The sequence below is a fragment of the Nitrosomonas mobilis genome (genome assembly GCF_900103035.1).
GTDB classification, from domain to species: Bacteria; Pseudomonadota; Gammaproteobacteria; order Burkholderiales; family Nitrosomonadaceae; genus Nitrosomonas; species Nitrosomonas mobilis.
In genome coordinates this window covers 57672-150093 of the sequence record NZ_FMWO01000020.1, presented here as the reverse complement: position 1 = coordinate 150093, position 92422 = coordinate 57672, and the positions used below count along the sequence as shown (strand labels likewise).

General features: G+C 50.0%; 84 protein-coding genes and 1 pseudogene (1 of these 85 running past the window's edge). 30 read left to right on the top strand and 55 right to left on the bottom strand.

The genetic code is table 11. The annotated features are described in order from the left end of the window. Positions 1-632, top strand: a 632-nt coding sequence (locus tag NSMM_RS01360) for an IS5 family transposase (protein ID WP_143001817.1), incomplete at its 5' end; no start/stop codon positions are given. A 498-nt stretch (positions 633-1130) separates the two neighbouring features. On the opposite strand, the pseudogene NSMM_RS01355 reads toward NSMM_RS01360, so the two are convergent. The 9 genes and pseudogenes from NSMM_RS01355 to fliL all read right to left on the bottom strand — a co-directional run. Continuing rightward, positions 1131-1349, bottom strand: a pseudogene (locus NSMM_RS01355) (IS481 family transposase); the annotation flags it as partial. A gap of 65 nt (positions 1350-1414) precedes the next feature. After that, positions 1415-3496 (bottom strand): coiled-coil domain-containing protein, encoded by a 2082-nt coding sequence (locus NSMM_RS01350; RefSeq protein WP_090283845.1) that lies wholly within the window; start codon positions 3494-3496, stop codon positions 1415-1417. A gap of 144 nt (positions 3497-3640) precedes the next feature. Further along, positions 3641-4438 (bottom strand): flagellar biosynthetic protein FliR, encoded by a 798-nt coding sequence (fliR, locus tag NSMM_RS01345; RefSeq protein ID WP_090283843.1) that lies wholly within the window; start codon positions 4436-4438, stop codon positions 3641-3643. A gap of 22 nt (positions 4439-4460) precedes the next feature. After that, positions 4461-4733 carry a flagellar biosynthesis protein FliQ gene (fliQ, locus tag NSMM_RS01340; protein WP_090283841.1) on the bottom strand — a complete coding sequence of 91 codons (273 nt, stop codon included), beginning with the start codon at positions 4731-4733 and terminating at the stop codon, positions 4461-4463. Positions 4734-4745: 12 nt separating this feature from the next. After that, a complete protein-coding gene (fliP, locus tag NSMM_RS01335; protein WP_143001815.1) occupies positions 4746-5450 on the bottom strand; it encodes a flagellar type III secretion system pore protein FliP in 705 nt (234 codons plus the stop codon). A 94-nt stretch (positions 5451-5544) separates the two neighbouring features. Beyond that, on the bottom strand, positions 5545-5988 hold the full coding sequence (fliO, locus tag NSMM_RS01330) for a flagellar biosynthetic protein FliO (RefSeq protein WP_090283837.1): 444 nt from the start codon (positions 5986-5988) through the stop codon (positions 5545-5547). Positions 5989-5993: 5 nt separating this feature from the next. After that, positions 5994-6437, bottom strand: a complete 444-nt coding sequence (gene fliN, locus NSMM_RS01325) for a flagellar motor switch protein FliN (protein ID WP_425412344.1) — start codon at positions 6435-6437, stop codon at positions 5994-5996. Between the two features lie 102 nt (positions 6438-6539). After that, positions 6540-7532: a flagellar motor switch protein FliM gene (gene fliM, locus NSMM_RS01320; protein ID WP_090283833.1), complete on the bottom strand. Its 993-nt coding sequence runs from the start codon at positions 7530-7532 to the stop codon at positions 6540-6542. 11 nt (positions 7533-7543) lie between these two features. Further along, positions 7544-8023, bottom strand: coding sequence for a flagellar basal body-associated protein FliL (gene fliL, locus NSMM_RS01315; RefSeq protein ID WP_090283831.1), 480 nt, complete (start codon positions 8021-8023; stop codon positions 7544-7546). 329 nt (positions 8024-8352) lie between these two features. On the opposite strand from fliL, the gene NSMM_RS01310 reads away from it, so the two are divergent. Continuing rightward, the gene (locus tag NSMM_RS01310) at positions 8353-9537 is read left to right on the top strand and encodes a type III PLP-dependent enzyme (protein WP_090283829.1); all 1185 of its coding nucleotides are present in this window, start codon (positions 8353-8355) and stop codon (positions 9535-9537) included. A 207-nt stretch (positions 9538-9744) separates the two neighbouring features. On the opposite strand, the gene NSMM_RS01305 is transcribed toward NSMM_RS01310, so the two are convergent. From NSMM_RS01305 to NSMM_RS01270, 8 genes are read right to left on the bottom strand one after another with little or no spacing between them, the layout of a single operon-like run. Further along, positions 9745-11844, bottom strand: a complete 2100-nt coding sequence (locus NSMM_RS01305) for a M3 family metallopeptidase (RefSeq protein WP_090283827.1) — start codon at positions 11842-11844, stop codon at positions 9745-9747. A gap of 60 nt (positions 11845-11904) precedes the next feature. Further along, positions 11905-13179, bottom strand: a complete 1275-nt coding sequence (locus NSMM_RS01300) for a dihydroorotase (RefSeq protein WP_090283876.1) — start codon at positions 13177-13179, stop codon at positions 11905-11907. A gap of 5 nt (positions 13180-13184) precedes the next feature. Next, positions 13185-14141, bottom strand: coding sequence for an aspartate carbamoyltransferase catalytic subunit (locus tag NSMM_RS01295; RefSeq protein WP_090283825.1), 957 nt, complete (start codon positions 14139-14141; stop codon positions 13185-13187). 31 nt (positions 14142-14172) lie between these two features. Beyond that, entirely contained in the window at positions 14173-14685 is a 513-nt protein-coding gene (pyrR, locus tag NSMM_RS01290) for a bifunctional pyr operon transcriptional regulator/uracil phosphoribosyltransferase PyrR (protein ID WP_090283824.1), read from the bottom strand. Next, a complete protein-coding gene (ruvX, locus tag NSMM_RS01285; RefSeq protein WP_090283822.1) occupies positions 14672-15103 on the bottom strand; it encodes a Holliday junction resolvase RuvX in 432 nt (143 codons plus the stop codon). The genes pyrR and ruvX overlap by 14 nt, the downstream gene beginning before the upstream one ends. 56 nt (positions 15104-15159) lie before the next feature. Beyond that, complete coding sequence (locus tag NSMM_RS01280; RefSeq protein ID WP_090283820.1) at positions 15160-15720, bottom strand: YqgE/AlgH family protein; 561 nt, start codon at positions 15718-15720, stop codon at positions 15160-15162. Between the two features lie 44 nt (positions 15721-15764). Next, the gene (coq7, locus tag NSMM_RS01275; protein ID WP_090283818.1) at positions 15765-16391 is read right to left on the bottom strand and encodes a 2-polyprenyl-3-methyl-6-methoxy-1,4-benzoquinone monooxygenase; all 627 of its coding nucleotides are present in this window, start codon (positions 16389-16391) and stop codon (positions 15765-15767) included. Positions 16392-16445: 54 nt separating this feature from the next. Next, positions 16446-17768, bottom strand: a complete 1323-nt coding sequence (locus NSMM_RS01270) for a (Fe-S)-binding protein (RefSeq protein ID WP_090283815.1) — start codon at positions 17766-17768, stop codon at positions 16446-16448. A gap of 610 nt (positions 17769-18378) precedes the next feature. Between NSMM_RS01270 and NSMM_RS01265 the strand changes: the two genes are divergently transcribed. Together NSMM_RS01265 and NSMM_RS01260 are read left to right on the top strand one after the other, a co-directional pair. Then, positions 18379-18879 (top strand): SRPBCC family protein, encoded by a 501-nt coding sequence (locus NSMM_RS01265; RefSeq protein ID WP_090283813.1) that lies wholly within the window; start codon positions 18379-18381, stop codon positions 18877-18879. Between the two features lie 165 nt (positions 18880-19044). Then, complete coding sequence (locus NSMM_RS01260) at positions 19045-20019, top strand: acetylserotonin O-methyltransferase (RefSeq protein ID WP_245654630.1); 975 nt, start codon at positions 19045-19047, stop codon at positions 20017-20019. Between the two features lie 60 nt (positions 20020-20079). On the opposite strand, the gene NSMM_RS16915 is transcribed toward NSMM_RS01260, so the two are convergent. Continuing rightward, on the bottom strand, positions 20080-20382 hold the full coding sequence (locus NSMM_RS16915; protein WP_425412343.1) for an IS66 family transposase: 303 nt from the start codon (positions 20380-20382) through the stop codon (positions 20080-20082). Between the two features lie 155 nt (positions 20383-20537). Then, positions 20538-21278, bottom strand: a complete 741-nt coding sequence (locus NSMM_RS15865; protein ID WP_281200858.1) for a DUF6444 domain-containing protein — start codon at positions 21276-21278, stop codon at positions 20538-20540. A gap of 173 nt (positions 21279-21451) precedes the next feature. Here NSMM_RS15865 and NSMM_RS01250 point away from each other — a divergent pair, with 173 nt between their 5' ends. After that, on the top strand, positions 21452-22933 hold the full coding sequence (locus tag NSMM_RS01250) for a DegQ family serine endoprotease (protein WP_090283808.1): 1482 nt from the start codon (positions 21452-21454) through the stop codon (positions 22931-22933). A gap of 25 nt (positions 22934-22958) precedes the next feature. Next, entirely contained in the window at positions 22959-23144 is a 186-nt protein-coding gene (locus NSMM_RS01245; protein ID WP_090283806.1) for a hypothetical protein, read from the top strand. Between the two features lie 97 nt (positions 23145-23241). On the opposite strand, the gene NSMM_RS16280 is transcribed toward NSMM_RS01245, so the two are convergent. Then, entirely contained in the window at positions 23242-23709 is a 468-nt protein-coding gene (locus tag NSMM_RS16280; protein WP_245654629.1) for a hypothetical protein, read from the bottom strand. A gap of 116 nt (positions 23710-23825) precedes the next feature. Here NSMM_RS16280 and NSMM_RS01235 point away from each other — a divergent pair, with 116 nt between their 5' ends. Next, on the top strand, positions 23826-25577 hold the full coding sequence (locus tag NSMM_RS01235) for an ABC transporter ATP-binding protein (RefSeq protein WP_090283803.1): 1752 nt from the start codon (positions 23826-23828) through the stop codon (positions 25575-25577). Here the strand turns inward: NSMM_RS01235 and NSMM_RS01230 are convergent. From NSMM_RS01230 to NSMM_RS01205, 6 genes are all read right to left on the bottom strand, one after another. Beyond that, on the bottom strand, positions 25552-26790 hold the full coding sequence (locus tag NSMM_RS01230) for a multifunctional CCA addition/repair protein (protein ID WP_090283801.1): 1239 nt from the start codon (positions 26788-26790) through the stop codon (positions 25552-25554). The genes NSMM_RS01235 and NSMM_RS01230 overlap by 26 nt on opposite strands. A 10-nt stretch (positions 26791-26800) precedes the next feature. Further along, positions 26801-28714 (bottom strand): lytic transglycosylase domain-containing protein, encoded by a 1914-nt coding sequence (locus NSMM_RS01225; RefSeq protein WP_090283799.1) that lies wholly within the window; start codon positions 28712-28714, stop codon positions 26801-26803. A 176-nt stretch (positions 28715-28890) separates the two neighbouring features. Further along, on the bottom strand, positions 28891-30234 hold the full coding sequence (gene gdhA / locus NSMM_RS01220; RefSeq protein ID WP_090283797.1) for an NADP-specific glutamate dehydrogenase: 1344 nt from the start codon (positions 30232-30234) through the stop codon (positions 28891-28893). Positions 30235-30385: 151 nt separating this feature from the next. Then, positions 30386-31624, bottom strand: coding sequence for an exo-alpha-sialidase (locus NSMM_RS01215; RefSeq protein ID WP_090283795.1), 1239 nt, complete (start codon positions 31622-31624; stop codon positions 30386-30388). A 118-nt stretch (positions 31625-31742) separates the two neighbouring features. Then, positions 31743-32069, bottom strand: a complete 327-nt coding sequence (locus tag NSMM_RS01210; protein ID WP_218120949.1) for a DsrE family protein — start codon at positions 32067-32069, stop codon at positions 31743-31745. Positions 32070-32587: 518 nt separating this feature from the next. Further along, complete coding sequence (locus NSMM_RS01205; RefSeq protein WP_090283791.1) at positions 32588-33748, bottom strand: hypothetical protein; 1161 nt, start codon at positions 33746-33748, stop codon at positions 32588-32590. Between the two features lie 214 nt (positions 33749-33962). Between NSMM_RS01205 and NSMM_RS16275 the strand changes: the two genes are divergently transcribed. After that, on the top strand, positions 33963-34376 hold the full coding sequence (locus tag NSMM_RS16275; RefSeq protein ID WP_245654628.1) for a hypothetical protein: 414 nt from the start codon (positions 33963-33965) through the stop codon (positions 34374-34376). Positions 34377-34399: 23 nt separating this feature from the next. Beyond that, the gene (locus tag NSMM_RS15445; protein WP_176753817.1) at positions 34400-34630 is read left to right on the top strand and encodes a hypothetical protein; all 231 of its coding nucleotides are present in this window, start codon (positions 34400-34402) and stop codon (positions 34628-34630) included. A gap of 93 nt (positions 34631-34723) precedes the next feature. On the opposite strand, the gene NSMM_RS01190 is transcribed toward NSMM_RS15445, so the two are convergent. The 8 genes from NSMM_RS01190 to gltX all read right to left on the bottom strand — a co-directional run bounded on the left by NSMM_RS01190 (position 34724) and on the right by gltX (position 44995). Beyond that, on the bottom strand, positions 34724-35395 hold the full coding sequence (locus NSMM_RS01190; protein WP_090283789.1) for an RloB family protein: 672 nt from the start codon (positions 35393-35395) through the stop codon (positions 34724-34726). Continuing rightward, complete coding sequence (locus NSMM_RS01185) at positions 35395-36666, bottom strand: AAA family ATPase (protein ID WP_090283787.1); 1272 nt, start codon at positions 36664-36666, stop codon at positions 35395-35397. The genes NSMM_RS01190 and NSMM_RS01185 overlap by 1 nt, the downstream gene beginning before the upstream one ends. 307 nt (positions 36667-36973) lie before the next feature. Continuing rightward, entirely contained in the window at positions 36974-37216 is a 243-nt protein-coding gene (locus NSMM_RS01180; protein ID WP_090283785.1) for a hypothetical protein, read from the bottom strand. 37 nt (positions 37217-37253) lie between these two features. Then, on the bottom strand, positions 37254-37406 hold the full coding sequence (locus tag NSMM_RS15440) for a hypothetical protein (RefSeq protein ID WP_176753816.1): 153 nt from the start codon (positions 37404-37406) through the stop codon (positions 37254-37256). 23 nt (positions 37407-37429) lie between these two features. After that, positions 37430-37651, bottom strand: a complete 222-nt coding sequence (locus tag NSMM_RS01175; protein ID WP_090283782.1) for a hypothetical protein — start codon at positions 37649-37651, stop codon at positions 37430-37432. Positions 37652-37970: 319 nt separating this feature from the next. Further along, positions 37971-39755: an SLC13 family permease gene (locus NSMM_RS01170; protein WP_218120947.1), complete on the bottom strand. Its 1785-nt coding sequence runs from the start codon at positions 39753-39755 to the stop codon at positions 37971-37973. A gap of 51 nt (positions 39756-39806) precedes the next feature. Further along, the gene (metH, locus tag NSMM_RS01165; protein ID WP_090283779.1) at positions 39807-43520 is read right to left on the bottom strand and encodes a methionine synthase; all 3714 of its coding nucleotides are present in this window, start codon (positions 43518-43520) and stop codon (positions 39807-39809) included. Between the two features lie 80 nt (positions 43521-43600). Beyond that, on the bottom strand, positions 43601-44995 hold the full coding sequence (gltX, locus tag NSMM_RS01160; RefSeq protein ID WP_090283777.1) for a glutamate--tRNA ligase: 1395 nt from the start codon (positions 44993-44995) through the stop codon (positions 43601-43603). 162 nt (positions 44996-45157) lie between these two features. On the opposite strand from gltX, the gene NSMM_RS01155 reads away from it, so the two are divergent. From NSMM_RS01155 to mgtE, 5 genes are all read left to right on the top strand, one after another. Next, positions 45158-47014: a ribonuclease catalytic domain-containing protein gene (locus tag NSMM_RS01155; RefSeq protein ID WP_090283775.1), complete on the top strand. Its 1857-nt coding sequence runs from the start codon at positions 45158-45160 to the stop codon at positions 47012-47014. A 5-nt stretch (positions 47015-47019) separates the two neighbouring features. Beyond that, positions 47020-47916, top strand: a complete 897-nt coding sequence (locus tag NSMM_RS01150; protein WP_090283773.1) for an energy transducer TonB — start codon at positions 47020-47022, stop codon at positions 47914-47916. Continuing rightward, positions 47913-48761, top strand: coding sequence for a shikimate dehydrogenase (aroE, locus tag NSMM_RS01145; RefSeq protein WP_090283771.1), 849 nt, complete (start codon positions 47913-47915; stop codon positions 48759-48761). The genes NSMM_RS01150 and aroE overlap by 4 nt, the downstream gene beginning before the upstream one ends. Before the next feature lie 68 nt (positions 48762-48829). Further along, positions 48830-49492, top strand: a complete 663-nt coding sequence (gene mtgA, locus NSMM_RS01140) for a monofunctional biosynthetic peptidoglycan transglycosylase (protein ID WP_090283874.1) — start codon at positions 48830-48832, stop codon at positions 49490-49492. A gap of 96 nt (positions 49493-49588) precedes the next feature. Then, positions 49589-51034: a magnesium transporter gene (gene mgtE / locus NSMM_RS01135; protein WP_090283769.1), complete on the top strand. Its 1446-nt coding sequence runs from the start codon at positions 49589-49591 to the stop codon at positions 51032-51034. Here mgtE and NSMM_RS01130 read toward each other — a convergent pair. From NSMM_RS01130 to NSMM_RS01095, 8 genes are all read right to left on the bottom strand, one after another. Further along, on the bottom strand, positions 51015-52151 hold the full coding sequence (locus NSMM_RS01130) for a nucleotidyltransferase domain-containing protein (protein WP_090283767.1): 1137 nt from the start codon (positions 52149-52151) through the stop codon (positions 51015-51017). The genes mgtE and NSMM_RS01130 overlap by 20 nt on opposite strands. Continuing rightward, on the bottom strand, positions 52144-53052 hold the full coding sequence (locus tag NSMM_RS01125; protein WP_090283765.1) for an HprK-related kinase A: 909 nt from the start codon (positions 53050-53052) through the stop codon (positions 52144-52146). The genes NSMM_RS01130 and NSMM_RS01125 overlap by 8 nt, the downstream gene beginning before the upstream one ends. Beyond that, the gene (locus NSMM_RS01120) at positions 53049-53345 is read right to left on the bottom strand and encodes an HPr-rel-A system PqqD family peptide chaperone (RefSeq protein ID WP_245654627.1); all 297 of its coding nucleotides are present in this window, start codon (positions 53343-53345) and stop codon (positions 53049-53051) included. Before NSMM_RS01120 ends, NSMM_RS01125 begins: the two co-directional genes overlap by 4 nt. A gap of 1 nt (position 53346) precedes the next feature. Next, positions 53347-53772, bottom strand: a complete 426-nt coding sequence (locus NSMM_RS01115; RefSeq protein WP_090283762.1) for a hypothetical protein — start codon at positions 53770-53772, stop codon at positions 53347-53349. 246 nt (positions 53773-54018) lie between these two features. Continuing rightward, complete coding sequence (locus tag NSMM_RS01110) at positions 54019-57216, bottom strand: efflux RND transporter permease subunit (protein ID WP_090283760.1); 3198 nt, start codon at positions 57214-57216, stop codon at positions 54019-54021. 47 nt (positions 57217-57263) lie between these two features. Continuing rightward, positions 57264-58766, bottom strand: coding sequence for an efflux RND transporter periplasmic adaptor subunit (locus NSMM_RS01105; protein ID WP_090283758.1), 1503 nt, complete (start codon positions 58764-58766; stop codon positions 57264-57266). After that, entirely contained in the window at positions 58763-60088 is a 1326-nt protein-coding gene (locus NSMM_RS01100) for a TolC family protein (protein ID WP_245654626.1), read from the bottom strand. Before NSMM_RS01100 ends, NSMM_RS01105 begins: the two co-directional genes overlap by 4 nt. Before the next feature lie 76 nt (positions 60089-60164). Continuing rightward, positions 60165-60749, bottom strand: coding sequence for a Maf family protein (locus NSMM_RS01095; RefSeq protein WP_090283754.1), 585 nt, complete (start codon positions 60747-60749; stop codon positions 60165-60167). A gap of 120 nt (positions 60750-60869) precedes the next feature. Here NSMM_RS01095 and NSMM_RS01090 point away from each other — a divergent pair, with 120 nt between their 5' ends. The 10 genes from NSMM_RS01090 (at position 60870) to NSMM_RS01045 (ending at position 71000) form a co-directional block, all read left to right on the top strand. Further along, positions 60870-61376, top strand: coding sequence for a YceD family protein (locus tag NSMM_RS01090; protein WP_090283752.1), 507 nt, complete (start codon positions 60870-60872; stop codon positions 61374-61376). Positions 61377-61492: 116 nt separating this feature from the next. Further along, the gene (gene rpmF, locus NSMM_RS01085) at positions 61493-61675 is read left to right on the top strand and encodes a 50S ribosomal protein L32 (protein WP_090283870.1); all 183 of its coding nucleotides are present in this window, start codon (positions 61493-61495) and stop codon (positions 61673-61675) included. 52 nt (positions 61676-61727) lie between these two features. Further along, entirely contained in the window at positions 61728-62774 is a 1047-nt protein-coding gene (plsX, locus tag NSMM_RS01080) for a phosphate acyltransferase PlsX (RefSeq protein WP_090283750.1), read from the top strand. Positions 62775-62783: 9 nt separating this feature from the next. Next, positions 62784-63740, top strand: a complete 957-nt coding sequence (locus tag NSMM_RS01075) for a beta-ketoacyl-ACP synthase III (protein ID WP_090283748.1) — start codon at positions 62784-62786, stop codon at positions 63738-63740. Between the two features lie 4 nt (positions 63741-63744). Beyond that, a complete protein-coding gene (gene fabD, locus NSMM_RS01070) occupies positions 63745-64698 on the top strand; it encodes an ACP S-malonyltransferase (protein ID WP_090283746.1) in 954 nt (317 codons plus the stop codon). A gap of 24 nt (positions 64699-64722) precedes the next feature. Then, complete coding sequence (gene fabG / locus NSMM_RS01065) at positions 64723-65484, top strand: 3-oxoacyl-ACP reductase FabG (protein WP_090283744.1); 762 nt, start codon at positions 64723-64725, stop codon at positions 65482-65484. Positions 65485-65634: 150 nt separating this feature from the next. Beyond that, positions 65635-65874 carry an acyl carrier protein gene (gene acpP / locus NSMM_RS01060; protein WP_090283869.1) on the top strand — a complete coding sequence of 80 codons (240 nt, stop codon included), beginning with the start codon at positions 65635-65637 and terminating at the stop codon, positions 65872-65874. A gap of 46 nt (positions 65875-65920) precedes the next feature. Next, a complete protein-coding gene (gene fabF, locus NSMM_RS01055) occupies positions 65921-67162 on the top strand; it encodes a beta-ketoacyl-ACP synthase II (protein ID WP_090283742.1) in 1242 nt (413 codons plus the stop codon). Between the two features lie 122 nt (positions 67163-67284). After that, positions 67285-68334 (top strand): endolytic transglycosylase MltG, encoded by a 1050-nt coding sequence (gene mltG, locus NSMM_RS01050; protein WP_090283740.1) that lies wholly within the window; start codon positions 67285-67287, stop codon positions 68332-68334. Between the two features lie 8 nt (positions 68335-68342). Further along, positions 68343-71000 carry a glycosyltransferase family 39 protein gene (locus NSMM_RS01045; RefSeq protein ID WP_090283738.1) on the top strand — a complete coding sequence of 886 codons (2658 nt, stop codon included), beginning with the start codon at positions 68343-68345 and terminating at the stop codon, positions 70998-71000. Here the strand turns inward: NSMM_RS01045 and NSMM_RS01040 are convergent. The 6 genes from NSMM_RS01040 to NSMM_RS01015 form a co-directional block, all read right to left on the bottom strand. Then, a complete protein-coding gene (locus NSMM_RS01040) occupies positions 70968-71768 on the bottom strand; it encodes a ZIP family metal transporter (protein ID WP_090283866.1) in 801 nt (266 codons plus the stop codon). The two genes, NSMM_RS01045 and NSMM_RS01040, sit on opposite strands and share 33 nt — an antisense overlap. A gap of 1 nt (position 71769) precedes the next feature. Continuing rightward, the gene (pgeF, locus tag NSMM_RS01035) at positions 71770-72537 is read right to left on the bottom strand and encodes a peptidoglycan editing factor PgeF (RefSeq protein WP_090283736.1); all 768 of its coding nucleotides are present in this window, start codon (positions 72535-72537) and stop codon (positions 71770-71772) included. Between the two features lie 74 nt (positions 72538-72611). Next, a complete protein-coding gene (gene spt / locus NSMM_RS01030; RefSeq protein WP_090283734.1) occupies positions 72612-73799 on the bottom strand; it encodes a serine palmitoyltransferase in 1188 nt (395 codons plus the stop codon). Further along, on the bottom strand, positions 73796-74053 hold the full coding sequence (locus tag NSMM_RS01025) for an acyl carrier protein (RefSeq protein WP_090283733.1): 258 nt from the start codon (positions 74051-74053) through the stop codon (positions 73796-73798). The genes spt and NSMM_RS01025 overlap by 4 nt, the downstream gene beginning before the upstream one ends. Positions 74054-74111: 58 nt before the next feature. Next, entirely contained in the window at positions 74112-75035 is a 924-nt protein-coding gene (locus tag NSMM_RS01020; protein ID WP_090283731.1) for an NAD-dependent epimerase/dehydratase family protein, read from the bottom strand. A gap of 25 nt (positions 75036-75060) precedes the next feature. Continuing rightward, positions 75061-76884 carry a fatty acyl-AMP ligase gene (locus tag NSMM_RS01015; RefSeq protein ID WP_090283729.1) on the bottom strand — a complete coding sequence of 608 codons (1824 nt, stop codon included), beginning with the start codon at positions 76882-76884 and terminating at the stop codon, positions 75061-75063. 498 nt (positions 76885-77382) lie between these two features. Between NSMM_RS01015 and NSMM_RS01010 the strand changes: the two genes are divergently transcribed. Further along, a complete protein-coding gene (locus NSMM_RS01010) occupies positions 77383-78354 on the top strand; it encodes a L,D-transpeptidase family protein (RefSeq protein ID WP_245654625.1) in 972 nt (323 codons plus the stop codon). A 91-nt stretch (positions 78355-78445) separates the two neighbouring features. Here the strand turns inward: NSMM_RS01010 and NSMM_RS01005 are convergent, their stop codons facing one another. The 3 genes from NSMM_RS01005 to NSMM_RS00995 form a co-directional block, all read right to left on the bottom strand. Further along, the gene (locus NSMM_RS01005; protein WP_090283723.1) at positions 78446-78724 is read right to left on the bottom strand and encodes an Lpp/OprI family alanine-zipper lipoprotein; all 279 of its coding nucleotides are present in this window, start codon (positions 78722-78724) and stop codon (positions 78446-78448) included. Positions 78725-78866: 142 nt separating this feature from the next. Further along, a complete protein-coding gene (locus NSMM_RS01000; RefSeq protein WP_090283721.1) occupies positions 78867-79742 on the bottom strand; it encodes a PA4780 family RIO1-like protein kinase in 876 nt (291 codons plus the stop codon). A gap of 71 nt (positions 79743-79813) precedes the next feature. Continuing rightward, positions 79814-80011 carry a hypothetical protein gene (locus tag NSMM_RS00995; protein WP_090283718.1) on the bottom strand — a complete coding sequence of 66 codons (198 nt, stop codon included), beginning with the start codon at positions 80009-80011 and terminating at the stop codon, positions 79814-79816. A gap of 288 nt (positions 80012-80299) precedes the next feature. Between NSMM_RS00995 and NSMM_RS00990 the strand changes: the two genes are divergently transcribed. Then, positions 80300-83659 carry a mechanosensitive ion channel domain-containing protein gene (locus tag NSMM_RS00990; protein WP_090283864.1) on the top strand — a complete coding sequence of 1120 codons (3360 nt, stop codon included), beginning with the start codon at positions 80300-80302 and terminating at the stop codon, positions 83657-83659. Positions 83660-83662: 3 nt separating this feature from the next. On the opposite strand, the gene dnaJ is transcribed toward NSMM_RS00990, so the two are convergent. From dnaJ to purB, 4 genes are all read right to left on the bottom strand, one after another. Further along, a complete protein-coding gene (dnaJ, locus tag NSMM_RS00985; RefSeq protein ID WP_090283716.1) occupies positions 83663-84769 on the bottom strand; it encodes a molecular chaperone DnaJ in 1107 nt (368 codons plus the stop codon). Between the two features lie 216 nt (positions 84770-84985). Then, complete coding sequence (gene dnaK, locus NSMM_RS00980) at positions 84986-86926, bottom strand: molecular chaperone DnaK (RefSeq protein WP_090283714.1); 1941 nt, start codon at positions 86924-86926, stop codon at positions 84986-84988. 68 nt (positions 86927-86994) lie between these two features. After that, entirely contained in the window at positions 86995-87597 is a 603-nt protein-coding gene (gene grpE / locus NSMM_RS00975) for a nucleotide exchange factor GrpE (RefSeq protein ID WP_090283712.1), read from the bottom strand. A 127-nt stretch (positions 87598-87724) separates the two neighbouring features. Then, a complete protein-coding gene (gene purB, locus NSMM_RS00970) occupies positions 87725-89092 on the bottom strand; it encodes an adenylosuccinate lyase (RefSeq protein ID WP_090283711.1) in 1368 nt (455 codons plus the stop codon). A gap of 217 nt (positions 89093-89309) precedes the next feature. Between purB and NSMM_RS00965 the strand changes: the two genes are divergently transcribed. From NSMM_RS00965 to NSMM_RS00950, 4 genes are all read left to right on the top strand, one after another. Next, entirely contained in the window at positions 89310-89918 is a 609-nt protein-coding gene (locus NSMM_RS00965) for a glutathione S-transferase (protein WP_090283709.1), read from the top strand. 163 nt (positions 89919-90081) lie between these two features. Further along, positions 90082-90939 carry an alpha/beta fold hydrolase gene (locus NSMM_RS00960; protein ID WP_090283707.1) on the top strand — a complete coding sequence of 286 codons (858 nt, stop codon included), beginning with the start codon at positions 90082-90084 and terminating at the stop codon, positions 90937-90939. 500 nt (positions 90940-91439) lie between these two features. Then, positions 91440-92258, top strand: a complete 819-nt coding sequence (locus NSMM_RS00955) for a flagellin domain-containing protein (protein ID WP_090283704.1) — start codon at positions 91440-91442, stop codon at positions 92256-92258. Positions 92259-92335: 77 nt separating this feature from the next. Further along, positions 92336-92422: the start of a flagellar protein FlaG gene (locus NSMM_RS00950; protein ID WP_090283702.1), read on the top strand. The gene runs 288 nt beyond the window's last position; the window shows 87 of its 375 coding nt (coding positions 1-87); the start codon lies at positions 92336-92338; its stop codon lies beyond the right edge, outside the window.

Below are 92422 nucleotides of genomic sequence, written 5' to 3'. Positions count from 1 at the left end.
AACATGGATTCATCGCGCGTGGCGGTCAGATCATCGACGCCACGCTGGTGCCGACGCCCAGGCAGCACAACAGCCGAGGCGAGAAAGGACTCATCAAGCAAGGCGCGATGCCCGCCGACTGGAAGCCGGCGAAGCGGCGCCAGAAGGACACCGACGCGACCTGGACGAAGAAACACGGCAAGAGCCACTTCGGCTACAAGCTGTCAATCAGTGTCGACAAGAAGCACAAGATCATCCGCCGGATTGAGACCGATACCGCCTCCACGCACGATAGCCAGCACTTTGACAACGTCTTTGACACGAGCAACACGAGTCGTGATGTCTATGCCGATCGAGGCTACCCGTCGGAGGAGCGCGAAGCCTGGCTCAAGGAGAACGGTTTCCGAAACCAGATTCAGCGGAAGGGCAAGCGCAACAAGCTGCTGTCCGAGTGCCAGCAGCGACGCAACAAACGTATTGCCAAGACGCGCGCACGAGTCGAGCACGTGTTCGGCGCTATCGAGCAGATGGGCGGCAAGTTGCTGCGCACTATCGGTCAGGCGCGGGCCAACTTTGCGATGACGATGGTGGCAGCCTGCTACAACCTGAAGCGACTGGTCTACTTCGAAGAGACAGGAATCAGGGCCTTGTGACACCCGAAATGGGCCTAATCGCCAATGTCCTGGGCGATTCGAGGTAAAAACGGCGCGACATCGCCAGGAAAAGCGGCGATTTGTCATGGAAATCGAACCGAATTCGGCCGCGGTCATCATTTTGCGGCAGGATTTACTGAAAACCTCGGGTTATTCGAGGTGCCCAAACAGGTATAGAGCCTGTCACGGTTAGGATACCGAAGGTACGCGCCAAAGATGGAGATCCTGTGACATTTAAATATTGCAAATTGTATTTGCAACTTTACCTGAGAAATATCAGGACAGGTGCGACAAAGGCCCATACCTGAACTTCATCAGTACTCTTTACACTGAACACAATTCCTGATTCAATTCTGGTTCCAATTCACACCTGGGTAGAGATTTTCTTTGAAAATCTTGACGAGGCATGCCAATGGATGCTGTATTTTATTGAGAGGGTATAACAATTGTTATCGCCATGGCAGCATAAAATATGTGACACCAACTCAGCGGCATCCAGGCTACCTCGATCTCACCAAAGACTACATCGTTTTCCTGCTTCTTCTCCAACGCCTGTACCTGCGCCTCGGTCAGCACCGGACCAGTTCCAGCCACATGGCGTTCCAGCGAGGGCAAGCGTTTCCTGAATTTGTTGGAAACGCACACCTTACCAAATGCTGGTTGCTCCAGTGTATACACGGCAACAGCAGTCTCGGCGGCCTCCTCCACCAGATTCTTATGCGCTTGATTGATAAAGATTCGCACCTCTATCAAGCCGAGTAACCCTATCCTTTGACAAGGTTCTATTTCTGGATAGGCGCTGCGTGGTGATTCTGGAAATTTTCCGTGAGCTCAGATCCGGCAACCATTGCATTGGCCGGTTCATCATCACTCAAGTTCTGACCATCACTCCGCTCAGTTTCGATAACAGTAAACTGCTCATCGGATGTTGGCCGATCAACAAAAGTATTTGCAGTCGCCTCTGCATCTTCTGATAATTCATCAGTAGCGACATAATTCTCATCCTGGTCATCATTCTGTTCGTTTGCTAATTCCTCAAGACGGCTATGTATGGCTGCCGCTTCAGAAATCCCGGTTTGAATTTTTTTGCTGGCAAGTGTAATGGCTGCATTATCTGCCTCAATACGAGCTAAAGTGGTTTGCATCGCCATGGCTTCGACAGCTTCGCGCTCGATAGCGCGTTCAACGGCCAATGCATCTTTTTCTATTCTGGCTTGAATTGCTGCCAGAGCCGACGCTTCGGCTTTTGCCCGGCAGGAAGCGGCAGCAGCAATTTTTTCCAGCTCACCGAGTTTCGCTTCAGCTTTAGTGGTTGCAATTATTTGATTCTGGGCGATGACTGCAGACAGATCGGCCATTTTTTGCTCCATTTCCTGACGGGTGGCTCGTTCAATTCTGGCTTGCTGGATAGCAGCTAGTTTTTTTCTAGCATTTTCCAGTTTTCTGGCTTCGGTTTCAGCCAGATCCTGAGCCGCCTTTTCAACCAGTTTATCAATGTGTGTGCGCTCTTCGGCCAGTGCCATTGCCTGTCTCTCGGCTACAACCTTGTTTTCGGCGGTTTGTTTGACGGTTGCCTCAATGATCGCTCTGGCGCGTGCCTGTTTGATAGCGTCCTGTTGCGCCTTGATTCTTTCGCGAACAGCATCTGTTGCGGCTTTGGCTGCAATAGTTTTAGCCTGCTGTATTGCGATCTCTTGTTGCTCTGCCTGTATCTGTGTTTCAGCCGCCGCCTTGGCAGATTCCTCTGCCGCCAGACGTGATTCCGTTACCAATAATAATTGTTTGTCTGCGAGGGTGCGCTCAGCGATTGCTTGGGCAGCCGCTTTCTCAGTCTGTACTAGTTTTTCGGCAACGGATCTGGCTTCATTCTCGGCATTGATTCTCTCCCGGGCGGCTGCGGCTGCTTCGGATTCAGTCAGTGTGCGTTGTTCTGCAGCCAGTTTGGCGGCCAGGTCCATCTCCTGCCGGGCTTTTGCCTCCTCGGTGGCTCTCGTTTCTGCAGCCAGTTTTTGTTCTTCGGTTTCCCTGGCGAGTATTTCGGCACTCAAGCGCTCACGTGTTTTCGCTTCCAACGTAGTCTCAGCTGTTTCTCGCTGCTGAATTTCTACTAACGCCTGCTGCTCAGCAGCAGATCGGGAAGCCGCCAAGGCGATCAGCTTTTCCGATGCTTCAATTTTTGCACGTGCCAAGGCATTTGCCCGAGCTTCTGCTTCGTTTGCACAAAGTGCCGCGGCATGCGCTTCTTCATCGAGTTTTCTTCTGGCAATAGCGGCTTCCATTGCCTGTTCTTCAGCAAGTTCTCTGGCGCGCGCCTGTTCCAGCGTCCTGGCCTCTTCCTGCGCACGCTGCATAGCCTTCTCAGCCGTCAAAGTTTCGGCCTCTACCTTGGCACGCAAGTTTGCAATAATTTCCTTTTCGGCCCGCATACCGTTTTCGATCGTCTGGCGTAATTTTGCTTCCAGTAGCTGACGTGCCTGAGCATCTCTGGCTGCAAGGGTTTCGGCGCGTGCACGCGCTCTGGCCTCGTCAGTTGCCGCAGTCTCGGCCTTGATTCTGGCTTCCGCAGCCAGCCGAGCGCTCGCTTCAACCCTGGCGCGTGCTTCAGCAGTAACACGTGCCCTGGCTTCTGTTTCAATGCGATGCTTGGCTTCCTGAATGGCCAGGTCTTCACCAAAGCGCTGGTCATCGAGATCATGCTCCAGAAAATCATATTCGGCATGCATGGATGAAACTGGTTCAAGCAATTGTTCCGGAGAAGACAAAGTTTTGCCAGTATCGAAAGCAATGACGTTGGATTGCTGGTTCTCTTCCTCTGCTGAGGGTGAGATATTCAATATCGATTTGAAGCGGGACTTGAATGTCATAGTGATTACATTGCTCCGATGGATGAGTGCATGGAATTCTGGTTGTTGATTACTCGAATGGTTACTACTGTATCGCTAATGTATTCACGATAATCGAATGAAGAAACAGGTTAAATCCGCCTAATTTTCACGAAGAACAACGTGTCAGCGGGATTCTGCGGGCGCATCTGCACCAATCAGCGCGCTAACCAAGGCAAACCCGTCTGAAAACATCTGGTTAAGAACTGGAGTGAAATAGGGCAAGCTCAACGATATCATCAATAGACCGATGGAAAGTGTCAAAGGAAAACCAACCGCAAATATATTTAACTGCGGTGCGGCGCGTGTAAGAACGCCCAATGCCAGATTGGTCGCTAGCAATGCAGTCAGGACGGGTAGTGCCAGACGTAATCCCATCATGAAGATTTCCGCACCCCAGTTGGCGAGCGTGACAAATGTCGGCGAAGGGATGCCCACCATGCCGATCGGCAGAATGGCGAAACTTTGTACAAGCAAGGCGATCAGCTGTAAATGTCCGTCGATAGCCAGAAAGACAAGCGTGGCAAACAGGCCGAAGAAGCGACCGATCAATTGCATCTGACCTGATTGCTGTGGGTCAAAAAAAGTGGCGAATCCCAACCCCATTTGCAAACCGACGATTTCGCCAGCTGCTTCCACCGCACTAAAAACGATGCGCATGGCAAAACCCATGGCCAGTCCGATTACGATCTGCTGCAGTACAATGATGAATCCAGCGCCTGAGCCTGGATCAATCAGGGGAAGCGTGGGGAGCGTAGGGGCGATCAGTATGGCCAGCATGACGGCCAGTCCCAGTTTTACCTGGGCAGGAATACTGCTGCTGCCCAGTAACGGCGCACTGGCGATCAGAGCAAGTATTCGAGTTAATGGCCATATCAGACTGGCCATCCAGCCATTCAGCTCTGCAGTGGTGATGCTGAGCATGATCAGTCATGATCCGGCTGGACTAGCCGGCAGCTATCCACGGAATAGTAGCGTACAGCCTGCTAATATAGTCCAGCATTAACTGCAGCATCCAGGGTCCGGCAAATGTCAGGGCAAGAAACATGGCGAGCAATTTGGGAATGAAGGATAACGTCATCTCATTAATCTGTGTGGCTGCCTGAAAAATACTCACAATCAGACCGACTGCCAGCGCGGTCAGCAGAATGGGAGCAGAAATCAGCAAAGTGATTTCCATGGCCTGACGACCTATGTTCATGGCGTATTCTGGACTCATTGAATTACTCCTTCAAACGTAAAAGCTCTGAGTCAGTGAGCCAATCAACAGATGCCAACCATCGGCCAGCACGAACAACATCAGTTTGAACGGCAACGAGATGATCATCGGAGAGAGCATCATCATCCCCATTGCCATCAGAATACTCGCTACCACCATATCTATGATCAGGAATGGAATAAATACGACGAATCCGATCTGAAAGGCTGTTTTCAGCTCACTGGTGACATAAGCAGGTACCAGGATTTTCATCGGCACCTGTTCAGGAGTTTCAATTTCTTCATGACCTGAGATTCTGGCAAACAAGGCAAGATCAGTTTCGCGCGTCTGACGCAGCATGAAAGTTCTAAGAGGATCACTCGCTTGATCAACTGCCTCCATGATATTGATCTTATCTTCGGTAAAGGGCAGATAAGCCTCGGCATAAATGCGGTCGATGACCGGAGACATGATAAAAAATGAGAGAAATAAAGCCAGCCCGATCAAAACCTGATTGGAAGGAGAAGTTTGCGTACCAAGTGCTTGACGTAGCAGTGACAGGACAATGATGATCCGGGTAAAACTCGACATCATCAACACAATCGCCGGTAAAAATGTCAAAGAGGTCAGTAACAGCAGTGCTTGTAAGCTAAGGGTATAAGTGGTTGCACCATCCGGTCCAGGTGCGCTGGTAATGGCCGACAACCCGGTTTGTTGCGCCCATGCTGGCAGTGCCATCCCGGCTCCCAACAAAATGCAGGCTCTTATGATGCTATGCCTGTTTATACGGAGTATGCCAGTGGTTTTATCTGTCAGTTTTGAAACAGGGCTATTATTGGGCATGATCTTGTCGCAGATTTGCGCGTAATTTTTCCGGAAAGCTTTCTTTTGTTTCAGCATCGACCGGGGAATGAGCGATGATTTCTGATTTGTTGATACGATGCAACAGATTGACATGACCCGGCGCAACACCCAGTATTAACCAGGTACCATTGATTTCTGTCAGCACGATTCGCTCCCTCTGGCCGACGCTTGCCGATGCAATGATTTTGATCAAACCAGATTGATTGGCTGGATAAACGCCAAATTTCTTGAATAACCATGCGAGCAGTCCAATCAGGGTAAGCACTACCAACAAGCCCATTAACAGCTGCAGCATGCTTTCCGTCGAGATGACCGACGGGGGAAGGGGAAAACCCTGATCTTGCGCAGATTCCGCCTGTGATAATGTTGATGACAACGACATTGCTAGTGGCAGTAAACGAATATAAAACATGGATGTTAGCGGTTGAGTTTACGAATACGTTCGCTGGGCGTGATGATATCGGTCAGGCGAATACCAAATTTTTCATTGACGACAACAACTTCACCTTGTGCAATCAGACAACCATTTACCAGCACATCCATCGGTTCACCGGCCATGCCATCGAGCTCCACAACGGAACCTTGTGCCAGTTGCAGCAAATTTTTAATAGCAATTTTGGTTCGTCCCAGCTCAACAGTCAGTTGCACCGGAATATCCAGAATCATATCGATGTCGTTGCGGGTATCGTTGAGAACGCCATTTCTGGAAAATTGCTCAAAAACAGCCGAGGAGCGGGTTAATTCCTCGCTGCTCACTGAGCCTGGCTGTTCGGTATCTGTAGCGGTCGAAGTATCTGCTTCAGATTCGCCTGATGATCTGCCTGATGATCTGCCTGATTCATTAGTATCAGATGATTCCATAGTGCCTGCATTCTGCTCTTCCATGGCTCGCGTCCATTCATCATCTGCAACTTTTGGTTCCGTTAGGGTAGCTTCGCTCATTTAGTTCTCCGGGATGGTGATTTAATCATTGTCATTCTGGGTACGGATGGCTTTCACTCTGAGAGCATAGTGCCCATTGAGAATGCCGTAATGGCACTCCATTACCGGTACACCATCGACCATTGCGCTAACCATATCGGGAATATCGAGTGGCACGACATCGCCCTTCTGCATATTTAGAATCTGGTGAAAGGTGACGTTGGTTTTTCCCAGATTGGCAATTAATTCTACTTCAGCGCCTTGAACGCGTTTGGCCAAGGATTTGATCCAGCTTTTGTCTACTTCGAGATGATCACCTTGCAGGCTGCTGTTGAGTTGTTCACGAATCGGCTCCAGCATGGTATAGGGAATGCAGATATGAAATTCTCCACGATTGCCACCAATATCCAGCTCAAAAGTTGTGGTAACCACTATTTCAGCAGGTGTGGCAATACTGGCAAACTGTGGATTCATCTCCGAACGCACGAATTCAAATTTGATCGGGTGAACCGCTTTCCATGCTTTTTCATATTCTTCAAAAACCACTTCCAACAGCCGTTGGATAATGCGCTGCTCGGTCAGAGTAAATTCCCGTCCTTCGACCCGGGTGTGAAAGCGGCCATCACCACCAAACAGATTATCGACAATCAGAAATATCAGATCAGGATCGAACACCATCAGGGCATTGCCGCGTAATGGCTTCATGGTGATCATATTAAGATTGGCGGGCACAACCAATGAACGCACAAACTCGTTATATTTGACGGTCTTGACCGATCCGGTGGAAATATCAGCCGGGCGGCGCAACAGGTTGTAAAGCCCCGTTTGCAGAAATCTGGCAAAGCGCGCGTTAATGATTTCAAATGTTGGCATGCGCCCGCGCACGATACGTTCCTGCGTCGCCATATTATAGGGACGTACGCCTGCTGTATCCCCTTGGTTGTTGCTTGTGCTGGCGTCATGCTCACTTTGATTGATGCTGTCGTGATTCAACAGGGCATCGACTTCATCCTGAGTGAGAAAATTCTCTGCCATGATATGCGTGGTTACTGGATGATGAAAGACGTGAACAGCAAGTCCAGAATATCCGCCTGCAATGCTTCAGGTTCAATTTTCTGCTTAATAACCTCCGAGATATCCTGACTGAGTTGCTGCTTGCCCTCCAGCGTGGAGATCTCAGTTGGTTTCTTGCTGGAAAGCAGTAGTAGAATCTGGTTGCGGATTTCCGGAGTCTTACTGGCGATTACATCGACTACCTCGGTTTCATTGACTTTAATCACCAGCTCTACCTGCAGATAGCGAGGATCATCATCCTCGGATTGAAGATTGACCGTGAATGTCTCAAGCTTGATGAATTTGGCAGGGAGTTTCTTGACGGGTGCGGCCTCTTCCTCACCGACTCGCTGACTGTTCATGTAATACCAAGTGCCGCCGATTCCGACACCGACAGCTAGCAAGGCAATCAGAATGATCAGGAACGGCTTCTTTTTTCCTTCTGCACTGGGTGCTGCAGCTGCTTCACTCATGTTTGCTCCTTACGTGTTAACGATAGAGCGGCATTATGCTGAGTGCTTCGCAACTTCTAATTCGAAAATAATCACCTAATACACAGCCATTTCGCAGCATAAGAAAAACTGCGTCACGAGATAATATGCAACATGCTGATATATAATCAATATTACAGACGTTATTAAATACTTGATTCTCAAAAAATGCGGATTATAATGCGTACCCTTTAGCAGTCTATAAAGTTAATAAGGAGGTCATCATGAAAAGCAAGATAAATTTATTTATTTCAACAGATTGGATTCACATTCATATTCCCGAAACGTAGCGATAGCCAAAGGAACCCAACATGAAAAGACAAACTGCCGCCACATCCTTGCGACAAGCCCAAACTAAATCCGAATCCATCTTTGATACCCATCCAGAAGTTCGCCTGGATTTCTCCCAAGTCAAAGCTGCGCTTGCAACAGGATATCAAAAACCCTTCCTGCTGATCGATACCGCCATCATCCGGAATAAAGCCAGACGTTTCAAGGCTGCCCTGCCGCGTGTACATCCGCACTATGCCGCCAAGGCTAATCCTGATCCGCATGTACTCAAAACCATGATCGAGGAACAGGTAGGATTCGAGATTGCGTCCATTGCCGAGCTGGATATGCTAATGCAGCTGGGTGTGCCTGCCACAGAGATTTTTTATAGCAACCCGATGAAAGCACGTGCATATCTGGAATATGCTGCCTCCAAAGGGGTGGAATGGTATGTACTGGATAGCGTCGAGGAGTTACGCAAGATTGTGTCCATCAAGCCGGATGCCAAATTGTATCTGCGCATCGACACACCCAATATTGGCAGCGACTGGCCACTGGCCGGAAAATTTGGTACGCACCTGGGCGATGTTGCTGAAATTATCGAAGAAGCAGTACGATTGAAAGCAGATCTGGCCGGTGTGACTTTTCATGTGGGCTCCCAATGTCGTAATCCCCAGAACTGGCGGGTTGGCATCGAACGTGCCAAACAAGTGTTCGCCGAGATGCGCAACGCAGGACTCAAACCGCGCTTACTGAATATCGGCGGCGGCTACCCTGTTCGGCATACCAAGCCCATTCCCTCCATAGAGGTGATTGCCGAAGTAATCAACGAAGCCATTGCAGACCTGCCAGCAGATATTCGCGTGATCGCCGAACCGGGACGTTACCTGGTATCGGATTCAGCCTGTTTCGTGTGCAGAGTGGTCGGTACCGCTACCCGTAACGGCAAACGCTGGATGTACTGGGATGCCGGAATTTTTGGTGGCCTGATTGAAGTCAGTGAAGGGCTGCGTTACGAAATCCATACCGAGCGGAAAGGTTCATCAGTACCTTGGTCAATCGCTGGCCCCACCTGTGATTCCGTCGATGTGCTGATGCAGGAAGAAATGCTGCCGAACGATCTCCAGGAAAACGATTTCATTTTTATTCCAAATACCGGCGCTTATACAACTTCTTACGCCACTACTTTCAATGGCTTTCCGTTACCGGATGTTCGAGTATTATAGTGAATCCAGCAGCATATCAAGAGACGGCGTATGCGGTTCGGGTACGCCGTTTTTTATCCGGTGAAGTTCATGATTTCTACAGCACGGTATCACCCCAGCCAATAATAACCTGACATTGCACCATATTTTTCTCTGTGTGCGCTGGCTCGAGCTGCATACCTGCAGCCTGCAGAAAACAGCCGGCAGGTACAGCACGAGCTGCAAATTTTAATTCGCCATTCCATGATGACGCAATAACGCATCAATATTCGGTTCACGTCCCCGAAAGGCAATAAATGACTCCAGCGCAGACCGGCTACCGCCTACCGCGAGAATTTCGTTCCAGAAACGCGCACCGGTCTGCTGGTTGATTACCTGACCAGCTCCATTCTCCTCAAACATGCTGTAAGCATCAGCAGACAAAACCTCTGCCCATTTATAGCTGTAATAGCCAGCAGCATATCCACCTGCAAAGATATGCGCAAAGCTGTTCGGAAAGCGGTTAAATTCCGGTGGAATGATGACTGCCACTTGGCGGCGTATTTTATCCAGTTGCTGTAAAACCGTCTGACTGCCCTCTGGGTCAAAATCGGTATGCAGATGCATGTCAAATAGTGCAAATTCAATCTGGCGCAAGGTTTGCAACCCGCTCTGAAAATTCCTGGCAGCGAGTATTTTGTCGAATAACGCACGCGGCAGTGGCAATCCACTTTCCACATGTGCAGTCATGTCTTGCAATACTTCCCATTCCCAGCAGAAGTTTTCCATGAATTGACTGGGTAATTCGACGGCATCCCATTCCACTCCATTAATACCGGATACCCCCAGCTCGTCGATCTGGGTGAGCAAATGATGCAGGCCATGACCAAATTCGTGAAAAAGAGTAATGACTTCATCATGGGTAAACAAGGCCGGACGCAAGTGTCCACCCATGGTTACCGGAGTGGAGAAATTACAGGTGAGGTAGGCAACTGGTGTCTGAATCTCCGAGCGGCCGATTTCCGGCACCTCAATGCGGCGGCGTGTGATGGCATCATCCATCCAGGCGCCACCGCGTTTGCCAGGGCGAGCATAAAGATCGAGGTAAAACTGCCCGATTATCTCTCCTTTGCTATCGACAATATCAAAAAACTTGACAGTTTCGTGCCAACGTTGCGCAGGCTGGCCTGCCTCCTGAATGCGAATGCCATAAAGCGATTCGACCAGCTTGAACATGCCCGGCAGCACCTTATTTTCCGGGAAATACTGTTTGACCTCCTGATCAGAAAAAGCATAACACTCAATACGCAGTTTCTCACTGACATAGGCAATATCCCAGGCTTTCAGATCGTTAAGCTTGAGCTTATCTGTAGCAAACTGCTTAAGTTGAGCTAAATCCCTGACAGCATAAGGCTTTGCCTTGGCTGCCAGCTCATTGAGGAAATCCAGTATCTGTTGTGGAGTCTGTGCCATTTTGGAAGCAAGTGAAACCTGTGCATAACAATCATAACCCAGCAACCGGGCTTCTTCCTGGCGGAGTCGCAGAATTTGCTGGATCAATGGCATATTGTTGCGACTGGTTTCACCTTCAGCCAGTGTTTCGAGTTCACTGGCACGGGTGGCGTAAGCGCGGTACATTCGTTCACGTAACTCCCGATTGTGCGCATATTGCATGACTGGCAAATAAGAAGGGGCATGAAGGGTAAATTTCCAACCGGAGGTTGTAATCGCTGGATCACCTTGCGCCGCTTGTCTTGCTGCCTCCAGAACATCCTCCGGTATACCAGCAAGTTGCTCCTCGCGTTCGATGAGCAGAGAAAAAGCATTGGTTGCATCAAGCAGATGATCGCTGAATTTGGCGCTCAACGCCGATAATTCCTCCTGAATCTGCATAAATCTGACTTTATCAGCAGACGGCAATTCTGCACCACCGAGGCGAAAATCACGCAGCTGGTTTTCAATAATTTTTTTACGTGCCTGACTCAAATTATTGAATTCGGGACTCTCATGCATTTGCCTGAATTTGGCAAACAATACCGGGTCCTGGGATAACTCGGCATAGTACTGAGTAATATGAGGCAGATTGGTATTATAAATTTCACGTAACTCGGCGGTATTTACGACAGCGTTCAAATGCGCTATTTGTCCCCAGGCACGTGCCAGGCGTTCATTGACATCAACCATCGGCTGTACGAAATCCTGCCAGTTTGGCGAAATAGTGGCTTTCCTGGCTGTTTCCAGCACTACGCGGCAATCGCGCAACAGCTCATCTATTGCTGGTGTAATATCTTCGTTGCGGATAGCCTCAAAACGTGGCAAACCGGAAAAATCAAGTAGCGGGTTTCTCATAGATCGTCCAATATTTAGTGAAGAATGGTATTAAAAACGAACATCATGAACATCTCGGCATCATCCACGATAGACGAGATGTCCGGCAATAAAGGTAAACTTGACCTGCCCACATAATTCCGTGCCTATGAAGGGCGTATTTTTCCCTAAACTTTTAAGTGTCTGCGCTGTTATTACCCGGTCCTGCTCAGGGTCAAACACACACAAATCCGCACGTCCGTCCGGAATCAAGCGCCCATCTTCAATACCCAGAATACGTGCAGGACGATTCGTGATGCGCCCCAAGGCTTCAATCAGTGGCAGACGCGCTTCACGCGCCCATTTTAGGGTTAGCGGCAGAAGCAGCTCCAGACCTGTTGCCCCCGGCTCAGCCTGGGCAAATGGAACTAGTTTGGCATCATCATCTATTGGCGCATGATCCGAACAAATTGCATCAATGGTTCCATCCAGCAAACCAGCGCGCAATGCTTCGCGATCCTCGAAACTTCTGAGTGGCGGAATCAGGCGGCAATTGGTATCAAAAAATCCGATATCCATATCGATGAGGTGAACGTGATGAATGGCGACATCACAAGTCAGAGACAGTCCCTGCTGTTTGGCAGCACGCAGCATCGCTACTCCGGCCGCGCTGGAGATACGGCAAAAATGAACGCTGGCGCCCGTCTCTTTCATCAGCGCAAGGATATTGGCCAGTGCGATAGTCTCCGCACTCACAGAAATGATCGGCAATCCCAGACGAGTGGCAACTTCACCTTCATGCGCAACACCATGATTGGCCAGATGATGGTCTTGCGGGCGCAACCACACTTTGAAGCCAAAGGTGGCAGCATATTGCATCGCGCGCATCAACACATGCAGATTGGCAATCGGCGCATCCGCCTGACTGAATGCGATGCAACCTGCATCGCGCAACTCCGCCATTTCGGTCAGACGCTCACCCTCGAGCCCCTGCGTCAAAGCTCCTACCGGATACACCTGTGCCCGATCAAGATTTCTGGCACGATGCTTAAGCATTTCCACGAGCCCAGGCTCATCCAGCGGCGGATCGGTGTCCGGCGGACAAGCAAGGCTCGTCACTCCGCCAGCAACTGCAGCTTCCTGCTCCGATTCAAGGGTAGCCATGTATTCCAGACCCGGTTCGCGCAAGCGTGCCGCCAGATCGATCAAACCCGGACATACAATCAAACCGGTTGCATCGATTCTTTGGCAATCGGCAAACCCATCCGGCCTGACACCTATTGCCACAATTTTGCCATCCGCCAGAAAAAGATCATTTACCTGATCCATTTTGCTTTGCGGATCGATCAATCGCCCATTCTGGATACAAGTTTTCATGGTAATCAACTTTGAGCGCCAGCGAGAATTGACATGACTGCCATACGTACTGCGATACCAAAATTCACCTGCGGCAGAATCACAGATTGTGGGCCATCCGCGACATCGGAATCAATTTCGACACCCCGGTTCATCGGACCAGGGTGCAGAACGATTGCATCTGCTTTAGCCAGTGCGAGTTTGTGAGGTGTCAGGCCGTAATACTTGAAATACTCCTCACTGCTTGGCAAATGCGCGGATTGCATACGCTCATGCTGCAAGCGCAGCATCATCAACACATCCACATCTTTCAACCCTTGCGACATGTCGTGATAAACATGCACCCCCAGACGCTCAATTTTTGCTGGCAGCAAGGTTTTGGGTGCAATGACGCGAATCTCGGGCACACCCAGGGTGGTCAGCGCATGAATCTGGGAGCGTGCCACACGTGAATGCAAAACGTCACCAACAATGGCGACACGCAGCGCATGAAAATCCTGCTTATAGCGACGAATCGTGAACATATCCAGCAATGCCTGGGTAGGATGAGCATGCCAGCCATCACCGGCATTGATGACATGAATCTCTGGCCGTACATGGCGGGCGATCAGATGCGCGGCGCCACTTAAATTATGACGCACTACAAAAATATCAGCGTGCATGGCGGCCAGATTATTGACGGTATCCAGCAATGTCTCGCCTTTGGTTTGCGAGGAGACCGCCATATTCAGATTGATAACATCTGCAGAAAGCCGTTTGGCGGCAATCTCAAACGTGGTACGTGTACGAGTACTGGGCTCGAAAAACAGGTTAAATACCGACTTGCCACGCAACAATGGGATTTTTTTGACATCGCGCTCGGTGACACCTACAAACGATTCCGCGGTATCGAGTATCTGTTGCAGAATGGTTGCAGAGAGCCCTTCCGTGGTCAGTAAATGCCGCAACTCACCGCTTGCATTCAACTGCGGGTGTCTGCTCATAAGCCAGCACTATTTGTAGTTTGACATCCAGTCATGCGTCATTTTTTATATTAGACAGATGTAATTCCAGACTCAATCTATCATTTTCATTTTGTTTGAGTTCCAGCATACTGTTCCCCGGCAGGGATAATTCTGCGCCAGTATATTGCGGACTAATCGGCAGCTCCCGCCCGCCCCGGTCCACCAGTACCGCCAGATGAATACAGGCAGGACGACCGTAGTCAAATAGCTCATTTACCGCCGCACGCACTGTCCTGCCCGTAAAAAGTACATCATCTACCAGCAGGATTTTTCTGTCCTCTATGCTAAAAGGAAGCTCTGAGGGTCTGACCTGCGGATGCAGGCCGATTTTGCTGTAATCATCCCTATAAAAGGAAATATCCAGCATTCCGATCGGCATAGACAAATGTAGCGCATCATGAATACGCCGAGCAAGCCAGACGCCTCCGGTATGAATACCGACAATTACTGTATCAGTCGTAATAACAGGCCGCAAACGCTCAATCAATCCGGCCAGTAGTTGCTCTGCGTCAGGAAGAAGCATCAGGTGTGTCAAAAAAAGATTGAAGAATATGCTGTGCTGCGACCTGATCAATCATGGTGCGCTGCTTTGGCCCTATTATACCCGCCTCTTGCAGGGCAGAACGAGCTGTAATCGTGGTATAACGCTCATCAACCAGCGCGACCGGCAGCTTGAAACGTCCTTGCAGCCGCCTGGAAAAACGTTCGCATAGTGGTGTCAATGACTGCTCCGTACCATCCGCGTGCACTGACAATCCGACAACCAGCAACACAGGTCGCCACTCGTCGATCAACCTGGCGATAGCGTCAAAGCGCATATTGGTCATGACCGCATCAATCGTAGTCAAGGGATGCGCCAGTCGCAGCTCATATTCCCCAATTGCCACTCCAATGCGCCGTTCACCAAAATCAAAAGCCAGCACGGTACCGGATGAGCGCACGCTACACTGATACTCCGGCTGCCAGCTTGTTCGTTTTACTCAGATGAGAAATATTATTATGCATGACCAACCTGATTGGACAAATGACAAAAGTCGATACCCAAGAGCTGCATCGCAGCAGGTAGTCTTTCTTCAGATGGTATTTCAAACAAAATTTCTGCCGAGGCTGGAACGGTCAGCCAGGCATTTTTGGCAAGTTCTTGCTCAAGCTGCCCGGCAGCCCAACCAGCATAACCCAGTGTCACCAACATTTTGTCTGGTCCCTGATGATGGGCGACTGCCTGCAAAATATCAATCGATGCGGTCAGTCCTGTCGTCGCATTGGTAGAAAGGGTAGATTGCCATAGCCCCACTGGCTGATGCAGCACAAAACCACCATCAACCTGCACTGGCCCACCTAACAAAACCGGTAATGAGCCTTCCCTTAATTCCCCCGGGGAGATACCCAGATGTTGCAAAAGTTTTTCAACTGAAAGATCAGTTGGGCGATTAACGATCAACCCCAACGCACCATCTTCATTATGCTCGCAAATGTAAGTCAGAGTCTTAGCAAAAAATGAATTTTCGAGGCTTGGCATGGCTATCAAAAAATGATCAGTCAGATTGACGTTTTCCATTCCTATCTCTCCTTCAGAAAAAAATATTTTATTAAAGAGTGCCTCTAAACCCAATAAGCAGTATGCGTCATAACTTTAGCGCTTAGCTTCATGGTAAATTTAATAGGCAGCGGCAACTCTCCCCCACCATGCGTGACAGCCATGTCGGCATGGCCAGCCTCGTCAATTTTCATTTGCTCGACAATCGCGCGACTGCGTTCATCCTGATAAGGCAGTCGCTCTAAATGACCCGCTAGATGCGTCTCAACCTGGCGCTCCGTTTCGGCCAGGAAGCTTAAATTCCATTTATCCCCCAGTGCACCTGCGATCAGCCCAAGCATGAATGACCCTCCATACCAGACAGGGTTCAGCAGACTCTTGCGCCCACCTAGCTCGGCGATACGCCGTTCTGTCCAGGCCAGATGCTCGGTCTCTTCCCGCGCAGCCTGATTCAATGCCTCCTGAACACGTTCATTACGCGCGGTTAAGGCTTGTCCTTGATAAAGCGCCTGAGCGCATATCTCGCCAACATGATTGATTCGCATCAGTGCTGCAGATTGCCGTTTCTCGTATGTACTTAATTCATTTTCTGGCAAGTGTCCGCCTGGCACAGGCCGCGATGTATTCGCCGGCACCAATAGTGTGCGCAAGGCATTATCAAATCCTACAATTAATTTGTCTATCTGCAGCATGGTTATTCCTCTGTTTAATGTCCACTTCGACCTGAATAACAGTTGTCTGATTCATTATTGTAAACACATTTGGCGCGCAAGCAATGTCACCGGATGCAAGACTTCCATATTAATTCCCTTTTTTAGCAGGCCATTACCAATATGTAACGCACAGCCAATATTGGCTGTAACCAGATAATTGGCCTCCGCAGCTTTCAAAGCGGTCACTTTACTGTCAAGCAGTGCTTCGGCGAATTTGGGCTGATCCAGAAAATAGGTACCTGCCGCACCGCAGCATTGATCATTGCCTTCCAGAGGCCGCACCTCTAGCTCAGGAATCAGTGCCAATAGTGAATAATTCAGATCAGCCGCATGCAATACATTACGTAACGTACAAGGTTCATGCACAAGAACCTTTTTTCGCAATGAGTTAAATTTGATTTCACTCCAATTTTGCCGCGCGAGAAATTGACTGATGTCCAGCACCGGTACAGGCGAACCATCCACCCTGCCCTGTTCGGCATGCCCCAATAATTGGGCACCACAGCCGGAAGCAGTGCTAATGATAGCCTGAATATTCAGACTGGAAAAAGCCTGCTGGTTACATTCGGCAAAATTAGCAGCCTCCTCGACACGCCCGCTATGTTGATGCAGCGCGCCACAACAGGTCTGCGTCTTTGGCACATGAACGGTGTAACCCAATTGTGTCAGCAGCCTTATGGAGGAAAGCAGGGTTTCCGAATCGCTTATTCGCGCCACGCAGCCCAAAAACAACCCAACTTCGCCACGAAACATTCCTTTGGCAGGATAGCATTGCTGCCATCGGTACCCCGGCAAATTTCGGACTGTCAAAAACCATTGCGACTGCAACAGTGCATTTCGTTTGAAGAATTTCAAGCGCAGCAATCCTGCTAACACACCACTTTTCACCAACAAACGCACCCACGGACGCAAAACATCAAAACGTGACGGCTTGGCAATCAATTGCTGCTCCAGAAAGGTCCGCAGCCGATCCTTGGTTTTATCTGGCGCTCGCTGGGCTGTTGCAAGTGTCTCCGCAACATCGTTACCTTGGCATATTTTTTTGTACCGAATCATCACGCGTGCGGTATCAATCAGTTGACCATAAGCCACCTGACTTGGGCAGACAGATTCACATGCACGACAAGTCAGGCACCTGTCCATATGCTGTATAAATCGATCGTTCATGGGAATACGATTCATTGCCACACCACTCATCAACGCAATGCGCCCTCGTGGAGAATCCGCTTCAGACATTGTCAAACGATAGGTCGGACAATGCGGCAGACACAGTCCGCAAGCCACGCATTGGTTAGCCTCAGCGAGCAGCGCCGCCTGTATAGTGTTCTGAATGGAATCAATAGGAGGTTGTTGCATTTTTAAACCAGCAGTTTTTTACTGTGTCACGAATCTATCAACTATTGTGAATCAGTTCAGTATATCGCGGTTTTATGTAGTCACGTGCTTTGTGACGCTCAGTTAAGTCGTCTTCTTAATTTTACTTTGTCAGATTATTCCAGAGCCCTATTTTTGCCTTGCAGTAGACTGCTTCGCACTGGATCTTCTCTGATGCCGCTTATGAATAATCTCAGCCTAAGATTAAAGGAATTGAGTTCATAAGATATTTAAAATATGTGTTAATAAATTGAGGCGCTTAAAAGCGAAAATTTATTGATTTAACTAAACGGGATAAACAGGAGCAAACCACTCCGCTCACGGTTTAATTTAATTGCCACTTATCAATATTTTATATTTCACGGTCTTCTGAAAGACTGGCTCAAGCTTGCAACTGATATCTTATTCATTTATTGTCTGCATATAGTTACCAGGAAAAATTGATGGACGGGGAATCATGAGACACTTTGCTTACAGCGTGTGATGCGACAGCACAGGACACGTTAAGTGAGTGAATATTCCGTCCCATCCCGTGTGACCATATCCGCGTCCGCAGCTGGAGATATCGTTTCGACAGAAAGGACAATGCAATATGTTTAATTTAGGCGCCATACTGAATCTGGGTTCTACCGATCCTGTCATAGGCAGAGCATCAACCATTGTTGAGTGCTCTAACAGTGAACTATTTCAATATATCGGGGAAGGCCTGTTTCAAAATTATCCCAAATGGTCTCAGGAAGTCAAAGAGCTTGAGCAGATCACGCCTGGCCCGGTGCAAATTGGAACGACAGGTCGGCAAGTGCGTGTTGACCAGGGACGCCGTTCAGAATCCTGTTTTAAAGTATCCGACTATGACATAGGCGAGCGCTTAACCCTTCTCGGCGTATCCGATCCTTTTCGCTGCTCGTATGAGTTGCAGGTTATTGATTCTGGCAAATCTACAAAATTAACATTCATATTTGAGTTGCTTGAGCTGCTTCCGGTAATGCGCCCGTTTGAAGGGTTAGTTCGTTCTGCCATAGAAGACGGTGCTAAACGCACCGTTCAGAATATCAAGCGTCTGGTTGAAGCTGAAAAATCCGGGGCGGCCTAATCATGGACATGGAAGTTTTTAATCAAAAATGAATTAAATAACGCATACGTATTGATATTGACCAATTTCATTGATCAGAACACATAAGCAAAAGGAAACATGATGACGCAAGATAAAACTCCCAGTATTCAGGTACCACAGGCGGATGATCGCCCATTATGGGATGTGATTTTTGCCATTTATGGTTATCCTGCACTGCTCTTGGCGCACCGACTCAAGATTTTTCCTTTGCTTGCTGAAAATGCGCGCACGCTGCCGGAGATTTGTGATGCACTCAGCATCAAACAACGTCCGGCCGAGGCTATTTTGACGACGGCAACTGCACTGGGTTTTCTCTCTTTAAATGAAGATCGCTATTTTTTAACGCCGGTTACCGAAGCATATCTTCTCGAGACAAGTCCGAATTACTTCGGATTTTTTTGGGATATGATGATTGACAACTCTCAAGTAAGCTCGATTGCGGGTCTGGAAAAAGCGGTTCTCACCGATTCTCCACAGGCATATGGTGGTGGCGATATTTTCAAATCGCATGAAGAACAAATTGAACTGCTCCGCCGTTTTACCGCCGGCATGCACAGCATCAGTATCACTTCAGCACTGGTCTGGCCAACAATAATGGACTTTTCCGGGCATCGTGTCATGCTCGATATTGGGGGCGGTTCAGGCGCGCATTCAATTGGTGCTGCGTTGCGGTTACCAAACCTGCAGCAGGCATTAGTTCTGGATTTTTCACAGGTGTGTAAAGTGGCCGAAGAATATATTGCCCAGTACAATTTGCAGGGCCGCGTCAAAACACACGAGGGTAATATCTGGCAGGATCACTGGCCGACCGCTGATCTTCATTTTTTCTCAAATATGTATCACGATTGGTTGTCGGATAAATGCCATTTCCTGACAGCCAAAAGCTTCGATAGACTTGAATCCGGTGGGCGGATCGTCATCCATGAGATGCTCTATAATGACGAAAAAACGGGCCCGTTTTCTTCTGCCGCATTCAGTATGATCATGATGGGCTGGACGGAAGGCAAGCAATATTCAGGCCAGGAATTGACCGCCATGTTAGACAAAATCGGTTTTGAGGACATTCAAATCCATAAAGCTTTTGGATATCACAGCATCGTGACGGGTCTCAAACCTTAGCCGTGAACATTATTAGCGTTATTTGTAGCTGAAAAAAAAAGCTTCTCAATTGGTGACAACTCAGCATGAGACAGGCTGGAATGGGTTACCTATGAAGGTGTGGCGAAGCAATTCGGACGTGTCCTGACCCTGCTTATGCATGGTACCAAGGTAAGAACGGATGATACAGAAGTCCTCCGCTCCATTGAAAGTGCGGAAGCAGCCAGAGATTTTTTGTTTCACTTTAGGCATTCTAGGCATTCGGATCGCGCGTTCACCCAGATTATTTGTGAAAGGGACGCGAAGGTCAGTCATAAAGCGCAGCGCCTCGTCCGCATGTTCACGCATTCGGCGCAGCAGATTGATTGCCCGGGCTTGTTTGATGTGCCCACGCCGTGTTCATTCTCGTTTTGCCTCTGGATTGATTGCGCTACCTTCATCCGGGATGGCATGGCAGCGCGCAAAAATCTGCTGCGCCTGCCCCTAAGTCAGCACGGCTGTGACAGGTCGTGCCGCCGCACAGGCGTCGTGAGCTGAGATTAACATGTCGAGCATGCGTTGCGGCCAAGTCTGGCCGGTGCGCTCGTGCAGAAAAACAAGTTTGTGCAATAGATGGGCATTGCACAGCGCGTACACGCATTCGAGTTTCCAGTAAGGCTTCCAGCAGTCATGCACAAGAGTGGCCATTCGTCTGGGTAAAATTCCATGCACTCGATTGCCTCCATCCCGCGCCTGGCATGCTCGCCGTACCATGTGTGCGTTTCGCTGGCAGCCGTATGCAACCAGTGCAAGCATGATGCCACCCGCAAACCCGATTCGTCGGCATGAACCACCAGTGCGTGAATGTTCGGCTCATACTGCACCGCTCCGCGGACGCTTGAGAGAAATTGACTCTCGTGCAGTTTACCGCATCCGCATTGTAGTCGCAGGATACGATGTTCAGTGGCTTCGTAACGCACCACTGGTATATCGAACACTTGCCGACGTTCCGCAATCTGTGCGCAGGACGGAGGCAAGGTCTCTCCACATCCATCGCAACGCTCCGGTAAACCATGCTCAATCACCTCGTCCGGTTCCTGCACACGCTTGAGAGTCGTTCCTTTGTGCCCGACCTGACCACCAGGCTTGGCACCCGAGGGGCGACGCAGTGAGCGTGTCTTCTTCAGTCCATCGGAGGACGGTGGCTTGCTCGAATTGTGCCTGTCTTTGGATAATCGAGCTTCCAATTCTGACACTCGCACAGTCAAAATCCGGACCTGTTCGAATAACAGGCGGATCAAATCATCCTTTTGAACCGAGGTCAGTGTCGTAGGTCAGGAAGGTCGAGTTCGCGCATGACTCGTAGTATGATAAATAACTGACTGTTCTGCAAGCCTATGCTAAATAGTCGCAGTCTATCATCTGTTGCAATTGAGATATCAAAGTGGCGATTTAATTTATTAAGGAGAGGAAAATGAAGCTAACGAAAACAACGATGGTCGCCTTAATGTTGTTTTGCTCGGCGGTGATGGTCACTCCCACCTTTGCATTGGATGCTGGCGTCGAAAATCTTCGTCAGACCAGTAAGGCATTTGCGGCAGTCGCCCGGGAGGTGTCACCGTCGGTGGTCTTTATCAAGGTGGAAGGAAAGACTTCCGGTCTGGGTGCTGTGCCATTTTCTTCACCCTTCGGCGATGAGTGGCCCTTCGAGAACGATTTTTTCAAGCGCTTTTTTGGTGATGAGTTTCCCGGCCTACCGCACTCGCCGCGTTCCGAGCAGCCGCAGGACGAGCGCCGGGTGATGGGACAGGGTTCGGGCTTTGTCTTCAAAACAGACAAGGACCTGCTGTCCGACACGGCCTATATCCTGACTAATAACCACGTGGTGGAAAATGCCGACAAGATCCGGGTCCAGTTCAAGGACGGACGTGAGTTCGATGCCAGCATCACTGGTCGCGATCCCCAGTCGGATGTGGCCGTCATCGAGATCAAAGCCAGCGACATGCCAGCGCTGCCATTGGCTAATTCCGCCAAACTGGACGTCGGCGAATGGGTCGTGGCCATCGGCAATCCCTTCGGCCTCAGCCACACCCTGACAGTAGGCGTAGTCAGCGCCAAGGGCCGCACCAGCGTGGGCATCAATGACTACGAAGATTTTATTCAGACCGATGCAGCCATCAATCCTGGCAACTCGGGTGGTCCGCTGGTCAATCTCAGTGGTGAGGTCGTGGGCATGAATACCGCTATCTTCAGCCGCAGCGGCGGCTATATGGGTATCGGTTTTGCGATCCCCAGCAATCTGGCCAGGAATATTGCGGATCAATTAATTAAACATGGCGAGGTGACCCGTGGTTACCTGGGCATCGTCATCCAGCCGATTACCGCAGAATTGGCAGAATCGTTCAACGTCAAAGCAGGCAAAGGCATTCTGGTGGCACAGGTCAGTGAGGATTCACCGGCGCAAAAAGCGGGCTTGCATCAGGGAGATGTGATCGTGCAATTCCAAGGTGAGCCGGTCACGGATGTCGGTGGTTTCCGCAACTGGGTGGCGCAGACGCTGCCGGACAGCAAGGTTGATCTGGTCATCTTACGCGATGGCAAGGAAAAAGTATTGAAGGTCACTATTGGTAAACTCACAAAGGATAAGTTGATCGCAGCGGGACCTGCGCAGAACACCGACGAGATTGGTCTGACCGTACAAACCCTGACACCACAACTGGCGGAACAATTTAATGCTAAGTCTGGCGAAGGCGTTGTCGTGACCGAGGTGCGACCCGGTTCCATTGCCGCCATGGCGGGCGTGGATGTCGGCACAATCATCCTGCAAGTGAACCACAAGGCAGTCAAGAACACTGTTGAGTTTCAGCGTGCAGTCAAGGCCAGTCGTCGTGACAAACGCGTATTACTGCTGATCCGCAAGGGCGACATGCAGCGTTATGTGGCGTTGAGTTGGTAAGCGCGGTTCCCGAGGAGGACGCTACATGCGGTTGACAAAGACACATCAACACGGGTTATTGCTGGCGGTGGTCATCCTGCTCGGTGGTGTCCTGCTGCCCGGGGCCGTTGTCATGACGGAGTCAAAAAAAGCGGACCAGTCGGACAGAGCACACCAGCACAAAACGCTGTACTGGATGCATCCTATCGGTCCGTTACCCGACATAAGTTGAAGATCGACTGCAAGGCTCTGGCTTATACAGCAACGGCAGATTCCCTGAATATTACGGATGACAAGGCGAAGTCCATTGGCAATATCTTCTACATTGGTTACACAGTAAAGAGTGCCAGGAAAGCCCGGCCCTCGACCTTTGTCTTCACTGGCGGTGCCGCTTCCGCATATTTACATATGGCGGCCCTGGGTCCCCGGCGGGTTGAGTTTGCCGATAACGGTAGCGTTTTAGCGACGCTGCGCGGCTGACAGATAACCCGCAGAGTTGGTTTACCTTTGCGGACCTGGTATTTGTCGACCCGATCGGTACCGGCTATAGCCAGGAACTGAAGGAAGATGCTGGCAAGACTGATCAAAAAAGGCGAAAACATCAGCGGATCCATCGGCTGAACGTCGCGCATGGAGTGTATTGATCCGAACAGGTGGGACAACACAGTTATCGCTTTTGCTCCTGCAGTTGAAGGGACACCCTCTACGTGCACCGATGACATTCTGGGCATCCCGGTCGTCATGATGTTATCCGGGTAACGCAAGGATGGAGGTTCGATGTCTGAAGTTAAGTTCATAGCTCTACGCCCGGTTATAAAATTCCCTCAGTTAATCCATTTTTGCGACAGGATAACTGTAAAATTCTCTCCCATTACTCAACAAGTATTCAACAATCACAATTATCATTCTCGCCATGCGCACTTTATTCACTTATATCATGGTTTTCCCCAAGCGTAGCGCGTTTGTGCTGCTTGCGCTGTTACTTGCAGGCGCAGCCGAAGCACTCAGCTTAACGGCGCTACTCCCACTGCTATCCATTGCAGTAGGAGAGTCGGCTGATTCCGGTATTGGTAAAATGGTCATTGGTTTCCTGCAACAAATCGGTATCAGCCCTTCACTGGAAACCATCCTGTTGGTAATCGTCGGCGGCATGTTTCTGAAAGGGGTCATTCTGCTACTGACCAATCGTCAGGTGGGCTATACCGTTGCTCACGTCGCGACACGGCTACGACTGGACCTGATCGAAGCTTTGCTGGCAAGCCGCTGGCAATATTACTTGCGTCAGCCGATCGGTGCACTCGCCAATTCGGTCGCTACCGAAGCGTATCGCGCTGCCAATGGTTTTGAACATAGCGTCAATGTGCTGGCGCTGGCCATTCAAGTGATCGTCTACAGTCTGGTAGCCTGGTTTATCTCCTGGGAAGCCACACTGGCATCTTTGCTGATCAGCTCAATTCTGTTCTTCGTATTGCACAGTCTGGTCAGGGCAACCAAACGCGCCGGTAACAAACAAACACAATTGCTGCGTCATTTACTGACTTATCTGACGGATGCACTCGGTTCCGTAAAATCCCTAAAAGCTATGGCACGGGACAAGGTTGCAGATGCCATCCTGCACGAACAAACTCAGCAGCTGGAAAGAGCAACCCGCAAGGAAGTCACCAACCGCGCAGCCATGCTTGCCCTGCAGGAACCGATCCTGGCGGCATTGACCGCGAGCGGTCTTTACCTTGCGCTGTCCGTCTGGCATCTATCATTGCCTGAGGTGATGGTAATGGTGTTTCTGTTGACCCGCATACTCGGATTGTTCAACAAGGCGCAGCGCCGCTACCAGCAGCTTGCTGTTCAGGAGAGCGCTTACTGGGCGCTGCGTAAGGCCGCCGAGGAAGCGCGCCAGGAAGCGGAGAGAGTAACCGGCACGTTGACACCCACGCTGGAGCAGGGAATAAGCTTGCGCCAGATTTCATTCTGTTATGAAAATAAAGAGGTTTTCAAGAACCTGAATATGGAAATCCCAGTGAAATCGTTTACGGCAGTCATCGGTTCATCCGGCGCAGGTAAGAGCACCTTGCTGGATCTGCTATGCGGGTTGGCCGAACCCAGGGCAGGAGAAATTCTAATCGATGGCGCGGCATTGCATCATATTGACTTGCGAAAGTGGCGGCACCTGATTGGTTACGTATCTCAGGATACGGTACTGCTGCATGACACTATTCGCAATAACATCATCGTTGGCGGACCGGAAATTCAGGCTGAGGATGTCGAGCGCGCGCTCAAACAGGCCGGTGCCTGGGAATTTGTCAATCACCTTGCCGATGGCATCGACACCATTGTTGGCGAACGTGGCGGTATGCTATCCGGTGGCCAGCGGCAGCGCATCGCCATCGCCAGAGCGCTTGCCCATCAACCGAAACTGCTGCTGCTCGATGAACCCACCAGTGCTCTCGATCCCGAAAGCGAGCGCATTATCTGTGATACTTTGCAACGCTTGTCACGTGACTTCACAATCATTGCGGTTTCCCATCAGCCCGCAGTGATCAATGCTGCCGCCAGAGTGTTCATTCTGGCCGATGGAAAAGCGGAATTGCTCTCCGATGTCAATATCGACAGAATGGCAGTTCTGACGAATCATCACACAATCAACTCTGCCGCAAAAGCGTATTGATTGCGTCCAGTCTTGCCGCGTAGATATGTTGATTAATCAGCATCGGTAAATTGCGGTCACCTGCATGGTTTTGTTGCAGCTTACTGGCAATCGCACCGGCATCGACCTGCATGGCCGCCTCCAATGCTTGTTGTAAATGTGTCATCTGTTGATAATTCTGCTGCGCAAAACCGGGACGGCCATGAAAATCACTGGCGCATGCCTGTAGAAATTCGCCAAAACGCCCTGGTCTGCGATACGCATCCGTTGACTGCAATATAGCGGCAATGTCACTTGCGGCCAGCTCCAGTGCATGATGCGCCTCGCCATGCAGGCGCGTGACCAGCAGAGCCAGTGCTTTTGCTTCACCGGGCACACGTAACCGCTCGCACAACCCCTCCACAATGGCCACGCCCCGTATCTCATGCCCCGTATGCCGTGGCCATTGCTCCGGCGGAGTCGTGCCTTTGCCAAGATCATGCATCAGTGCGGCAAAACGTACTTCAAGCGAAAATTGTCTGGTCGCCGCATAATCGATCACCATCATGACATGCACGCCGGTATCGATTTCGGGGTGCGCTTGTGGGGATTGCGGCACTCCGAACAGCACGTCGACCTCCGGCATGATCCGCGCCAAGGCGCCACACTCGTGCAGCACATAAAACATGCGCGATGGATGGGACTCCATCAGCCCGCGCGCCATTTCCTGCCAGACGCGCTCGGCCACCAGCGCGTCGACTTCGCCGTCATGCACCATCTGTTTCATCAGTGCAAGTGTCTCGGGAGCGACCTGGAAGCCTAAGCGGGCGGCAAAACGGGCCACCCGCAACACTCTGACCGGATCCTCGACGAATGCGGGACCGATATGACGCAAAATGCCAGCCTGTAAATCGGCAATCCCGCCAAATGGATCGATAATCTCACCATGCTCATCCTTGGCAAGTGCGTTGATGGTCAGGTCACGCCGCGCCAGATCCTCCTGCAGGGTAACCCCCGGGGTTGCATAAATCTCAAAGCCCTTGTATCCACGTGAAATCTTGCGCTCGGTACGTGCCAGCGCATATTGTTCATGCGTTTCAGGATGTAAAAAAACCGGAAAATCCTTGCCAACAGGACGATAGCCCATTTGCTCGAGCTGTGCGGGTGTGGCGCCAACCACGACATAATCATGATCTTGCACGGGTAATCCGAGCAGTTCATCACGCACGGACCCACCGACCAGATATGTCCTCATTCCCAGACCACTAGTTGGGCTTTTTGGCTGCGACGATTCCCAGCCGTTCTTTCAGGGTCGGCCTTTGCTGGTGATTGAACTGGCTGGCGTAATACATCGAATTATTTAAAACAACCTGAACATATTCCCGCGTTTCATTGAAAGGAATGGTTTCCGCATAGACCGCCCCTTCCAGGGGCTTGACATCGCGCCAGCGTCTCGCCCTCCCGGGTCCGGCATTGTAAGCAGCTGCGGCCAGTAAGGGCTGCTGGTCTAACTGATCCAGCACATGACGAAGATAATACGTTCCGAGCTGGAGATTGGTGTTGATTTCCGTCGCCATGCCGGTTTGAAATTTCGGTATGCCCAGCTTGCTGGCTACCCATTTTGCGGTAGCCGGCATCAGTTGCATCAGCCCCATGGCGCCTGCGCTGGATTTGATATCGGGGATAAAACGGCTCTCCTGGCGAATGAGTCCGTATACATACGCCTCATCAAGCTGCTGCTGCTTGATCACTGGCTTCATCTGTGCGCGATACGGCGCCAGATAACGCAAACTGAAATCATGCTGCGAGACGGTTTTCAATGCCGTATTGATGGCGCGATCATAAACCTGGTGACGTTCAGCAACCTTGGCAGCCGCCAATAGCTGCTGATCACTAAAATCCTTGATCGTCCAGATCCACTCACGATTAGCTTCGATACGCTGATTAAGTCGATACAACGCAAGTGCACGCCGGACACCCGGATCGTTTTCCATCGCACGGATTTCCTGTGCACCTGGTGTATACCGCGCTGCAGGAATACTCATCATCACCCCTAGTTCTTCCTTGGCGAGTTGTCCATAGTAGCTGTGTTCATTACTTAACTTTGCAAGTAGTGTATTGGCATCACTTTTCCTGCCAATTGACTTAAACGCACGCGCGCGCCAATAGCGCCACACATCTTCCTGCTGCATCGACTCCGGCATGGCTTCGATACTTTGCAGCACCATCGGCCAGTTATACTGGCGCAGCGCGATTCGTGTCCACCAGGCATGGTTGGTTGCAGAAAGCGGATAAGTTTCCTTGCCGCTGGTGGCCTGCGTAAACCAGTTCAATGCACGCTCATCCTGACGCATAGCAGCCCAATAAGCAAGATTCCCCAGAAAATAAGACTGATCAGCGGCGGAAAACTGCCCACGTAGCTTCAGCCAGCGCGCCAGCCCGTGGTTGGTCTCACTGCGCAGCAGCCGCAGCAGGGCAAACAAGGTTACTTCCTTGTCAGCACGGGTCTTGATATTTTTTTGCTGATCAAGAAATCGTGCCGGATTCTTCAACACCATATCGATTGTGCGCGGATTGATTACTTGATTAGTAGCCAGATACTTCCCGGATTCCTTGGCAACACTGGTATTATTTGCTGCCAGCGCCGCCCGGATTCTCGACCAGATATCTTCTGTCGAGATTTTCCCAGTCCGAATCAACTCCTGAAAGGGCGCAGTACAACCTCTCGGCATGTTACGCCCGCTCAACCAGCGTGATTTCAGTTCCGCCACTGTGCTCTGGTCACCATTAAGCTGTTTCATGTGCAGCGCAAAGCATATAATATGATCATCCTGATGGCCAAGTTTGGGGAATTCCTCGCCGAACTGTCGCCATTGCCGACCTTCTCCCAGTACCTGCAACCATTCCCCGCGCAGCTTGTCGGCGATGTAACTACCCTGATGCCGTGCCAGAAAATTTCTGATCTGGGTTTCGTCATTCCTTTGCGCGGACAGACGCAAGCGATAATATTCCGCATAGGGTGCCAGCGGATGCTTGCGTAAACGATCCGCATAAAAAGCAACTTTTGCCGCATCCTTGGCACGAAACGCCTCCTGGACCTTGATGAAATCACCATCCATATTCGCGACCAACAATCCAGTCCACCAAAACAATAACCATCCGGCCAGAATTTTTTTCATGACATGCTCACATCCAGAAACTATCGTACTAAATTGATCAAACCTTTTTACTTCATTATGACTAACTAATTTTACTGGGGAAAAAAATAGTTTATGTCATGAGCAACCCCGTCATTGCCTATCTCTTCCGACCGGAATCCTAAGTTATGGTAATTCTCGCCGATGCTTCAACGCCATCAGATCACACCTTGCATCTGCATTGCATTCGATACTTTAACAAAACCGGCGATATTCGCGCCATCGACATAGTTGACACTGCCATCATCGGCAATACCGTAATCGACACAAGATTGGTGAATGGCTTTCATGATGCCTTGCAAGCGCATATCGACTTCCTCATGTCCCCACGAAAGCCGCATTGCTTGCTGACTCATTTCCAGACCAGAAGTAGATACCCCGCCAGCATTGCTTGCCTTGCCAGGGGCAAATAGCACTTTAGCACGCTCGAAACGCTCGATTGCCCCAGCCGTACAAGGCATATTCGCCCCTTCTGCGACACAGCTCACTCCCTGTTTGATCAGGACAGCTGCCTCGTCCTCGCTGATCTCATTTTGCGTGGCGCAGGGAAGCGCGACATCGACCGGAACATGCCACGGCTTTTCCCCTGGCAAGAATTTGGCTCCCACCCGTTCTGCATAATCGCTAACTCTACCGTACAAATGATTCTTGATTTCAGCCAGAACAGCAAGTTTTTCCGCTGTAAATCCTGCTTCATCGACAATACTGCCGCTGGAATCAGAAACGGTCACCACCTTGGCGCCTAAAGCCATTGCCTTTTCTATCGCAAACTGCGCGACATTTCCGGAACCGGATACTGCCACACGCAGTCCGTCGAACGAGCGGCCAGCATGTTTGAGCATTTCATCAACAAAATAGACTACACCATAACCCGTCGCCTCCGGACGCAATAATGAACCACCAAAGCTCAATCCCTTGCCCGTAAACACACAATCGGAACGATTGGTCAATTTCCGAACCATCCCGACCATAAAGCCGATTTCCCTGCCACCCACGCCAATATCACCTGCCGGCACATCAGTATCCGCACCAATATGGCGGAACAGTTCGCTGACATATGCCTGACAGAAACGCATTACTTCACCGGGACTCCTCCCTTTCGGATCAAAATCCGATCCGCCCTTACCACCACCCATTGGCAAAGTTGTCAGGGCATTTTTGAAGGTCTGCTCAAATGCAAGAAACTTGAGGATGGAGAGATTGACCGAGGGATGAAAGCGGGTGCCACCCTTGTAAGGCCCGATCGCGGAATTATGCTGGATGCGGTAGCCACGATTAACCTTGACCTCACCATGATCATCCACCCAGGCAACCCGAAACATGATCACCCGCTCCGGCTCGACCAGGCGATCAAGCAGGCCATGCTCCGCATAGCGCGGCTGTTTTATGATGAACGGCCACAAGCTTTCCACCACCTCGGTGACCGCCTGTAGAAACTCAGGTTGCCCCGGATTTCTTTCTGCCACGTAGTTCCTGAATTCCTCGATACTCTTGTATTTCATTTCTCTCCCCCTGTTGAATAATTCCCCAAAATCGGCTTTTATTTAGCTTCATCCCGACAATCATGAAATTTCCCTGATTTTGTTGTGGATTGCAAGGTATTTCTGAAAAATTTCAGAAACGAGCCTGTTGAAAACAGGCTGATCTGACACATCAATGGGCAGAAAGAATCAAAGTGCGTATTCCATACTCCGGCGCAGGCGCTGTCCACGCAAGCATCAATCTACCATTGTCTTCACGCACCATCTGCGGCACACCGGTTGCGAACCCCGGATCGATATCGAGTATTTTGAAAGCGGGATAAAGCTTGCCGTCGAGCGAGAGCTTGCGCAGCATAAGAGGAGATTGCCTGCTGGTTTTATCAATTGCACCCAGCCAAGTAATGGCAGCAGTTCTTTCATCCAGCCAGGCAAGGCTGATACGCCCGAGTGGCTGATTAGTATCGATTTCAAGTGGCTTGGAAAAATGTTTACCGGCATCATGGGAAAGCGCCGCACGCACTGCTGGCTGGCTGGCTGCTGCCGTAAACCAGGCTGCCACCACCTGATTATTATTTGCGATCAACCCGGGGCCATTCACCGGACAGGCATCGATCGACCAGCCATCCCGACCAAGATGAGCGGGTTTGGCCCATTTGTTGTCTTCCATGCGCGTCACATGATGATCACGGATTTGGCCATCACGCCGGCTGCGCCATGCGATGACCGGCCCACTAACTGATGCTGCCGCAGTCGTCCAGCAGCAGGTACAGGTATCAGCATCGATCACTTCCTCGGCATGCAGGACACCGTCCCGGTCAAGCCTTGTGTAGCGCAGCGCAAATTTACCCGTGCCACCTGTCTGATTGTCGCGTCCGTCCAGCCAGATGATACCAGCACCGTCGTCTCCGATCGGGAAAATAGATACGAAGCCGTGTTCAGCCGCCACGCCATCGCGATGCGGCTTGATTGCCGGTTGCCAGTTCAGTCCCCCGTCCGTCGAAATCGACAAATGGATATCATAATCATAACTGCGCCCTCCCGGGGATCTGACCAACCAGTGCGCCACCCAGAAATCGTCATTGATCACTACGACAGACGGAAAATCCGCCCAGTTAATGAACCAGTTTTCACCTTTTGCCACCGTACCGGTCCTGATCCAGCGCCCTTCACTACGAATCGCGTATCTGAGCACGTGTTGCTCGTTCTGCTTGCCTCCATCTATGGTTTCCACCCAGCTCAACAATATCGAACCATCTGGCACAGTCGTCAAGCGCGGCAATCTCGCCCCTTTTTCCGCAGGGTTACCGATCATCCCGGTTTGTGCCTGACAATTTGCCGCAAGCAGGCAGAATAGTGTCCAGACCAGAAACAGAGTAGCGCCTGAAGTCACGACTTCACTGATGCGGCACATAAAAAACCTTTGCAACCATGGGGATTTACACATTTTTATTCATTAAAAAAGCATGGCGATCTGTGCAGATAACCGCACACGAGCCGCCATGCTTCGTTTTGAAGCCCCGCTGTTATTTTTAATAATCAAAAAAAACTTTATCTGCGCCCAAGAAAAGCTGCTGTACGCTTATCATGTCACCCATACGCGCACCCTCACGCACGATATCCGACGTGACACCACTAATTGCAACACATCCTAGGCAAACCATGATGGACACACCCTTGCTGATCAGATCATCCCAATACTGTTGCAGATGTCTCCCACTCGCGCAGGTAAAGATGGAAAGATCGGGGACGTCATGCGTGTCCGCCAGCTCCACTGCTTCCAGGTTCAGGAAAGCCGTTACTTGATCAGCGTATTTCTGCCCCACCTTACTGCCAGGCACCTGATTGGTCAACCCCATTGCCATACAAACCGGTTACCAGTTGTGCCCGCCAACCACCGGATTCCCCAATTGGGGCCATCAAACGAATTCAGTTTGATGACGATACTCTATCGTTTGTTGGGATTCGTTGCTTGTGCATTGCCAAAACATCATTACAGAAACATGAACAGGGATAGCACGAAGATCAGATACTTTTTATCAATACTCACGATTCACCTCGACAAATTGATTATGAATAAAAAAACAGTTCCGTATATGCCTTTTGCCAATTCCATAACACTTCTCATCAACGAAAGGAAATTCAACATGACATGGCCGTAACTCAATATAAATGCGAAAATTGTCGCATTCACATCCGGTTACAACCATTTCCTACTGAGCAGAACCACCTTATGGGAAGCGCGTTATAAAACCACACTGACCGACAGTGAACAGCATTTTCTCATCTGCATGCGCCATATTGGTACCTGGCAAGATGAATCGAGAGGCCAGACTTATTACTCTGTTTTCCAGGATGAAGGTTAAATGTCTAAAGCTTAGTCAAGGAGATTATAATCCTGGAATCCAATGCACATTCCCCATGCGTTTCCCCCCTGGCTTATGATGCGCAAGCGAATAGCATGCACTTCCTGGGTATACCTGTAAGCTTCCCCTAATGCTCTAATAGATTTTGCCTCGGCGCTTTGTTGTTGTGTTTCCAACAAAGTGGCATACTCCTCGAGTATTTCCTCAGGAACGAATCCAAGCCAGGTCGTTTGAGACTGAGTAGCGTTTGCCTGCTTGATTCTCAATTCCATGAGCTTATTCGCTCTGCCGCGCACCAGTAAGCTGCGATCATCCTGCTGAGATTCCAGCAAATCAGCGTACGCATATATGTTTTTGATAGTATTTGCATCAGCAAAATGCAAAACTTGGTCGCATAGCTGCTCCGCCCCAATATTATTGCCTTGCATATTCAACATCCTGGCAGCGGAAACCGTTTGTTGCCACTGCGGATAATCCCATGCCGGTACATCCAGGTATGGATTATCCATGAGCCCCTCTGTCCGAGTACCCAGCGGTGTAAACTGCACATCATTCAGGAAAGCTGTACATTCTTCCTTATGAACCTGGCTTGCTGGCCGATTGTTTTCTTGATATCGCTCAGTGCAAAACGCATCGACGACAATGCCGGCGGAATAGGGATGGCGGCATTGAAAACCATAGGTGGTCAGAATGAACACCTTTCCAGGAAACAATGGATTAGCAGACTCCTTTTCTACTAACTCGTACTGAGCACAGTCGGTATTCAAGGCTTTACTTCTATTTTCATCCACAAAGCTGCGATTACTTATAGTCTGAAACCGGACATCATTTTTAGAAGCAAGCGTTGATTTGATAAAAGCCAGAAGCTCATGCGAATTTTTGGGCGATTTCTCATTCATGTCCGCACGCCTAACCCCAGCTAAAAAAGTGTGCATTTCCGGCTTTTCCAATGATTCAGGAAACTGTTTCTTAAACAACACCAGCCCTTTCTTCTGAGTTGGAATTGCGCCAAGCGACCAATTTTTAGCTTGCGGTGCCAGGACGGATATACCGTCAAATTCCATACGTTGTGCGGGATCAATCATCTGCTGATGATTAGTTGACGTTGAAGCACAGCCCAGAAGTAATGACAATAAGATACCTGCCCACACTCTTTTATAAATTGTATTCATTCAGTAATTCTCATTATGAGCATTAATGCAGTGTATAGAAAAAACGCTCTTTCTCATAGGAACCAAATATACCGGGAAACGGTTTGATCGTCAGACTGGCCGGAAAGTTATCCGAAGATAGCGGGCTCAGTGTCGGAGCAGCTACCGCCGCAGCCTATCTTGAGAAAGAAGTTCGACGACGAACTGCTATCTGCTATCAGCGGTGTGCCAAGAAGTGCGCCCACTACATGGCAGTGTTATCCTCAAACTGACGTTCAGATATCCAGACTTGCCCCGCGTTTACGGAGCATTCCTTTCGTTCGCGCCAATCCGGCAGCACCTTGTCGACTTCATTCCAGAACGCATCACTGTGGTTGCGGTGATGGAAATGGCAGAGTTCGTGCACCACGATGTAGTCGATGATGCGTGGCGGAGCCATCATGCACTTCCAGTGAAAATTGAGCACGCCGCGCTTGCCGCAACTAACCCAGCGGCAGCCCATTTCCTTGACCTTGATGCCAGCCACGCTTACGCCCACTCTGGGTGCATAGAACGCCACACGCCCGGCAAAACGCTGCTGGCCCTAGATGAATCGCTTTCTGGTAGCGCACTGCCGCCAGCCCGGAATGACACACCACCTGCGCCTTGAACAACAGCTTCTGCACTGCCTCGTTGGCTTCCAGCAGGGTACTGGTTGGGTTGACGCAGCAGTTGTTCCTGCAAATCCTGCAATTGTTTGCTGGTGAGCCAGATGCCACCATTCGCGCCCGGGTTCAGTGCGGCAACGGCGCAATTGAACACTTCCGGCAGCAGTCACTAGCGAAAACTGGCGCGCTGGTTTTTGGCCGAGCCGGAGGAAATATCCTGGCCCTGATCGATAATCTCCCAGCCCAGCGACTTTAGCTGCTGCAGAAAAGGTCGCTCGATTTTGGTGCATTCAGACAAAAGCGGCCTCGCCAGTTTTATGGGTTTTGCTTTGACAAGTATTGTTCTGATTCATCTTGGCATTTTTATCTCCTGCAAAAAATTCACCAGCTCATGGATTCGCGTCGTCGGGTTATCGGTTACATTAGCCTGCGCCTCGTTTAATGAACGCTCGGCATTACTTTTGGCAAACTCCAGCTGATCCAACAGCATGGCAAAGATGTTGTTCGCCCCTTTCTCATAGTCAGGCAAATAGCCTCTAAGCTCAGAGAGTACCTGATTGCCCGCACTGTTGCCCGGCAATGCTAAATAGGGCCGGGTGCTATAGATAAAATGCAGTAACAACCAGTATTCAAAGCAGGGCACCGAATTCATGACGACAAAAGTGTTGCGCGGTTGCGCCTTGGCTATGGCGTTCAGTGCTTCATCATAGTTGGCATGAATGTCCTTATCGAACACACAGAAAACCTGGTCGAATGCATCGCCGGCGTCCTTTTCCTCACGATAGCGTTGTGTGGCAAATTGCAGCACACTGTTCGGATCTGAACCACATTCACCGCACACTTCGATATTGGCGGTATTCAGGCCATAGTGGTTTCTCAGATCTTGAAAGTACCGAGGTTCGGTTTTTTCACCCTCGCAGACAATTAGCACTTTGGCATACGGATCACGTCTTGCGATACGTCGCTGCAATCCTTTCGCGCTTTTTGCCTTACGTTTATGAAACAGGTTATCCGTACCCATCAACCAATCTGCTTGAGCGGCCGAATAAACGGCAAAGCGCCATAGCGACCCGAAAGATAGGCTGCTTCCAGATTTTCACGCCCCTTACGCGGGCTGAAATCCGTTAACGGATAGAGCACCGTGGCCTGATTTTTATCTTTTTCGCAGAACCAGATCTGATCGCGGCGAAAAATCTCCTGATTCAGGATCGATGTTTCGTGCGTGGTAAAGACGAGCTGAGCATTGTTGGGATTGGTTTCCAGGTTATGAAACAACTGCACCAAAAACTGTACCAGGCGCGGATGTAGATTATCGTGCAACTCGTCGATAAACAGCACATAGCCCTTAGTCAGCGAATCAATCCATGGCCCGGCGAAGGAAAACAGTTTTCGGGTGCCGTCGGATTCGTCGACAAAATCAAAGTCAACAGGCTTGCCCTCATCATCTTTATGAACAGTTTTAATGTCGAAAATCTTTTTGTCTTTCATATCACCGGCAATCATATCCCGCAAAGGCTCCGGTATAGCAGTCGGTAACGTATCAGCATCAAATGGTATTAACTCGACCAGAACATCGTCAATATGCAAATCTGCGGCACGCAAAAAATCCATGATTCTCGCCTTGTCGCTGCTTTCGCACAGGGATGCGCTGAACGCTGGCCCCCAAACGCCTACATTGACCAAGCGCAAGGTGTTTTTAAACCAGTCAAAAATGGGTTGCAACTGCTCACTGTTGAGCTGCACCGCCGTGGATAAAAACAACGCATTATCGCGGGTGGATTTTTGCCAAAGTTGCTTTTCACCCGTCAGGTTATTGCCCAGCTCCCAGTCGTAGCGCTGATCCGTCGGATCCCAGGCGCGACTAAACCAGCGTTGCGTCCGGCCCTTGGGGTAGGCCAACAACCATTCCTCATGGATGCGCTCGGCCGTAGCCGCGAAGCCGTACTGGTAGCGCACACCGTTAACCAGGAAGGTAGCTTCAAACTCGCTGGGGTGCTGGCGCGTATCCGGGCTCAGCCGAAACGGGGTCACGGGCAGCTTATCGCCCCGATGCAGATTGATGGCCGATTCTACTACAACCTGTTTCATGGTTTGCAGCGCCAGCAACAGATTGGACTTGCCGCTAGCATTGGGACCGTAGATGGCTGCCGAACGCAGCAACGCGATGTTGTTGGCCGCAGCCGCATTAAAGGTATTAGTAGCCACCATCTCGTCCCCCTTGCCTTTTACCAGAGTAAAGGTTTGCGTCTCGCGGAACGATCGAAAATTGGCCACACTCATTTCAATGAGCATTGAATTCACCTTTTACGCTAAAAAATGACAATATTAGTCAATATTTAGCATTAAAACAAATTAAAAGCTATTTATATGCTTAATTTTGGTAAAAAATGTCAAAAAAGTAGTTGCTGGTTCTATGGCAGAACTGCGACTATTGCAACTAGAGCTATTGACTTCGGTATATTCGCCCAAAAACGGCCTCCCGAGCTCGTCAACCGACCGCGTGCAAGGGAACTTATTGCAGATGATTCAAGGCTAGTTGTTTAGTTCCAGCTTGGGCAAGTTAAACAGTTTGACCTTGCGCCGGGCCGCAGCCGCAGCCTCACCCTCCGACCAATGGTTGGTACCCCTCCAGCAATACCTGGGGATCGGCGGCAGCCCGGTCATGTGCCAGCAGCCAATTCACGGTAGATAACAACTCCAGCCCGAGGAGCGATTCAAAACCATCAATCAGTCGAGAGGCACGTTCCAGTGCAGGCAAATAGGCTTTGGCTTCAGTTTTCAGATAGAGCGCTATCTTGTCGCGTTTGGCATCGTTAGACCAGATGGTATCCAGCGCCCGCAATCGCTGATGCGCTTATCGCTTTTCAGATAACTGCCCATTAAACAGCTTGCTCGCGCTTGTCTTCAACGGCCGTGGCAATGCCGGCTTCGCTTTCGAGGATGGATTTGGAGAAAGTTTGCAGCGTGCTGGTCAGCTCGGTGCGCAGCGTTTCGGCTTTTCTGGTGACTTGCCCAGTATCTCCAACCCACATAGCAATTCGTTGGCAGCGCGAAACTAGTCTTCCAGATTACCTGCTTTTCGCCCTGCTTTTTGGGAGGCCTCTTTCGCAGCTTTTTCGATCTCGTCCTTATAGCTAGTCAGGGTTGCCTCGCCCATCCCATCCACTAGCTTGGTCGCCAAATGGTGCACGGCATGGGTCAACCCCGAGCCTGCAAGCAGCGAAAGATGCTCCGATTGGAATAAGGCGGTCAGCCAAGGCTCGACACGGCTGCGCAATTCCTTGATGCTGAAAGTTTGGCTCTGGGTTAGCCAGGAGGCTTCTGCACCTTCGCAAAGCTTGAACTTGTCGACATCTTCGTCGCTTGTGCTTCGAAGCAGATAGGGGCATGGTCGTCACAGGCGCGCAGCAGTAGAGATTCGAGGTGAGCGAGGGTGAGTTTGAGTTTCATGGGGTTCTGTACATCAGAAGTGATACGGGGTGCCCGTACGTTTGCGTAAGGCGGTACTGATCGGCATGATCTTTTGCAGCAGCTGAATTAATCTTGTTACGTTTTCTACAGAGGGATAGCCAGCAGCCACACAATCAGGCAGCGGGTCAAAGCGGCCAGAAAAGCGGTATCAGCAGTGCAGCGCCGATACCAAGCAGCAGGTTGAGCGGCACCCCCAGCCGGGCAAAGTCGCTGAACTTGTAATTGCCCGCGCTGTAGACCAGTGTATTGGTCTGATAGCCGATCGGCGTGGCAAAGCTCATGCTGGCGGCGAACATCACACCAACGACAAATGGGCGCGAATCCACGCCCATGTGTTGCGCGAGACCAATGACAACTGGTGTCATCAGTACGGCTACGGCATTATTGCTCAGCATTTCGGTCAATATAGAGGTCAGCAGGATCACAATCAACAGCATCCACCATGGGTTTAATCCTTCACCGAAGTGCAGCAGACTGCGCGCCATCATGTCCGCCAGACCGGATTCACGCATGGCGATACTGATAGCGAGCATGCCAAAGATAAGCACGATCAATGGCCATTCAATCGCTTTATAGGCCTCATCCGAGCGAACACAACCTGTCGCCAGGACTACCGCCACACCGATAATCGCCAGTGCTTCGATCGGCATGACCTGGAAAGCCGACAGCAACATCACCCCCGTAATCGTCGCCAGTGCAATGGGCGCCTTGTGCTGGCGCGGTGCAGCAGTCCTGCCATCGGTCAACGCAAACAGCTCACCGTTTTCACAGAAACGTTTAATTTGTGCGGCCGTGCCTTCCACCAGCAGTACATCGCCGAATTGCAACTGGAAATCGTCCATGATGTCGCCGATACTGGCATCTTTGCGATGCACGGCGATCAGATGAATATCATAGCGCGCCAGCAAATCCAGATCACGAATCGGACGCTGCACATAGCGTGAACCGGAACCGACAATCGCTTCGATCACGATCGCGCCCTTACGGCGCAAGGTTTCCAGATCGTGCCCTGCATTATCATGCAGGCCAACCAGATCAGAAGAATACAGATTCATCATCGCACTGCCCTTGCTGTGTACCACCAGCCGATCACCGACCTCCAGACGAGTACCCCCGGAAATATCGGAAATGATGCCGTCTCCCCGAAATATTTTGAGGACAGACACCCCGCTCTGATTCAGCTTCGCTTCGGCCAGCGTTTTACCCGCAAGCCGCGAATTTTCTGGAACGAATAATTCAGTCATAAATGCACGATCACTCGCGCCAACAAACTGCTGCGCCAGTGTTTCACGAACCGGCAATACTCTGGGCGCCAGAAAGTAGATGAGCAGACAGCCGGCCAGACCCAGTATGACTGCTGGCATCGTGATTTCAAAAATACCGAATGCAGCCAATCCCATGTCGCGCGCCACACCATCCACCAGAATATTGGTGGATGTCCCCACCATGGTCATCATGCCGCCCATGATCGTGGCGTACGACAGCGGAATCAGGAAACGCGAAGGAGAAGCCTGCAGCCGGATAGCCATGGTAATGACAGCGGGCATCATGACCATCACCACTGGTGTATTGTTGATGAATGGAGAGATTAACACCGCCGCAACCATGATGATGGCCAGCAGCTTGCGCTCGCTTTGCCCGGCGGCCGTACCAATCCATTGCGCCAGTCTCGCAACACATCCGGTTTTTTCCAACGCGGCGCTGATGATGAACAGGGCGGAAATGGTAATCGGTGCGCTGTTACTGAACACACTCAAGATCTGTTTACTATCCAGCTGCCCCAGCACCAGCAATATCGATACCGCGACAATGACGGCTATATCAGGCTTGGTCCACTCGCGCAAAAAAGTAATCAACAGCAGCAGGATAACCAGTCCCACCTGCAGTGGATTCAATAATTCAGGTGACAAAATCCGGCCCTTGATTTTATAAACTTCAGCGAGAAGCGCCCTGGAGAGATTTCAGGGTTCATACGCCAAGGCGGGAGCCAACCAACGCTCGGCTTCTTCCAGTGTCCAGCCTTTGCGTTTAGCATAATCTTCCACCTGATCCTTGCCGATTTTACCCACAGCAAAATAAGTTGATTCGGGGTGAGAAAAATAAAAGCCGGATACCGCAGCGGTTGGCACCATCGCAAACGATTCCGTCACAATGATGCCGGTACGTTTCGTGGCTTCCAACAGAGCAAACAAAGGACCTTTTTCGGTATGATCAGGACAAGCCGGATAGCCTGGCGCCGGACGAATGCCACGGTACTGCTCATCGATCAATTGCTGGTTGTCCAGCGCCTCATCCCCGGCATAGCCCCAGAATTCGCGCCGTACCCGCGCATGCATATGCTCGGCAAAGGCTTCCGCCAGACGATCTGCCAGCGCCTTGAGAATGATGGCGTTGTAATCATCATTGGCTGCTTCAAACGCCTGCACGCGCTCATCAATACCAAAACCCGCGCTGACGGCAAACATGCCGATTGCGTCAGCAATGCCACTCTCACGCGGCGCGATAAAATCCGCCAGCGCCAGATTGGGACGCCCGCCGGGCTTCTCGGTTTGTTGCCGCAGGGTATGATAAGTCATCAATACGTTGCTGCGGCTACGGTCGGCGTAAATCTCGATATCATCCTGGTTAACAGCATTGGCTGGAAACAAGCCGATAATTGCATTGGCGCCCAGCCATTTCTGTTCAACAATTTTCTTGAGCATGGCTTGAGCATCCTGAAATAGATTGCTGGCCGCCTCCCCCACAACCTCATCTTGCAGAATCGCCGGGTAACGCCCCGCCAGTTCCCACGCCTGAAAGAATGGCGTCCAGTCAATATGGGGCACCAGTTTTTCCAGCGGGTAATTATTCAGTGTGCGCAGCCCAAGGAAACCCGGTTCCGGCGGCGTGTAATTCTTCCAGTCGGTTTTGAATGCGTTAGTACGCGCTGCTTCCAGTGTCAATAATTTGGAAGGCCCTTTCTTATTCTTGTGCTGCGCCCGGCTTTTTTCCTGCTCGGCCTGCAGTTTTTTCACATAATCGTCACGTAAATCGTGCGACATCAGATTGCTGCAAACCCCCACTGCCCGGCTGGCATCCGGCACCCATACCGTCACGCCGTGGTAATGCGGCGCAACCTTAACGGCGGTATGCATACGTGACGTGGTTGCACCACCAATCAATAGCGGAACGGTAAACCCTTCGCGCTGCATTTCTTTTGCCACATGCGCCATTTCTTCGAGTGACGGCGTAATCAGGCCAGATAAACCAATCATATCCACCTTTTCACGGCGCGCCATTTCCAGAATCTGTGCGCACGGCACCATCACCCCCATGTTAATCACTTCAAAGTTATTGCATTGCAGCACCACCGTCACGATATTTTTGCCAATATCATGCACATCGCCCTTAACCGTGGCAATAACGACCTTACCTTTGGGTTTGTTGTCACCGGAGAGTTTTTTCTCCGCTTCGATATAGGGCAACAAATAGGCGACTGCCTGTTTCATCACGCGTGCGGATTTCACCACTTGGGGCAAAAACATTTTGCCTGCGCCAAACAGGTCTCCGACGACGTTCATGCCATCCATCAGCGGGCCTTCTATCACCTCGATCGGCTTTCCGCCCGAACCAGTGATTTCCTGGCGGACGACCTCGGTATCCTCGACCACATACGTGTCGATACCCCTGACCAGCGCATGCGTGAGCCGTTGTCGCACTGGCTCGTCACGCCAGGCAAGGTCTTCCACCTGTACTTTCTTTTGACCTTTAAAGTTTTCAGCAAATTCCACTAAGCGCTCGGTTGCATCGTCCCGCCGGTTCAGCAGCACATCTTCAACATGCTCCAGCAGATCTGGTGAAATATCCGAATACACGCCCAATTGGCCTGCATTGACAATTCCCATGGTCATCCCGGCCTTGACCGCGTGATACAGAAAGGCGGTGTGAATTGCCTCGCGGATCGGGTCGTTACCGCGAAATGAGAAAGAAACGTTGGAAACCCCCCCACTCACCTTGGCATAAGGCAGGATCTGACGAATAACCTTAGTTGCCTCGATAAAATCAACCGCGTAATTGTTGTGCTCTTCGATTCCGGTGGCAATGGCAAATATATTCGGATCAAAGATAATATCTTCCGGTGGGAAATCCACTTGTTCCGTCAGAAACTGGTAGCAGCGCTGGCAAATTTCCACTTTACGTTGTTTGGTATCTGCCTGGCCAGTTTCATCAAAAGCCATGACAATCACCGCCGCACCATAGCGACGCGCCAGCTTGGCGTGATGCAAAAACTCGGCCTCGCCTTCCTTGAGACTGATGGAGTTGATGATCGCTTTGCCTTGTACACATTTGAGACCGGCTTCGATCACCGACCATTTGCTGGAGTCAAGCATGATTGGTACACGGCTGATATCAGGCTCGGAAGCGACCAGGTTCAGAAAAGTCACCATCGCCTTCTGCGAATCCAGCATCGCCTCATCCATATTAATATCGATGATCTGCGCACCATTTTCAACCTGATTGCGCGCAACAGCCAACGCCTCAGCATAATTGTTATTGAGAATCAAGCGGGCAAAAGCCTTGGAACCGGTGACATTGGTACGTTCCCCCACATTGACGAACAACGAATGTTCATCAATGTTGAGTGCCTCGAGCCCGGACAGGCGTAATTTTTTAGGAATCTCCGGCAGCTGGCGTGGCGCGATTCCCTTGACTGCCTCGGCAATCGCAGCAATATGCGCCGGTGTCGTGCCACAGCAACCGCCGACAATATTCACGAATCCAGATTCAGCAAATTCCTGGATCAGTCGCGCGGTATATTCCGGCGTTTCATCGTAGCCGGTTTCCGACAATGGATTGGGCAACCCGGCATTGGGATGGGTGCTGGTATAGACTTCGGCGACACTTGACAACTCTTCGACGTAGGGACGCATCAATTCCGCGCCCAATGCACAGTTGATGCCCACTGACAGTGGCTGCGCGTGCCGCACCGAATTCCAGAAGGCCTCCGGTGTCTGCCCTGAAAGATTTCGGCCGGATGCATCGGTAATGGTCACCGAAATCATGATCGGCAAGCGGATACCGGCAGTTTCAAAATATTGGTCGATTGCGAATAACGCTGCCTTGGCATTGAGCGTATCGAAAATAGTCTCCACCATCAGGATATCGACGCCACCATCGACCAGCCCGCGCACTGATTCAGTATAACTTTCGACCAGTTGATCAAAATTGATTCCACGAAAACCGGGGTCATTGACATCCGGTGAAATGGAAGCCGTTTTGGTCGTCGGCCCAATAATTCCTGCAACAAAACGTGGCTTGTCCGGTGTACGCAATGCCATCGCCTGCGCTTCTTCCACCGCCAGTTTCGCGCTGGCGGCATTCAATTCGTATACCAGATCCTGCATATGGTAATCCGCCATCGATGGCGGATTGGAATTGAAAGTGTTGGTCTCGATAATGTCCGCGCCAGCCTCAAGATAACCGCGATGAATTGCGCGGATCACGTCCGGGCTGGTCAGCGACAGCAGATCGTTATTCCCCTTGAGATCGTGCGGAAAATCAGCAAAACGCTCTCCCCGGTAATCGGCTTCGACCAGCTTGTAACTCTGGATCATCGTGCCCATGGCGCCATCCAGCAGCAAAATGCGCTCTGCCAGCAGTTGTGTTAGTAATTCGGCACGTGATTGACTGCTCATGAAAAAATATCCTTGTCTGTTTGTTTTCTTTACACTCGTAGATGGAACGGATTATCTAAAATGAACTACCCTGTCGCCAGTCACACTGCTGGAAAATTCTCCAGTTGTTGACGCATACGGCGCAAGGTTTCTGCCTGACCGATCAGCGCCAGAACGGCATCGATCGCGGGTGTTTTGACTTCGCCAGTCACCATCAGGCGCAATGGCATGGCTACGGCTGGAAATTTCAGGCCATGGCGAGTAACCACCTGCTTAATTTCTGTATGAATCGATTCCAGCTGCCAATCGATTACGCTGAAACGATCGAGCAGATCCACCATCACTGGCCGAATTTCCGGTTTGAAGTGTTCCACTTTCAACGTCTGCGGAGGAACAACCACGCGGAAAAAATAAATTGCTGCATCTGCCAGTTCCGCCAGCGTGCTTACCCGTCCTTTTAGCAAATTAATAATTTTTGGCAAAGTGTCTGTGTTGCTTATTTTACAGGCTCTCTCCTGCAAAAAAGGCAGCAGCAACGGCACGAGCCGCTCATCATCCGCAACCTTCAGATAATGTGCATTCAGCCACGCCAGTTTTTCTTCGTTAAACCTCGCCGGAGAATGACTGATCGCGGACAGATCAAACCACTCGATCAATTGCTCACGACTAAAAATTTCCTCATCACCATGCGACCAGCCAAGCCTCGCCAGATAATTGAACAGCGCTTCCGGCAGATAACCTTGGTCACGGTAATGCAGGACCGATACCGCGCCATGCCGTTTGGACAGACGCTCGCCATCCGCGCCGAGGATCATCGTCACATGCACGTACTGCGGAATGGGTGCGCCGAGCGCCTTGAGAATATTAATCTGGCGCGGCGTGTTATTGACGTGGTCATCGCCACGAATTACATGGGTGACCCCCATATCGAGATCGTCGATCACCACGCCGAAATTGTAGGTAGGGGTGCCGTCGCTGCGCATCAGTACCAGATCATCGAGCTCCTGATTGGCGACAGCAATTTTTCCCTTCACCAGATCGTGAAACGTGACATATCCTTCCAGCGGCGTTTTCAGGCGCACTACCGGCGTAACACCAGCAGGCGGTGTTTGCTGGCTGTCGCGCCAGCGGCCATCGTAACGAGGTTTCAACCCGGCTGCGCGTTGCTGTTCACGCAAGGCATCGATCTCTTCCCGGCTGGCATAACAATGATAGGCCAGTCCCTGTTTCAGCAACTGCTCAGCCACTTGCTGATAACGGTCGAGACGTTGCATCTGATAGTACGGGCCTTCATCATAATCCAGACCAAGCCATGCCAGACCATCGAGAATTGCCTGCACGGAGGGCTGGGTTGAACGTTCACGATCCGTATCCTCGATTCTCAACACGAATTTCCCGCCTTGTTTGCGGGCAAATGCCCAGGAAAAAAGTGCAGTGCGTGCACCGCCAATATGCAGATAACCCGTCGGACTAGGAGCAAAACGTGTTTTAACCATTAAAGAACCAGGATATTTTGAGTGAAATGCAGCAAGACTAGAGAATGTGAAATTTTAGGAGCTAACAGCAATATGTTAACATGAACCTCTCTATTTCCCGACTACTGACTGCTCCAAGCCTGCAACCTGTATGTCTATCGATTTATCTTGTGGATTCCTTCAGTGAACGTATTTTATGAAGAGGCTGGTGTTTTCAAAGTTGGCAGTATCCTGGCCGACAACACCACCTCGCTGCAGATTGAGGCCACACACGGCAAACGCTCAAAAATAAAGGCGGCGTCTATTTTCCTTAGATTTGAAGCACCGCCACTCATCGAATTTATGCAGCAGGCTCAAGCAATTGCGGACGAATTGGATGTTGCCTTTTTGTGGGAATATTGTGCAGAAAAAAATGAATTTTCTGCGGCAGAACTGGCAGCAGACTATTTTGGCCATGTACCGCAACCCGTCGAAACCGCCGCCATGCTTATCCTGCTCAACGGCAATCCGATACATTTTCATAAAAGAGGGCATGGTCGATATCTGGCTGCTCCCCCCGAAATTTTGCAGGCTGCATTGGCGGGTCGTGAGAAAAAGCGACTGGCACTCGAAAAACAGGAAAATTACGTAAAACAGCTGATCGCGTTTGAATTACCCGACACCTTCAGATCGCAGCTGAACAGCCTTTTATTCAGCCCGGACAAGAATACAATCGAATGGAAAGCCCTTGAGGCCGCCTGCAAGGAAACCGGACTGACCGTACCGAAACTGCTGGAACAATGTGGCGCCATTCCGTCCGCGCATGATTATCATTTCAATCAGTTTTTGCATGAATATTTCCCGCAGGGCACATCTTTCGACCCCGCCGTGATTGAGCCCGTCCAGAGCAATCCGGATACACTTCCCGCTACCGAAGTCGCGGCATTCAGTATCGATGACGCCACCACAACCGAATACGACGATGCTTTTTCCGTTACACCACTGCCTTATGGCGGTTTTCGGATCGGCATTCACATTGCCATACCAGCTTTGGGAGTTGAAGTAGATTCCCCGCTTGACAGAATTGCAGCCAGGCGACTCTCAACTGTCTATCTGCCGGGGCACAAGATCACGATGCTCCCGGACAATATTATTCAGTATTATACTTTGGGTGCAGCGCGGCGCAGCCCGGTACTCTCGCTCTATCTGAATGTTGCCGATGATTTCACCGTCACGGATACCTTCAATCGCATCGAAACGATCGTGATCGCTGACAATCTTAGGCATGATCAACTGGAGCCGCTGTTCAACGAAGACACGCTCAGGACCAATCAACTGGATTACTCCTATGCTCATGAACTGAAACTGTTGTGGCAATTTGCCTGCAAACAGGAAAAACTGCGTGGCAGGGAACAGGACAATCAGGCTAATCAAGTCGATTATAGTTTTGCAGTCACGGATGATCACGTCACCATCACGGAACGTCGCCGGGGCTCTCCCATCGACAAGGTTGTCTCGGAATTGATGATTTTTGCCAATGCCGAATGGGGTCGTCAGCTTGCCGAGGCGAGTATCGCTGGTATTTATCGCAGCAAAGGCACCGGCAAAGTCAGAATGAGTCTCTCGCCCGCACCTCACCAGGGGCTGGGCGTAGCACAATATGCTTGGAGCAGCTCGCCGATGCGTCGTTATGTTGACCTGATCAACCAGCGTCAGCTGATTGCGCTGGTTTCCGGTACCCCCCCTGTCTACACTAGGGAAAGCGATGCCATTCTGATCGCAATGCGTGATTTTGAAGTCACCTACGCAGCCTATGCCGAGTTTCAGCGCGGCATGGAACGCTACTGGTGCCTGCGCTGGTTGCAGCAGGAATCGCTTACCGAAGCTGATGGAGTCGTTCTTAAGGAGAATCTGGTAAAATTTGATCGCTTACCGTTGACTGTTCGGGTACCTTCCTTACCGGATTTGTCTTGTGGCACGTCGGTCAGACTGGAAATTACGCAGATTGATCTGATCGAACGTTCACTGGTGGCCAATTTTATTGGCAAGAACGCAAACTGACGTTTATGTTGTACACGACTATTTTCACCCCTACCCTGGCGCGCCAGAACCGGGCGCTACACTTGGCGTTACTGACTTCCTTGATACTGCATGCCGCCATTCTGTTCGGGATCTCGTTCAAATCCAATGAACCGGCCATGCGCAAAATCACCAAATCCATGGATGTGGTTCTGGTGAACAGCCGCTCCATTTTCAAACCGCTGGATACGGATTTACTGGCACAAACCAATCTGGAAGGCGGGGGAAATGTCGATGAAGATCGTCATGCCAAAACACCTTTCCCGGTCATTCCACAAATCAAGCCGCAGGAAGCACTCACCGAAATAGAGCAAAAAGCAGCCCGCCTGGAAGCCGAAACACGCAAGCTTCTGACTGCGGTCACCAGCATACCCCAGGTAACCCAACCCGCACCTGACAGCAAACCAAGCGAGAATCTGCCGCCTAACCCACTGGATAGAGCTGATCTGCTGCAACGCAGCCGTGAAATAGCACAACTGGAAGCAGAAATCGCCAGGGAACATCAAGCTTACCAAAAGCGTCCAAAACGACGTTTTATCGGGGCACGGACGCAGGAATACCGTTTTGCCCGGTATCTGGAAGACTGGCGTCTCAAGGTCGAACGTATCGGCAACTTGAATTATCCGGAAGCAGCCAGAAAAGAAAAGCTCTACGGCAGTCTGCAGCTAACGGTTGGCATTCGCGCCGACGGCAGCCTGGAATCGATTGGTATCGACCGATCATCCAACATACCAGTGCTGGATGAAGCCGCTATTCAGATTGTCAGACTAGCGGCACGCAATGGTTTCGCACCCTTTCCCGAAGATATTCGCCGCGACACCGATATTCTGCACATTACCCGAACCTGGGTATTCGCCCGATCAGACAAGCTATTCAGCGAATGACCACCACTGCTCCAGCGGATCGCTATGCCGTCGTCGGTAACCCCATCCAGCACAGCAAGTCCCCTTTCATTCATACACAATTTGCCCGGCAGACCGGGCAAATTATCTGCTATGAAGCCATCCTCGCCCCGCTGGATACATTCAGGGCAACCGTTGACGCATTTCGCCAGTCCGGCGGCAAGGGCATGAACATCACGGTTCCCTTCAAGCTCGAAGCATACACGCTGGCCACAAATCTGACGGAACGCGCGGCCAGCGCGCAAGCCGTCAACACTTTCCGCTTCGAGAAGGATGGCGCCATTCTCGGTGACAATACCGATGGCGCCGGCCTGGTGCGCGATATTGAAACCAATCTGGGCGTCCCCCTCCAGAATAAACGCTTGCTGCTACTGGGCGCAGGGGGGGCCGCACATGGCGTAATACTGCCTTTGCTGCAAAAACAACCAGCACAACTCACCATCGCCAACCGTACCGTGGGTAAAGCGCAGCAACTTGCCCGACAATTCGCCGATTACGGCAGGATCGATACCGGTCACTTCCTGGATTTTGCTGGTGAACACTTCGATATCCTGATTCATGCCACTTCTGCCGGATTACAGAACGAGTTGCCACCATTACCCGCCGGAATATTTACCGATGTGCTGCTGGCTTACGACATGCTCTACCGCCCGCAATTGACACCTTTTCTCCAATCTGCCCAAAATGGGGGAGCGAGACAGGTTGCGGATGGCACTGGCATGCTGGTTGAACAGGCAGCAGAATCTTTTCTGTTGTGGCGCGGTATCCGGCCTGAGACACCAGCGATTATCCAGCAGATCAGGCAAATGCAATCACATGTCTCGTGAGCGCCAGAAAGCCGTTACCAAAAACACAACGAACCGCTGCTACATTCAGTCTGTGGCTATCGCGGGTAATGGGTCTGTTACTGGTTGGAGCATTGCTCTACCAGAGCTGGTTTTTACTGCACGTCGTTTACTGGCGCACCTATAATCCCGCAACCAGCGCTTTTATGCAGCAACGGCTGGCGCAGCTTCGTGAACACAATCCCCAGGCAGATCTGCAGTATCGCTGGGTTGCCTATGAACATATCTCCGATCATCTAAAACAGGCCGTTGTCGCCGCCGAGGATGCCCGTTTCATGCAGCATGCGGGCTTCGATTTCGATGCCATGAAAATTGCCTGGGAAAAAAACCTCGAACAACGCAAATGGGCGGCGGGCGGTTCGACCATTAGTCAGCAGTTGGCCAAGAATTTACTGTTGTCCAGCGATAAAACGTTGGGACGCAAGCTGCAGGAAGCACTCATTACGCTTATGCTTGAACAGCTCTTATCCAAGGAACGCATTCTCGAACTGTATCTGAATGTGATTGAATGGGGGGAAGGGGTATTCGGCGCCGAGGAAGCCGCACGTCATTATTTCCATGTGTCCGCATCTACATTATCTGCCAGACAAGCAGCGCTGCTCGCCTCCATGATCCCCAACCCGCGCCATTATGATAAAAACCGCAACTCGCCCAGATTACTCAACAAAACCCGTATCATCGAGTCGCGCATGCGAGTGGCCAAGGTTCCATGATAAGATCAGCGCCATACGCCGCACCCCTGTAGATCTGCCGCGCAAACAATCAAACAGCACACTCCTCACTCTAAACACCATCATATTGCGCCAGCCATGACCGAAGAGAACCAGGAAAGCCAGCATACAAATCTAGAAGAAAAACTGCAGAAAGTTATTTACCTGCTGCATAAGTACAAGCTGGTGGATGGTCTGGTTCGTTTGCAGGAAGATCAGCGTCATCATTTGGCCAATTCGATCGTGCAGAAACAGAATTTTGCCGGCCTGCAAAATATGCTGGATAAGCTGCACTCGGCAGATATTGCCCGTATTCTGGAAGCGCTCCCGCTGGAAGACCGTTTGATTCTGTGGAGAATGGTCACCAGCGAGCGTGACGGGGAAGTGTTGCTCGAAGTCTCGGATGCCGTTCGGCAAACTTTAATCGAGGACATGGAAAGTCATGAGCTGGTCGCGGCGGCAGAACAGTTGGATGCGAATGAAATTGCCGATCTCGCGCCGGATTTGCCGAGTGATGTCATCGAAGGTGTATTCCGCGCATTGCCGATGGAAGAACGCGATCAATTGCGCGCAGCCATGTCGTACCCCGAGGATTCGGTCGGCGCATTGATGGATTTCGATGTCATTACAGTGCGCGAAGACGTGCGTATTGAGGTGGTGTTGCGTTACCTGCGGCGCCTGGGTGAATTGCCAGACCACACCGATCAGTTATTCGTCATCGATCGTGAAGAGCACTTTAAAGGTGTATTACGCCTGAACCAACTTCTGGTGAACGATCCCGAAAAAATCATCAGCGACGTCATGTCTCGGGAAACGATCAAATTCCATCCTGATAACAAAGCTGAAGAAGCCACGCAGGCATTCGAGCGCTACGATCTGATTTCCGCACCGGTTATTACCCCCGATCAAAAACTGCTTGCCCGACTGACCGTCAACGACGTCATCGATTTTATGCGCGAAAGGGCTGATCTGGAAGCACGTAATCAGGCCGGCCTGAGCGAAGAAGAGGACCTGTTCGCACCAGTATGGAAAAGTGTGCATAACCGCTGGGCATGGCTCGCCATCAACCTCATCACCGCCTTTATCGCCTCGCGTGTCATTGGCCTGTTCGAGGACTCCATTGAAAAACTGGTCGCACTGGCAGCCTTGATGCCGATTGTGGCCAGTGTAGGCGGTAACTCGGGTAACCAGACCATCACCATGATCGTGCGTGCCATCGCATTAGGGCAGATCAACTTGGAGAGTAGTATGTACAAGCTGATTGCCAAGGAAATCGGCGTCAGCATCATCAACGGCATCATTTGGGGGAGCGTCGTCGGCTTGTTCACCTATGCACTTTATCAAAACTATCAGCTAGGCCTACTCATCGCACTTGCCATGTTGCTGAATCTATTGCTCGCGGCACTGGTTGGCGTCTTGATCCCATTGATACGTAAAAAACTGGGGCGCGATCCGGCGCTCGGCTCCAGCGTAATGATCACCGCGGTCACGGATAGCGGTGGTTTTTTTATTTTTCTGGGACTGGCTACTTGGTTTTTGCTGTGACCCTGCTTGAGGCAGTGTTTGCGGCCTTAGACGGAAATACTGACAGGTAAAACTTGTAAGCCAGATGCGGCACCAGCACATGCAGCGGCATGCGCAGCCAATGGCTTCGCCAGTACAACCACCAGCGTGCCAGTTTTGCGCCTCTGCAGGGTAGATCAGGGTGCAGCGGCAATAGCGCCAATGGTACGCACAGCTGCATCACTTTGAGTGCCAGCCACCCTGGGCGTTGTTCGAGCCTGGTCATGAGCGTATTCGGAACAGGTGTCCGTAACAGCAAACGACAGAAATACAAGCCGTAAAACAACGGTCTGCCCAGCCTCAGCTGGTTGGCGCGCGTGATCAGGTTATCCAGAAACAGCGGCTGATCGCTACTGAAATGTTGCAGCATGCCATGCAAATCGAGCAAATGCCGCATATCGTCCGCCAATTCGTTGTTCTGGAACAGATTGACTGCGCAATGCAGCACCATGTCTGGTGGACTTAACACATAGATTCCCAGCTCGGGCAGCCTGACCGCCGCTTCCCGGAATGGTGCGGCCTCCAGTTGCAGTCTGCCGATAGGGGAAGTCAGGGTGTGGTGGATATCAACTTCAGTTTCGCGTTCGCGATGAATCAATGCCGGAATTTCATGCGTCCAGGCGCGGTAGTAGTGCTCATCATAGGCCGAGAGTTCATGATGTTGCCAACCTTTTGCCAGCAGGGTGGATTCGATTGGTTGCAGATTTTCTGCCAGTACTAGCAGGTCGAGATCGGCAAAAACTCTTCCGGCGGCATGAGGTAAACCTGCCAGCAGATATGCCATACCCTTGAGCACAATAATGGGACCACGATCTTCACCCAGCGCCCACCGTACCCGGTCCAGCTCCCAACGCGCCAGTTGTTGATATTTTCGCGCCTGAATCAGACCGGAGCGCAGGTGGTTGGCGATGCGTACCGGGATTTTATCCAATAGCCCAGCATTTCCCAGTTCAACCGCCAGAAAACCCAGAAGCCTGGCACGTCTGACCAGGCGCAACAGCAATTCCCAGTCCTGATTGCTGATATTACAAAGACTGGGCGGGTCGCGTAAAGCCCGTACCAGCAGCTGGTGATGTGCGTTCAGACGGCGATCAGTCATCGGTGAGTGCATTTAATGCCACTAGTGCGCTGTCAAAATCGGAGTAGACCAGTTTGCGGCATTCGCAACGCTGGATCAGGCCAGTGACGGCGTCAAACGCCACCTCTCCGAGCACTTCATAATTAAAGGCATTGCTTGCCAGCAGCAAAAATGCCTCGGAACGCGGCATTTCCTCAAGCTGTAACGGCTGATGGGCGGTCCATTTGGGAAAAACAATCCAGCGTGGAATTGCCGGCTCATCTTCACGATCGATACTGGCCTCGGGCGGGCGTACATGCGCCACCGTTCCCTTCAGCGTGCCATGAATCTCCGGCCCCAGCGTGACTTCAGGAAGAAAATCACGAATCGCACCAATTGCCTGATTCTTGAGCGGCATCAGGCGCGGCAATGGAAAAAAGTTACCCGATTGCACGTGCATTAGACCGAATTCATCCGAAAACAGCCGGTAACCATGGTGAATAAGCGCGGCACACAAAGTCGTCTTGCCACTACCCGGCCACGCTGGCAGCAACAGGACATGGCCATTACGCTCGACCGCGGCGCAATGGAACAGTAAAAAATGATTGACACGCACGGCGATTGCGAGATTGATACCCCATTCGAGCATCGTCAGTGCGTGGTGGACAGGGGCAGCGGGAAAGGGCGCCTGGCCATCCACCAGGAACTGCACAAAAGGTGTGAACGGACGCCTTAGTGAACGTTTGGAAACGATCTGTACGTGGAATTCGGCAATATCGTCATTAGCTAAAGTATAAAACGCATACAATCGATATAACGGATTAGCAAGTGATGGTAAAAAACTCTGAATGCGAACAACGAAAGGTCCAAACTGAATCCGTAGCCCATTTTTACTGCCAAGCCGGGCACGAAATTCCTCCAGCGAAAGCTGCTCGACTTTCACTGGGAAAAATTGACATAAGCAACCAGACCAAGCGCTTCGAAACGATGCAATGTTTGCTGGATTTGCTGCATGAAGGATTCATCCAGCAATAATGAGAAATGCTCCGCCAGGAGCTGACACAGCCGCTCCAGCGTCGCAGGTGACTGGTCAAGCAATATCAGAACTTGCAGGCCCATTTCGTTCAGAAAATGGGTTTTACCGGCAGCAGGCTGAAAAACGGTAAATTCGCCATCCCAATCAACCATCCGCAACGATGCAAAGTCAACCGCGCACCATTGCGATAAGGTATCCAATTTAAAGAATATGCAATCCTTTGCCCTGCAACGAGGTAAAAGCCGTTGCTGATATTAAAATTCCGCCCTGGCCCTGACAAAAAACAGCTTGATCCGCAAGCGTCTGATCTGCCGGACCCAGAATACCTTGTGGCGAAGTACCAAGATCATAAGGCGGCGCACCCGTTTGGTCTTCATTTGGATCAGGTATCACGCAGACGATTTGCGACTGATTTTCCGCATTCGTTACTGTAGCTGCATTTCCGAGATCGACAGCCCCGACCAGGTTACTGGTACGTGCCAGTGCCGCACCACTGGAAAGTGTCATAATCACCGGAATCGCGACCGTACTTTTGAGCAGCCGTCTGCGCTTCAGTTGGGGAGCAACAGCCAATCCGTCATTTTTCATATCGCTCGCTACTGGTTGCTGTATTTTTTCCTCGGACATCATGCTTCACCTCTTATACAAAACATTAAGTTACTTAGCCTCGTTAGTATAACAATCCCGCGCACCGGAAAAATAAATTTCTGAACGCCTATTAAGTTATAGGCACATCTCATGCCATTTTTCTAAAATGCCTATCAATCATTTATAATCAAACAATTAAAAATAAACACTACTTTTTGAAGAATCTACTATATACAATATGTAAAAAAATCCGACAAATATTCTGACATTTGGTCGAGTATATTTTCAGTCCCATGACTTATCCGACCGATGTGATAATTGATACAACACTGGCAATACCAACAAGGTCAATACCGTAGAAGAAAGAATGCCACCGATGACGACGGTTGCCAGCGGGCGCTGTACTTCCGCTCCAATGTCAGTCGCCAGCGCCATGGGGGCAAAACCGATGGCATCAGTCAATGCTGTCATCAGCACTGGACGTAGTCGCGCCAGCGCACCGGAATGCACGGCATCATCCAGTGCATGACCTTCGCTGCGCAATTCCCGAATGAATGACAGCATCACCAATCCGTTCAGCACCGCGATACCGGACAGGGCAATAAAGCCGACACCCGCAGAAATGGATAACGGAATATCACGCAGCCACAGCGCCAGCACGCCACCCGTCAGCGCAAACGGCACGCCGGTGAACACCAGCAACCCATCTCGAAAATTACCGAACATGCTGTAGAGCAATACATAAATCAGTACCAGTGAAACGGGTACGACAATCTGCAAACGTTCGGCAGCCGAAATCATCTGCTCAAACTGCCCACCCCACGCCAGCCAGTATCCCGCCGGAATTTCTACTCTCTCATTGACCAAAGCCTGGGTTTCATTCACAAACGAACCGAGATCCCGTCCGCGCACATTCGCCGTCACCACCACGCGCCGCTTGCCATTCTCGCGGCTGATCTGGTTGGGCTCTTCAACAACGTGCAATCTGGCCACCTCACCCAGGGTAACAAAATTCACCAGACCCGTTGCCGCTATTCCCGGTGCCGGCATGACAGGCAAGGACGGCGCTATCGTCGCCACATCTGGTTGGCTGACAGCAGCGGGCAGGCCAATCGGTAAATAGCGCAATGCTTCGATATCTGCCCGCAACCGCTCCGGCAGCCGCACCTGTAGTTCGAAGCGCCGGTCCCCTTCATAGATCAGGCCGGCATTTTTACCGCCAACCGCAATTGCCACCGCATCCTGCACATCGGCAATATCAAGTCCATAGCGCGCGATGCTAGTGCGATCAATCTCGATTGACAATACCGGCAAGCCCGTCACCTGCTCGACCTTGACATCAGCCGCGCCCGGCACGGTCATCATCAATGCTTCGATCTGCTCACCAAGGTCAAGCAGAACCGTCATGTCATCACCGAACACCTTGACCGCCACATCAGCACGCACGCCAGCGATCAACTCATTGAAGCGCATCTCGATCGGCTGCGTGAATTCATAGTTATTGCCCGGCACCTGCAGCACTTTCTGTTCCATCGCCGCAATCAACTCATCCTTGGCGCGATAAGGCCCAGGCCATTCCGTCTGCGGTTTGAGCATGATGAAAATATCCGCTACGCTGGGCGGCATCGGGTCGGTGGCGATTTCCGCCGTACCGATCTTGGCGAATACTCGTTCCACTTCCGGAAACGTGCGGATAGTTTTTTCAAGTTCAGCCTGCATATCGATTGCGGCCGAAAGACTGGTACCGGGAATGCGCAGTGCATGCAGCGCAATGTCACCTTCATTCAAACTGGGAACAAATTCGCTGCCCAGACGGGTAGCAAGCAACACCGACAGCACGATCGCCATCAGCGCAATCGTGACGGTCAATGCCTGATTGCGCATGGCGCTCGCAAGCATCGGCTCATACAGCCGCTTGCTGTGCTCCACGATCCAGCTTTCCTTGTCCGATACGGCACCACCTAGAAAAAGCGCGATCGCCGCTGGCACAAACGTCACCGACAAAATCATCGCTCCAATCAACGCGACCACCACGGTGAATGCCATCGGGTGGAACATCTTACCCTCGACACCAGTCAACGCAAAAATCGGGATATACACCACCATGATGATGATCTGCCCGTAAATCAGCGCCCGCCGGGTTTGCTGGGTGGCGGAAAACACCAGCACCAGACGTTCTGCCTTACTCAAAACCCGTCCCAGTTTTTGTTGCTCCTGTGCCAGGCGCCGGATACTGTTCTCGACAATGACGATGGCACCATCGACGATGATTCCGAAATCCAGCGCACCCAGACTCATCAGATTGGCACTGACTTGGTTGGCCACCATACCGCTCAAGGTGAACAGCATCGACAGTGGAATGACCAGCGCGGTAATTACCGCCGCGCGAATATTACCGAGAAAGATGAACAACACTGCAATGACCAGCGCCGCACCTTCGAACAGATTGTACGCTACGGTGCGAATAGTACCGTCCACCAGCTTGGTACGATCGTAAACAGGGGTGGCAACCACACCCGGTGGCAAACTGCGATTGACCTCCACCAGTTTGTCGGCAATGGCGCGCGCCACTGTGCGGCTATTCTCACCAACCAGCATGTGCGCGGTACCCAACACCACTTCCTCGCCGTTCTGGGTGGCCGCTCCCGTGCGTAATTCCTTGCCGATCAGAATATCGGCGATATCCTTGATACGCAGCGGCGTTCCTTGCCGGCTGCCAAGCGTAATTTCACCAATCTCGTCGATATTGGTGACCTGCCCAGGCAACCGCACCAGATACTGGCTGCCGCTTTTCTCGATGTATCCCGCGCCCAGATTAAGATTATTACGCTCCAGCGCGGTCACGATATCCTGCAACGTCAACCCGTAAGCAACCAGTTTTTCCGGAAAAGGCGTGACGTGATACTGTTTGACGAACCCACCGACCGTATTGATCTCGGTCACGCCCTTGACAACGCGCAATAGCGGTCGCACGATCCAGTCCTGGATCTCACGAAGATCGGTTGGCGTATACGCCGTACTATCCGGTTTGCGCGCACCTGCTTCGGCGCCAACCGTCCACATGAAAATCTCGCCAAGGCCAGTCGATGTTGGTCCCATTGCCGGCTCAATTCCGGCGGGCAATCTGCCTTTTGCTTCCTGAATACGCTGACTGACCAGCTGGCGGGCAAAATAGATATCGACACCTTCCTCGAAAATGACGGTGACTTGCGATAGGCCATAGCGTGACAACGAGCGGGTGTAATCCAGCCCAGGAATACCCGCCATGATGGTTTCAACCGGAAACGTAATACGCTGCTCGACTTCCATTGGCGAATAACCTGGCGCAGCCGTATTGATCTGTACCTGAACATTGGTAATATCGGGTACTGCATCGATTGGCAATTTCTGATAACTGTAAACACCCAGCAATGCCATCGCCAGTACCGCCAGCATGACCAGTCCGCGGTTATGCAGAACGGCTTGCAGCAGACGTTCAAACATGCTCCGCCTTTCTGGAGAAGATTAGTTCAGAAAGACCCGTCCGCATATCAATGATCATGCGACGCCCCTGCCTTACCCAGTTCCGCCTTAATGGCATAACTGTTGCCGATCGCATACTGCTCACCGACCGATAATCCTTCAACCACCTCAATTAGCTTGTCATCGCTCACACCCAGTTTGAGTGGGCGCATCTCCAGATAATCGCCATAGCGGCCAAATACAACCGGACTATCACGAAGTGTCTGTATAGCATCCAGCGATACCGCCACCGGCACCTCGATTGCTTTGGCCAACAAATCTGCCTTGACGAACATACCTGGACGCCATTTTTCTGTGTGATTATCAAGTTCAACACGAGCGATGGCGGTACGAGTGACATTATCCAGCAATGTTGTTACATAAATTACCGTTCCCTGCTGCTGCAGATCCTGTGCATCGGCACGGATAACTGCTTTCTGGCCAACATGGACACGGTGCAGATCGGAAGGAAATACCTTGACAGCTGCCCAGACCGTTGAAATATCCGCAACAATGAAAACTGTCTTGTTCTCCGGAACCGCCTCGCCCGTCACCGCCGCTTTGTCAATAATGATGCCGTCAATCGGTGAGCGCAGTTCATAACGGGCAAGATTTTTTTCTGCCCATCCGGATTCCGGTGATACGCCGAGCGCATGCAGACGCTCAGCTGCCAGTTGCATTGCAATTCTGGCTTCTTGCCACTGCTGTTTGGCCACCAGATAATCCTGCTTGGCAGTAATTTTCTCCCGCCACAAGGTTTCCTCCCGTTTGAAAACCGCTTCCGCCAGTTGTAGGCGACTGCGCGCAGACAAGTATTGACTGCGCAATTCGGCCAGTGCCGGGCTTTCGATTACCAGAAGCACATCGCCCTTGCTCATCTTCTGGCCATGATGCGCCTGAACTGTCACCACCATTCCCGGCAACCGGGGTATAACATGCACGATCTGGTGCTCATTGAAAATGACTTCGCCTGGCAAGGTGGTTTTCGGCTGAATGACCGCTGGCCCAGCGGTCGCGATTTCGACACCACTGCTGGCAAGAGTTGTATCATCCATTTCTACCCGCCCCTCAATCTGGCTGTGCCCCCAGCGGTAGGTTCTGCCTCCATAATCAGCGGAAATCACCATTTCAAACGAATGCGGCTCCTCGACTTCCTTATCATTGGTCAGATAATGGGCCGCCGGACTCAGCTGGTAAACCTCCGCCGCCCTGCCCAACCGTGACAACACGATGGTTACGTTTGCAGCTTTAGGAATGAGTGGTTTGCCACTCTCATAGAGGTAAACCCTGAAATGGGGCGGCACACCTTTTTCATAAATGGTCAATTCCAGCGAAAATTTATCCTTGGCAAATAACAGCCCGCCTTTTGGGCCTTTTTCTGACTCAGCATCGGGGGCCGCGTCAGCGGTAGTTGAAGATGCCTGTTCAGCAGAAACGAGAGAGTCGGATCTGTCCAGCAGAAGAACTCCGGCAGCAAACACAATGCCAATCAGGATCACCACGACAAAAGGTAGATACCGTGTAGTATTCATTGATTATTTCCGTTGCGGCGGATAGTGAAATGTTCTAGCGGTGCGGCCACCAGCCGTTCGAGCGCATTAACCAGCCGCTGGTAGTTAGCGAGTGCACGCACATAAAGCGTTCGGTTCTGGAAAAAGACACGTTGTGCATCTAGCATTTCCAGAAAGCTGAATTTACCGAGCTGATAGCCACGGTTAGTCAATTCAAATGCCTTTTGCGCTCCAGGCAACACTTCATCGCGCAGTGTCTGTGTTTCTCTCTGTGCTGCCAGCAGGCTCTCATAGACACGTGTCAATTCAGTTCTCAACTGGAGCTCGACAGCCATGCGTTGATCGCGTGCCTGATAAATTCGCTGCTGCGCCTCCAGTCGATTGCCCTGATTACGGTCAAAAATCGGAATGGGTATCGACATGTCAAGCAAGGCAGTATTCTGATCTAGTTCCAGATACCGGCGAATGGCTGCACCTAGCCGGATATCCGGAATACGGCGCGCATTTTCAAGATCCAGCATCGCTTCACGTTGCGTAATTTGCTTGCTGCTTTGTAGCAGCACTGGATTTGTCTCGATATATTCAAGCAGGCGGTCGAGTCCTGGAATAGTTACGAATGATTCCAGCTCCCCCTGCACCAGGCTGAATTGTGGTGTGTGCTCTCCCCACAGCAAGGCTAATCTGGTTTTTGCCGCCGCCAGATTGCGCCTGGCCTGTTCCAGCTCGACACCGACCGTGGATAAATTCACTTTGGAGCGAATCGCCTCCATCGGAGGAGCTTTGTCCGCTGCAACGCGCTTATTAGCAGTGCTTAACGCGAGTTCGGTCAATTGCAGGGTGTTTTCAAGCACATCCACCAGCGCCTGTCCTTCCAGCACATCAATAAAGGTATCTGCCGTACGCGCCATGATATCGACACGCTTGACTTCATAAGCCTGCTGCGCCACTTCCTGACTCATTCCTGCCACATTCATCCGGGCGTGCCGCTTGCCGCCCAGCTCGAACAACTGGCTGATGCGCAGCGTGACGAACGGCTGGATATTGCGATTGTGCGAGTTAATTTCTTCGGTTTCAGTAATAAAATCGGGATTTCTGAAAACACTGGCCTGCAGTTTGGTACCTTCAAGCGCACTGATCTCCCTGGCGGCAGCGGTCAATTCAGGGTTATTTTGCATAACAAGCTCCAGTGCCTGTGGCAAAGTGAGCGTGTTGATACTCACCATATTCGGCAGACTCGCCTCTCGATCAATATACTGATCCATAACCGGAGAACTCGTCTGAGCAACAGCAACGTCGCCCAGCACCACCAGCACGCCAGTTACAACCAGGATCAAACCTGCCATAGCACGTCCAATGTGCATCCAGGACCGCATATTGAGCTTGGTTGTGTCGGCAGGCGAGTAAGCTATCCGCGATTGGTTACAACACATCCACGCCCTCGTTGCCCAGCATTTCCACCAGTGCGATCAGCGGCAGGCCAATCAAGGCGTTGGGGTCATCACCAGTAATACGCTCAATCAGCGCAATGCCCAAGCCCTCCGATTTCGCACTGCCAGCACAGTGATACGGCTGCTCTCTAGCCAGATAGCGTTCGATCTGACTGTCACTCACCTGCCGAAACCGCACCACACTTGGCACAACACAAGATTGAATACGTTTGGAGCGACTGTTCAACAAACACAACGCCGTATGGAATACTACTTCCTTACCACGCACTTGGCGTAACTGACTAGTAGCATTGGCGTGATTAAGTGGTTTTCCCAAGCGATGTCCCGCTAATATTGCCACCTGATCGGCTGAAATAATCAGCGCATCAGAAAACTGCCCCGCCACTGCATGCGCCTTTTCCGCAGCCAATCTGAGCGCAGTTGCCGATGGCACTTCATCAGGTAATGCAGATTCATCAATTGCAGGATTTGCAGTCTCAAACGGAATCTTCAAACGCGCAAGCAGCTCACACCGATATACAGAGCTAGAACCCAGGACAATTCGTGAAAAAGTCATTATTCAAGTAATAGATGAGACGTAATAGTTGATGTGGAAAAATGGACAATGCAGGACAATCAGGACAGTTGATCGACATTCTTTGACACGTTAGCATAAAAAATATAATATGCGCGCCTTATGCTCAAGCAACTGGTAATCAACGCGTTTAAATTTTCTCATGCTACCGATTCGCTGAGTGGCAGCATATTACCTGAAAATTTTTCCCGTTTACGGGATTTTCTGGCAGACAATGTCGGCAGGATTGATTATCAGCTTAGTGGTGATGTCGACAAGCATGACAGACTTGTACTTCGAGTAACGATTCGCGGCATGATCAATCTCTGTTGCCAACGCTGTCTGGATAAAATGTCGTATCCACTCAGCCTGGAGTCCGAATTGATACTGGCAAAAAACGAAGACGAACTCGCTCGCTACGACGAGGACAGTCTTGTCGATGCCATACCGGCTTCGGAAGAACTGGATGCTTTTGCATTGATTGAGGACGAAATCATTCTGGGGCTGCCGTTTTCGCCACGTCATGACGATATAACCTGTCGGCAGACTGGCAAACCGCACAAAACACAAAACCAGGCCAATAAAACTCATCCTTTCGCAGCGCTGAAATCATTAAAACAATCACACTAGACTTGATTATTGATTAACCAACACCAAAGCTGACGTGTGCGCCTGTATAATAGGCGCAAGCGACTATGGCACCAAATCTTGAGTTTTTTACCCATTATTTTCCGGAGTTCAATATCATGGCTGTTCAACAGAATAAAAAATCTCCATCAAAAAGGGGAATGCACCGTTCTCACGATGCGCTAACCTCTCCCCCGCTAGCAATTGAACCAACGACTGGCGAAACCCATTTGCGCCACCATATCAGTCCAAATGGGTTTTACCGTGGACGCAAGGTACTCAAAACCAAGAACGACGAATAATTTTGCCTTTTTTTTTCATTATGCCAGGCAGGTTGCCTGATGGCCGTCGCCAGTGAACACAACTGTCGCAATCGACTGCATGGGTGGTGATTATGGTCCGCATGTTACCGTACCTTCCGTCATTGAATATCTGCGCCAGGACCAGGAAACCGATATCGTTCTGGTTGGCATTCAAGCTGCGATCGAAGCAGAGCTCCGGGCACTCAATGTCGCGCTCAGTCCAAGACTTAGAATTCACCCTGCCAGTGAGGTGGTAGGCATGGATGAATCACCCGCACTGGCACTGCGTAACAAAAAAGACTCTTCCATGCGGGTCAGTATCAATCTTGTTAAAAGCGGCGAAGCTCACGCCTGTGTCAGCGCCGGCAACACCGGTGCATTGCTGGCAACCTCCCGTTTCGTGCTCAAGACGATACCCGGTATCGACCGGCCGGCACTGGCCGTGGTTCTGCCTACCATTTTCGGACACACCTACGTGCTTGACCTTGGGGCGAATATCAACTGTACGGCAGAACACCTGCTGCAGTTTGGTGTGATGGGTGCGACACTGGTCTCGTCTGTAGAGAATATTCCCGAGCCTACTATTGGTTTATTAAATATTGGTGAAGAAGATATCAAAGGGAATGACGTGGTCAAGCAGGCTGCTGAGCTGTTTCGCACCAGTGACTTGAATTTCTATGGCAATGTCGAAGGGAATGATATTTACAAAGGAACGACCAACGTCGTGGTATGCGATGGTTTTGTCGGCAATGTTGCATTGAAAACATCGGAAGGACTGGCACAAATGCTGGCCAGCTACCTGCGTGAAGAATTTAAGCGCAATTTATTGACCAAACTAGCCGGGGTCGTGGCCATGCCAGTCATCAACGCTTTCAAGCGACGCGTCGATCATCGTCAATACAATGGCGCCAGCCTGCTGGGTCTGCGTGGCATTGTCATTAAAAGCCACGGCTCGGCGGACAAGGTAGCGTTTTGCAGTGCGATCAAACGGGCGGTGGACGAAGTGCGTGGCGGCATGATTCGTCAGCTGGGTGAACATGTCGAACTGCTTGAACGCAATACGCAGCATTTATCTGCGAACTCTTCGTCTGTCAATTAGGTTATCGACATGTATTCACGCATTATTGGAACTGGTGGCTATCTGCCAGAGAAAATTCTGACTAACCAGGATCTGGAATCGATGGTGGATACCAGCGACGAATGGATTCGCACCCGAACCGGCATCACCCAACGGCATATCGCGGCTGATAATGAGATGGCAAGCGATCTGGCGCTGCAGGCAAGCAGAAACGCGCTCGAAGCTGCACAAATTCCTGCGCAGGCGATTGATCTCGTGATTGTCGCCACGACGACACCGGACATGATTTTCCCCAGCACTGCCTGTATTCTACAAAACAAACTCGGAATAGAAAATGGACCGGCATTCGACGTTCAAGCGGTCTGCAGTGGCTTCATCTATGCACTGGCAATGGCCGATATGTTTATTCGTAGTGGAAAATGCCGGAATGCGCTGGTCGTCGGGACCGAAGTCTACTCACGCATCATCGACTGGCAGGATCGCACCACGTGCGTACTATTTGGCGATGGAGCAGGAGCTGTTGTGTTAACCGAAAGTGAACAACCCGGCGTCCTCTCCACGCATCTCCACGCCAACGGGCGTTATAGTGATGCGCTGACTGCACCGGGATATATTTGTGCCGGCAGGGTTAAGGGTACTCCGTATATTGCAATGGAGGGTAGTACCGTTTTCAAGTTTGCGGTAAAAGTGCTGGAAGAAGTCGCACGGGAAGCACTGGCAGCCAATAATTTACAAGCATCCGATATAGACTGGCTGATTCCTCATCAGGCCAATATCCGCATCATCAATGCAACTGCCAAAAAACTCGGTATTCCTGAAGATAAAGTTGTGGAAACCGTTTCGCAACATGGCAACACCTCCGCAGCATCAATACCACTTGCACTTGATCTCGCAGTCAGGGACGGTCGTATTCAGTCGAATCAACATGTTATACTTGAAGGGGTAGGCGGCGGGTTTACCTGGGGTTCAGTTCTGTTACGCTGGTAAAAAAATGAAAACTGCTTTTGTTTTTCCAGGACAAGGCTCCCAATCAATCGGCATGATGCTTGGTTACGCCAACGATATAGTCGTCCGGACAACTTTCGAGGAAGCCAGCGAAATTCTGCACCAGGATATCTGGGCACTGGTTGCCAACGGACCGGAATCCACCCTCAATCTCACCATCAATACCCAGCCTGTGATGCTGGCAGCCAATATCGCCATTTATCGTGCCTGGCGGAAAGCAGGCGGAATCATTCCGGAGATACTGGCAGGTCATAGTCTCGGCGAATATGCCGCGCTGGTGGCAGCAGAAGCACTCGACTTTGCCGATGCGCTACAACTAGTGCGATATCGTGCACAAGTCATGCAGGAAAGCGTTCCAGACGGTATTGGGGGGATGGCAGCGATTGTCGGACTGGATGACAATACAGTCGCCATGCTTTGCCAGAAAGTGACACGTGAATTACCGGAGTTATCGTTGACGCCTGCCAATTTCAATGCACTTGGACAGGTCGTCATTGCTGGTCACAAAACTGCTGTTCTTCAGGGTATTGCACTTGCCAAGCAAAATGGTGCGAAACTGGCAGTATTATTACCTGTCAGCATTCCATCACATTGCCCGCTCATGCATGAAGCTGCAAGCAAATTTTCTATGATGCTACAAAAAATTACGATTAAACCAGCAATTATTCCAGTTTTACACAATGTTGATTACGCTCATCACGCCGCAATTGATGACGTGCGACGCGTACTGGAACAGCAGCTTTATTATCCAGTACGCTGGACACAAACCATCCAGGCCATGGCCGCGCAAGGTATCACTCATATCGTGGAGTGTGGTCCAGGCAAGGTTTTATCTGGTCTGACGCGCCGTATCGATAAAAACCTGACCAGCATTACTCTTTCAGATGCCGCCAATCTGCAGCAGGCCATCATCGCCGCAGGGCCAGTTGAAGAAGAATAGTCTTCTGGATGATACATACCAGTTATGCCAAATAATTCTAATACCTCATTTACAAATAGAGTTGCGCTGATAACAGGTGCCAGCCGGGGAATTGGTAAAGCTATCGCGCTTGAACTTGGTACGCACGGCGCCATGGTTGTCGGCACAGCAACCACACAAGCCGGTGCCGAGCAGATTGAGCGCTATTTAAGCATAGCCGGTATTCGTGGCATGGGAATCGCCATGGATGTCACTGACCCCGCGCAAATCACCAGCGGCATCAAAGCGGTACAACAATCTCTTGGCGGCATCGCAATACTTGTCAACAATGCCGGCATTACTCGCGATAATCTGCTGGTCCGCATGAAAGAGGAAGAATGGGATACAATCATGCAAACCAATTTGAAGGCAGTCTATTTACTCAGCCGTGCGGTATTACGTGACATGATGAAGGAAAAAAATGGCCGTATTATCAATATTACTTCAGTAGTCGGTGCAACCGGTAATGCCGGGCAAACAAATTACGCAGCTGCCAAGGCCGGTATGATCGGCTTCAGCAAGTCACTGGCCAAGGAAATTGGCTCCCGGAATATCACGGTAAACTGCATTGCTCCCGGATTTATAGATACCGATATGACTCGCGCACTTTCAAGTGAGCAGCAACAGGCACTCACTCAGCAAATCCCGCTAGGACGACTGGGTACGCCGCAAGATATTGCAGCGGCTGTGGCATTTCTGGCATCACCGGCAGCGGATTATATTACCGGGACAACACTGCACGTAAACGGTGGCCTCTATATGGGTTAAAGATACACCTGAAATTCGATATTCCAGATAAAATTTTTTAGTAGTTGCTGCGATGTACTTGACTCGCCTGATTAAGTGAGCCAAACCAATGTTTTAATTTGATAAACTTGTAGTAATTTTTAACCTGAAAGGATGGATAACCGCATGGAAATCACAGAGATAGAACAACGTATCAAAAAGATCGTAGCCGAGCAATTAGGAGTGAAGGAAGACGAAATCAAAAATGAGTCGTCCTTTGTTAATGACCTGGGAGCAGATTCACTCGATACGGTTGAATTGGTCATGGCTCTGGAAGAAGAGTTTGAATGCGAGATTCCCGACGAGCATGCCGAGAAAATCAATACTGTACAAGAAGCCATTGATTACGTCTCAGCCAGCACCTCACAGTAGACCGCCATTTCCTGGCCGTTATTTTTATTGAATTACAGGAGCGATTTTGTCCAAACGCAGAGCAGTCATTACCGGACTAGGCATTGTTTCACCTGTTGGTAACACCGTTACAGAAGCCTGGGCGAATATTATTGCTGGAAAATCAGGTATCGCCCAAATCACACGTTTTGATGCATCGAGTTTTGCATCACGCATTGCTGGCGAAGTCAAGGAATTTGATATTACTCATTACCTTTCCGCCAAGGATGCTCGGCGTATGGATGTATTCATCCATTACGGCATGGCGGCAGCTATCCAGGCCATTCGGGATGCGGGTATTGAAGACGTGGGAACACTTGATGCCGAACGTATCGGCGTGAATATAGGATCCGGTATCGGTGGATTACCAATGATCGAGCATACCGACGAGGTCTATCACGCTGGCGGACCACGCAAGATATCTCCTTTCTTTATTCCAAGCACCATCATCAACATGGTTGCGGGCAATCTATCCATCATGTATGGCTATAAAGGACCGAATCTTGCCATCGTAACGGCCTGCACCACGGCAACACACAGCATTGGCTGCTCTGCCCGCATGATTGAATATGGTGATGCAGATATCATGGTCTGCGGTGGAGCCGAATCCTGCGTGACTCCTTTAACCGTTGGAGGTTTTGCATCAGCCCGCGCACTTTCAACCAGCAATGATGATCCCGTTGCCGCAAGCTGCCCATGGGATCTCAAACGCGATGGGTTTGTGCTTGGAGAAGGTGCCGGCATTCTAGTGCTGGAAGAGCTGGAACATGCCCGCAAGCGTGGGGCAAGAATCTATGCGGAACTAGCTGGATTTGGCATGAGTGCAGACGCACACCATATGACCGCACCCTGTGATGATGGAGAAGGTGCCGCACGCTGCATGAAAAATGCGCTTACCAATGCACAGATTAATCTTGATGAGGTGGAGTACATAAATGCGCACGGAACATCGACCCCTTTGGGGGATCTGGCTGAAACCATCGCTGTAAAACAATATTTCGGTAACCAGGCAAAAAAAATTGCAGTCAGTTCAACCAAATCGATGACTGGCCATTTGCTCGGTGCGGCAGGAGGAGTAGAAGCGGTTTTCTCGGCACTGGCGATTGATCGGCAAATTGCGCCACCAACCATAAATCTCCATGACCCTGATCCTGCCTGTGACCTGGATTACGTTCCCAATCATTCCAGAGAGATGAAAATAAATGTTGTCTTATCTAACTCGTTTGGTTTTGGCGGAACAAACGGGACACTGGTATTACGTAAAATTTGATCAGCATGTGGCTGTTACATCAGCAATCAAATGCTGGCGCTGATCGAAATTTACCTTTGTCTTTTTTCTGTTTTGCTAATAAAAATTGGCCTGCCTGAATTGAATGTTTCTGGTAAGTAATCATGTCAAACCCTGGCCGCCTGAGGCAATCACTGAAGCTTGTCGTACTGACGGTTCTGGCTGGAAGTTTGCTGTTATCCGCCTGGACATACTCCTTACTCACTACACCCACAAAAGATTTTCCCGTTCCACATGAATTTTCTATTCCCCCTGGCAGCAGCTTACGACAAATAGCCAGCAAGTTATCCTCAGCCGGGATGCTGCCGAATGACTGGTCATTTTTAATGCTGGCTTATCTCATGGGACAGCATACCGCGATTAAGGCCGGTAATTTTGAGCTGACCGAACCTCTTTCACCAATGGAACTACTGAATTTTCTAATTCAGGGAAGAATCAAACAATATCAAATCACTTTCATTGAAGGACGGACATTTGCCCAATGGAGACAAACGCTGAATGAACATCCTGCTATTCGGCATGATTCGCTACAGCTCGACGAGCAAAAAATATTACGACTGATCGAGGCAAATGCCCCTGGTGCCGAAGGACTATTTTTCCCAGACACCTATTTTTTTAAAAAAAATGATAGTGACATCGCAATATTGAAACGTGCCTATCACATCATGCAAGCTCATCTTGAAACAGCATGGCGGTTACGACAACCATCCCTACCTTTATCGAACCCTTATGAAGGGTTGGTTCTCGCTTCTATCATCGAAAAAGAAACTAGTGTTGCCCATGAACGCAATCTGATCGCAGGTGTATTCATCAATCGCCTACGCTTGGGCATGAGATTACAGACTGATCCGACCGTGATCTATGGGCTGGGGGATAAATTCGATGGCAATTTGCGCAAAATTGACCTACAGACCGATCACCCCTATAACACCTATACACGTACCGGGCTACCCCCCACGCCGATCGCTATGCCCAGTCTGGCTTCTATCCAGGCGGCATTCAACCCTGCGGATACCAAAGCAATTTATTTTGTCGCCAGAGGCGATGGCACCTCTTATTTCTCGACGACGCTGGCCGAACATAATCGCGCAGTTACTCAGTACCAGAAAACGCGTAATAACCGTTCCAGCAGTCAAAATCTTACAATAAACTGAATACCCACATGCAATTTTCCCTGATCATCCCCACGCTTAATGAAGCGGTTAATATTGATCCTCTCCTCACTAGTCTGTTTTCATTAAATTCAGTAGAAGCAGATTTTGAAGTCATTATTGTTGATGATGGTTCGACCGATGGTACCCAGACAAAAATCGCCCAATGGGCAACTACACGTAACGTAAAGCTCATTGAGCGACACGCTTCTCCTGATTTAACTGCTTCCATTCTAGAGGGTGTGCGCGCAGCAAGCCATGAAGTCATTGCAGTCATGGATGCAGACCTGAGCCATCCGCCCGAGCAGCTGATCAATCTGGTGCAGCCAGTAATGGACGGCAGTCACGATATCGTGATCGGCAGCCGCTACGTAACTGGTGGAAGTACTGAAAACTGGCCTTTTTATCGCCGCTGGCTGTCACGTGCTGGCGGCTGGCTCGCACGTGTCATCTGTGACGTTAATGATGCCACTTCTGGTTTTTTTGCCTTTCGCAAAGAACTGGTGCAATACATACCAGAAAAGGCACATGGCTACAAAATCCTGCTGGAACTGATTATGTCGGGTCAAGGAAAGTTGCGCATCAAGGAAATTCCCATCTGCTTTCGTGACCGTACACGTGGCAGTTCGAAATTATCCTTCGGGCACAACCTGATTTACTTGCAGCGACTGATCACCCTGGCGGGTGGCACCGCCTCAGTGCATACCGCCAGCCGTTTTGCTTTTGTTGGGTTTCTGGGTGTATTTGTTGATGTGCTGATTTTTCAGCTTTTGATTTCTCAGGGTATCGGGCTGGCTCTGGCACACATGAGCAGTTTCGTTGCAGCCGCTACTTTTAACTACACGCTGAATTCCAAGTGGTCTTTCCGCATACATCACGATGGTCAGTTACGCTGGAAAACATTTCTGCGTTTCCTGACAATCGGTCTATTTTCCTTGCTACTACGCGGTGGCGTGCTCGCCTGGTTGATTTATACCTGGAATATACCTGTTGGTTGGGCTATTTTTCCAGCGATTGTTATCGCAGCACTAGTGAATTACCTGGGGTCGGCATTTTACGTCTTTCCACGCACAGGCCCGGCTGCCCCGCCGGATATACGCTGGCGAACAGCAGCTGTAGGAGTTATCGGCTTTGCCATTCTGTTGCGGTTTGTCTATCTGGGTGTCGCCCAGCTTATTCCAGATGAAGCCTACTATTGGCAATATGCGCAGCACATGGGCTTGAGTTTCTACGATCATCCTCCCATGGTGGCGTGGCTGATCTGGCTCGGTACTGCGCTCTTCGGCCAGAATGAGTTTGGTGTGCGAATAGGTGCTTTTATCTGCGGACTGATTGCCATTGCCTATCTGTACGCATTTGCACGCAACCTTTATGATAAACCCACTGCCATGTGCGCAACCATGCTGTTTGTGGTTGTACCTTTCGGGTTTGTAAGCGGGCTCGCCATGCTTCCGGATGCACCATTGATCGCTGCCTGGATAGCCACTCTCTATTACCTTGAACGTGCGCTGCTAGCCAATAAAAATCTCGCCTGGATTGGTGCTGGAATTGCCTTTGGGTTGGGGATACTATCCAAATACACACTTGGATTGCTGGGTTTTGCAGTACTGGCATTTGTTTTGCTCGACCCCGTCTCGCGCCGCTGGCTGGGCCGCCCTCACCCCTATCTTGCTACAGCAATCGCGCTACTCATGTTCTCTCCGGTCATCATCTGGAACATGGAACATGAGTGGGTATCTTTTCTGTTCCAAACAGGCAGAATCAGCGGTGACCAAGATGGCTTCTCCACACACAAACTGATTGCGTACATTGCCGTTATACTGACACCAGTAGGATTTCTAGCTGCCATACTGGCACTCTATTCAGTTTTATCTAAATCAGACAAGAAACCAGAATTCGCCCGCAAAAACCTGTTTGTTGGCATTTTTACCGGCATCCCGCTGTTAATTTTCCTGGTCCTGAGCACTTATGATACGCCACGTTTTCACTGGAACAGCCCACTCTGGCTTGCGCTACTGCCAACTATGGCCTGGATAATGGGGCAGCAAGACCTCTTCAGGAAAGCTTCCACGCGCCTGCGCGCCGCCTGGCAACCGACTATCGTCATTTCACTGATGGCCTATGCCTTTGTGCTGCACTATGCCACGCTCGGCATACCGGGTCTTCCCTATCAATTTCTAAATGAGCACTATTTCTGGAAGGAAACTACCGCTGAAATCGAAAAGATTGCTGATGAGATTAAACAGCAGACAGGTGAAATGCCCGTTATTATCGGACTGAGCAAATGGTCAATTGCAAGCGCACTAACATTCTACAGCCACCATCCGCTTACTGCGGATATTCGTTCGCGCAATGTATTTGGTGAACCCGCAGTTATGTACGATTACTGGCAAGCATCAGGCGAACCGATTCACCGTCCGATTCTTATGGTTGGCATGAGAAAACGAGCCTTTGATGAACTTACCCAGCAAAACGATAGCCCCGAAGCCAGCCTCATCGCTCCTGGTGAAATCAACTCGCGTATTATCTATCGCTACGATGGCACACCTTTACGCAAGGTTTATTATCGTATTGCACAAGGCTATCTTGGTAATTCCACCACAAGGCAATTATCGGATCTGCAGAATACGGCCAAATCAGTGATTATGCCCAAAATAAGCGCCGACTAGCCACACTGTGCCAATACCCAACACGATGAGTATTACTTGCTGAATCGTCGCACCGATTTCCGGGCGCTTATGCAGACTGGGAATGAGATCGGCCATGGCGACATATGTCATGCTCGCAGCCGCAAGTGCCAGTATGGGTGCTATTAGATGATCGAGTTGATTAAGCATAAAATAGGCCAACACACCTCCTAATACCGTTGCCACACCGGATAACAGATTGAACCAAAGTGCGCGCGCGCGCGAGAAGCCGGAATTGAGCAATATAATAAAATCTCCTGCTTCTTGAGGTATTTCGTGGGCAGTAATTGCAATTGCAGTAATAATTCCCAGCTGGATATCTGCCATAAAAGCCGCCGCGATTAGTATGCCGTCCACAAAGTTATGGAACGTATCTCCCAGCACAATCATCATGCCGCTACGGCCATGATCATGGTTAACGACTACTGATGTAGTAATCTCAGCTGCCGGTTCATGCACCTCACATTCACCCAGATGGCAATGACGCCATATCAGCAGTTTTTCCAGTATAAAGAAAACGAGAATACCGCATAGCATTATCAGGGTTAACTGCCTGGGTTCAGCTGACAGTTCCAGCGCTTCGGGCAACGCATTAAGAAAAGCAGCGCCCAGGAGCGCACCAATCGCATAGGAAACCAGTATCGAAATCCAAGTATTGCTCCGTGCGTTTAGCGTCAGCAATGCGGCGAGTCCAATGCTCAGCAATGCACCCAGCACACTGGATAATATGATCCAGGTCAATACGGACATATTATCCATTCGATGATCCCGGCGTCATCCACAGCAGAGCCGCCATTCTCCCGGTTGGTCCGTCGCGGCGATAAGAATAAAATCGATCAACGTCACTAAAAGTACATAATTCACCACCAGACACTTGATCGACACCTACCTTCGCGAGACGCTGGCGCGCCAGTTGAAAGAGGTCTGCGTAATACTTTCCATGTTTACCAGTTTCGGTAAACGCATTTGCTGATTGACTATCTGACTGGATAAAAATAGATCTGACCTCTTTGCCAACCTCAAAATATTGAGGGCCAATCGCCGGCCCAAGCCAAGCAATGATCTGTTTACTTTTTGAATGCTGCCGCATCGCTCGAATCGTATTTTCAATAATACCACTTGCCAGTCCTCGCCATCCGGCATGGGCAATAGCAACGACGCTGCCAGCTTCATCACATAAAAAAACCGGCAAACAATCTGCCACCAGAATGGCACAGACAACCCCGTTATGCCTACTGATAGCCGCGTCTCCTTCAGGTCTGCCATCGCTGCTTATGGTATCCACCCATACCGGCCTATTTTTATGAACTTGAGTCAACCAGCGAGGCTCTTGAGGCAAGTATTGGCATAACTGCGCACGATTTTTCTGAACGACATCCGGATCATCGCCAACATGATCACCCAGATTGAATCCGCCATAGATACTGTATGAATCACGGTTGATTCCTCCCTTGCAGGTCGTAAATAATGCCTTGATATTATGCGGTGCAGGCCATACCGGGATAATCCAATCCATCATTGGTTTCACAGTACTACAGGAGAAAAAAGTCGAATTAGCAAATACAGTTTTATAGGCTTCGACAACACCGCCGACTACTGCAATGTTAGCGGATAAAGGTCTGCAAACACACTACATACTCGATCTATTTGTTCTGGCGTATGTGCTGCGCTGATGCTGCAGCGAATCAGAGAACTTCCTGCCGGAGCCGCTGGTGGAAGAACCAGATTTACATATATCCCTTGCTCCATCAGGGCATTCCACAACATTAACGCCTGCTGTGGACTGTTCAGAATAACCGCAACAATGGGCCCTGGTTGCGGACCCAGTTTATAACCACTTTTCCCAAGACTCGAGTATAGTCGATGAGCATTTTTCCAAAGCCGCTCTCGCAGAAAACACCCATTTTTTAACAAATTTAATGCCGCACGCGTCGATGCAATCGTCGCTGGTGAAGGGGATGCAGTAAAAATATAGGAATGACTAACATAGCGCAACTGCTCAAGTTGAGCATGGTTACTGACACAGTAACCGCCAATACCACACAGACTTTTGCTAAACGTACCGGTAATAAAATCAACTTCCTTGAGCAGTCCTGTCATTTCTACCAAACCTTGGCCCGTCTCACCCAGCACACCTAGGGAATGAGCCTCATCAATCAACAAAGTTGCGCCATAAGTATTTTTCAGTTGCACAATGTCAGCCAACGGCGCCTGATCACCCAGCATGCTATAGATGCCTTCCACAATGATCAATGTATTCTGGCAGCGACCCCCAAGACGGCGCAGACGCTTTTCCAGATCAGCCGCATCATTATGACGAAAACGGATGATGTCCGCACCACTCAGTACGCAGCCATCATAAATGCTGGCATGTGCATCTCCATCGATGAGCACCACGTCTCCCTGACCAACCAACCCCGAAATTGTGCCCAGATTTGCCTGAAATCCGGTCGTAAACACAATGCAGGAGCGGCAATTATAGAATGCCGCAAACTCACTTTCCAAAGCACGGTGACCAAGATAGTTGCCATTTGCCATACGTGAACCGGTCGTTCCAGTACCTTCCTGATCAATCGCCAGATGGGCTGCTTGTCTGCATTCATCAGCAAAACTCAAACCCAGGTAATTATTGGTTCCGAGCATCAAAACAGTGCGCCCGCCAATCCTTGCCTCGGTCGCAGACAAGGTCTCCTCGATTGGGATGCCAAAGGCACCCAGCCCCTCTGGTAATTGCGCCTTTCTCAAGGCAGCGGCAGCATCCAATTTCTCGAGCAGGTTCATTTTGATGCGCTTTTAATTTTATAAATCAGATTGGCTAAGTCCTGGACTGTCAGCACATCCACGAGTGTATTGAGTGGCACTGAAATATCAAAATAATCTTCTATTTCCATTACCAGATTCAATAATTTGACTGAATCGATAGCAAGCTGTGTAATGAGATTGGTTTCAGCAGAGATAACCATTTCGTTCTCGGCAAAACTCGCCAATTGCTCACAGAGCATCTCGGCAATTTGTGCTTGAGTTATTTCGGGCATAGCGGGATCAATTTCGGGATAAAGTGAATTCGGATGAGAAATCCATATTCCTGATAAATCAGGATTGGATCAGTACAGGTAAAGCAATATCTAACTGTATCTCGGGGTACCAGTTCTGCAATACTTTTTGCAGTGCAGTAATATCGCAAGTCCAGTCAGGATATTGAAGCTCCTGAACCTTGCCTGGAGTCAGCATGGGCGCATATCCCAGAACAGATGCCAGCCACAAATTCAGTTTCGCCAGTGACGACAACCCTTTCAAAGGGATACGCACATAACGAACCTTTCTTTTCAGTACCTGCTCTGCAATTGATGCGATCATGGCATAATCATAGCCGCCTGGTGTGCCATCATCGATTTCATAAACACCTGAAATAGGCGGTCCACTGTCCAGCCAGCAAAGCACCGCTTCTACCAGATCGTTAACATGCACCAATCCGAAGCGATTGGTGGCAGGACTAAGAACAGGCAGTACACCATAACGCATTGCTTGCAGCAGAGGAGTCAACGCTTTATCACCCGGGCCATAAACTGCCGCTGGTCGAAAAATAGTTACCGCCAACCGATCATCAACCATTGATAGTAATTGTTCGGCATCATATTTGCTTTTCGCATACCACGATAGCTGTGGCTGTCTCGCAGCTAACGAAGAAATATAAAGCAATCTGGAACACGAATTGGTCTTGGTGATCGCTTGCAAAATGTGTTTGGTGCCAACAACATTACTGGATAAAAAACTGTTCCAAGAATTTCCTTTAACTGCACCGGCACAGTGAATTACCGTATCGGCACTGGCCACCAAATTTTTCAGTTTTTCGATACAACTCAAATCACCAACAATCCATTCAACAGCTGAATGAGAAAATGGAACAGAAGACTGCCGAGTAAGTGCCCTAACTTTCCAACCCTTACCAACGAGCTGTTTCAACAACTGCTGCCCAATAAACCCAGTTGCACCCGTTACCGCAACAAGGCGAGTCATGAAAAGCGGGCAGAATTAAAAATTTCTATTGAACAGCTGTTTTACTAGATAATTTTTCAAAATTATTACGTTGTAAAAAACCTTGGCGTGCAGCAAATCGAGATAATTTTCCTGATGATGTTCTTGGCAAAGTATGAGGATGAACAAGCTCCACTAAACAATTGACTCCAAAAGCCATGTAAATCACTTGCTGTAAGCGATTGATCAGTAGTTGGCGGTCATCAGCAGAAGATAATCTGCTCTCTACCACCAGTACTACCGAAGTCGAGCCATTCTCATCGCTGATCCCAAAAGCAGAAGCCTCACGAGTTCTGACTTCTGGTTGTTGTTCAGCCAGTTCTTCCACATCTTGTGCTCGGATATTTCTACCATTGACGATAATGACATCCGTGCGTCGTCCGGTAACATACAAGTCACCTTCATGAAGAAAGCCAATATCACCCGTATCAAGCCAACCGCCTGCTTTAACCACCTTCGCAGTTTCAACTGAATTATTAAAATAACCTGTCATGACACTACTGCCCTTAACCAAAATACTACCAACCATCATGGGAGGGAGTTCATCACCATTTTCACCGATTATTTTAATTTTATGCTCAGCCAATGGACGTCCGCAATTCACAAACTCATTGAATTTTCGCCCATCCGCCTGAACCTGGACTGCTACTTTCCTTTCAATCAACGTCTTTGTATCGACACACAGGCTTCGAGCGCCTTGACCAACGCCTGGAAAAGAAACCGCCAGGGTTGATTCTGCCAAGCCATAGCAAGGCAAAAAAGCACTCTCATTAAATCCCGCTGAGGCAAACTTTGCTGCAAAGTTTTTTAGAACATCAATACGAATCATTTCCGCACCCACACCCGCTGCGCGCCAGCAGCTCAAATCAAGCTCCTGAAGATCAGATTCCCGCGCACGCATCATGCAAAGTTTCAAACCGAACGGCTGACTGAAGGCTATCGTGCAACGGTTGCGACTAATTAGTCTAAGCCATTGCAGGGGGCGAATGGCAAAATCACGTGTTGCCAGATAATCCACGGATAACTGCGCAGCCAGTGGCGCCATCACCAGACCAACCAGACCCATATCGTGGTAAAAAGGAAGCCATGAGGCACACCGATCACCCTCTCTGATATCCAGGCCATCGCAGACAATACCACGCAAGTTGCTCATCAAGGCACGTTCCGTGATCACTACGCCGCGTGGCAAGCGTGTGCTGCCAGAAGTAAACTGCAGATAAGCGGTCTCATTCGGCGTGTTTGCAGACTGCTCTACGTCTATTTCTGGTAACTGTTCCAGCTGTTGAGGCGTACCGCACCATTTGAATTCAGCATTGCGCAGACCAGCCGTTGCTTCCTCCAAAAAGCCTACGAAATCGAGCTCGGCCAAAGCCAGACTTGCCTGACTGCTTTCCAACATGCCTCGGAGTTGCTGTACATAAATCGCATGACTACCTAAATTAACTGGCACCGGCATGGCAAATGGCACTAATCCAGCATAACGACATGCAAAAAATAGTTCTACAAAAGCCGGTGTCGTATCTGCAATCAGCGCCACCCTGCTGTGACGAGGCAAACCGAATCCGGCTAGTTTTTTGGCAACTGTCAATGCACGTTCACGCAGAAACTTGTAAGGGATTACCGATTTCAGATTGCCCTTGGAATCATAAAAATTATAGCCAGTCTCTCCCTGTGCAGCGTACTCAAGGGCCTCGATCAAAGTGCTGAAATCCGCCTTGCGCCGAATCAGTCTGTTTGTGGTAGGCGTGGCGGTTAATGGCTTTGATGCGGAGAGCAGAGAATCGGCCTCTTCTTTTAATGGCGTAACCAACTTAGTAATTGTCGAGCTCAAAATCTTCCCCTAGTAGTATTCTGGTCAACTTGTTTAACAGGACGACGGCGCTCAATTTTGAGATAGTCACTGATCTGTCGATATTTGCATGCAAAGACAAATCCACTCGTATTGCCTGAAGAGAACAAGTGTGTCATATTTGGTAATAAATGCTTGGACGCGAGCTTATATAAGCACGGTTTTGCTGTCAAGCAATGACAGGCCCAGTGTTGTTATATTGCCACAGTTTTAATCAATTGATTATAGAAACCACCAATCCACAGCCAGCATCAAGTAACCATGGTATCACTATCACTATCGGTCGTGAATCAGATGTGGACTTGTTAGCGGTTTTTCGTAACTTGCGGGAATGTAAAAAATATCAAATCGCAGGGTCCAGCGTAAATGTAAACGTATGCTCGAGAAAACATGTGCCTACGGAAATCTCTCCTTGCTAAAATCAAGTTTCAAACTACCTATCACGCGATAGAATCGATCCAATTCCAATATATGCAAATGATGAAACCAGTCGTCACCCTCCTGATATTACTACTCAAGCTTATTTTAATACTTACCCCACTCCATGCACTAGCTAAAAACTGGATACTTCCTCCGAACGATGTGGATATTTTTGGAGAAATCCAAATCACTGCGGCTAATCATGAGGAAACATTACTCGATATTGCACGCCATCACGAAATTGGACAGGATGAAATACTACTGGCCAATCCCAATGTTAATCGCTGGTTACCGGAACAAGGTGCAGAAGTAGTAATACCTTCCCGCTATATTCTCCCCCAGGCACCGAGATCCGGACTGGTCATCAACCTACCGGAGATGCGTCTTTACTATTTCCCCAAAGCAATCAAAGATAATAAACCCAGAATTATTACCTACCCCGTTAGTATCGGCAGAATGGACTGGAAAACGCCTCTCGGGAAAACCACTATTATCAGAAAACAAAAAGACCCAACATGGACTCCCCCCCAATCTCTCAGAAATGAGGCAATGGCAAACGAGGGAAAGATATTGCCAGCTGTCGTACCTGCTGGCCCCGACAACCCACTTGGTCGCTACGCTTTATACCTTGGTTTACCCGGATATCTCATTCACAGCACGAACAAACCATTTGGTGTCGGTATGCGGGTCACTCACGGCTGTATACGCATGTACCCGGAAAATATAGAAGAATTATTTGCAATCATTCCTGTCAGCACGCCAGTATATATTGTCAATCAACCAATCAAGCTTGGCTGGCTTGAAAAAAATCTGTATATTGAGCTACACCCGCCTCTGGAAGAGGATTCGACTGATGCCGATCCCACTTTGTACATACAGGAAGCTTATGCTGCTGTTCAGTCTTTCTTACAAAAAACAGGAGGGCTTCCTGATGAGGAATCAATTCCCAGCATTCAAATTGATCAAACAGCGCTTGATGAGGCCATCGAAAGAATGGATGGCATTCCAACACTTATTTCAATAGAACAATAATAGTTACGCCCAGTCTCAAACCATTTTTACTTCGGTACCGTCGACACCGGAAAAGTGTGTCTGATACCGAAGCGCTGTCTATCAAATAATATTATTTATGCATGGCGCGCTTGAACATACGATCAATTTTTGTTTCGGTATCGATTGACCGCGCATTTGCCTCATTAGCCTTATCCATGGCGCGGTTTGCCGTATCATTGGCATTATTCGCTGCTGCACGCGCAGCGGCGGCATCTGACTGTGATTGAGAAACCCCAGCTTCAAGCTCAGCCATGCGAGATTTAAGCGAGTTAAACTCATCTGTCGTAGCACAACCAGACAGCACCATAATCCCCACTGCTAGTAAACCAAAAACATTAATACGTAACATGGTTACCTCCTTTACAAAATAAATAAAAATAGTGAGTTATATTTAACTACATTTCCTGTTTTTTGCAAAGAGAATTAACACGTCCACATATTAATCCCCTAATCAAACTGCCCCCCACCCAAGCGGAAAGTCAAAACGTTTATCAAGAACACTGCCATCTCCGCTCGCTAGTCCACCGTTCGCTTTTGTAGCGCCGCCATGCAGTTTCTTTTTTTATGGCGATATTAATAGCACTCAATACCACATCCAGATTAACCGGTTTACGACACAGTTCAATTTGCCCGGTCAGATTAACGTTCAGATGTAGCTTACCTGTTTGATACAGTGACCAGATTTCACTGCCATAGTCCGTATAGGCAAGCTCGGGTGCAAATTTTCCAAGAAAGGCAGCAATATTTTTCACGTCTCTTTTCAGGATTGCCTCTGCACTATTGTTGTACGCGGCATGAACAGCCTGTGGAAAATCGATGATAACCGGACCGGTGTTACCAATCAGTACGTTATATTCGGAGAGATCGCCATGCACGATACCGCTGCAGAGCATACGAACCACCTGCTGAATGAGAAAACCGTGATAGATCCTGGCTTGATCTGCTGTCAACTCCAGCTGATTTAATCTCGGCGCAACACTGCCATTGCTGTCCACGATCAACTCCATCAACAGCACCCCTTCAAAAAAGTTGTAAAATTTTGGGATAACCACGTTGGCCGTTGTCAACCGGCCCAGTGTATCCACCTCCACGCTGTGCCAGGCATCATCCCGAATGGTTTTCACAAAATTACTGCTGCTGCGCACAAAACGGGAGCGACGACGGCTGTTAATCTCCCGTCCTTCCAGATAGCAGGAATTCTGCCGAAAATTTCGCTTCTGTTTTTCCTTGTATACTTTGGCACAGCGGTACTCTTCCCCGCATTTCACAACATAAAGCATCGCCTCCTTGCCACTCATGATTTCGCAGACAACCGAGTCAATCAGCCCTTCTTCGATCAGCGGTTCCATTCTGCTAGGTGTTTTCATAGTCTTCAATCTCCTGTTAGCTGGGTCACTAATTTATCGAATCAGAAACGTGCCACTTCGCAGTTACGAAATCAATACCGCGAAAATCTGGCTGTTTTACTGCGATGCCACTGTGCATCGGGCAGTGATGACTCTTGCGTCCTGACGGTTACTTTATCTGGATCGGCCTGCTTTTCCACGCTATGTGAGGACAGGTTTCTACGAGCAAGCGAGTCAAGATAATGTTTTTTAACCTCTTGTAATGTTTTATCAGTCGATAGGAAAATCATTGCGTGAACTCCTTTAGAAAGATCATCACGGCACTCCTTATCCGGGATGTGAAACACATTGTAAAGAGGAAAATATGATTTTGGAATGTGACAAATTGTCGCGCGACAATTTGTCACATCTTGATTTTAAGCCCCAACACCCATTACTCATTCAATGAAAACCACGTCTAACTTGCACATTGGCGCATGATAGCCGACAGATATAATACGGCGACACCGCTACACTCACGTGACATTCATTATTTGATACATGTCACTTCACCACATAACACCAACAAATTGAAACATATGAATAAATTTTTGTTTATTGCCGTCATGTCGCTATTAACCCTGCTGACAATGACCAATATCACAATGTGTCATGCAAACAAACTCGACGATAAACTCCAGGCAATGCAGGCAAAACTTGGTGCACTAGGTGAAGTTAATCCTGAAGAAACACCACAAAAAAAACGGTTGCGCGAAATATTCAGCGAACATCTGCAGATACTCCGTGATCATCAGGATTATCTTGATAAAACGGCCAATTATTCGCAACAACTGGAAAGCTATCCGCAGCAGATCGCCACACTAAGACAACATAAAATTCCATCAGAAGCAGGAATAACTTCCCGGCAATTAATCAAATCAACCTTAAACGAGCTAGAAAGACAACTGGTTACCGTTCAGGCAAGTCTCTCAGAGTTGAAAAATCAGCAACAAAAATCTATTTCGGATCAAGCACAGTTACGTCAACGCATGGACAGCATTCAGGAGGAGTTGGCTTCTATCCTCAATCAGCGTTCCGCGCTCAACGAAAGGCCGGCAGTTACCTCAAAGGATACCGACAAAAAAATACTAAATGCGCTTACTGGTCTGCGTGATGCTCAATTCCAGGCGTTAACCGACAAAACCAGAATGCTCGAGCTGGAAACGCTGATTCTTCCATATGCCGCAGAAATTATTTCCCTACAGGAAAAGCTGCTACTAATCCCGAAAATCGAGAACCTGTCTCAGCAAATGGAATTGCTAATCGGCGAAATCAACCTCAGACGCATGGCCGAGACTAGACAGGTAATTGAGCAATCCGAGCAATTTTCTGACGAAAAAATTCAGCATCACCCGGAATTGAAACAATTGGCTGCAGATAACAAATCACTGGCCCAGAAGTTAAATGATTACGCCAAACGCACTAAAGAGCTCACCAATCAGAGGGCTCACGATGAAAATCGTTTTGCGCTAATCGCACAAAGCCACATAGCGCTTCAACAGCGACTCGAACTTGGGGGAGAAGATACTGATCTGGGAACGCATATCAGAAAACAGTTCAAGAAAATCATGATCAAGCCGGATACATCACGAACAGAACGTGAGCTGAGCAATACGAAACTCGATCTATATCAACTGGAGCAGGAACGGTTGCAAATCATGGATAACATGAAAACCGTGCAACACTTTCTTAAAAATACGGAGATACCATCTGCCGACTCTGCCGAATACAAGGAACTGACCAATACCTTCCAGAAACTGAAACAATCACGCGAACAAGTCGTCGAGCAGTATGCTGATGTATTACAAGGCTATATTAAGGAACTCCAGCTCTATTTATCTATTCAGACTCAATTGACTGAAAAAATAGAACAGCATCAGGTCTTGCTGCGGGAAAATCTGCTGGTTACCCGCAGCGCCAAACCCGTAACACAGATAACACCGCAGGATTTTCACAATGCACTCGACTGGTTTGACTCACCCAAAACACAACGCAGTTTCACCAAAACAATCAGTTCTTCATGGCAGGAACTGGTGGCAATATTTAGCATCTATGCCCTGTTTTTCATCCTGTTCAGGTCGGTATACTGGCCAGCTTATTTGCGCTGGGAAGCAACTGGCAACAGTCTGCGCGGCAAGGTCAACCAGGACAGACTGATCTATCCATTTGGCATGTTGATGAATTGCATTGTGGTGGCCGGATATTTTTTCCTGCCATGGCAATTAGCCGTCACGATCATTCAGAATAACTCATCTTCAGAAATAGGGCATGCCATGGCCGCCAGTCTGCAGGTTGCCGCCGTTGCAATTTTCTGTTGGGCATTTTTACTGCTGCTGTTTCGTCCCAGCGGTCTACTCAGCCACCAGTTCAAATGCGATGAGAAACTCGTCAATAAAATGCGCCATGACATCAAACGGTTTGCTCCGTTTATCGTCGTACTTGTCGTCCTGATCGCCTTTATGGATGCGCTGGATGAAGATCAGGTGCGCAATATGCTTGGTCGGTTCGCCTTTGTACTGCTTTGCCTGCTCCTGGCGATATTCGCATCAAGCTGGATAGGATTTGGCCGCAAGGCCAAACAGTTTTACCAAGGTATGGTGTTCAATCCAGTGTTGAGTCCGAAATACTGGATGACCGCCCTGCTTCTGCTGCAAGGCTACATGATCACGATGGTGCTGATCGGATATTATTTTGCCGCAATCTACCAGTACATTCTGGTCTTCCAGTCACTGAGCTGGGTTACATTCTTCACCTTGCTGTATTACGTCAGTTCCCGTAGCCTGCTGATTGTCCAGCGGCAAATCGCATACAAGCGCGCCATCGAAAGAAGAGAAGAAATCCGCGCACAGCGCGCGCAACCGGACAAAAGCGAAGCAGACTGGATTGATGAAAATTATGTCGATGTCAAAACCATCAGCAGGCAATCCGCTACTTTACTGAAAATTGGCATCTGGGGATTACTGATCACCGCATTGCTAGGAATCTGGATCGATGTCCTGCCTGCTCTCAGTTTTCTTGAAAAAATCACGCTCTGGCAAACCTCTTCACAAATTGATGGGGAAATCGTCTCACAGTCCATTACGCTCAAAGCATTGCTGGTTGCATTGATCGTATTTGGTCTCGCAATCATTGCCGCGCATAATCTTCCCGGCACACTGGAATTGCTGGTTCTGCGTCACTTATCACTCAATACCGGCACGGGCTATGCCATCACCACCCTGCTGAGATATGTGATTGTAGTGGCAGGGGTTACCGCTACCTTTCAGACATTAGGTATGGAATGGTCGAGCATTCAATGGCTGGTGGCTGCCTTGGGAGTGGGCTTGGGATTTGGATTGCAGGAAATTTTTGCCAATTTTGTATCCGGTGTCATCCTGCTTTTTGAACGACCCATCCGCGTGGGCGATCTCGTAACGCTCAACACTACTACCGGAACCGTCAATAAAATCCATATTCGTGCAACCACGCTGATTGATTTCGATCGCAAGGAGATCGTGGTACCCAACAAGATATTCATCACACAGCAGTTGACTAACTGGTCATTGAGCGACCAGATAACACGTATTGTGTTACCAGTGGGGATCGCCTATGGCTCAGACTGCGAAACCGCCCGCAGGCTATTACTGGAAATTGCAAGCGAACATCCGATTGTATTGAAAGATCCGGAGCCTTCCGCTTATTTTGTGAATTTTGGTAATAGTTCGCTGAATTTCGAGTTAAGAGTATTTTGTGAACTGTTACAGGACAGACTAAAGTTGACCCATGAAATCAATATGGCAATCAATCACCGTTTTGCAGAAGCAGGCATCGATATCGCCTTCCCACAACTGGATGTACATTTATACAACCAGCCACGCAGGCAGGCGACAATTTTACCCCCTACCATTCAGCCAGGGTAAGCTTCACTCACTAAAAAACTCACGCGCCTTATCCATCCAGGACTTGGCGCGGGGATTGTGACGCGAGTCATCTTTCTGGCTGATTGCTTCAAATTCTTCCAGCAGTTCTTTCTGACGAGCAGTCAGGTTAACTGGTGTTTCCAGAGAAACATGGCATAGTAAATCACCGGTCACATGGTTACGCACACCAGTTATCCCCTTGCCACGCAAACGGAATATCTTGCCAGTCTGCGTACCAGGCGGAATTTTGATGCGCGCGTGGCCATCCAGCGTCGGTACTTCTATTTCACCCCCAAGCGCAGCTGTTGCAAAGCTGGTGGGAATTTCACAATGCAGATTATTGCCTTCCCGCTGAAAAACCGAGTGGCTGGCCAGATGAATCACCACATACAGATCACCAGGAGGACTGCCGGTAACACCCGCTTCACCTTCTCCCGACAAACGAATACTGTCTCCCTCATCCACGCCGGCGGGAATTTTGACGTTCAGCGTTTTATGGCGCTTGACACGGCCGGAGCCATGACAGTCACGACAAGGGTCAGTGATGATCTTGCCACCGCCATGACACTGCGGACAAGTCTGCTGAATGGAGAAGAACCCCTGTTGCATACGAATCTGGCCATGACCATTACATTTTGGACAGGTTTTAGGTGTCGATCCCGGTTTGGCCCCACTGCCACGGCATGTCTCGCAAGCATCCATTTTAGGGATACGGATTTTGGTCTCCGCCCCTCGCGCGGCTTGTTCCAGCGTTATTTCCAGGTTATAGCGCAGATCAGCACCACGTTGTGCGCCAGACTGCCCGCCTCGCATTCCGAAAAGATCCCCGAAAATATCGCTGAAAGCATCGCCAAATCCTTGCGCACCCGCCCCACCAGCCGCACCGTTCAAGCCAGCATGCCCAAACTGGTCGTAAGCTGCGCGTTTATTGCTGTCTGAAAGCACCTCGAAAGCCTCTTTGACTTCCTTGAAATGCTTTTCTGACTCGGCATTGCCAGCATTACGGTCTGGATGATATTTCATAGCCAGTTTCCGATAAGCTTTCTTCAGTTCATTTTCATCGGCATTACGATTGACGCCGAGTACCTCATAATAATCACGTTGAGTCATAACAATTCCTGCTGGCAAGCAACGAAAAGGGCAGCTCCACAGAACCGCCCTTGAGCTTCAATAAATTGCAACATAACAAATACAGATTGATTGGGTAAACACGATTCCCAGTCAAAACGTGGCACAAGCAAAATTAAAATGCAGGGATCAGGTGTATAGATGCCGCCCTCCCCCTGCAGTTTTATTGATGTGCCTGTTTCGTACTGACCGGTACTATTATTTTTTATCCTTGACTTCCTCAAATTCGGCGTCAACCACTTCACCTTCAACTGGCTTATCACCGGTTTTAGCATCTCCCGTACTTGCTCCTGTCTGCCCTGCATCACCCGATTGCGCTTGTTCCTGAGCGTATATTTTTTCAGCCAGTTTCTGGGAAGCCTCGGTCAGTGCCTGAGTTTTGGCATCGATTTCACTTTTGTCACTCGATTTAAGTGCTTCTTCAGCATCTTTCAAAGCGGTCTCGACTTTGGCCTTTTCATCACTTTCCAGCTTATCACCATATTCACTCAAGGATTTCCTGACCGAATGAATCATCGCATCGCACTGATTGCGGCTATTAACCAGTTCCAGGGTCTTTTTGTCTTCTTCTGCATGGGCCTCAGCATCCTTGACCATTTTATTGATTTCTTCTTCGGACAATCCAGAGCTTGCCTGAATCTTGATTTTGTTCTCCTTGCCCGTCGCTTTATCCTTAGCAGACACATGCAAAATACCGTTGGCATCGATATCGAAAGCCACTTCAATCTGCGGCATACCACGAGGTGCTGGCGGAATATCGGTCAAGTTGAATTGCCCTAGACTTTTATTGCCGGACGCCATCTCACGTTCACCTTGCAGCACGTGTATCGTCACGGCAGTCTGACTGTCGTCCGCAGTAGAAAAAACCTGCTGCGCCTTGGTCGGAATCGTGGTGTTTTTCTGGATTAACTTAGTCATCACGCCACCCAGAGTTTCAATACCGAGCGACAACGGCGTGACATCCAGCAACAACACATCCTTGACATCCCCTTGCAATACGCCACCCTGAACCGCAGCACCAATGGCTACTGCCTCATCCGGGTTAACATCCTTGCGCGGCTCTTTACCAAAGATTTCCTTGACTTTTTCCTGAACCTTCGGCATGCGCGTCTGCCCACCGACCAGAATCACATCGACGATATCCGAAACAGACAAACCGGCATCCTTGAGTGCAATTCGGCAAGGCTCGATCGTGCGCTCAATCAGTTCTTCGACCAGGCTCTCCAGCTTGGCGCGCGTAATCTTCACCGCCAGATGTTTTGGACCAGACGCATCGGCAGTAATATAAGGCAGGTTCACTTCCGTTTGCTGACTGGAGGATAGTTCAATTTTGGCTTTTTCCGCCGCATCCTTGAGTCGCTGCAACGCCAGCATGTCCTTTTTCAGATCAATACCGCTTTCTTTTTTGAATTCGGCTACCAGGTACTCGATGACGCGCGAATCAAAATCCTCACCACCCAGGAAAGTATCCCCATTCGTCGCCAACACCTCAAACTGGTGTTCACCCTCGATTTCCGCGATTTCAATGATGGAGACATCGAATGTGCCGCCACCCAGATCGTATACCGCAATCTTGCGATCACCTTCTTTTTTATCCAGCCCAAACGCTAATGCTGCGGCAGTAGGCTCATTAATAATACGCTTAACCTCAAGGCCCGCAATTCTTCCAGCATCCTTTGTAGCCTGCCGCTGAGAGTCATTAAAGTACGCCGGTACCGTAATGACGGCTTCCGTCACCGGTTCTCCCAAATAGTCCTCGGCAGTTTTTTTCATTTTCATTAATATCTGTGCCGACACTTCCTGTGGTGCAATTTTTTTGCCGCGAACTTCCACCCAGGCATCATTATTATCGGCCTGAATGATGCTGTAAGGCACCATGCTGACATCCTTCTGCACCATTTCCTCGTTAAAGCGACGTCCAATCAGCCGCTTGATAGCAAACAGTGTATTTTGCGGATTGGTCACCGCCTGACGCTTGGCCGAAGCACCCACCAGAATTTCACCATCTTCCGTATAAGCAACAATGGATGGCGTGGTACGCGTACCCTCAGCATTCTCAATCACCTTAGATTTGCCATTTTCCATCACCGCTACACATGAATTGGTGGTACCCAGATCTATCCCAATAATTTTTCCCATTGTTTTTTCCTTTAAAGTTTACTTTTGGTTATCAATAATGATTGTATGTGGGTGCTTTTCAAAGAATCTCAAGCCTCTTTCGCTTTCGCGACGGCAACCATGGCTGGCCGGATAACGCGATCGTGCAGCGCATAGCCTTTTTGCATGACCTGAACGATGGTATTGGGAGCAACATCTGATTCGATGGTACACATTGCCTGATGATGGTGAGGATCGAACTTCTCACCTTGCGGATTGATGACCTGAATATTGAATTTCTCAAAAATTGAAACCAGCTGCTTGCGTGTGAGCTCTATGCCATCCTTGAAGTTCTCGACTGTGGCATTCTCGGTCATAAGCGCCGCTTCCAGACTATCCATGACCGGAAGTAATTCCGCGGAGAATTTGTCAATGGCGTATTTATGAGCATTGGTAACATCCACCTGTGCCCGTTTTCGTAGATTTTCGGTTTCCGCTTTGGCACGCAGCCAGGCATCATGATGCTCCTCTGCCCTCAGTTCCGCCTCTCTCAAAAGCTGCTCGATTGATGGCATGGATTCCGCCTCACCCGCCGCTCCAGTGTGAATCATTTCATCACTGGAAAGCGGAGCCGTGCCCACTGTCGATGCTGTATCAGATTCCTCTACCAGTTTCTCTGTATCGATAGGCTCTTGATTATTCGATTCCTGCATAAATTTCCTCCAGTATGATCATGCTATATTGTGATCAAATAATTTTTTTCAACCCCTTTTTCTCGCCAGGTTGAAACTTTTTTAATGAATATAACTGTGAATTTTAATGGTGCTGCCCAGCCAGGTTTTAGATACGTTTGGCCAATTGGGCAGCCAATCCAATGTATGTTTGCGGGGAAAGCCGCAACAGGCGGTCTTTTTCAGCTTGCGGAATATCGAGCTGGCGGATGAAATTTTGCAATGTTTCCTGATTGATTTCGGTCTTGCCTCGGGTCAAATCTTTGAGTTGCTCGTAAGGATTGGCGATCCCATAACGGCGCATCATGCTCTGAATTGGTTCCGCCAGCACCTCCCAGGCATCCTGCAAATCCGCTGACAAGCGCGTCGGGTTGATTTCCAGTTTGCCCAGCCCCTTCAGGCAGGAATCATAGGCGAGCAAGGTATGCCCCAGTGCCACGCCCATATTGCGCAACACCGTCGAGTCGGTCAAATCCCGCTGCCAGCGTGAGACAGGCAATTTTTCTGCCAGATGATGCAGTAAGGCATTGGCGATACCGATATTACCCTCCGCATTTTCAAAATCAATCGGATTGACCTTGTGCGGCATGGTGGAAGAACCGACCTCACCGGCCCGGGTTTTCTGCCGGAAGTAACCCAGCGAAATATACCCCCAGATATCACGATTCAGGCCCAGTAAAATCGTGTTGATACGAGCATACGCATCGAACAGCTCGGCAAGACTGTCATGTGGCTCGATCTGAGTGGTATATGGATTGAAATCCAGACCCAAGCCTTCCACAAAATTTCGCGCAAAGGATTCCCAATCCACATCCGGACAGGTGGTCATGTGGGCATTATAGTTGCCGACCGCCCCATTGATTTTTCCTGAAAGGGCAACCTTTCCCAGACGTTCGCGCCCCTGGCGCAACCGATGCACAAAATTGGCAATCTCCTTGCCCATGGTCGTTGGGGTGGCTGGCTGTCCGTGCGTTCGCGCCAGCATGGGCGTATCGGCAAATTCCCTTGCCAGTACCGCAAGCTGATCGATAATCCGGTCAAGCGCGGGCAGCATCACCTCATCACGGCTATCGACAAGCATCAGTCCGTGGCAAAGATTGTTGATGTCTTCCGAAGTACAGGCAAAATGAATGTATTCAGAAAACGCGACAAGACCCGGCTGACTGGTGAACTGCTGTTTCAACCAATACTCGACTGCTTTAACATCATGATTGGTCTGCGCTTCAATCGCCTTGACGGCCTGCGCATCATCCAGAGAAAAATTTTCCAGCAGCCGGTCCAGTTCCAGCAACGATTCCACCGAAAAACCGGCTTCCTTTAAAAGAATCGAGTGACCCAACGCCTTGAACCATTCGATTTCGATGCGCACGCGGTAGCGAATCAACCCATACTCGCTGAAGTAGAAGCGCAGTCCTGCTACTTTCTGTTGATAACGACCATCCAGTGGAGAGAGTGCATAAAGCGGGGAAGTGTTCATTAACCAGGATATTCCCAATCCTTAATTGGATAAAAGGCGGTATTTTAGCACAGCACCCCTATTCACGGATGATGCTGCATTGTTGCTATGTGTGTTTCTACTTTGCGGAAAAACGGGCATTTCTATTTGGTGTTAACAATTTTTTTACAAGCGACATGGTACTGTGAAGAAATGTGGATTTTTGGAGGTGTCCCTATTGTTCGCAAAGGATTGACTTATGAAACTAATCGGCTCCTTGACCAGCCCCTATGTCCGAAAAGTACGCATTGTGCTTGCCGAGAAGAAAATCAACTCTGATTTCATCGTTGACCCGCCCTTTCACCCGGATAACCAGATAGCCAATATCAACCCTCTTGGTAAAGTGCCTGTACTGGTGCTGGACGATGGCGTATCTCTGCATGATTCGCGCGTCATTATTGAATATCTGGATAGTTTGCAGGATGATCCCCTGCTGATTCCGGCATCTGGCGCGCCAAGATTTGCCGTCAAGCGCTGGGAAGCCTTGGCCGACGGAATTGCGGATGCCAGCGCAACCATTTTTCTCGAACAAAAGCGCCCGCGGGTGCAGCAAAGCCCCGAATGGATCACGCGCCAGCAACGCAAAATCGATCTGGGGCTGCAGGCAACAGCGGCGGATCTAGGTGATCAGTCCTGGTGCACAGGCAAATCAATGACCCTGGCAGATATTGCCTTGGGTTGCGCGCTTGGTTATTTGTCTTTCCGTTTCCCTAAAAACCCGTGGCGCAATACCTACACCAATCTTGCTCACTTGGCTGACAAACTGGCTAAGCGGGAATCATTCAAACAAACCGTGCCGACAGACTAATTCTTCATAAGGGCGCCTCTAAAAATTCAGAGTTCTAAGCAAGACTAGGCGCGAGTAAAAAATGTTGACGCAGCATATAATTGATATGTAAGGAAACATTTTTTGTGAGCAACGAAGTATTACGACGAAATATGAATTTTTAGAGGTGCCCATAAGTGTTTATATGGAAATAACAGAGCACTGCACGGCAAGCGGCATGTTCTATCGTCGCCACGGCGATCAAGCTGGCCATGCCGCGCTGGTATTATGTCATGGCCTTGCCAGTAACAGCAGTCGCTGGCAGGAGCTTTGCGAACAGCTTGACTTACCACCCGGGTGGTGTGCGCTGGTGCCAGATCTGCGTGGCCACGGCAACTCAGCCTGGCAGGGGCAGATTGGTCACGCCCAGTGGTTAGCTGATCTGGAGCAAATGCTCACAGCAGAATCGATCCAGCATCATGTCATCAGCGGGCATTGTCTGGGGGCGAATCTGGCGTTGCAGTATGCCGTCAGACGACCATCTGGTTGTCTGGGCATGATCCTGATCGAGCCGATGTTACCGCAGGCACGGCAGGGTTATCTACGTGTACTCGGCAAGTTACGCTGGCTGCTGTTGGTGGTGGCTTTCCTGATCGTCATGGGCAACCGCATCGGTATTTACCGTCGCCAGTTGCCACGACTTGATCTCTATGAACTCGACCGCTTTACGCGTCAGGTCATGCAGACCGATCCCTCGAATAGTGCCTTACTGCAACGCTACGCTGCGCCATTGGATGATTTACGTTATATGCACAGTGCAGCGTATTTACAGGCGCTACACGCAACCTTGCAGCCCCTGCCCTCGTTCGATCATCTTAATCTCCCCTGCCTTGTCATGCTGTCATCCGGCGGCTTATTTGGTGATCCCGCGCTTACCCAGCGTGCATTGGAATGTTTGCCACAGGTTGAGATTCACCAACTCAACGCCCAGCACTGGCTTCCCACCGAGCAACCTGACGCCATGCGCCTGCTTATGCAGCGCTGGTTGAAATTGCGTGTGTAGATAGATATTACACATCGACCGGCGCCGTGAGCGCGACTTCCATTTTTATCGATTCGATCGCGATGAGAGGGTTGCGTCGCTTTTGACCGACCGCCCGGGTGTGACCAATAATTTCCAGACCGTGTTCGTCACATCGAAACAGACAGCGGCGGTCCCCGAAGGGGATACTCGCAAATATGGATTGTAGCGGTGCCCTAGAGGTGCCCCCTGGAGAGGCCTTTTGGAGCGGTCATTACAGAAGATCACAGCAGGCCATCAAGCCAGCGGGCTATCGATCGAATTGGCAGGGTTTTCCAGCGCATCTCTCCCTTTCAAAGCCGCATAGTTTTCTATCCAGGTTCATCAATTCACTAAATATTTCCCCCGGCTGTCCGATTACTGCTCTCAACAGTGACTCACTCATCGCCTCAATTAATCAGCAGGCCGAGTCAATGTGGACGTAAGCGGCACAAGCGCCGCATTTTACTTAAATAGTAATCAAACTCTGAAGGAGAAACACCATGGCACAAGTCATTAACACCAATATCGCGTCACTGAATGCGCAACGTAATCTCAGCAGCTCACAAAGCGCGTTGAATACCTCACTCGAACGGTTATCCTCCGGCCTGCGCATCAACAGCGCCAAGGATGATGCCGCTGGTCTGGCGATTTCTGAACGCATGACTGCGCAGATACGTGGACTGAATCAGGCAGCACGTAACGCCAACGACGGTATCTCGCTGGCACAGACCGCGGAAGGCGCGTTGAAGGAAATCGGCAACAACCTGCAACGGATCCGTGAACTGGCGGTGCAATCCGCCAATGCCACCAACAGTTCTACTGACCGTGCCGCACTGGATAAAGAAGTGACTGCCCTCAAAGCCGAAATCGACCGCGTATCTACAACAACTGCTTTTAATGGCGCCAAGTTATTGGATGGTAGTTTCAGCTCACAAAACTTTCAAGTGGGTGCGAATGCATCAGAAACCATTACATTCACTACTATTGCAAATTCTAATACCGCCACTTTAGGCGCATCCGGGGGTGTAAGTAGCGTTAGCGATGCCACTGCCCTAATCACTGCGGTTGATACCGCATTGCAGACTGTGAATGGAACACGGGCCGACCTGGGTGCGATACAAAACCGTTTTTCCTCGGTCGTTTCCAGCTTGCAGACCACGTCGGAAAATCTGTCTGCTTCCCGCAGTCGGATTCAGGATGCGGATTTCGCTGCGGAAACAGCTGCCTTGACCCGTGGGCAGATCCTGCAGCAGGCGGGCGTCGCGATGCTGGCGCAGGCCAATGCTTTGCCGAACAACGTCTTGTCCTTGTTGAGATAAGGCAGGGCTAACCCGTAATGTGGGGCGGCTTGCAGTGTCAGCCGCCCCAGTTTAGCGTCACCTAAAGGAGAATGAACATGATAATCAACTCAGCAGCAGGCACCAGTGAATTGGTGCAACCTACCCTGTTTTCCGGTGGCAGCAACCGGGTATCTGGCAACGAA

What these genes read in the sequence shown, in the direction of transcription:
- NSMM_RS01350 (WP_090283845.1), bottom strand. Translation starts at nt 3,496, where the DNA reads ATGACATTCAAGTCCCGCTTCAAATCGATATTGAATATCTCACCCTCA.
- fliR (WP_090283843.1), bottom strand. Translation starts at nt 4,438, where the DNA reads ATGCTCAGCATCACCACTGCAGAGCTGAATGGCTGGATGGCCAGTCTG.
- fliQ (WP_090283841.1), bottom strand. Translation starts at nt 4,733, where the DNA reads ATGAGTCCAGAATACGCCATGAACATAGGTCGTCAGGCCATGGAAATC.
- fliP (WP_143001815.1), bottom strand. Translation starts at nt 5,450, where the DNA reads ATGGCACTGCCAGCATGGGCGCAACAAACCGGGTTGTCGGCCATTACC.
- fliO (WP_090283837.1), bottom strand. Translation starts at nt 5,988, where the DNA reads ATGTTTTATATTCGTTTACTGCCACTAGCAATGTCGTTGTCATCAACA.
- fliN (WP_425412344.1), bottom strand. Translation starts at nt 6,437, where the DNA reads ATGGAATCATCTGATACTAATGAATCAGGCAGATCATCAGGCAGATCA.
- fliM (WP_090283833.1), bottom strand. Translation starts at nt 7,532, where the DNA reads ATGGCAGAGAATTTTCTCACTCAGGATGAAGTCGATGCCCTGTTGAAT.
- fliL (WP_090283831.1), bottom strand. Translation starts at nt 8,023, where the DNA reads ATGAGTGAAGCAGCTGCAGCACCCAGTGCAGAAGGAAAAAAGAAGCCG.
- NSMM_RS01310 (WP_090283829.1), top strand. Translation starts at nt 8,353, where the DNA reads ATGAAAAGACAAACTGCCGCCACATCCTTGCGACAAGCCCAAACTAAA.
- NSMM_RS01305 (WP_090283827.1), bottom strand. Translation starts at nt 11,844, where the DNA reads ATGAGAAACCCGCTACTTGATTTTTCCGGTTTGCCACGTTTTGAGGCT.
- NSMM_RS01300 (WP_090283876.1), bottom strand. Translation starts at nt 13,179, where the DNA reads ATGAAAACTTGTATCCAGAATGGGCGATTGATCGATCCGCAAAGCAAA.
- NSMM_RS01295 (WP_090283825.1), bottom strand. Translation starts at nt 14,141, where the DNA reads ATGAGCAGACACCCGCAGTTGAATGCAAGCGGTGAGTTGCGGCATTTA.
- pyrR (WP_090283824.1), bottom strand. Translation starts at nt 14,685, where the DNA reads ATGCTTCTTCCTGACGCAGAGCAACTACTGGCCGGATTGATTGAGCGT.
- NSMM_RS01280 (WP_090283820.1), bottom strand. Translation starts at nt 15,720, where the DNA reads ATGGAAAACGTCAATCTGACTGATCATTTTTTGATAGCCATGCCAAGC.
- coq7 (WP_090283818.1), bottom strand. Translation starts at nt 16,391, where the DNA reads ATGCTGCAGATAGACAAATTAATTGTAGGATTTGATAATGCCTTGCGC.
- NSMM_RS01270 (WP_090283815.1), bottom strand. Translation starts at nt 17,768, where the DNA reads ATGCAACAACCTCCTATTGATTCCATTCAGAACACTATACAGGCGGCG.
- NSMM_RS01265 (WP_090283813.1), top strand. Translation starts at nt 18,379, where the DNA reads ATGTTTAATTTAGGCGCCATACTGAATCTGGGTTCTACCGATCCTGTC.
- NSMM_RS01250 (WP_090283808.1), top strand. Translation starts at nt 21,452, where the DNA reads ATGAAGCTAACGAAAACAACGATGGTCGCCTTAATGTTGTTTTGCTCG.
- NSMM_RS01245 (WP_090283806.1), top strand. Translation starts at nt 22,959, where the DNA reads ATGCGGTTGACAAAGACACATCAACACGGGTTATTGCTGGCGGTGGTC.
- NSMM_RS16280 (WP_245654629.1), bottom strand. Translation starts at nt 23,709, where the DNA reads ATGAACTTAACTTCAGACATCGAACCTCCATCCTTGCGTTACCCGGAT.
- NSMM_RS01235 (WP_090283803.1), top strand. Translation starts at nt 23,826, where the DNA reads ATGCGCACTTTATTCACTTATATCATGGTTTTCCCCAAGCGTAGCGCG.
- NSMM_RS01230 (WP_090283801.1), bottom strand. Translation starts at nt 26,790, where the DNA reads ATGAGGACATATCTGGTCGGTGGGTCCGTGCGTGATGAACTGCTCGGA.
- NSMM_RS01225 (WP_090283799.1), bottom strand. Translation starts at nt 28,714, where the DNA reads ATGAAAAAAATTCTGGCCGGATGGTTATTGTTTTGGTGGACTGGATTG.
- gdhA (WP_090283797.1), bottom strand. Translation starts at nt 30,234, where the DNA reads ATGAAATACAAGAGTATCGAGGAATTCAGGAACTACGTGGCAGAAAGA.
- NSMM_RS01215 (WP_090283795.1), bottom strand. Translation starts at nt 31,624, where the DNA reads ATGTGCCGCATCAGTGAAGTCGTGACTTCAGGCGCTACTCTGTTTCTG.
- NSMM_RS01210 (WP_218120949.1), bottom strand. Translation starts at nt 32,069, where the DNA reads ATGGGGTTGACCAATCAGGTGCCTGGCAGTAAGGTGGGGCAGAAATAC.
- NSMM_RS01205 (WP_090283791.1), bottom strand. Translation starts at nt 33,748, where the DNA reads ATGAATACAATTTATAAAAGAGTGTGGGCAGGTATCTTATTGTCATTA.
- NSMM_RS01190 (WP_090283789.1), bottom strand. Translation starts at nt 35,395, where the DNA reads ATGGGTACGGATAACCTGTTTCATAAACGTAAGGCAAAAAGCGCGAAA.
- NSMM_RS01185 (WP_090283787.1), bottom strand. Translation starts at nt 36,666, where the DNA reads ATGCTCATTGAAATGAGTGTGGCCAATTTTCGATCGTTCCGCGAGACG.
- NSMM_RS15440 (WP_176753816.1), bottom strand. Translation starts at nt 37,406, where the DNA reads ATGTGGGTTGGAGATACTGGGCAAGTCACCAGAAAAGCCGAAACGCTG.
- metH (WP_090283779.1), bottom strand. Translation starts at nt 43,520, where the DNA reads ATGAGCAGTCAATCACGTGCCGAATTACTAACACAACTGCTGGCAGAG.
- gltX (WP_090283777.1), bottom strand. Translation starts at nt 44,995, where the DNA reads ATGGTTAAAACACGTTTTGCTCCTAGTCCGACGGGTTATCTGCATATT.
- NSMM_RS01150 (WP_090283773.1), top strand. Translation starts at nt 47,020, where the DNA reads ATGTTGTACACGACTATTTTCACCCCTACCCTGGCGCGCCAGAACCGG.
- aroE (WP_090283771.1), top strand. Translation starts at nt 47,913, where the DNA reads ATGACCACCACTGCTCCAGCGGATCGCTATGCCGTCGTCGGTAACCCC.
- mtgA (WP_090283874.1), top strand. Translation starts at nt 48,830, where the DNA reads ATGGGTCTGTTACTGGTTGGAGCATTGCTCTACCAGAGCTGGTTTTTA.
- mgtE (WP_090283769.1), top strand. Translation starts at nt 49,589, where the DNA reads ATGACCGAAGAGAACCAGGAAAGCCAGCATACAAATCTAGAAGAAAAA.
- NSMM_RS01130 (WP_090283767.1), bottom strand. Translation starts at nt 52,151, where the DNA reads ATGACTGATCGCCGTCTGAACGCACATCACCAGCTGCTGGTACGGGCT.
- NSMM_RS01115 (WP_090283762.1), bottom strand. Translation starts at nt 53,772, where the DNA reads ATGTCCGAGGAAAAAATACAGCAACCAGTAGCGAGCGATATGAAAAAT.
- NSMM_RS01110 (WP_090283760.1), bottom strand. Translation starts at nt 57,216, where the DNA reads ATGTTTGAACGTCTGCTGCAAGCCGTTCTGCATAACCGCGGACTGGTC.
- NSMM_RS01105 (WP_090283758.1), bottom strand. Translation starts at nt 58,766, where the DNA reads ATGAATACTACACGGTATCTACCTTTTGTCGTGGTGATCCTGATTGGC.
- NSMM_RS01100 (WP_245654626.1), bottom strand. Translation starts at nt 60,088, where the DNA reads ATGGCAGGTTTGATCCTGGTTGTAACTGGCGTGCTGGTGGTGCTGGGC.
- NSMM_RS01095 (WP_090283754.1), bottom strand. Translation starts at nt 60,749, where the DNA reads ATGACTTTTTCACGAATTGTCCTGGGTTCTAGCTCTGTATATCGGTGT.
- NSMM_RS01090 (WP_090283752.1), top strand. Translation starts at nt 60,870, where the DNA reads ATGCTCAAGCAACTGGTAATCAACGCGTTTAAATTTTCTCATGCTACC.
- rpmF (WP_090283870.1), top strand. Translation starts at nt 61,493, where the DNA reads ATGGCTGTTCAACAGAATAAAAAATCTCCATCAAAAAGGGGAATGCAC.
- NSMM_RS01075 (WP_090283748.1), top strand. Translation starts at nt 62,784, where the DNA reads ATGTATTCACGCATTATTGGAACTGGTGGCTATCTGCCAGAGAAAATT.
- fabD (WP_090283746.1), top strand. Translation starts at nt 63,745, where the DNA reads ATGAAAACTGCTTTTGTTTTTCCAGGACAAGGCTCCCAATCAATCGGC.
- fabG (WP_090283744.1), top strand. Translation starts at nt 64,723, where the DNA reads ATGCCAAATAATTCTAATACCTCATTTACAAATAGAGTTGCGCTGATA.
- mltG (WP_090283740.1), top strand. Translation starts at nt 67,285, where the DNA reads ATGTCAAACCCTGGCCGCCTGAGGCAATCACTGAAGCTTGTCGTACTG.
- NSMM_RS01045 (WP_090283738.1), top strand. Translation starts at nt 68,343, where the DNA reads ATGCAATTTTCCCTGATCATCCCCACGCTTAATGAAGCGGTTAATATT.
- NSMM_RS01040 (WP_090283866.1), bottom strand. Translation starts at nt 71,768, where the DNA reads ATGTCCGTATTGACCTGGATCATATTATCCAGTGTGCTGGGTGCATTG.
- pgeF (WP_090283736.1), bottom strand. Translation starts at nt 72,537, where the DNA reads ATGATGGATTGGATTATCCCGGTATGGCCTGCACCGCATAATATCAAG.
- spt (WP_090283734.1), bottom strand. Translation starts at nt 73,799, where the DNA reads ATGAACCTGCTCGAGAAATTGGATGCTGCCGCTGCCTTGAGAAAGGCG.
- NSMM_RS01025 (WP_090283733.1), bottom strand. Translation starts at nt 74,053, where the DNA reads ATGCCCGAAATAACTCAAGCACAAATTGCCGAGATGCTCTGTGAGCAA.
- NSMM_RS01020 (WP_090283731.1), bottom strand. Translation starts at nt 75,035, where the DNA reads ATGACTCGCCTTGTTGCGGTAACGGGTGCAACTGGGTTTATTGGGCAG.
- NSMM_RS01010 (WP_245654625.1), top strand. Translation starts at nt 77,383, where the DNA reads ATGAAACCAGTCGTCACCCTCCTGATATTACTACTCAAGCTTATTTTA.
- NSMM_RS01005 (WP_090283723.1), bottom strand. Translation starts at nt 78,724, where the DNA reads ATGTTACGTATTAATGTTTTTGGTTTACTAGCAGTGGGGATTATGGTG.
- NSMM_RS01000 (WP_090283721.1), bottom strand. Translation starts at nt 79,742, where the DNA reads ATGAAAACACCTAGCAGAATGGAACCGCTGATCGAAGAAGGGCTGATT.
- NSMM_RS00995 (WP_090283718.1), bottom strand. Translation starts at nt 80,011, where the DNA reads ATGATTTTCCTATCGACTGATAAAACATTACAAGAGGTTAAAAAACAT.
- NSMM_RS00990 (WP_090283864.1), top strand. Translation starts at nt 80,300, where the DNA reads ATGAATAAATTTTTGTTTATTGCCGTCATGTCGCTATTAACCCTGCTG.
- dnaJ (WP_090283716.1), bottom strand. Translation starts at nt 84,769, where the DNA reads ATGACTCAACGTGATTATTATGAGGTACTCGGCGTCAATCGTAATGCC.
- dnaK (WP_090283714.1), bottom strand. Translation starts at nt 86,926, where the DNA reads ATGGGAAAAATTATTGGGATAGATCTGGGTACCACCAATTCATGTGTA.
- grpE (WP_090283712.1), bottom strand. Translation starts at nt 87,597, where the DNA reads ATGCAGGAATCGAATAATCAAGAGCCTATCGATACAGAGAAACTGGTA.
- purB (WP_090283711.1), bottom strand. Translation starts at nt 89,092, where the DNA reads ATGAACACTTCCCCGCTTTATGCACTCTCTCCACTGGATGGTCGTTAT.
- NSMM_RS00965 (WP_090283709.1), top strand. Translation starts at nt 89,310, where the DNA reads ATGAAACTAATCGGCTCCTTGACCAGCCCCTATGTCCGAAAAGTACGC.
- NSMM_RS00960 (WP_090283707.1), top strand. Translation starts at nt 90,082, where the DNA reads ATGGAAATAACAGAGCACTGCACGGCAAGCGGCATGTTCTATCGTCGC.
- NSMM_RS00955 (WP_090283704.1), top strand. Translation starts at nt 91,440, where the DNA reads ATGGCACAAGTCATTAACACCAATATCGCGTCACTGAATGCGCAACGT.